The following is a 113,070-nucleotide window of genomic DNA, read 5'->3' as shown; positions in this document are numbered from 1 at the left end:
CAATCGTGCGGTGGAAGTCATCGTTCATGGCGAACTGCCGGCCCGTGTCATGCCGCAGATGAAAACCGCCGCACTCCAGCTCTACACGGACGAGGGCTATCACGCCCTGTTTTCCTGCCTGCTCGCCGAGCAGGTCGCCAGCTTCTATGGCATCACCGGGCGACCGCGAATGCCGCGACGGATCACCCGCCTGAATGCTTTGATTGCCCGCACCGGCGAGGAACACCGGGCGCTGGCCTGGTTCGTGGTCGGTTTCGTTTCGGAAACCATCATTGCCCGGGAACTGCTCGAGGTGTGTCGCGACGGTCTGGTGTGCAGCGTCAGTGACATGCTGCGCGACCACCTCAGTGACGAGGCCCGCCACAGCCGTTACTTCGCCGCCGTGTTCCGCTACCTGTGGCAGCGCCTGGACAGCCGCCGGCAAACCTTTGTCGCAGGCGCCTTGCTGGAAATCATCGGGATCTTCTTCGAAGTCGATGAGCAGTGGCTGCAACAGAGCCTGCGCGAGGCCGGGATTGCCGACCGCGATGTGGCAGACATTGTCGGCGGCATGGCCACGGCCAAGGCCAACCGGGCCAGGGCGCGCAGCGGCGCGATTGCCACGCTGCAAGCGCTGCGCGAGGCCGGCTTCTTTGCTTGCGAACAGAATCGCACGCTGTTTACCAGGGCAGGACTGATCGATGGATGACGGACAATCTGCAGTAAGCCCGCGCCAGCGGCGCGCAGCTGTGAGCCTGTTGCTGGCGATGGTATTGCTCGGCGTGTTTCCCCTGGACGTGCTGCTGCCCTCGTTTCCGGCACTGGCCGAACACTTTCGCAGCGCCCCGCAGGACATTGCGTTGTCGATCAGCCTGTTCGCCATCGGCATCGCGTTCGCGCAACTGCTGATCGGGCCGCTCTCCGACGTGATCGGGCGAAAAGGCCTGCTGCTCGCGGGCATGGCGGTGTCGATGCTGGGGGCGCTCGGCTGCACCCTGACCGACGACTACAACCTGTTTCTGGCCTTGCGCCTGTTGCAGGCAGTGGGTTGCGGCTGCTTTGTGCTGTCGCAGGCGCTGGTTCAGGACCTGTTCGAGGGGGTGGAGCGCGACCGCTTGCGCATTCTGATGGTGACCGCGACGGGGATCTTCATTTCGCTGTCGCCACTGGCCGGCACCTTTCTGCAAGCCACCCTCGGCTGGCGCGGCAGTTTCTGGGTGTTCACCGCACTGGCTGCCGCGGTGCTGATCAAGGCCTGGTTGTTTCTGGAAAACCCACCTCGAGCCCCGCGCAACGCGCCCCTCAACTTCTTCAAAGCGTATCGCCGGGTGCTGGGGGATTTCGAGTTCGTCGGCTACTGGCTGATTTCCGCGTTTGCATTTGCCTGCCACTTCTCGTTCATCGTCATCTCGCCGCTGATCTTCATGGATCAACTGCAACTGTCGGCCTCCGAGTTCTCGCTGATCCTGCTGGTCTACGGGGCGGCCTATATCGTTGGTGGCATTGCCGCCGCACTGTTGAGCCGGCGCATCAGCTGCGCGCAACAGATCATTGCCGGGTTGAGCCTGATCCTGCTGGCGGGGCTGGTGATGCTACTGCTCTCGCAGCACTTCGCGCTCACGCCTGCCACGGTGCTGGTGCCGATGCTGATCTGCACCGCCGGCACCACCATTGCGCGCCCGGCCGCCACCTCGCGGGCCATGGACCTGTTCCCGGAAAATGCCGGCACGGCGGCCTCGGCCGGCAGCACGATCATCTTCATCTGCGGTGGCTTGATCAGCGCGCTGATCAGCCTGGGCCCGAGCAACCTGCAAGCGACCCTCGGTTACTGTTTTGTCCTGCTCAGTTGCATTGCGCTGGCGTTGAACAAGCGCATCGGCCAGCGCGCCAGAGTGCTTGCCGCCAGCGCCATCACCCCTTCAGGGAGTGATTGAGCCTGCCGGTCGTCATCCCGCACGCTCCGTCAGCACTGCAACAACGCTTTGCGCCATTCCCTCCTGACGCCAGCGGTGTAGAATCGCCAGATTCATCGCCATTCATCCCCGGCGGGTTTATGAGCTCAGGCTGAGGCTAGCGGCGATCCCGCAACGCCATCGGCAACATCCGGACACACGGCCATTTCTGAGTGTTCCAGACGTCAATAGAAGCTCACTTCCCTTTTGATACCTGATTAGCCGCCCGGAGTGCTCCAATGCCTGATTACCGTTCGAAAACATCCACCCACGGCCGCAACATGGCCGGCGCCCGCGCACTGTGGCGCGCCACCGGGATGAAGGATGACGACTTCAAGAAGCCGATCATCGCCATTGCCAACTCCTTTACCCAGTTCGTGCCGGGCCACGTGCACCTCAAGGACCTCGGCCAGTTGGTGGCCCGCGAGATCGAACGCGCCGGTGGCGTGGCCAAGGAATTCAACACCATCGCTGTCGACGACGGCATCGCCATGGGCCACGACGGCATGCTCTATTCGCTGCCGAGCCGCGAGATCATCGCCGACTCCGTCGAATACATGGTCAACGCCCACTGCGCCGACGCCATCGTCTGTATCTCCAACTGCGACAAGATCACTCCGGGCATGCTGATGGCCGCCCTGCGCCTGAACATTCCGGTGATCTTCGTTTCCGGCGGCCCGATGGAAGCCGGCAAGACCAAACTGGCCAGCCACGGCCTCGATTTGGTCGATGCCATGGTCATCGCCGCCGACTCCAGCGCTTCTGACGAGAAGGTTGCCGAGTACGAGCGCAGCGCCTGCCCGACCTGCGGTTCGTGCTCCGGCATGTTCACCGCCAACTCGATGAACTGCCTGACCGAAGCCCTCGGCCTGGCCTTGCCGGGCAACGGTTCGACCCTGGCCACCCACAGCGACCGCGAGCAGCTGTTCCTGCAGGCCGGCCGCACCATCGTCGAGCTGTGCAAGCGTTATTACGGCGAGAACGACGAATCGGTGCTGCCGCGCAACATCGCCAACTTCAAGGCGTTCGAAAACGCCATGATGCTCGACATCGCCATGGGCGGCTCGACCAACACCATCCTGCACTTGCTGGCCGCCGCCCAGGAGGCGGAGATCGATTTCGACCTGCGTGACATTGATCGTCTGTCGCGCAAGGTGCCGCAACTGTGCAAGGTCGCGCCGAACATCCAGAAGTACCACATGGAAGACGTGCACCGCGCCGGCGGCATCTTCAGCATCCTCGGTTCGCTGGCCCGTGGCGGCCTGCTGCACACCGACCTGCCGACCGTGCACAGCCGCAGCATGGAAGAAGCCATCGCCAAGTGGGACATCACCCAGACCGATGACGAAGCCGTGCATCACTTCTTCAAGGCCGGTCCGGCCGGCATCCCGACGCAGACCGCGTTCAGCCAGTCGACCCGCTGGGAAACCCTCGACGACGACCGTGAAAACGGCTGCATCCGCAGCTTCGAGCACGCCTATTCGAAAGAAGGCGGCCTCGCCGTGCTGTACGGCAACATCGCTCTCGATGGCTGCGTGGTGAAAACCGCCGGGGTCGACGAGTCGATTCACGTCTTCGAAGGCAATGCGAAGATCTTCGAAAGCCAGGACAGCGCGGTGCGCGGCATCCTCGCCGACGAAGTGAAGGAAGGCGACATCGTCATCATTCGCTACGAAGGCCCGAAAGGCGGCCCGGGCATGCAGGAAATGCTCTACCCGACCTCGTACCTCAAGTCCAAGGGCCTGGGCAAAGCCTGTGCGCTGCTCACCGACGGGCGTTTCTCCGGCGGCACGTCCGGCCTGTCCATCGGTCACGCCTCTCCAGAGGCAGCGGCCGGCGGCGCGATCGGTCTGGTGCAGGATGGCGACAAGGTGCTGATCGACATTCCGAACCGTTCGATCAACCTGTTGATCAGCGACGAAGAACTGGCCGCGCGCCGGGTCGAGCAGGACAAGAAAGGCTGGAAACCGGTCGAGCAGCGTCCACGCAAAGTCACCACCGCACTCAAGGCCTACGCCCTGCTGGCGACCAGCGCCGACAAGGGCGCGGTACGCAACAAGGCAATGCTCGACGGGCTGTAGGTTTTAGCCGTCGAATAAAAATGCCCCGCCAAGTGCGGGGCATTTTTTTGCCTGATCGAATCAATGGGTGAGCATGGGGCCCCATCGCTGGCAAGCCAGCTCCCACAGGGATTTAAGGTGTTTTCACCTTGGACACTGTGGGAACTGGCGTGCAGCGATGGGAGCGACACGGTCTTACTGAATTTCCTCGGGTTTGACGATCACCCAGTTCTTGTCCGCCGTCACCGGCAGCCCTTCCTTGGCCTGCGCCGCGGCGTGCTTGGCCATCATGCCGTTGAGCTGGGTCATGTACTTGTCCTTGCGGTTGACCCACAGGTGGATGCCGCCCTTCGCCACGTCGACATCGTGGAACAACATATAGCCGTCGCTGCTCGGGGTGTCGCCACCGACCAGCACCGGTTTTTTCCACTCGTCGATGTAGGTCAGGATCGCGGCGTGCTTGCCGGCCATCCAGGTCGCCGGGGTCCACAGGTACGGCGTCAGTTCGAGGCCAAGGTTGGCCTTCTCGTCATACTTGCCGGCGCTGATCTGCTTGCGCGCGGTGGTCAGCTCGCCGGTTTCGCGGTTCTTCAGCAACGTCGTCACGCCGATCACGTTCTGCGGTTTGACGTTGTAGCCGTACTTCGGATCGGCGGCGACCATGCGCACCAGTTCCTCGGAGGCGGCGGTCATCACGTAGACCTCGATGCCGTTCTCCATCAGCTTGTTGTACAACTCGGCCTGGCCGGTGAAGACTTTCGGCGGCTGTACGTCGAGGTTCTTCACCACGTCGCCTTCGTAATAAGTCGCCGGCACCGGTTTGCCCGAGGCCATCAACTCATCGACGTAGCCCTTGAGCTCCTTGAGCGTGAAGCCGGAGAACACCTGCGCCACCCACGGGTAGCAGACCATGTCATCGACTTCGCAGAGGCGGTAGTAGTAGCTGAACAGGCTTTCCTTGTGGTCGGCGGTGTCCTTGAACGGCATCAGTTTCAGCGAGGGATCGAGTTTGTCGCGGGTAATCAGGCCCTTGTTCTCCATGAACGGCAGCAGCGACTCTTCGAGGTCATAGCGGTAACTGGTGTTGTCCATGTCGAACACCGCGTAGTTACCCTTGTTGGCGTTGGCCGCGATCATCGCGTCCAGGGCTTTGGCCTGATCGGCCGGCCAGTGTTTCAGGTCAGTGGCGAAAACCTGGCCCGCCAGGCCCAGACACAGTGCTGCGGCCAAACATTTCGGTGCGAATTTCATCGACGCCTTCTCCCCGGATTGAAAGTCTCGACGCTAACAAATATGTGTGACAGTTCCCGTCTGTCAGCGACCGCGTGCGTCCACATTGCGCCAGCTGCATCCCCGAGAACGACATGCGCTTATTCCAAAAACGACGGACGCCCTGCGATTTCGGTATTAAATCATTGCAAATCAAGCTGTTAGGCTTGCCGGTTCGCAGCAGCCCCGGAAGGCTGTTGGCAAAGTCTTTCCTGGAGATCTCATGAATCTGCCGCTGATCCTCAATCTGCTGGTATTCCTCGCCCTGCTGTTCGGTCTGGCACAAACCCGCCATACCTCGTGGAGCCTGGCGAAAAAAGTCCTGCTCGCGCTGGTGCTCGGCGTGGCATTCGGCGTTGCCCTGCACACCGTCTACGGTGCCGGCAACCCGGTCCTCAAGGCCTCGATCGGCTGGTTCGATCTGGTCGGCAACGGCTACGTGCAGCTGCTGCAAATGATCGTCATCCCACTGGTCTTCGCATCGATCCTCAGCGCCGTGGCCCGTCTGCACAACGCCTCGTCGCTGGGCAAGATCAGTTTCCTGACCATCGGCACACTGCTGTTCACCACCGCGATTGCGGCGCTGATCGGCATCGGCCTGACCAACCTGTTCGGCCTCACCGCCGAAGGCCTGGTCGCCGGCACCCAGGAAATGGCGCGCCTGCAGACCATCCAGAACGATTACGCCGGCAAGGTCGCCGACCTCAACGTGCCGCAACTGTTGCTGTCGTTCATTCCGCAGAACCCGTTCGCCGACCTGGCCCGTGCCAAGCCGACCTCGATCATCAGCGTGGTGATCTTCGCGGCGTTCCTCGGTATCGCGGCGCTGCAACTGCTCAAGGATGACGTCGAGAAAGGTCAGAAAGTGATCAACGCCATCGACACCCTGCAAGCCTGGGTCATGCGCCTGGTGCGTCTGGTGATGAAGCTGACCCCGTACGGTGTGCTGGCGCTGATGAGCAAAGTGGTGGCCGGTTCCAACCTGCAGGACATCATCAAGCTCGGCAGTTTCGTCGTGGTCTCGTACCTCGGCCTGGGCCTGATGTTCGTGGTGCACGGCCTGCTGGTATCGGCGGCCGGGATCAATCCGCTGCGCTTCTTCCGCAAGATCTGGCCGGTGCTGACCTTCGCCTTCACCAGCCGCTCCAGCGCGGCGAGCATTCCGCTGAGCATCGAGGCGCAGACCCGACGCCTGGGCATTCCGCAGTCGATTGCCAGCTTCGCCGCCTCGTTCGGCGCGACCATCGGCCAGAACGGTTGCGCCGGCCTGTACCCGGCAATGTTGGCGGTGATGGTTGCGCCGACCGTGGGCATCAACCCGCTGGATCCGCTGTGGATCGCGACACTGGTGGCGATTGTGACCCTGAGTTCGGCCGGTGTGGCCGGCGTGGGGGGTGGCGCGACATTTGCCGCGCTGATCGTGCTGCCGGCAATGGGCTTGCCGGTGTCTCTGGTGGCGTTGCTGATTTCCGTCGAGCCGCTGATCGACATGGGTCGTACGGCGTTGAACGTGAGTGGTTCGATCACTGCCGGTGCGATCACCAGCCAGGCGATGCAGCAGACCGACAAGGCGCTGCTGGAGGCCGATGAGCATGCGCAGCTGGCTCAGGCCTAAGCTTTGCAGCGCCTGAGCGAATCTCTTCGCGAGCAGGCTCGCTCCCATATCGCTGATCGTTCCCACGCTGCTGCGTGGGAACGATCGAGCTAGACCCGCTCCCAGACTTCGAAGTTGTACGCCGGTTTGTCGCCCTCGGCCGGATTCGGCAGGTTCGACACCCGCTTCCACTGAGTCGAATCGAACGGCGGAAAACACGCATCGCCTTCCGGGCTCAACGCCACGCGAGTCAGGTACAGACGATCCGCCTGCGCCAGCCCCTGCGCATACAGCTGCGCGCCGCCAATCAGCATGACCTCATCGACGCCCTGCGCCTGCGCCCATTCCTCGGCGCGGACCACGGCCGCCTCCAGCGACGGATAGACTTCCGCGCCCTCCAGCACCAGGTCGGCCTGACGGCTGACCACGATGTTCAGACGCCCGGGCAGCGGACGACCGAGCGAATCCCAGGTCTTGCGGCCCATGATGATCGGCTTGCCGAGGGTCGTGGCCTTGAAGTATTTGAAATCCCCCGGCAGGTGCCAGGGCATGCTGTTGTCGACGCCGATCACGCGGTTTTCACCGAGGGCTGCGATCAGGCTTAAGGGGAGTGATTTAGTCATGCCGGCGAGGATACCAGAGCCTCGCTTGACCCGATAAGCGCCACAGCGGTTATGCTCACGGCTCAATCAAGCAACGGGATGCCGCGTGACTGAACTGACTCCACTGCAAAACCTCTGGCTGACCGAAACCGTGCGCCTGCGCGAAGAACACGCCGGCCCGCTGGACGATCTGGAAGCCAACCGTCTGGCCCGCGCCGCTGGCGGCGATCTGCCCGGCCGTATTCAACGCCGGGCGCTGTGGCTGGCCGAACGGGATGGGTTGCGCGCCGCACTGCAGCACTGGCTGCAAGGCGCACGCCTGGCGCTGGTGCTGCTGGTGATCCTCGCGCTGGTGAGCGGCGCCGGCCTGGCCTGCGCCGCACTGGGCCAGGCCCCGGTCAATGTGTTCTGGGCCCTGGGCAGTCTGCTCGGGCTGAATCTGATTCTGCTGCTGAGCTGGGCGCTGGGGCTGCTCTTCGCCGGCGAACAGGGTGCCACCCTCGGCCGTCTCTGGCTGTGGCTCAGCGAGAAACTCGCCCGCGACGCCAAGGCGGCGCAACTGGCGCCGGCCCTGCTCTTGATGCTGCAAGGCAAGAAACTCAATCGCTGGGCGCTCGGCACGCTGGTCAATGGCCTGTGGCTGCTGGCCATGCTCAGCGCGTTGCTGGTGCTGCTGATGCTGATGGCGACCCGGCGCTACGGCTTCGTCTGGGAAACCACGATCCTCGGTGCCGACACCTTCATCACCATGACCCAGGCCCTCGGCGCCTTGCCGGCGCTGCTCGGCTTCAACGTACCGACCGCGGAGATGATCCGCGCCAGCGGCGACACCGCGCTGAACATCGAAAGTGCGCGCCAGACCTGGGCCACCTGGCTGGTCGGCGTGCTGGTGGTGTACGGCGTGCTGCCGCGCCTGCTGCTGGCGCTGGTGTGCTTCTGGCGCTGGAACAGCGGCAAAGCGGCGTTGCGCCTGGACCTGAACCTGCCCGGCTACGCGCAACTGCGCGAACGCCTGATGCCGACCAGCGAACGCCTGGGCGTGACCGACCCCGAGCCTGCGCAATTGCACCGCGTCGAAAGCGCCGTGGGCGAACACGCCAGCGAGGGCGCGTTGCTCGTGGCCATCGAACTCGACGATCAACACGCATGGCCACCAGCGCTGCCGAAAAACGTCAGCAACGCCGGCATCCTCGACAGTCGTGAATCGCGCAACAAACTGCTCGAACAACTCAGCCGCTTTCCCCCTGCGCGCCTGGCCATCGCCTGCGATCCACGGCGCTCGCCGGATCGCGGCAGCCTCGCGCTGATCGCCGAACTGGCGCGCAATGCCGCGGCCACCCGCGTCTGGCTGCTGCAGGCGCCCGCCGGGCAAGCGCTGGACGCCGCGCGCCTCGGCGACTGGCACTTGGCGCTGCAACAGCTGGAACTGCCCTTCGCCGATTGCGCGCCGTTGAACTGGCTGGAGAGCGGTCATGACTGAAGCCTGGAAAGCACCGCTGAAACTGGCGGTGGTCGGCCACACCAACGTCGGCAAGACCTCGTTGCTGCGCACCCTGACCCGCGACGTCGGCTTCGGCGAAGTGTCCCATCGGCCGAGCACCACGCGCCATGTCGAAGGTGCGCGGCTGTCGGTGGACGGCGAGCCGTTACTGGATCTCTACGACACGCCGGGCCTGGAAGACGCCATTGCCCTGCTGGATTTCCTCGAGCGCCTCGAACGCCCCGGCGAACGCCTGGACGGCCCGGCGCGGTTGGCGCGTTTCCTTGACGGCAGCGAGGCGCGCCAGCGCTTCGAACAGGAAGCCAAGGTGCTGCGTCAATTGCTCGACTCCGACGCCGGCCTGTATGTGATCGACGCGCGGGAACCGGTACTGGCCAAGTACCGCGATGAACTGGAAGTGCTGGCCAGTTGCGGCAAACCGCTGCTGCCGGTGCTGAATTTCGTCAGCAGCGCCAACCACCGCGAGCCGGACTGGCGTGAGGCGCTGGCGCGGCTTGGCCTGCATGCGCTGGTGCGGTTCGACAGCGTCGCGCCGCCCGAGGATGGCGAACGACGGCTGTACGAGAGCCTGGCCCTGCTGCTGGAAAATGCCCGGCCGCAACTGGAGCGGTTGATCGCCGATCAACAGGCCCAGCGCCTGGCCCGCGAGCAGAGTGCCGCGCGGCTGATTGCCGAGTTGCTGATCGACTGCGCGGCCTGTCGGCGCAGTGTGGTCAGTGACGCCGAGCAGGAGCGACAGGCGATCAGCGCCTTGCGCCAAGCGGTGCGCCAGCGTGAGCAACGCTGCGTCGAGGCGCTGCTCAAGCTCTACGCCTTTCGCCCACAGGACGCCGCCGCCAGCGATTTGCCCCTGCTCGACGGGCGCTGGGGCGACGACCTGTTCAACCCGGAAACCCTCAAGCAACTCGGCGTGCGCGTCGGCGGTGGCATCGCTGCCGGTGCAGCGGCCGGGGCCGGGGTGGATCTGCTGGTGGGCGGCATCACCCTCGGCGCGGCAGCACTGGCCGGGGCGATTGCCGGCGGCGCCCTGCAAACCGCACGCAGTTATGGCAATCGCCTGCTCGGCAAGCTCAAGGGGCAACGCGAACTGACCGTCGACGACAACGTGTTGCGCCTGCTGGCGCTGCGTCAGCGGCAACTGCTGCGGGCGCTCAACGCCCGCGGCCATGCGGCACTGCAGAGCATTGTGCTCGCCACCCCGCAGGACAAGACCTGGCGCGAAGGCAAGCTGCCCGAGGCCCTGCACATCGCCCGTGCCCACCCGCAATGGTCGTCGCTCAACCCGCAGCCGAAGCTGAGCCAGGCCCAGCGTCAGGAGCAGATCGAGGCGTTGGTGGCCACGGTGCTGGAACTCTAGCGCCAGCCGAGCTTGAGGAACTGTTTGACCAGCGCCGTGACGCGACTGCGATCCGTGCGGTTGGCCCGGCCGTCGTTGTCGATGTCCGAAACCAGAATCACCTCGAAGCCGCCATCGTTGTCCAGATCATGCACGGCGGCTTTGTAGGCGATGGTGTCGCCCTCGTGGAAATGCAGCCTGACCGACTCCGGCGTTCCGTCGCCGCGCGGATTCAGCGAAAACATTCGTAGATGCCGGGCCTCGCTGCCTGCGGCGTTGAACCAGGCGCATTTCAAATAGGTCTTGCTGAAACTGCGCAGCTGCGCCTCCTCCCGCGCCGTGGCGGTGCGCCACATCTGGTCGCCCTGATGAAAACGCAGCTGCACGCTGTCCGCTACGCCGGTGCCCAGTCGATCCTGGGCAATCACCTGTAAATAGCGCATCCCTGCACTCCTTCGGCAAAAACCCAGTCTGGATCGCGGCGGGCGGCGCGCGCCATGCGCGTTTTCGGCGAAGGACGTAGGAACGCTCAGCAGGCTTCGCGGGAAAGCAAATCGAGGGCCTTTTGCTTCAACCGTTGCAGATCGATCAGCGGCACGGCCATTTGCTTCGCCTGCTCGTCCCAATGACGCATGCGCAGGCTCACCGCGCACAAAGGATCCTGTTCGAACGCCTCGGCCTCGGCGGCGCTCATCACCCCGCCCTGATAATCCAGGGTGCGTCGGCTCGCTTCGCTCAAACGCTCGAAGTACCCCGGCTGCCTGAGTGTCAGGTAGCGCTTGGCCTGGACGTGGTATTCCACCAGACGCGCCAGGCGTTCACTGAAGCCGGCCTGGCGCAGGTAATCCGCGCCCAGGCGTTCATGGCTGACCACGCCATAACCGCCCATGTTCTGCGCACCCTCGGCACACAAATGGCCGATGTCGTGGAAAAACGCGGCGAGCACCACTTCGTCGTCGAAGCCCTCGGCCATGGCCAGCTCGGCCGCCTGCGACATGTGCTCGATCTGCGACACCGGCTCGCCGATGTAATCGCTGGCACCGAAGCGCTCATACAGGCCGAACACCCGCTCGATGACTTGCTCCTGACTCACCATCGGTTCTCTCCAAAAAGCTGCGCGACATTGCGCTCGGCCATGGCCGGGCCGACACTCATGCCGACCCCGGTGTGCATCAGCGCCACGCTCAGTCCCGGCGCCGGTTGCAGCCAGGAAAACGGCCCGGGCCCGCGCGATCCATAGACACCCTGCCAGCGCTCGACCACCTGCACCTTGCAGCCCAGCGTGTGCTCGGCCAGCTCGAGCATCCAGGTGTCGACCTGCTCGGCGTTGAACGGCGACGGATCACTGCCGTAATGGTGCGAATCGCCGATGATCAGCTCGCCATACGGCGTCGGGCTGATCAGCAGGTGAATGCCGTTGTCGTGCAGGTGCGGCTGCTCGCGCAGGATCTGCGCCTGCACCGCTGCGGCTTGCGGCAAATCGGCGAAGGCGCCGTAGTGCACGCAGCTCAAACCGGTGAGCAACGCGTGCTGCAGATTCAGCTCGATCTGCGGTTTAGCACGGAGCATTTGCAGGCGGCAGATCTGCGGTTCGAGCGCAGCAATCGGCTCGGCCAGCAACGTCTGATAGTCGTGGCCGGAGCAGACGATGATCTGCTTCGCCGTGAAACGACCGGCGGTGCTGTGCAGACGCCCCGGCTCGACATCGCGCACCAGCGTCGAAAAGTGAAACTCGACACCCAGGTCGCGGCGCAGATAGTCGATCAGCGCCGGAATCGCTTCGCGCGAGTACAACTGTTGATCGTCCATGCCGTGCAATGCCGCGCGGTGGTGGCTGAACTGACCGTGATACAGATCGCGCAATGCGCCGCCGCGCAGCAGCTGGATGTTGTAACCGTGTTCCACGGCGCGGCCGTTGCAGAAGGCTTCCAGCAGGTGTTCTTCGGCTTCCGTGCGGGCGAACAGGTACGAGCCGTTGCGCTTGAGCTGCAGGCCGGCGAGTCGTGCCCAGTCGCCCCAGATGTCGCGGCTGGCCTTGGCCAGTTCGAGCATCGGGCCTGGCGGCTGGCCGGTGACCAGCGCCTGGCCGAAGTTGCGCACCGAGGCGCCGAGTGGCGTGGCGCTGCGCTCGAATACGCTGACCTTGAGGCCGCGTCTGGCGGCGGCGTAGGCGTGGGACAGGCCGAGGATGCCGGCGCCGACGATCAGCAGGTCTTTGTGGTGTGTCATTTGGAAGTGCTCTGAATGAGAGGCCGCTTTCGCGAGCAGGCTCGCTCCCACAGGGGATTTTTTGTGTCCACAGCATTCGTGTTCACAGAAGATCCAGTGTGTCGGCCCCCACAGAGAGTTGTGCGTTGAACACGATCCTATGTGGGAGCGAGCCTGCTCGCGAAGGGGCCCTGTCAGTCGATAAAGATCTTACTTGGCAGCGACTTTCTCGGACTTGCCGTCATAGCGCTTGCGCCATTCGCTGAGGATCTCGTCGCGGTTCTTCGAGGCCCAGGCAAAGTCGTTCTTGATCAGGCGCTGCTCGTAGTCGGCCGGCAGTTCGGTCTGCGGCTTGGCGATGCCCGGCTGGGCGAGAACCGCGAAGTTTTCCTTGTACAGGTCCATCGCCTCGGCGCTGGCGGAGAAGTCGGCGAGTTTCTTCGCCGCGTCTTCGTGCGGGGTGCCCTTGATCACCGCAGTCGCTTCGATCTCCCAGCCCAGGCCCTCCTTCGGCAGGATGATGTCGAGCGGCGCGCCCTGGCGCTTGAGCTGCACGGCCGGGTATTCGAAGGAAATGCCGATCGGGAACTCACCGGCCGCCGCCAGTTTGCACGGTTTGGAACCGGAGTGAACGTACTGGCCGATGTTCTGGTGCAGACCGTCCATGTAGGCCCAGCCCTGCTTCTCGCCGAAGGTTTGCAGCCAGGCGCTGACGTCGAGGAAACCGGTGCCGGACGAAGCCGGGTTGGGCATGACGATCTTGCCCTTGTACTCAGGCTTGGTCAGGTCTTGCCAGCTGACGGGTTTGCTCAGGCCCTGCTTCTCGGCTTCGACGGTGTTGAAGCAGATGGTGGCGGCCCACACGTCCATGCCGACCCAGGCTGGCGGGTTGGCGGCGTCGCGGTAGTTGGCGCCGATCTTGCCCAGATCCTTCGGCGCGTAGCTTTGCAGCATGCCTTGCTGGTCGAGGATCGCCAGGCTCGAAGCCGCCAGCCCCCAGACTGCATCAGCCTGCGGACGCGCCTTCTCGGCCAGCAGCTTGGCGGTGATGATCCCGGTGGAATCGCGTACCCACTTGATTTCGACGTCCGGGTTGGCCTTCTCGAATGCGGCCTTGTAGGCGGTCAGTTGCTCGGCTTCGAGGGCGGTGTACACCGTCAACTCGGTTTTCGCCGCGAAGGCATTCAGGCTGAAAGTAGCGAGCACAGCAGCGGCCAGGGCCATAGGCTTGAACATGATCGTTTTCCTGTAGGTGAGTTGAGGCGCTAGGGGTAAGTCGTCAATCAGTGACCGGGCGCGGTTTGCCGCCAGGCCTGGGAACGGCGCAGCAAGCCGCGCGAGGCCCACGCCAGCAGCACGGACACGCCTGCCGAGGTGAACAGAATCAGGGTCGACATCGCTGCCGCGCCGCCGACGTTGCCGGCGTCGTCCATGTTCAGCACGGCGACTGCCGCGAGGATGGTGTCGGGGCTGTAGAGGAAGATCGCCGCCGACACGGTGGTCATCGCCGAGACGAACAGGTAGCGCACGATGTCCAGCAGCGCCGGCAGGCAGATCGGCACGGTGACGCGCAGGTAATGCCGGTACAACGGCGCCTTGAGCGACAGCGCGGCGGCTTCGAACTCGGCGTCGAGCTGGCGCAGGGCGGTGGTGGCCGTCATCTGCGCGGTGGTCAGATAGTGCGCGATGGTGCAGACGATCAGCAGGGTCATCGTCCCGTACAACACGTGCAGCGGGTTGCCGGTGAGGTTGAAGAAGAAGACGTAACCCAGGCCGAGCACCAGCCCCGGCACTGCCATCGGGATGAAACTGAGCATGCGCAGGGTCAGATTGAGGCCGCGTTGCGTGCGGGTTTTCTCCATCAGGTAGGCGCCGGTGAAAATCAGCACACTGCCGATCAGCGCGGTGCCGACGGCCATCTTCAGGCTGTTGCCATAGGCCAGCCAGCCACCGCCGGCGGTTTCGTTGAACTGGTAGTGATTGAGCGACAGCGACAGGTTGTACGGCCAGAACTTCACCAGCGAGGAGAACACCGCCATGCCGAACACCAGCAACAGCGCGGCGCTGATCAGCAGGACCACCGCCAGGTAACAGGCATCGCGCAGCGCTGACGGCAGCGGTTTGAACACCTGGGCCCGGCCGCTCATGGAATCGCCATGACGGCGACGCAGCCACGCATCCACACCGAAACTGAACAGTGCCGGCAGCAACAGCACCATGCCGATCAATGCACCGCGACCGAATTGCTGCTGGCCGACCACGGCTTTGTAGGCTTCCAGCGCCAGCACCTGATAGTCGCCACCGACCACCACCGGCACACCGAAATCGGTGATGGTCAGGGTAAACACCAGACAGAACGCGGCGAACACGGCATGGCGTGTGGCCGGCCAGGTAATGCTGCGAAACGCCTTGGCCGGACTGGCGCCCATGCTCGACGCAGCGTCGAACAGTCGTGCATCGGCCAGCGACAGGGCCGACAGCAAAATCATCAAGGCGTGTGGGAAGGTGTAGATCACCTCACCCAGAACAATCCCCCAGAAACCGTAGATGTTGTCCGACAGCAGCCCGCGCAACAGGCCCTGATTGCCGAACAGATAGACCAGCGCGATCCCCGGCAGCATCGACGGCGCCATCAGCGGCAACAGGGAAATCCCGCGCCACAGGCCCTTGGCCGGAATCAGCGTGCGTTGCAGGGCGTAGGCAAACAGATAGGCCAGCGGTACGACGATGGCCGCGACACTGAGCGAAACCTTGAGGCTGTTGCCCAGCAGCCAGTGGAAGTTGGCGCTGCTCAGCAGATCCTTCGCGGCAAGCCAGCCACCGCCCTGCCCGGCCTCGCTGCTGAAGCCGCGCCAGAAGATCGCCAGCAACGGCAGCAGCACCGCCACGCCCAGCACCACCAGCCACAAGACTTTGCCGCCGAGGACAAAAATGCGGTCGCCGATTTCGGCGCGGGAGGTCTGCCGGACCTGCTTGTGCGGTAGCGGCAGCGCGAGGTTGCTGTTCATCAGGCGAACACCTGCAGGCTGCGCGGCGGCAACGCGACCATGATCTGTTGGGCGCCGAGGCGCGGCATCGCCTCCGGCGCCAGTTCGGCGAGCAGCGAATGGCCCGGCAACTGCTCGAGTTCAAAGCTCATGCGGCAGCGATTGCCGAGGAACGTGATCTCGCGAACCCGGGCCGGAAAGAGGTTTTCCTCGTGCACCAGCGGGTTGACGTTGATCGCTTCCGGGCGACAGAACAGCCGGCCCGAGGCACCTGGCACGCTGCCCTCGGCCAGGCGCAGGCTCATCCCGCCGACCTGGGCATGACTGGCGCTGCTGCGCTGGAACGGCAGCCAGTTGCCCTGGCCGACGAATTCGGCCACGAACGGCGTGGCCGGACGGTTATAGATTTCCTGCGGCGTGGCGTACTGCTCGACCCGGCCGTTGTTCATCACGGCGATGCGGTCGGCCATCAGCATGGCTTCGTCCTGATTGTGGGTAACCATCAGGGTGGTGATGCCGAGGTTGCGCTGCAGCTGGCGCAGTTCGCCGCACAGATGCTCGCGAACCCGTGCATCGAGGGCCGACATCGGTTCGTCGAGCAGCAACAGCGAAGGTGCCGGTGCCAATGCCCGGGCCAGTGCGACCCGTTGCTGCTGACCGCCGGACAATTGCCCGGGGTACTTTTTCTCACTGCCGCTGAGGCCGACCAGTTCCAGCATCTGACCGACCCGACGGCGTACTTCATCACGACCGCTGCCAGCGAGGCCGTAGGCAATGTTCGCTTCGACCGTCAGATTGGGAAACAGCGCGTAGGACTGAAACAGGATGCCGTAATCGCGGGCCTGCGGGGCGAGGTGCGAGACGTCGCGTTCGCCGAGGTACAGCTCGCCGCTGTCCTGCTTCTCCAGCCCGGCGATGCAGCGCAGCAACGTGGTCTTGCCGCAGCCCGACGGGCCGAGCAGACACACCAGCTCACCGGCCGCGACATCGAGGGAGACGTTATCCAGGGCGGTGAAGGCGCCGAAGCGCTTCTGCACGTTGCGCACTTTCATCGGTGCGCCGGGGTTGGTCAGGGCGGTGGCGATTGCAGGATTCATGGACAGGCCTCATCAAGCTGATGGGGCCCATCCTAGAGTTGTAATGCGTCCGTCATATGGCAACGAGGCAAAAACGGCCGATAGTGGTATTCGGGGATTTTGGTTCAGGGTTCAAGTCATGTGTTGCCTGGTCTGGCCTCATCGCTGGCAAGCCAGCTCCCACAGGGATTTCTGGTGTTTACACAATCTGCGTTCACTGAAGCTCTTTGTGGGAGCTGGCTTGCCAGCGATGAGGCCAGAACGAGCACTGAAGAAATCAGGCCGGGGACATTTCCTGGGCCAACCCGAGGAACGCCGCCGGCAACCGCGCACTTTTGCGTTCCTTGAGGCAGTAGAGGTATTCGGGAATCTGCGGTGCGTTCTCGATGGTCAGCACGCGCAACTGCGGATCATGCGGCACTTCCTGGCGGGCAATGATGCTGATGCCGATGTTGCGCAGCACCGCCTCACGGATCGATTCACGGCTGCCGATCTCCAGCAGCGGGCCGAAACTGACCCCGGCGCTGGCCAGCAACTCCTCGGTCAGCCGCCGGGTGGTCGAGCCGCTTTCCCGCATCAGCAAGGTATGCCCGGCCAACGCGCTCAAAGCCACGTGCTCGTGCGCCGCCAGCGGATGATTGCGGTGCACCGCCAGCACCAGCGGATCACTGCCGAGCACCCGGCGAATCAACCGCGCATCATCGAGCAACTGCGACGACGCCGCGACATCCACTCGGTAATCCTCCAGCGCTTCGAGTACCTGCTGCGAGTTGCCGATTTCCACCGAGACTTCGACCTGCGGCAGACGTTCGCGAAAGGTCTTCACCAGATCGAGGATGTAGTACGGCGCGGTGGCAGCGATGCGCAACGTGCCCTGCACCTGACCGCTGTTGCGCAGGAAGAACTCGATGTCGGCCTCCTGCTGCAACAGCGCCTTGACCATCGGCAGCAGTCGCGCGCCCTCGTCGCTGACACTCAGGCGCCGACCGCCACGGTAGAACAGCTCCACCGAGTACTGGCTTTCCAGATTGCGGATCTGCGTGGTCACGGTCGGCTGGCTGAGGCCGAGCTTCTTCGCCGCCAACGTGATGCTGCCCAGGCGGGCCACCATGTAAAACGCCTTCAGCTCGGCACTCAGCACAACCATCCCTCATCGTTTACTTGCGCAGCAGGCGCAACCCGTTGAACACCACTAGCAGGCTCACGCCCATGTCGGCGAACACCGCCATCCACATGGTGGCGAATCCGGCGAAGGTTACCGCAAGAAAGATCGCTTTGATCACCAGGGCCAGGGCAATGTTCTGCTTGAGGATAGCGGCGGTATCGCGCGACAGCCGGATGAAGGCGGGAATCTTGCGCAGATCGTCGTCCATCAGGGCGACATCGGCGGTTTCAATCGCGGTGTCGGTACCGGCCGCGGCCATGGCGAAACCGATCTCGGCGCGGGCCAGGGCCGGTGCATCGTTGATGCCGTCGCCGACCATGCCCACGCGTCGCCCCTGTGCATACAGATCTTCGATCGCCTGCAGCTTGTCGGTCGGCAGCAAGTCACCCTTGGCCTGGTCAATGCCGACCTGCGCGGCAATCGCCTGGGCGGTGTGCACGTTGTCGCCGGTCAGCATCAGGGTTTTCACCCCGAGTGCATGCAACTGGCGGATCGCTTCACGGCTGGTTTCCTTGACCGTGTCGGCCACGGCGAACAGCGCCAGCGGGCCGGAGCCGTCGAGCAGCAGGACCACGGACTTGCCCTGTTTCTCCAGCGCAAACAGTTTTTCTTCCAGCTGCGGCGAACACAGGCCCAGCTCCTCGACCAGACGATGGTTGCCCAAGTGGTAGGTCTGGCCGTTGATTTCACCTTTGACGCCACGACCGGCCAGCGCAGCGAAGTTATCCACAGTGAGCGTGGCGAGGTTTTTATCCACAGCCGCCGTGGCGATGGCCAGCGATACCGGGTGATCGGAACGCCCGGCCAGCGCAGCGGCTATCGCCGGGGCCGTGGCGTCGGCGGTCGGATCCAGCGCCAGGTAATCGGTCTGTACCGGTTTGCCGTGAGTGAGGGTGCCGGTCTTGTCCAGCGCCAGGTAATCGAGCTTGAACCCGCCCTCCAGGTACACGCCACCCTTGACCAGAATGCCTTTGCGCGCCGCTGCCGCGAGGCCGCTGACGATGGTTACCGGGGTGGAAATCACCAAGGCACACGGGCACGCGACCACCAGCAACACCAGCGCGCGGTAGATCCAGTCGAACCACACCGCGCCCATGAACAGCGGCGGGATGATGGCGACGGCCAATGCCAAGGCAAAGACCACGGGAGTGTAGATTTTCGAGAACTGGTCGACGAAGCGCTGAGTCGGTGCGCGTGCGCCCTGGGCCTGTTCGACGGCATGGATGATGCGCGCCAGGGTCGAATTGTTCGCCGCCGCGCTCACGCTGTATTCCAGCGAACCGGCCTGGTTGATGGTGCCGGCAAAGACTTTGTCGCCGACGGTTTTCTCCACCGGCAGGCTTTCACCGGTGATCGGCGCCTGGTCGAGGGTCGAACTGCCGCTGACCACCACGCCGTCCAGCGCGATGCGCTCACCGGGTTTTACTCGCACGCGGGCGCCGAGTTCGACGCTTTTAACCTCCTGTTCCAGCCAGTTGCCGTCGGCCTGCTGCACCGTGGCCTGCTCGGGCGTCATCTGCATCAGACCGCTGATGGCGTTGCGCGCGCGATCCAGCGAGCGCGCCTCGATCAGTTCGGCCACCGTGAACAGAAACATCACCATCGCCGCTTCCGGCCACTGCCCGATCAATACCGCACCGGTCACCGCGATGCTCATCAGCGCGTTGATGTTGAGGTTGCGGTTCTTCAGGGCGATCCAACCCTTCTTGTAGGTGCCGAGGCCGCCGCTGAGGATCGAGATCAGCGCGATGATCGCCACCACCCAGGTCGGCGCGGCGTTGGTGAAGTGGATCACTTCGGCCGCCAGCGCACCGACACCGGACAGCGCCAGGGGCCACCAGTGTTTTTTCAGCGGCGCCGGGGCCGGGGCTTCGACGCCCGCTTCCAGCGGTTCGGCGTGCATGCCCAGCGACGAGATTGCCGCAGTGATCGGCGCGGTATTCGGCAGGTTATGGGTCACGCCAAGCACGCGGTTGATCAGGTTGAATTCCAGCTGTTGTACGCCGGCGAGTTTGCCGAGCTTGTTCTGGATCAGCGTCTGCTCGGTCGGGCAGTCCATCGCCTCGATGCGAAAACTGCTCAACCGGGCATCGGCACTGGTCTTTTCGCTCAGCTGCACCCGTGCCGGCGTAGCAGCTTGCGACGAGCAGCAGGCCTCTTCGTGCGCATGCACCGGTGCCGCTGCTGCGACGTTCGAGCCGCAGCAGGCATCGCCGCCGTGGGCATGTTTATGCACAGGCTGCAGTTTATGACTGTGCTCGTGGCCGTCGCCCGGCTTGTGGGTGTGGGGGTGGGTGTGCTGGGAATCGCTCATTGGTCGCGTCCATGAAGGTGCCTGTTGCCAAGTAAAGACCCTGTAGCCACTATAGGGTCAAGCACCCATTTGGAGATGGCCGTGATGAAGATCGGCGAACTGGCGAAACTCACCGACTGCGCCGTGGAAACCATCCGCTACTACGAGCGCGAAAACCTCCTGCCGGAACCGGCGCGCAGCGACGGCAACTACCGCGTCTACACCCAGGCCCACGCCGAGCGCCTGACCTTTATCCGCAACTGCCGCACCCTCGACATGACCCTCGAGGAAATCCGCAGCCTGCTGGCCATGCGCGATAGCCCGCAGGATCAGTGTGCAAGCGTCAATACGCTGATCGACGAGCACATCCAGCATGTGAAGGCGCGAATTGACGGGTTGCTGGCCCTGCAGGCGCAACTGCTCGACCTGCGCCAACGCTGCGGCGAGGGGCCGGGGGCGGATCAGTGCGGGATCCTGCAGCGGCTGGAGGTGAGTGGCGGGGTCGTCGCGACGGAAGTGGAGCACTCGCATGTAGGCCGCAGCCACGGCCACTGAGCACACTCTGAAAACGACTGTGGGAGCGAGCTTGCTCGCGAAGACGGCGTGTCAGTCGACATCATCGTTGACTGATACAGCGCTTTCGCGAGCAAGCTCGCTCCCACAGGTTTCTGTGTTGCTCCTTAGACCGCCATCGGCGCGGTCATCGGCGCGTGGTGCTCGTAGCCTTCCAGCGAGAAGTCGCTCGGCTCGACCAGCTCCAGCCACTCCGGCTGGTAGACGCCGGTCTTGGCAAACTCCGGCACGCGATCGGAGATTTTCAGCTTCGGCATGGCGAACGGTTCGCGCTTGAGCTGTTCGTTGAGCATGTCCAGATGGTTCTCGTAGACGTGCGCATCACCGATGAAATAGGTGAACCAGCGCGGCGTGTAGCCGGTCAGGCGACCGATCAGGCTCAGCAACGCCGCGCCCTCGGTGAGGTTGAACGGCGTGCCCAGGCCCAGATCGTTGGAGCGGATGTAGAGGGTCAGGGAGATTTCCTTGGTCTCGACATTCGGGTGGAACTGGTACAGCAGATGACACGGCGGCAGGGCCATTTCATCGAGCTGGGCGCAGTTCCAGCCGTGGAACAGGATCCGCCGGCTGCCCGGGTCCTTGATGATCGTGTCGACGCACTGGCGCACCTGGTCGATGGCCTTGTACAGCACCACGTAGGCCTGGCCGTCTTCTTCGCCCTGGGCGATCTGTTTGTAGCCGTTGCTCAGGGTCTGTTCGATGGCGGCGGTGTTGCTCAGCGGGATCTGCTTGTAGGCCGGCCATTTGCGCCATTGCACGCCGTAGATTTCGCCGAGGTCGTCGTCGCCCTGACGGAACGGGTTGGCCAGCCACTGGGCGTTTTCGTTGGCGTTCTGGTCCCAGACCTTGCAGCCCAGCGCGCGGAATTCAGCAGCGTTGTTGACGCCACGGAGAAAGCCGCACATCTCGCCGATGGCCGATTTGAAGGCCATTTTGCGCGTGGTGATCGCCGGGAAACCTTCCTGCAGGTCAAAGCGCAGCATGGCGCCCGGAAAGCTGATGGTGTTCACGCCCGTACGGTTGGCCTGCTTGGTGCCGTTGTTGATGACGTGCGACACCAGATCGAGATATTGCTTCATGAGTTACCTGTGTCCTTGAGCCCCGGCGAACCGCGCCGGGGTTCGAATATTTAAGCCGTCGGGGCCACCGGTGTCGCCGGGGCACGGTGGTAGGCCAGCCAGATCAGGAACAGCCCGCCGACGATCATCGGTACGCAGAGCACCTGCCCCATGGTCAGCCAGTTCCAGGCCAGATAGCCCAATTGTGCGTCCGGCACGCGGACGAACTCGACGATGAAACGGAAGATCCCGTAGAACAGCGCGAACATGCCCGAAACGGCCATGGTCGGCCGCGGTTTGCGCGAGAACAGCCAGAGGATCAGGAACAGCGCCACGCCTTCCAGCGCAAACTGATACAGCTGCGACGGGTGGCGCGGCAGCTGTGCCGGATCGCTGAACGGCGGGAAGATCATCGCCCACGGCACGTCGGTCGGCTTGCCCCACAGCTCGGCGTTGATGAAGTTGCCGATGCGTCCGGCACCCAGGCCGATCGGCACCATCGGCGCGACGAAGTCCATCAGCTGGAAGAACGACTTGCCATTGCGTTTGCCGAACCACACGGCAGCCAGCATCACGCCGATGAAGCCACCGTGGAACGACATGCCGCCCTTCCACACTTCGAAAATCAGCGTCGGGTTGGCGATGTAGGCACTCAGGTCATAAAACAGCACGTAGCCCAGCCGCCCGCCGACGATCACCCCCATCGACAGCCAGAACACCAGGTCGGAGAGTTTCTCCTTGGTCCAGGTCGGGTCGAAGCGGTTGAGCCGGCGCGACGCCAGCAGCCATGCACCGCCGATACCGACCAGGTACATCAGGCCGTACCAATGGATTTTCAGCGGACCGATGGCCAGGGCCACCGGGTCGATCTGCGGGTAAGGCAGCATTGCGACTCCTCGTTAGAGTTGAAAGCAGAATTCCCGGGGGACGCTGCCACCTCAGGATTAAGCCAGGATTGCGGCGCGCTCAGAGCAGAAAACTCAGCCCCACGCAAAACAGCAAAGCGGCGAACAGTCTTTTCAGCAACTTCGGCGACAGCCGATGCGCCAGGCGCGCGCCGAGACGGGCGAAGACCATGCTGGTCAACGCGATGCCCAGCAGCGCCGGCAAATACACAAAACCGAGACTATGGGCCGGCAGCAACGGATCATGCCAGCCCAGAATCATGAAACTTGCGGCACTGGCCACGGCGATCGGCAGGCCGCAGGCCGACGACGTCGCCACCGCCTGCTGCATCGGCACGCTGCGCCAGGTCAGGAACGGCACAGTCAGCGAGCCGCCGCCAATGCCGAAAATCGCCGAGGCCCAGCCAATCACGCCGCCGGCCACGGTCAGACCGAATTTGCCCGGCACCGTTCGACTGGCCTTGGGCTTGAAATCCAGGGCCAGCTGCACGGCGATCACCAGGGCGAACACACCAATGATCTTCTGCAGGTTGGGGCCGGAGATCGCCTCGGCGGTGAGCGCGCCGAAACCGGCGCCGATCAGGATGCCCACGGTCATCCAGACAAAGATCGGCCAGCGCACTGCGCCGCGGCGATGGTGTTCACGCACGGCGTTGACCGAGGTGAAGATGATCGTCGCCAGCGACGTGCCGACCGCCAGGTGGGTCAGGATCGACTGATCGAAGCCCTGCAAGGTAAAACTGAATACCAGTACCGGGACGATGATGATCCCGCCACCCACCCCGAACAACCCAGCCAGCACACCTGCGCAGGCTCCCAGCGCCAGATAGAGCAGAAATTCCATGACTGTCTCCCAGACGCGTCCCCAAAACCGGAGCGGCATGGTAACGGATGGATGGCCTTGCGCTCCACTGGCGATGGATGCACGGCCGATGTCTGCGTAAAGTGGGCAGAAAACGCACAAGGACTACCTTATGTGTCTCATCGTTTTCGCCTGGCGGCCGGGGCATGCCCAGCCGCTGATCGTCGCGGCCAACCGTGACGAGTTCTACGCCCGGCCCAGCCTGCCGCTGGCCCAGTGGCCGCATGCGCCGCATGTCCACGCCGGCCGCGACCTCGAGGCCGGTGGCACCTGGCTTGGCCTCGGCAGTCACGGCCGCTTTGCCGCGCTGACCAACATCCGCGATCCAGGCCAGCCCCCGGCGCGCCGCTCGCGCGGCGAACTGGTGGCGGGGTTTCTGACCGGCAGCCTGTCGATCGACGACTATTTGACCGACGTTGTTGCCCGTTCCGCGGAATATGCCGGTTTCAACCTGTTGCTCGGCAACGCCCACGAACTGTGGCACTTCAATGCCCGGGATGCGGAAGCGGTGATGCTGCAACCGGGAATCTATGGTTTGTCCAACGCCGGACTGGACACGCCATGGCCGAAGCTGCTCAAGGCCAAGGCAGCGCTGCAGGCGGCGCTGGACGATCCGCAGCCGGCGCGGCTGCTGGCGTTTTTGCACGACGCACAGCCGGCACCGACCGCCGAACTGCCGGATACCGGCGTTGGCCTGGCCACCGAGGCGCTGCTGTCGAGTGTGTTCATTGCCAGCCAGAGCTACGGCACGCGGGCCAGCACCGCGTTGATCGTGCAGGCGGACGGTTCGCGCCGGATGGTCGAGCGCAGTTTCGGCCCGTACGGCGGGCATCTGGGCGAGGTGGAAATCAATACCTGAACCCGTGGTCGAGGGCGCTGGCTCCCTCAACCACGGGCACGGGAGATTTCAGGCGGGTTTGGCCGCAGCCGGATTGACCATCCGCGACAAGCCAAGGTTCTTCAGCGCCAGTTGCAGCGAGCTGTGGATAACCTGCGGGTTGTCGATGGTCATCAGTTCCGCCAGCAGGTCCTTGGCCTTGCTCAGGTTGATCTGGCGCAGCATCCATTTCACCTTCGGCAAGTTGGTGGCGTTCATCGACAGGCTGTCGAAGCCCATTGCCATCAACAACACCGCCGCGGCCGGATCACCGGCCATCTCGCCACAGATGCTCACAGGCTTGCCTTCGGCGTGGGCGTCGCGCACCACGGTTTGCAGGGCTTGCAGCACCGCCGGGTGCAGGTAGTCGTAGAGGTCGGCGACCCGCGGGTTGTTACGGTCCACGGCCAGCAGGTACTGGGTCAGGTCGTTGGAGCCGACCGAGAGGAAATCCACCTGCCGCGCCAGTTCCTTGGTCTGGTACACCGCCGCCGGAATCTCGATCATTACCCCGATCGGCGGCATCGGCACGTCGGTGCCTTCGTCGCGCACTTCGCCCCAGGCACGGTGGATCAGGTGCAGCGCTTCTTCGAGCTCGTGGGTGCCGGATATCATCGGCAGCAGGATCCGCAGGTTGTTCAGGCCTTCGCTGGCCTTGAGCATCGCGCGGGTCTGCACCAGGAAGATTTCCGGGTGATCGAGGGTCACGCGAATCCCGCGCCAACCGAGGAACGGGTTGTCTTCCTTGATCGGGAAGTACGACAGCGACTTGTCGCCGCCGATGTCCAGGCTGCGCATGGTCACCGGTTGCGGATGGAACGCGGCGAGCTGTTCGCGGTAGATCGCCAGCTGTTCCTTCTCACTCGGGAAGCGCTGGTTGATCATGAACGGCACTTCGGTGCGGTACAGGCCGACACCCTCGGCGCCGCGCTTCTGCGCCCGCGCCACGTCCGCCAGCAGACCGGTGTTGACCCACAACGGCATGCGGTGGCCATCGAGGGTCACGCATGGCAGATCACGCAGGGTGTCGAGGCCCAGCGCCAGTTGTTTCTCTTCTTCGACCACTTCGGCGAACTGCTTGATCAGCACTTCGCTTGGGTTGGTGTAGATTTCGCCCTTGAGCCCGTCGACGATCATCGGAATGCCATCGACCTTGGCGTATGGCAAGTCGACTACACCCATCACCGTCGGGATACCCATGGCCCGGGCCAGGATCGCGACGTGGGAGTTACCCGAACCGAGTACCGACACCAGACCGACCAGCGTGCCTTCCGGCACTTCGCCGAGCATCGCCGGGGTCAGCTCTTCGCTGACCAGAATGGTCTTTTCCGGGTAAACCAGGTTCTGCTGACGCTCTTCCTGCAGGTAGGCGAGCAGGCGTCGGCCCAGGTCCTTGACGTCCGACGCCCGCTCACGCAGGTACTCGTCGTCCATCAAATCGAAACGGTTGACGTGATCGGTCACGACCTGACGCAACGCGCCCTGGGCCCACTGCCCGGTCTTGATCACGTTGGTGATTTCGCTGCCCAGCGAGGCGTCGTCGAGCATCATCAGGTAGACGTCGAACAGCGCGCGCTCTTCCGGACGCAGCTGGGTCGCCAATTTCGCCGACAACGCGCGCATGTCGGCGCGTACGCCTTCGATGGCGGTCTTGAACAGCGCCAGCTCGGCGTCGATGTCGGTAATGGTCTTGTCCGGCACCACGTCGAGGTCCGCCGGTGGCAGCATGACCACCGCGGTACCGACCGCCGCCCCCGGCGAACCCGGCACGCCGACGAACTTGGCTTCCTGGATGCCCTTGCCCTGACGGCCCAGGCCACGGATCGAGCCGGTGGCCTCGGCATGCGCGATAACCCCGGCGAGCTGCGCGCTCATGGTCACCAGGAAGGCTTCCTCACCTTCGTCGAACTGGCGGCGTTCTTTCTGCTGGATGACCAACACGCCGACGACGCGGCGGTGGTGAATGATCGGCGCCCCGAGGAACGAGGCGTAGCGCTCCTCGCCGGTCTCGGCGAAGTAGCGGTAGCGCGGGTGATCCGCGGCGTTTTCGAGGTTCAGGGGTTCTTCACGCGTGCCGACCAGGCCGACCAGACCTTCGTTGGGTGCCATGCTGACCTTGCCGATCGAGCGCTTGTTCAAGCCCTCGGTGGCCATCAGGACGAAGCGGTTGGTCTCGGGATCAAGCAGGTAGACCGAGCAGACCTGGCTGCCCATGGCCTCTTTGACGCGCAACACAATAATCCCCAACGCCGCCTTGAGATCCTTGGCGGAGTTAACTTCCTGGACGATCTTGCGCAGCGTATTGAGCATGGCTCGGGGTCGAACTCCGTCGTCAGTCGCGCGCTAAAAGGCGCGGGGCAAGCTCTTTGAGAGCGCGGCGATACACCTCGCGCTTGAATGTCACCACCTGGCCCAACGGATACCAATAGCTGACCCAGCGCCAGCCATCGAACTCCGGTTTACCGGTCAAATCCATCCGCACCCGCTGCTCGTTGGAGATCAGGCGCAGGAGAAACCACTTCTGCTTCTGGCCGATGCACAGCGGTTGGCTGTGGGTACGCACCAGACGTTGCGGCAAACGATAGCGCAACCAGCCCCGGGTACAGGCGAGAATTTCAACATCTTCGCGTTCCAGGCCAACTTCTTCGTTCAGCTCGCGGTACAAGGCGTCCTCCGGCGTTTCCTCGGGGTTGATCCCCCCTTGCGGAAACTGCCAGGCATCTTGATTGATACGGCGAGCCCATAGCACCTGGCCGGCGTCATTCGTCAGAATGATCCCGACATTGGGGCGGAAACCATCGGGGTCGATCACGGCAACAACCTCGCAAACGCATGTCGCCGCATTGTTCCACAAAGCTTGATAAGGCGGCAACGAAGCTTCCTACCTTATGTGCACTCTTGTGAAAAGACCGTATTCTTGTCGCCTTTTTACTGACTTTTCAGCGGGTAACTGCAATGCGCCTGGCTCTATTCGATTTGGACAACACCCTTCTGGGCGGCGACAGCGATCACGCCTGGGGCGACTATCTGTGCGCGCGCGGCTTCCTCGACCCGGTCGCCTACAAGGCGCGCAACGACGCGTTCTACCAGGATTACCTGGCCGGTAAACTGGATAACGCCGCGTACCTGAACTTCTGCCTGGAAATCCTCGGCCGCACCGAGATGGCCGTGCTCGAGCAGTGGCATCACGATTACATGCGCGACTGCATCGAACCGATCCTCCTGCCCAAAGCCATGGACCTGCTGCAAAAGCATCGCGACGCCGGCGACAAACTGGTGATCATCACTGCCACCAACCGCTTCGTCACCGCACCGATTGCCGCGCGCCTGGGCGTCGACACCCTGATCGCCACCGAGTGCGAGATGGTCGACGGCCGCTACACCGGGCGCAGCACCGACGTGCCGTGCTTTCGCGAGGGCAAGGTGACGCGCCTGAACCGGTGGCTGGCAGAAACCGGTTACTCGCTGGATGACAGCTATTTCTACAGCGACTCGATGAACGATTTGCCGTTGCTGGAGCAGGTGACGAACCCGGTGGCGGTCGATCCTGATCCCAATCTGCTGAGCGAAGCCAAGAAGCGCGGCTGGCCCGTCATCAGTCTGCGCGGCTGATACAGCTATCGCTGGCAAGCCAGCTCCCACAGGTTTTCCGGGTGATCACACCATTTGTGTTCGCTGCAGATCCTGTGGGAGCTGGCCTTGCCAGCGATTGAAGCGACGCGGTCTCAAGCCTTAAACAGGTTTGGCGCCCATCAACCCGGCAATGGCGATAAAGCAGACAACGCTGAACAACGCCAAGGCCAGGCTGAACCGCCCCACCCCGCCCGGCGCCTTGCGCAACCGGTTCAACCGCACCAGCAGCCAGCACCACGCCAGCGCCGCCACGGTGTAGAGCACGCTCGACGCGAGCAGCCAGGTCTGCCCCAGCGGCCAGCCGACCAGGTGCACCATGCCCCAGCCGGTAAACGGCATGCTCAGCAGCGCCAGCCCCATCAGCAGCCAGACAAACACCCGCGGCCGTTGCAGGGTGCGGCTGCCTGCGCTCGCATCACCTCGGCGCCGGGCGAGAAACACCCACACGCCCAGGCCCAGCGCACCGAGCAGCAGGACCGCCGTCGCCACCAGGTGCGCCGCCTTCAGGGCAGTTAACGTTTCCATGGTTCGATTTCCTTATGGCCTGCCCATCAGCGTAGCCGCTCAGCCCAGAAACAGCTTGTAGGCCGGATTGTCGCTTTCGTCCCAGTACGGGTAGCCGATTGCCTCCAGCGCCGCCGGCACCAGATGCCGCTCCTCGTGAGGCACTTGCAGGCCCGCGACGACCCGACCATCCGCCGCCCCATGGTTGCGGTAATGGAACATGGAGATGTTCCAGCGCCCGCCCAGCTTGTTGAGGAAGTTGAACAGCGCGCCCGGTCGCTCCGGGAACTCGAAGCGCAGCACCACTTCGTCGACCACCTGCGCCGCGCGCCCGCCGACCATGTGACGGATGTGCAGCTTGGCCAGTTCGTTGTCGGTCAGGTCGACGACCGGGAAACCCTGTTCGGTCAGGCTCGCCAGCAGCGCGCTGCGCGGGTCGGTGTCCGGGTGCGTCTGCACGCCGACAAAGATGTGCGCCTCGCTGCCGGTGTTGTAGCGGTAATTGAATTCGGTGATCTGGCGCTTGCCGATCGCTTCGCAGAACGCCTTGAAGCTGCCGGCCTGTTCGGGAATGGTCACTGCGATGATCGCTTCGCGGCCCTCGCCCAGCTCGGCGCGTTCGGCGACGTGGCGCAGACGGTCGAAGTTGACGTTGGCCCCGGAGTCGATGGCCACGAAGGTCTGGCCGCTGACGCCGCGCTGCTCGACGTACTTCTTGATCCCGGCCACGCCGAGGGCGCCGGCAGGTTCGGTGATCGAGCGGGTATCGTCGTAGATATCCTTGATTGCCGCACAGATCTCGTCGGTACTGGCGGTGATCACTTCATCGACGTAATCCTTGCAGATGTCGAAGGTGTGCTGGCCGATCTGCGCCACGGCCACGCCGTCGGCGAAGATGCCCACGGTCGGCAGCACCACCCGCTCGCCAGCGGCCATCGCCGCCTGCAGGCAGTTCGAGTCGTCCGGTTCGACGCCGATGACCTTGATGTCCGGACGCAGGTATTTGACGTAGGCGGCGATGCCGGCGATCAAGCCGCCGCCACCGACCGGAACGAAGATCGCATCCAGCGGCTGCGGATGCTGGCGGAGAATTTCCATTGCCACGGTGCCCTGCCCGGCAATGGTGTGCGGATCGTCGTAAGGGTGGATGTAGACGTAGCCTTTTTCGTCGACCAGCTTCAGCGAGTAGGCCAGCGCTTCGGGGAACGAATCGCCGTGCAGTACCACTTTGCCGCCGCGCGAGCGCACGCCTTCGACCTTGATCTCCGGGGTGGTCTTGGGCATCACGATGGTGGCTTTCACGCCCAGTACTTTCGCCGCCAGGGCCAGGCCCTGCGCATGGTTGCCCGCCGACGCGGTGACCACGCCGCGGGCGCGTTCTTCGTCGCTCAACTGGGTCAGCTTGTTGTAGGCGCCGCGAATCTTGAACGAGAACACCGGCTGCAAGTCTTCGCGCTTGAGCCAGATATCGTTGCCCAGCCGCTCGGAGAGCTGGCGAGCGTTCTGCAGCGGGGTTTCTACGGCAACGTCATAAACGCGCGAGGTGAGGATCTTCTTGACGTACTGTTCGAGCATCGGAAAGCATCACTGAGCGGGTTGGGCAGGGCCAAGGAGTCTAACCCGGCTTTTGTCCCAGCGACCACACCAAACAGGGGGTTTGCGGCGCTGCGCAACACATCGCGGCCCACCGGGCTCATACGATTGCTCCAGAAGCGGCGGCAAGCGGCGATCTTTTCACCTGCCAATCGGGCAATGACCTTCCCCGCCCCCGGGCCTATAATGCCGGCCTTTCGTTCCCCCTCTTCGGCACCTCGGAGCCCGCATGACCCAGGATCAACTCAAACAGGCAGTGGCGCAGGCCGCCGTCGACTTCATCCTGCCGAAACTCGACGACAAGAGCATCGTCGGCGTCGGCACTGGCTCCACCGCCAACTGCTTCATCGATGCCCTGGCCCTGCACAAGGGTGCATTCGACGGTGCGGTCGCCAGTTCCGAAGCCACCGCTGCGCGCCTCAAGGGCCATGGCATCCCGGTCTACGAGCTGAACACCGTGAGCAACCTGGAGTTCTACGTCGACGGCGCCGATGAAAGCGACGCGCACCTGAACCTGATCAAGGGCGGCGGCGCTGCCCTGACCCGCGAGAAGATCGTCGCGGCCGTGGCCCAGACCTTCATCTGCATCGCCGACGCGAGCAAACTGGTGCCCGTGCTGGGCGCGTTCCCGCTGCCGGTGGAAGTGATCCCGATGGCCCGCAGCCACGTCGCCCGTCAGCTGGTGAAGCTGGGCGGCGATCCGGTCTACCGCGAAGGCGTGCTGACCGACAACGGCAACATCATCCTCGACGTGCACAACCTGCAGATCACCAACCCGGTGGAACTGGAAGCGCAGATCAACGCCATCGTCGGCGTGGTCACCAACGGCCTGTTCGCCGCGCGTCCGGCGGATCTGTTGCTGCTGGGCACCAGCGAAGGCGTGAAGACCCTCAAAGCTGAATAATCCAGGCTGCCCACTTTTTTATGGGCAGATGAAAAAACCTGTGGGAGCGAGCTTGCTCGCGAAGGCGTCGTGTCAGGCAATGAATAGGCTGACTGATCTGACACATTCGCGAGCAGGCTCGCTCCCACAGTGTTTCGCGGTGTTTGTTAGTTCCGCGCAGGTTTCCTGAAGACGTAGAACAGGTTCGGCTCACTCACCAGATACAACGCCCCGTCGTCGTCCATCGCAATGCCTTCGGCCTGCGGTACGGTTTTCTGCAAGCCTTGCCGGCCCTTGCTCAGCGACATGGTGCTCAGCGGGCGCCCGTCCACATCCAGTTCCAGAATCAGCCCTGACTCATCCGACAGCGCCAGCAGATGGCCGCTGCGCTCGTCGTATTGCAGGCTCGACAGATCGCGCACGAACATCCCGGCATCGCGCTTGGGGTTGTTGATCACGTGCACGGCGTAGGACTTTTCCGGATTGAAATGGGGAAAGCCGTGCACCTCGTAAATCAGCATCGGATCACGTTCCTTGGCCACGAACAGACGCTTGCCCTGCGAATCGTAGGCCAGGCCCTCGAAGCCCTTGTTGCCGCTCATGTGCACGCCAAGGGTCATCTGCTCGGCATCCGCGGCATCGAGGAACGTGGTGTCTTTCTCCAGATGGATCTTGATCAGGCGCTGCTGACGCTCGTCGGTGATCACGTAGGTATCGGCGCTGATGAACTCCACCGCCTCCGGGTCGCCGAAGCCGATCAGGGCGATCCGACGCAGGATCCTGCCGTCCAGCGACAACTCGATCAGCTCGGCATTCTTGTTGGTCACGGTGAACAGGCTTTTGCGCACCGGATCGAACGTCAGGGCGGATACATCGTCGTCCAGTCCGTCGATGACCCGCGCCTCGATTTCCACCCGGTATTGATCCAGGCCGATCGCCTCGCTGCTCAATGGCTGCCACAGCGTGTGCAGGTTGAACCAGGCGCGCTCGAACAGGCGCAGGTATTGGCCGATCGCGATCAGGGCGATCAGAGCAATCACCGACAACAGGATGAACAACGGCTTAGGGCGGGCAAATCGACGCATTCAGGCAGGCTCGGAATCAAAACAGGCGGATGAAATATCACGCCGGTCTGAATTGAAGCTTAATGGCCAGTTGCCCCAGGCCACAAGACACCCCTGCGGCCGCCCCTGTGCAGAGGCATTACTTCTGTTTTTCGAAGCGGTAGAACAGGTTCGGCTCGCTGACCATGTACAGGTTGCCGGCATCGTCCATGGTCACGCCTTCGGCGCGCGGGATGGTTTTCTTCAGGCCGTTGAAGCCGCCGAGCAGCGTCATGAAGCTGACTTGCTCGCCCTTCTCGTCCAGCTCCAGCAGCAGATGCGAATCGGCGGACAGCACCAGGGTATGACCGGTGCGCGGGTCGATCGCCAGGGCCGAGAGGTTGCGGATATCCAGCTCGTCGCTGTGCAGCTTGTGCTTGTCGCCGGTCAGGGTCTGGCTGCCGTCGCTTTTCCAGGTGAACAACGCCGGTGGCCGCTCCTCGCCAAGCAGCAGTTGCTGATTGCGCGGGTCCCAGGTAATGGCTTCAAAGGCCTTGTTCTGGTCTTTCGAAGGGCCGAGATCGTATTTCGGGAAGTTGTCGCGGTGCAATTCGCGGGTATCGGCGTCGACCTTGACGATCGACAGCAAGTGCTCGCGCTCGTCGACGATCGCCAGCAGACCATTGCCCAGCACGGTCACGCCTTCGGGATTGCTCCAGCCCACCAGTGGCATCTTGCGCAGCACATCGCCCTGCAGGGTCAGTTCGACCAGGAACGGGTTCTTGCCCATCACCGAAAACAGCGTTTTGGTCTGCGCGTCGTAGGACAGGTCCGAAGCCTCGTCCTTTTCCATGTCCGGCAGCAGCTTGGCGTCGATCACCACGCGATAGTCCGGCAGCCATACGCTCTGCTTCTGTTCGGCGCTGCTTTCGAAGCGCTCGAGCACCCAGAGCACACCACGGTCATCCCAGTGCATGGCATACGCCAGCGCGTAGGCAGCGGCGACCACCAGCAACAGCCAGGAATACCAGCGCAGGGCGAAGCGTGAACGGCGAGCAGGTTTGGGCTGAGTTTGAGCTGACATCAAAGGACGCGTTCCGAAAATTCAGGCTACGGGTAATAGCACAAAGAGGCCGGCTCAGACGCCAGAATGATCGGAATTATCCGGACAAAATGTGAAAAAAACGGCAAATGGCCGGAATGCCTTATGTGTTTGCGAGCTGCAACACAAAAACAAATGTGGGAGCGAGTTTGCTCCGGGTGGCGATCCAACGAATGCGTAAGATCAGTCGACATCGTCGTTAACCAATCTAGCGCATTCGCGAGCAGGCTCGCTCCCACAGTTTCTTTCAGCGTCGCAGTCAGCGCACGCTGCTGGTGAAGCGACTGGCGCCCGGCAGTTCCAGCACGATCTCATCGCCAACGTTCAGCGGCCCGACACCCACTGGCGTACCGGTGAGAATCACGTCACCGGCCTGCAGCGAGAAGCAGCCGGCCATGTGCTGGATCATCGGCACGATCGGGTTGAGCATCGCACTGCTGTTGCCGTCCTGGCGCACTTCGCCGTTGATGGTCAGGCGGATGCCGATGTCGGTCAGGTCGGCAAAGGTGCTGCCGACGACGAACGGCGCGATCACTGCCGCGCCATCGAAGGACTTGGCGATTTCCCACGGCAGGCCCTTGGCCTTGAGCTCGGCCTGCTTGTCACGCAGGGTCAGGTCCAGCGCCGGGGCGAAACCGGAGATCGCGTCCAGCACTTCCTCACGGCTCGGTTTGGTCGAGAGCGGCTTGCCGATCAACACGGCGATTTCCGCCTCGTAATGCACCGAGCCACGCTCGGTCGGAATGCTGAAACCGCCTTCCAGCGGCACCACGCAACTGCCCGGCTTGATGAACAGCAGCGGCTCCGTAGGCACCGGATTGTCCAGTTCCTTGGCGTGTTCGGCGTAATTACGCCCGATGCACACCACTTTTCCCAACGGGAAGTGAATCCGCGTGCCGTCGACATACTGGTGCTGATAGCTCATTTACCGACTCCTGCCTTCATTGATTCATCATCGATTGCCGATCAAACCGCAAAGATCTTGCCCGGGTTCATGATGCCGTTGGGGTCGAACACTGCCTTGACCGCTTTCATGTATTCGATTTCCACCGGCGAACGGCTGTAGGTCAAGTAATCGCGCTTGGTCATGCCCACGCCGTGTTCGGCGGAAATCGAACCGTTGTACTTCTCGACGGTTTCGAACACCCACTTGTTGACGGTGGCGCACTTGGCGAAAAACTCGTCCTTGCTCAGGTTGTCCGGCTTGAGGATGTTCAGGTGCAGGTTGCCGTCGCCGATGTGGCCAAACCAGACGATTTCGAAGTCCGGATAGTATTCGCCGACGATCGCGTCGATTTCCTGCAGGAACGCCGGCACTTTCGATACGGTGACCGAAATGTCGTTCTTGTACGGGGTCCAGTGCGAGATGGTTTCGGAGATGTACTCGCGCAGCTTCCACAGGTTGTGCAACTGGGTTTCGCTCTGGCTCATCACACCATCGAGCACCCAGCCCTGCTCCACGCAGTGCTCGAAGGTTTCCAGGGCGCTGTTGGCCACTTCTTCGCTGGTCGCTTCGAATTCCAGCAGGGCATAGAACGGGCAGTCGGTGTCGAACGGTGCCGGCACGTCGCCACGGCCCATGACCTTGGCCAGGGCCTTGTCGGAGAAGAATTCGAACGCCGTCAGGTCGAGTTTGCCCTGGAAGGCGTGCAGCACCGGCATGATCGAATCGAAGTCGGCGGTGCCGAGCACCATCGCGGTGAGGTTCTTTGGCGCACGGTCGAGGCGCATGGTCGCTTCGACGACGAAGCCGAGTGTGCCTTCGGCGCCGATGAACAGCTGGCGCAGGTCGTAGCCGGTGGCGTTCTTGATCAGATCCTTGTTCAGCTCCAGCACATCGCCCTTGCCGGTGACGACCTTCATGCCCGCCACCCAGTTACGGGTCATGCCGTAGCGAATGACCTTGATCCCGCCGGCATTGGTGCCGATGTTGCCGCCAATCTGGCTGGAGCCGGCGGAAGCGAAATCCACCGGGTAATACAGGCCGTTTTCTTCGGCGACGTTTTGCAAATGCTCGGTCACCACACCTGGCTGGCACACGGCGGTGCGGTCGGTGAGGTTCACATCGAGAATCTGGTTCATGTAGTCGAACGACACCACCACCTCGCCATTGGCCGCCACTGCGGCGGCGGACAGGCCGGTGCGCCCGCCCGATGGCACCAGCGCCACCTTGTGCACGTTGGCCCAGCGCACGATGGCCTGCACCTGCTCGATCGACTTGGGGAACACGATGGCGCTTGGCGCCGGGGCGAAGTGCTTGGTCCAATCCTTGCCGTACGCATTCAGGGAGTCGGCGTCGGTCAGGACCTTGCCAGGCTCGACCAGGGTCTTCAGTTCATCAATCAGGGCAGGATTGGTCATCGACAGAACTCTCGAACAATTCATGGTCATCCTGAAGACGCTTCACGTCGCAGGAATGAGTGTTTAGCGGGGTGGCTATGCTAGCATACCGACCCCGCAGGCCAGTGCCCAACGGCGGTTCTGCGGTGACGGCTTTCCTGCCGTGCGGGTCAGCTCCGGGCTGCTCCCTTTCCTGCCATTTTTCTCCGGGATACAGGTTTACGCAGATGAGCAAGACTTCTCTCGATAAGAGCAAGATCAAGTTCCTTCTTCTCGAAGGCGTCCACCAATCGGCTGTCGACGTCCTCAAGGCGGCGGGCTACACCAGCATCGAGTACCTGACAGGCTCCCTGCCGGAAGCCCAGCTCAAGGAAAAGATCGCTGACGCTCACTTCATCGGCATTCGTTCGCGCACCCAACTGACCGAAGAGATCTTCGATCACGCGAAGAAACTGGTGGCGGTCGGCTGTTTCTGCATCGGCACCAACCAGGTTGACCTGGAAGCGGCCCGCGAGCGCGGCATCGCCGTGTTCAACGCACCGTACTCCAACACCCGTTCCGTCGCGGAGCTGGTGCTGGCCGAAGCGATCCTGCTGCTGCGCGGCATCCCGGAGAAAAACGCTTCCTGCCACCGTGGCGGCTGGATCAAGTCCGCAGCCAACTCCTTCGAGATCCGCGGCAAGAAGCTGGGCATCGTCGGCTACGGCTCGATCGGCACGCAGCTGTCGGTGCTGGCTGAAGGCCTGGGCATGCAGGTGTACTTCTACGACACCGTGACCAAGCTGCCACTGGGCAACGCGACCCAGGTCGGCAACCTGCACGAACTGCTGGGCATGTCCGATATCGTCACCCTGCACGTACCGGAAACCGCAGCCACCCAGTGGATGATCGGCGAGAAGGAAATCCGCGCCATCAAGAAGGGCGGCATCCTGATCAACGCCGCGCGCGGCACCGTGGTCGAGCTGGACGCCCTGGCGGACGCGATCAAGGACAAGCACCTGATCGGCGCGGCCATCGACGTGTTCCCGGTGGAGCCACGCTCCAACGACGAAGAGTTCGAAAGCCCTCTGCGCGGCCTGGACAACGTGATCCTGACCCCGCACATCGGCGGTTCCACCGCTGAAGCGCAGGCCAACATCGGTCTGGAAGTAGCGGAAAAACTGGTCAAGTACAGCGACAACGGTACGTCGGTATCGTCGGTGAACTTCCCGGAAGTGGCCCTGCCGGCTCACCCTGGCAAGCACCGCCTGCTGCACATCCACGAGAACATCCCGGGCGTGATGAGCGAGATCAACAAGGTCTTCGCCGAAAACGGCATCAACATCTCCGGTCAGTTCCTGCAGACCAACGAGAAAGTCGGCTACGTGGTCATCGACGTCGACGCCGAATACTCGGAGCTGGCGCAAGAGAAGCTGCAACACGTCAACGGCACCATCCGCAGCCGAGTGCTCTTCTAAGAGTAGCTATGAGCTACAAGCGGCAAGTTGCTTGAAGCTCGTAGCTTGCAGCTCGCCACTGATAAAAAAAGGGAGCCCCGAAAGGGCTCCCTTTTTTTATTTGACGTTGACGGTGATCTTCTTCGAGACGATCGGCGGATCGAACGGCATGTGGCCGCTGTCGCCCAGTTCCAGCTGCAGGGTGTGCTTGCCCGGGGCCAGTTTGATCTCGGCCTGGGTCTGCGCCTTGCCGAAGTGCATGTGATTGGCGTCGTTCGGAATCGGTGCGCCGGCGGCAGGCAACTGGTCGACGTCGATCAGCAGGTGATGGTGGCCGGTGTTCTTGGTGACATCGCCGGCCGGGGCCAACGCGACATCCTTGGTGCCGAACTTGACGGTGAAGGTCTGCGCAACCGTCGCCCCGTCCTCGGGAGAAACGATGAACACTTCAGCGCCCTTGGGTGCCGGGGTGGCTGCACTGGCCAGCACTGAAACACCCATCAACAGGCCAGCCAAGGCTGCTCGTGACATAAACGTTTTCATTCTCTTCTCCAGTTTTTCCGTAAAATCCGCGCGGTCATGACAACTTCATGACCATTCGTTGTCGAAGGCACTCGACAACCATAGCAAAGCGAGCCTGACTCAGAGCATCGCGATAATGATTTCAAAGGAGTGACCATGCGTTTTCTGCCTGGCCTGATCTGCCTGCTACCCCTTCTGAGCCCGCTGGCTCACGCCGAACTGATTGATGACGTCAACGACCGTGGCGAATTGCGTATTGCCCTTGAGGCTAATACACCGCCCTTCAATTTCAAGGACGGCGACACGCTCACGGGGTTCGAGGTCGAGCTTGGGCAACTGCTGGCCAACGAACTGGATGTGCGCGCCGATTTCATCGTCACCGACGAAACAGACATGCTCCAGGGCGTTGAAAGCGGCAAGTACGACGTTGCGCTCAACCACATAGCACTGACCCCGGAACTCCAGGATCGTTTCGACTTCAGCGAGTCTTACGGCAAGGTCGATTCGCAACTGCTGGCGAAGAAGGATGAGCAGCCACGGCCGATGGTGCTGGTGCAGGCGTTGACCGAGGAGAAACCGAAAGCAGCGCCGCCGGTAGAGCTGGCGATTCCGTTTCAGAAGGGTAATCCGGCGTTCCAGGCCAGCCTCGAGAGTGCGATGCAGCGGATCAAGGCCGATGGTCGGCTGGCGGCGTTGTCGCAAAAGTGGTTGACCGAACCCAAATGAACCCATGACCCGGCGGGAGGGTGCTCGCTCCCGAAGGCGTCGTGTCAGTCAATACACATGCTGGATGAACCGCCGCTTTCGCGAGCAAGCCCGCTCCCACTATGGGTCTTGTGGGTGGCTTTCAGTCGAGTTGGGTCAGAGCCATTGCAGCTTCAGGCAGCTCCAGTTCGCTGAAAACTTGAACACCATGACGTCTGAGCAGCGCCGCCGTAACGCCTTCTCCCGAAACCTTCACGCCACTGAACGTCCCGTCATAGGTCAGCAGATTCCCGCAGGAAGGACTGTTGGCCTTGAGCACCGCCAGGCGGATGCTGTGCTTTTGCACCAGCGCCAGCGCCTGCCGCGCGCCGTCGAGAAACTGCGCGCTGACATCTTCACCCTCGGTGGTGATCACCGAGGCGAGCCCGTCCAGCACTGCGGCGCCCTGCCCGCCCGGGATTTCCGCGGCGGCCCGTGGGGTCGGCAGGCCCCCGGCGACCTCAGGACACAGCGGCACCACGCGCCCTTCGGCGATCCACCGTTCGAGCACAGCGAACGGCCCGCTGGCCCCGCCGTCGTAACGCACGCGGTGGCCCAACAGGCAGCGGCTGACCAGAATCTTCTGCATCTCAGAAAGGCTCGTTGCCACGGCGGCGGAACCAGCCAGTCAACGACAGGCGTTCGCGGTTCGCCGGCAGCACTTCATGTGGCACTTCACCGGAGAGAAACACCACCAGACAGCCGCCGGTCGGCTGCACGTCGTAGGCGCGGTCGTCGTCGAGGTACATGCGCAACTGGCCGCCATCCTCCGGCAGCCAGGCATCGTTGAGGTAGATCACCGCCGACACCATGCGCCGGTCGTCATCGCGGAAGCGGTCGACGTGCTTGCGGTAGAACGCGCCCGGCGGGTACAGGGCGAAATGGCATTCGAAGTCTTCCAGGCCGAGAAACAGCCCGCGGTTGAGTGCCTCGCGCAGGCTGTCCATCAGGCCCAGGTAGCGGTCGCTCGACTCGGCTTCGCCCGGCTCGATCCACTGGATGTGGTCGCCGCGAATCCCCTCGCGAATCTCCGAAAACGGCCCGCGCCCGACCGCCGCCGGCGCCAGTTCGCCCTCGGCGGCACGTTTACGGCACTCGGCCGCCAGCGCGCGGGTCAGATCCGCAGGCAGGAAAATGTTCTGCTGCGACCAGCCACGCTCGGCCAGGTCGTCGACGATACGTAACAGCAGCGGGTGTTCAGAGGATATTTGCATGGCGCGCATAGTATGCCTGCGGCAAGAAATCCGACAGAGCCATGCAGCGGCTTGCCACGAATTCTCGACAAGTCCCGGCACCGCACGGAGAATAGTCCGCTGCTGACAGGAGTCCCTATGCGCCGTTTGCTTTTTTCACTGTTGATGCTCTGTGTTTTGCCCGCCTGGGCGGACGGCCACGATCAGCTGTACAAGGTTGCCGGCTGGCCAGATCAACGTGCGCATTTCAATGACGCCCTGAGCGCCGCCCAGCAGCGCTACCAGAACAGCCTGCCGCCGGCGGTGTTCCAGGCGCTGGTGAACAACAGCAACCAGCGCTTTGCCCCGCAGGCGATGGATCAACGCGCCGAAGCGCAACTGCGCCAGAACCTCAACGACCCGAAACCGGCGCTGGCGTTCTTCCAGTCGCCCCTGGGCAGGAAAATCGTCGCCGCCGAGTTGCTGGCCACCCGCCGCGATCAACTGGCGAAGAATGCCAAGGGCCTGCCGAAGATGCCGGCCAGCGACAGCCGCCTGCTGATCATCGGCCACCTCGCCCAGGCGCTGCCCGCGCGCGAGGCCGGCGCCGAAGTCAGCCTGGCGATTGCCGGCGTGGCGGCGGACAGCCTCAGTTCGATGATTCCCGGCCTGCTCGGCGGCGGCCAGGCGCAAGGCATGCTCAACGGTCAGCGCCAGCGCCTGATGGAGCAGATCGGCGCCGATCTGAACAACACGCTGCTCTATGTCTACCGCGATCTCTCGGACGAAGAGCTGGAAGAGTTCGCCACCTTCGCCGAGTCCACCGAAGGCAAGGCTTATTACCAGGCAGCGCTGGCGGCGATTCGCGCGGGGCTGGCGGTGGGACAAAGCTCTTCGAACCTTGGCCAGTAATGTCTATCGCCTGAACGGCCGCCTTCGCGAGCAGGCTCGCTCCTACAGGTGATCGCAGTTCGTGGGAGCGAGCCTGCTCGCGAAGAAGCCGCCACGAACGCTAGAGATTCCGCCCCCTGATGCGCTTGCTCAAGAACTCGAAATACTCCTCGCGCATCTCCAGCGTCTCATTCGCCAGATGATGCCGCGCCTCCGGCAGCAACAGGATCTGCGGCCGGTCGAACTTCCACTTCAACACCTGCAGATTGTGCTGCCAGTCGACCGTCATGTCCGCCTGCCCCTGAATAATCAGCGGCCGTCGCGGACTTTTTTTCGCGTGCTCGACGCGAATGATCCAGCGCGACAACGCCCCCACCCACGCCGTCGGCAAGCGCAGCGGCTGCAGCGGATCGGCCTGCAGGAATGGCAGGAAATCCGGGTCATTGGAGTTCTCGCTGAAACGCCGGGCGATGCCTTTGACGAAGGGTCTGAGCAAGTAATAGCTCAGTTGCGACCAGCCCCAGGCGCGCGGCCGCACCAGCGGTGCCATCAGGATCAACTGGCCTTGCGCCGGACTCTGCTCGCCATGGTTGAGCACATGATCGACCACGATGGCACCACCGGTGCTTTGCCCGCACAGGTGCCACGGCTGCGGCAGGGCGATCGAGCGCGCTTCGGCGAACAGCGCCTGCAAGGTGTCCTGGTACTCGGCAAAATCGCGAATGCTCGCCCGCGCCCCGCTCGACAGGCCATGCCCCGGCAGGTCGCAGGCGATTACCGCGAAGCCCTGGTCCAGGGCCCACTCGATCACATGCCGATAGAGGCCGGTGTGATCGTAGAAACCATGCAGCAGAAACAACGTGGCCTTGACCTTCTCCGGCCACCAGCAATGGCTGACCAGTTCATAGCCATCGACGTCGAAGCGGCCCATGCCACGCCACATGTCACGCCCGGGAAAATCGGTCTGGTAGAAGCGCTGATAGGCCTTCGCCTCCTCCGACAGCGGCTGCCACTCGGCCAGAGGCTTGAGACTGGCGCGCAGATGATCGGGGTCGAAAGTGGCAGGCATGAGGCAATTCCAGAGCGGTAAACAGACTTTATCGGCCTGCGATATTCATCTGTAGAGACAAGCATGGCAAGCTAACCGCCCTCCGAGGATCGAAAACCATGCGTTCGCCCTACCGCACCGCACTGTTTGCCAGCCTGCTCGCGCTCGTGTGCGCCGGGGTGCTGTGGGCGGCGTACGACTGGTTTCAGGGGCGCTATCTGCGGGCGTTCAGCGAACACACCGCGGTGTTTTCCGGCGATCCGCTGCACTTGCCGGATGAGCTGGCCGGTCCCGGCAATATCCGCCTGGTGCACTTCTGGGATCCGGCCTGCCCATGCAATGTCGGCAATCAACAGCACCTGAGCGAAATGGTCGAACAGTTCGGCCCGCGCGGCGTGGAATTCTTTGCCGTGCAGAAGGCCGGCAGCCACGGCCAGTTGCCCGCCACCCTCGGCAGCCTGAAAACCCTCAGCGTATTGCCCGGCTCCGAACAGATCCCCGCCAGCCCCGCCGTGGCGATCTGGGACCGCAGCGGCCGCCTGGCCTACTTCGGCCCGTACAGCGAAGGGCTCACCTGCAACTCCAACAACAGTTTCATCGAACCGATCCTCAACGCCTTGACGGATGATCGTCCGGTCAACGCCACGCACACGCTGGCGGTCGGTTGCTATTGCCCGTGGCCGGTGGAGGCGCCGTAAGGCATTCCGGACATTTCAAGGACGGCGATGCGCGGCACGCCAGGTCTGTGCTAATTGTGACAGCCCGCATGGGCGGCCACCCCGCATGTACAAGGAGTCTCCATGAAACGCGTCTGCACCGTTCTTGCCTTGCTTGTCGTTGCCCTGCTCGCCGCCGGCGGCTGGTATGTGTACAGCAAGCAGCCGACGCGTCAGGGCCAGGTGGAGCTGCGCAACCTGCAGGGTTCGGTGACGGTGCGCTATGACGAGCGCGGCGTGCCGCACATCCGCGCCGAAAATGAAACCGACCTGTACCGCGCCCTCGGCTACGTGCACGCCCAGGACCGGCTGTTCCAGATGGAAGCCATGCGCCGCCTGGCGCGCGGCGAGCTGGCCGAAGTGCTCGGGCCGAAACTGCTCGACACCGACAAACTGTTCCGCAGCCTGCGCATCCGCGAGCGCGCCGCCACGTACGTCGCCAGTCTCGACAGGCAGTCACCGGCGTGGAAGGCCCTGCAAGCCTATCTGGACGGCATCAACCAGTATCAGGACAGCCACGCCGCACCGATCGAGTTCGACGTGCTGGGCATCCCCAAGCGGCCGTTCACCGCCGAGGACAGCATCAGCGTCGCCGGTTACATGGCCTACAGCTTCGCCGCCGCGTTTCGCACCGAGCCGCTGCTGACCTACGTGCGCGATCAACTCGGCGCCGATTACCTGAATGTCTTCGACCTCGACTGGCAGCCCCAGGGCGTGCTCGCCAAGGGGCACGGCAAACCGGCGCCCGCCCTCGCCGCCCGTGACTGGCAGGATCTGACCGCCCTCGCCCGCCTCAGCGAGCAGGCGCTGATCGACAACGGCCTGCCGCAGTTCGAAGGCAGCAACGCCTGGGTCATCGCCGGCAGCCGCAGCCAGAGTGGCAAGCCGCTGCTGGCCGGTGACCCGCACATTCGTTTCTCGGTGCCGGCGGTGTGGTACGAGGCGCAGCTGTCGGCGCCGGGCTTCGAGCTGTACGGCCATCATCAGGCGCTGGTGCCGTTCGCGTTCCTCGGGCACAACCTGGACTTCGGCTGGAGCCTGACCATGTTCCAGAACGATGACCTCGACCTGATCGCCGAGAAGGTCAACCCGGACAACCCGAACCAGGTCTGGTATCACGGCCAGTGGACCGACCTGGTGACCAGCGAGCAGCAGATCGCCGTGAAAGGCCAGGCACCGGTGACGCTGACCCTGCGCCAGTCGCCCCACGGCCCGATCGTCAACGACGCCCTCGGCAGCGCCGCCGGCAAGACCCCGATTGCCATGTGGTGGGCGTTCCTCGAAACGCCCAACCCGATCCTCGACGGCTTCTATCAGCTCAACCGCGCCGACACCCTGGCCAAGGCCCGCGCGGCCGCGGCCAAGGTGCAGGCCCCCGGGCTGAACATCGTCTATGCCAATGCCAAGGGCGATATCGCCTGGTGGGCCTCGGCCCTGCTGCCCAAGCGTCCGGCGGGGGTCAGGCCGGGCTTCATTCTCGACGGCAGCGGTACGCAGGCGGACAAGGACGGCTACTACCCGTTCAGCGCCAACCCGCAGGAAGAGAACCCGGCGCGGGGTTATATCGTCTCGGCCAACTTCCAGCCCGTGTCGCCGACCGGCATGGAGATTCCCGGCTACTACAACCTCGCCGACCGCGGCCAGCAGCTCAATCGTCAGCTGGCCGAGAAGAATGTGAAGTGGAGCAACGAAGCCAACCAGGCGCTGCAACTGGGCACGACCACGGCGTATGGCCCGCGCCTGCTGGCGCCATTGCTGCCGGTGTTGCGCGAGGTGGTCAGCGACCCGGCGCAACTGAAGCTGCTCGAGCAGATGGCGCAGTGGCCGGGGGATTACCCGCTGGATTCGGTCAGCGCGACCGTGTTCAACCAGTTCCTCTTCGATCTGGCGGATGCGGCGATGCGCGATGAGCTGGGCAATGATTTCTTCGAGACGCTGTTGTCGACGCGGGTGATCGATGCCGCGCTGCCAAGGCTGGCGGCGGACGCGCAGTCACCGTGGTGGGACAACCGCAACACGCCGGCCAAGGAAACCCGCGCCGACACCGTGCGCGCGGCGTGGCAGGCCAGCATCCAGCATCTGAAGCTGACCCTCGGCGACGATGTCTCCGCGTGGCAGTGGGGCAAGGCCCACACCCTGACCCACGGCCATCCGCTGGGCCAGCAGAAGCCGCTGGACCGCCTCTTCAACGTCGGCCCGTTTGCCGCACCCGGCTCCCATGAGGTGCCCAACAACCTCTCGGCGAAAATCGGCCCGGCGCCGTGGCCCGTCACGTACGGCCCCTCCACCCGGCGACTGGTGGACTTCGCCGACCCGGCCCACAGCCTGACGATCAACCCGGTCGGCCAGAGCGGCGTGCCATTCGACAGCCACTACGACGATCAGGCCGAAGCGTATGTGGACGGCCTGTATGTGCAGGCGCATTTCAGCGAGGAAGAGGTGACGGCCAACACCCGCAGCACCTTGAAGCTGTTGCCGGCAAGGGCTGCACAATAGATTTGTGCTGGCTGGGCTGGCCCCATGGCTGGCCAGTCGAATCGTCGCACCGCAGCTCCCACAGGTTTTTGTCTCGCTCACAAATCATGAGACCAGCAGAGAACCTGTGGGAGCTGGCTTGCCAGCGAAAGGGCCCTTAAGGACAGCAAGGGCTCAGAGCATCAAGGCAAAATTCAGCCGGAACTGCTGCGGCGTCACCCCCAACCGACGGTTGAACACGCTGCGCATATGCTGGGCATCACGAAAACCGCACTGATAGGCCACGGTCTTCAACGGCGCCGTGGTCCTTTCCAGCATCACCCGCGCCGCATCCACCCGCGCCCGCTCGACGAACTCGGCCGGGGTGACTTTGGCCTCACGGGCAAATACCCGGGAAAAATTCCGCGCGCTCATGTTGGCGGCATTCGCCAGGTCGGCAATGCTCAGGTCGCCGGTGAGATTGGCCAGCACATACAGCTGCACCCTCGCCACCGCCGACGTCGGTTCGGCGTGGGGCGTGAGGAACGGACTGAATTGCGACTGCCCGCCCGAACGCTGGGTGAATACCACCAGGCGCTTGGCCACGCTCAGCGCCACGTCGGCGCCGTGATCGCGAGCCAGCAGGTACAGCGACAGATCGATCCCCGCCGTCACCCCCGCCGAGGTGTAGAGCGTGCCGTCCTCGACATACAGGCGATCGGCCTCGACCTGCGTCGACGGGCATAACTGCGCCAGCGCCTCGGCGTCGTTCCAGTGGGTGGTGACGGTGCGCCCGTCGAGCAACCCTGCCCTGGCCAACATGAACGCACCATTGCAGATCGACCCGAAGCGTCGCGCCCGCGCACACGCCTCGCGCAGCCAGGCGCCGAACACGCTGCCGAAATCGAGGAACGGCAACTGCGGCCCACCGGCCACCAGCAGCAAGTCATAGGCCTCCAGCGCTGCGCTGAAGTGTCGGTGAGCGCTGAGGTGCAAGCCGTTGGAGCAGGCCATCGGCCCCTGCTCGACCCCGATCACTTCCAGCCGATAGTGCGCCTCGGGTGGCAGGAAGCGATTGGCCTCGGCGAACACATCCATCGGCCCGCTGACGTCCAGTGCCTGCACACCGGGGAACACCACGATGGCGACGGTTCTGTTCATGGCAATCTCGGCTCCAGGGGAATGGCGGATCAGCGCCAACCCTAGCCAATCCTCGCCGCAGAAGCGAGCTGGCACGATTTGCAGGTGCAATGGCAAGGATCGCAGCCATGGATCGATTGTCCGGTTTTGCCCCCGGGAACAGACTTTCCCCATCAGCGCCGCGACGGCGTTTTCGACGAGGAAGCACAACATGACCACGACCATCGCCGGTATACAGATCCCCGACAGCGCCCTCGCCCGGGCCACCACCGAGTACATCCGCGACATCGAATCCGACCTGCTCTACCACCACTCGCGGCGGGTGTTTCTGTTCGGTGCCTTGAGCGGCGAGCGCCAGCAACTGGCCTACGATCCGGAGCTGCTGTACGTCGGCGCGATGTTCCATGACCTCGGCCTGGTCGAAGGGCATCGCAGCGATGACGAGCGTTTCGAAGTCGACGGCGCCAACGCAGCAGCGGCGTTTCTCAAGCCGTACGGCTTGAGTGACGACGACATCGAACAGGTCTGGCTGTCGATCGCCCTGCACACCACACCGGGGGTGCCGAAGCATCTGCGGCCGACCGTGGCGCTGGTGACCGCAGGTGTCGAGATGGACGTGCTGGGCATGGACTACGCGGCGTTCAGCAGCGTGCAGCGCGAGGCGGTGGTGCATGCGCATCCACGCGGAGATGGCTTCAAGGAATGCATCATCTGCGCGTTTGCCGACGGCTTGCGCCATCGTCCGCAGACGACGTTTGGCAATGTGAAGACTGATGTACTGAAGGATCAGGAGCCGGGGTTCAAGCCGATGAACTTCGTCGAGGTCATCCGCAAGTCTCCCTGGTCGGCCTGAAACCAACTGTGGGAGCAGGCTCGCTCCCACAGTTTGGATTGGGGTTGATCACAGAGTTGTGATCAACCCACTGGCTTAAGCCGCTTCCGGCGCCGGTGCGCGACGCACGTCCGGTTGCTTCCACGAGTCGGCAGCGCTTTCTTCGATGGCTTGCTGGATGGCTTTCTTGCGCGCTTCTTCGGCACGGCGGCTGAAGAACCAGACCATGAAGGTCACCAGCGACACCGCCAGCAGAATCAGGCTGGCCACCGCGTTGATCTCCGGCTTCACGCCCAGGCGCACCGCCGAGAATACTTCCATCGGCAGGGTCGTCGAACCCGGCCCGGAAACGAAGCTGGCCAGCACCAGGTCATCCAGCGACAGGGCGAACGACATCATGCCGCCCGCCGCCAGCGATGGCGCGATCATCGGGATGGTGATCAGGAAGAACACCTTCCACGGCCGCGCACCCAGGTCCATGGCCGCCTCTTCGATCGACAGGTCCAGCTCACGCAGACGCGCCGACACCACCACCGCCACGTAGGCCGCACAGAACGTCGTGTGGGCGATCCAGATGGTGACAATGCCACGCTCCTGCGGCCAGCCGATCATCTGCGCCATGGCCACGAACAGCAGCAACAGCGACAGACCGGTGATCACTTCCGGCATCACCAGCGGTGCCGTCACCAGGCCGCCGAACAGCGTACGGCCCTTGAAGCGGGTGATCCGCGTCAGCACGAACGCCGCCAGCGTGCCCAGCGCCACCGCCGCGATGGCGGTGTAGCAGGCGATTTCCAGCGAGCGCACCACCGAGCCCATCAGTTGCGTGTTGTCGAGCAGGCCGACATACCACTTGATCGACCAGCCGCCCCATACCGTCACCAGTTTCGAGGCGTTGAACGAGTAGATCACCAGGATCAGCATCGGCAGGTAGATGAACAACAGGCCGAGCACCAGCATCAGGCTGGAGAAACGGAAGCGCTTCATTCTTTACCCTCCATTTCCTTGGCCTGACTGCGGTTGAACAGAATGATCGGCACAATCAGGATCGCCAGCATCACCACTGCCAGGGCGGACGCCACCGGCCAGTCGCGGTTGTTGAAGAACTCCTGCCAGAGCACTTTACCGATCATCAGGGTCTCCGGACCGCCGAGCAGCTCCGGAATCACGAACTCGCCCACCACCGGGATGAACACCAGCATGCAGCCGGCGATGATGCCGTTCTTCGACAGCGGCACGGTGATTTTCCAGAAGCTGTTGAAGGTGCTCGAGCCCAGGTCGGACGCGGCTTCCAGCAGGCTGGTATCGTGCTTCACCAGGTTGGCGTACAACGGCAGGATCATGAACGGCAGGTACGAATAGACCACGCCGATATACACCGCCAGGTTGGTGTTGAGGATCTGCAGCGGCTCGTCGATCAGGCCCATGCTCATCAGGAAACCGTTGAGCAGGCCGTTGTTGCTGAGAATGCCCATCCACGCATACACGCGGATCAGGATCGCGGTCCAGGTCGGCATCATGATCAGCAGCACCAGCACCGTCTGCAGCTCTTTACGGGCGCTGGCAATGGCGTAGGCCATCGGGTAGCCGATCAGCAGGCAGAGGATCGTGCTGAAGAACGCCATCTTCAGCGAGCCGAGGTACGCGGCGATGTACAACTCGTCGTCGCCGAGCATCGCGTAGTTGCCCAGGTTCAGCAGCAGCTGCAGCTTCTGCTCGGCGTAGGTGTAGATCTCGGTGTACGGCGGGATGGCCACGTCCGCTTCGGCGAAGCTGATCTTCAGGACGATGAAGAACGGCAGCATGAAGAACAGGAACAGCCAGATGAACGGAACCCCGATGACCAGTTGGCGGCCACCGGGAATTATTCGATTGAGGCGGCGTTTGAATTTGCGCATGTTCATGAGCGAAGCACCACGCCGCTGTCGTCTTCCCACCACACGTAGACCTGATCGCCCCAGGTCGGGCGGGCGCCACGGCGTTCGGCGTTGGCGACGAACGACTGCACCAGTTTGCCGCTCGGCAATTCGACGTAGAACACCGAGTGCCCGCCGAGGTAGGCGATGTCATGCACCTTGCCGCTCGACCAGTTGTATTCGCAGGTCGGCTGGTCGGCGGTGACCAGCAGCTTCTCCGGACGGATCGCGTAGGTCACGGACTTGTCCTGCACCGAGGTGCTGATGCCGTGGCCGACGTAGATCTGCCGGTCGAGGTCCTTGCAGGTGATGGTCGCGTGGCCTTCGGCGTCGTCGATCACTTCGCCTTCGAAGATGTTCACGTTACCGATGAATTCGCAGACCAGGCGACTGGTCGGGGTTTCGTAGATGTCGATCGGACTGCCGATCTGGGCGATCCAGCCCAGGTGCATGATCGCGATGCGCTCGGCCATGGTCATGGCCTCTTCCTGGTCGTGGGTCACCATCACGCAGGTCACGCCGACGCGCTCGATGATCTCCACCAGCTCCAGCTGCATCTGCGAACGCAGTTTCTTGTCGAGGGCACCCATCGGTTCGTCGAGCAGCAGCAGCTTCGGCCGCTTGGCCAGCGAACGCGCCAGGGCCACACGCTGGCGCTGACCGCCAGACAGTTGATGCGGCTTGCGCTTGGCGTACTGGCTCATCTGCACCAGCTTGAGCATCTCGGCCACGCGCGCATCGATCTCGGCGTTGGGGATCTTGTCCTGCTTGAGGCCGAAGGCGATGTTCTGCGCCACGGTCATGTGCGGGAACAAGGCGTACGACTGGAACATCATGTTGATCGGACGCTCGTACGGCGGCATGTCGGTGATGTCGACGCCGTCGAGGAAAATGCGCCCCTCCGTGGGCCGTTCGAACCCTGCCAGCATCCGCAGCAGCGTGGATTTGCCCGATCCCGAACCGCCGAGCAGGGCGAAGATCTCGCCTTTCTTGATTTCCAGGGACACATCGTCCACGGCAATCGTCTCGTCGAACTTCTTCGTGACCCGGTCGATTTTGACCAGCACCTGCTTAGGTGTCTGGTCGCCCTCGAGGGCTTTCTTATAGGCGCCGGAGGCAACTGCCATTTACGAAACTCCCAGAAAATAAAGAGTGCAGTTCGCCCGATGCGGACGAACCCAGGATACTGTGTGCCTTACTTGCCCGACTTGACCTTGGTCCAGCTGCGGGTCATCAAACGCTGAATGTTCGGTGGCAACTCGACCGACACGTAGGTCTTGTCGAGGACGGCCTGCGGTGGGTAAACCGCTGCATCGGTGCGAATGGACTGCTCCATCAGCTTGTCCGAACCCGGGTTGGGGTTGGCGTAACCGACGTAATCACTGACCTGGGCGATCACCTCAGGTTTCAGCAAATAGTTGATGAAGGCGTGGGCTTCCTTGACGTTGGACGAGTCCTTCGGAATCGCCAGCATGTCGAACCACAGCGCGCCGCCCTCTTTCGGGATCGAGTAGGCGATGTTCACGCCTTTCTTGGCTTCCTCGGCACGGTGCTTGGCCTGGAAGATGTCGCCGGAGAAACCGATGGCCACGCAGATGTCGCCGTTGGCCAGGTCGCCGATGTATTTCGAGGAATGGAAGTAGGTCACGTAGGGACGCACGGCTAGCAATTTGTCCGTGGCCTTGGCGTAATCCTTGGGATCGGTGCTGTTGGCGTTCAGGCCCATGTAGTTGAGCACGGTCGGCATCATTTCATCGGCCGAATCGAGGAACGCCACGCCGCAGCTGTGCAGCTTCTTGATGTTTTCCGGTTCGAACAGCACGCTCCAGGAATCGATCTTGTCGATGCCCAGCACAGCCTTGACCTTGTCGACGTTGTAGCCGATGCCGTTGGTGCCCCACAGGTATGGCACGGCGTAGAGGTTGCCAGGATCGTTCTGCTCCAGGCGCTTGAGCAGCACCGGGTCAAGGTTGGAATAATTGCTCAGCTGCGCCTTGTCGAGCTTCTGGAAGGCGCCGGCCTTGATCTGCTTGCCGAGGAAGTGGTTCGACGGCACCACCACGTCGTAGCCGGTACGCCCGGCCAGCAGCTTGCCTTCCAGGGTTTCGTTGGAGTCGAACACGTCATACACCGGCTTGATCCCGGTGGCCTTCTGGAAGTCGGCCAGGGTGGTCTCGCCGATGTAATCGGACCAGTTATAAATATGCACAGTACCGGCGGCTTGGGCACCGACAGCGAACGTCAGGCCGGCAGCGACCAGCAGGGCATTGCGCAAAGAAGAAAAAATAGGCAAGTGGAGGTCCTCTAAATTAGTTGGGCCCAAGTTGCCCCGCGCTGCATGACAGCCATGGCTGTCCGGCAACCAAACCGGCGCGCAACTTACCCTCGAAAAACCGTTCCTGCAAAACTTCCTGTCATTTAATTGATCCGCTGGCCGCCCTCGCGGGGAATGACGGCCAGCGGTTGTCGCGTCAAACCGGCTTATTTGCCGGATTTGATCTTGGTCCAGCTGCGGGTCAGCTCACGCTGGGTAGCAGCCGGCAGATCGGCGATCGCATACAGCTTGGCCTGCACGTCAGCTGGCGGGTAGATGCCTGGATCGGCGGTGATGTCCTTGTTCACGTACTGGGTCGCTTCGGCGTTACCGTTAGGGAAGCGCACAGCGTTAGTGATCTCGGCCATCACTTTCGGTTGCAGCAGGTAGTTCATGAACTTGTAGGCGCCGTCGATGTTTTCCGCATCTTTCGGAATCGCGACCATGTCATAGAAGCTGCCAGCACCTTCCTTCGGAATGGCGTAGCTGACCTTGACCTTGTCACCGGCCTCGGCGGCACGCGACTTGGCCTGCTGCACGTCACCCGAGTAGCCCACCGCTACGCAGATGTTGCCGTTGGCCAGGTCGGAGATGTACTTGGACGAGTGGAAGTAGGTGATCGAAGGACGAATCTTGAGGAACAGCTCCTCGGCTTTCTTGATGTCTTCTTTCTTCTGGCTGTCGGTTGGCAGGCCCAGGTAATGCAGCGCGACCGGAAGCATTTCGGTCGGCGAATCGAGGAAGCTCACACCGCAGCTCTTGAGCTTGGCGATGTTCTCTGGCTTGAGCAGTGTGTCCCAGGAATCGATGGTATCGACGCCCAGCGCAGCCTTGACCTTCTCCGGGTTGTAGCCGATGCCGATCGAGCCCCACATGTACGGGAAGGCGTGCTTGTTGTCCGGGTCGCTGACCGAAACCGCCTTGAGCAGCGATTTGTTCAGGTTGCCGTAGTTGGACAGCTTGGACTTGTCCAGCTCCTGGTAGACGCCAGCCTTGATCTGCTTGGCCAGGAAGTTGTTCGACGGCACGACCACGTCGTAACCGGACTTGCCCGCCAGCAGCTTGGCTTCCAGGGTTTCGTTGCTGTCGAACACGTCGTAGACCACCTTGATCCCCGACTCTTTCTCGAAGTTGGCGATGGTGTCCGGAGCGATGTAGTCGGACCAGTTGTAGACGTGCAACACCTTGTCGTCCGCGTGGACCGCACCCGCCATCATGCCCGCGACGGACAGGGCGAGAAGAGTCTTGCCAGCAAGCTTTTTACCTAATGCCTTCATGCGTCATGCTCCAAATTTTTCTTTTTTGAACCACTTTGTTCAGCGGCCGAACCCGGACAACTGGAACCGCGGCTAGTCTGGCAAGATCCGAGGCGGTCTTTCAAGGAAAGACCCGCCTTTCTGACGCCTGCGAGCGACCGCGCCTCGGCGCCGTCGCTCAGAGCCTAGCACTTAGCCCTGCAACGCACTGAGGGTCAGATCCAGGCACTTGCGTGCCTTGGTCACCAGCTCATCGATCTCTGCCTTGCTGATCACCAGCGGCGGCGCAATGATCATGGTGTCGCCCACGGCGCGCATGATCAGGCCGTTGTCGAAGCAGAACTGCCGGCAGATCATGCCCACGCCCTTGCCTTCGTAGCGCTTGCGAGTGGCCTTGTCCTGCACCAGCTCGATGGCCCCCAGCAGACCGACGCCGCGCACTTCACCCACCAACGGGTGATCGTTGAGTTCGCGCAGACGCTTTTGCAAATACGGTGCCGTTTCGTTGTGCGCGTTCTCGATAATTTTTTCTTCGCGCAGGATGCGGATGTTTTCCAGGCCCACCGCCGCTGCCACCGGATGCCCGGAGTAGGTGAAGCCGTGGTTGAAGTCGCCGCCCTCGTTGAGCACTTTCACCACGTCGTCACGCACGATCAGGCCACCCATCGGGATGTAGCCGGAGGTCAGGCCCTTGGCGATGGTCATCATGTCGGGTTTGAGGTCGTAGAAATCCGAGCCGAACCACTCGCCGGTACGGCCGAAACCGCAGATCACTTCGTCGGCGACAAACAGGATGTCGTACTTGGCGAGGATTTCCTTGATGCGCGGCCAGTAGCTGTCTGGCGGAATGATCACGCCGCCGGCGCCCTGGATCGGCTCGGCAATGAACGCACCGACGTTGTCGACGCCGACTTCGAGAATCTTCTCTTCGAGCTGATTGGCCGCCCAGATGCCGAATTCTTCCGGGGACATGTCGCCGCCCTCGGCGAACCAGTACGGCTGGGCGATGTGGACGATGCCCGGGATCGGCAGGTCGCCCTGCTCGTGCATGTAGGTCATGCCACCGAGGCTGGCGCCGGCCACGGTCGAACCGTGGTAGCCGTTCTTGCGGCTGATGATGACTTTCTTGTTCGGCTGGCCCTTGATCGCCCAGTAATGGCGGACCATGCGCAGCATGGTGTCGTTGCCTTCGGAGCCCGAGCCGGTGAAGAACACATGGTTCATGCCCTCCGGTGCCACGTCGGCGATGGCCTTGGCCAGTTCCAGGGCCGGCGGGTGGGCGGTCTGGAAGAACAGGTTGTAATAAGGCAGTTCGCGCATCTGCTTGGCGGCGGCGTCGGCCAGTTCATCGCGACCGTAGCCGATCGCCACGCACCACAGGCCGGCCATGCCGTCGAGGATCTTGTTGCCTTCGCTGTCCCAGAGGTACACGCCCTTGGCGTTGGTGATGATCCGCGGGCCTTTCTCTTTCAGCTGCTTGAAGTCGCTGAACGGGGCCAGGTGGTGCTCGCTGCTGAGGGCTTGCCACTCACGGGTTTGCGGGTTGTTGCTGGTCATGCCAATTCTCCTTGTTATCGGTGAAGGCGCGGCGTGTGACGGCCGCGCCGGGCGTATCAGACGGCGAACAGCAGGTATTCGCGCTCCCACGAACTGATCACGCGCTTGAAGTTTTCATGCTCGGCCCGCTTGACCGCGACGTAGCCGGTGATGAAGGTCTTGCCGAGGTATTTCTCGATGGTCGCGCTGTTTTCCATGCGCTCCAGCGCATCCTCGATGGTCAGCGGCAGGCGCAGGTTGCGGCGTTCGTAGCCACGACCGACCACCGGCGCGCTCGGGTTGATGCCCTCGACCATGCCGATGTAGCCGCAGAGCAGGCTCGCGGCAATCGCCAGGTACGGGTTGGCGTCGGCGCCCGGCAGGCGGTTTTCCACCCGACGGTTCTGCGGGCCGGCATCCGGTACGCGCAGGCCCACGGTGCGGTTCTCTTCGCCCCACTCGACGTTCACCGGTGCCGAGGTGTCCGGCAGGAAGCGGCGGAACGAGTTGACGTTCGGCGCGAACAGCGGCAGCAATTCCGGAATCAGTTTCTGCAAACCACCGATGTGGTGCAGGAACAGCTGGCTCATGGTCCCGTCTTCATTGGAGAAGACGTTCTTGCCGGTCTCGATGTCGATGATGCTCTGGTGCAGGTGCATGGCACTGCCCGGCTCGCCGGTCATCGGCTTGGCCATGAAGGTTGCGGCCACGTCGTGCTTGAGCGCCGCCTCGCGCATGGTGCGCTTGAACACCAGGATCTGGTCGGCCAGGGACAGCGCGTCGCCGTGACGGAAGTTGATCTCCATCTGCGCGGTGCCGTCCTCGTGGATCAGCGTGTCGAGGTCCAGCTCCTGCAGTTCGCACCAGTCGTAGACGTCTTCGAACAGCGGATCGAATTCGTTCGCCGCTTCAATGGAGAACGACTGGCGACCGATTTCCGGGCGCCCGGAACGGCCGATCGGCGGCTGCAGCGGATAGTCGGGGTCGTCGCTGCGCTTGGTCAGGTAGAACTCCATCTCCGGCGCCACGATGGGCTGCCAGCCCTTGTCCGCATAGAGCTTGAGGACTTTCTTGAGCACGTTGCGCGGCGACAGCTCGATCGGGTTGCCCTGTTTGTCGTAGGTGTCGTGGATCACCTGGGCGGTCGGCTCGATGGCCCACGGCACCAGGTATACCGCGTTCTGGTCGGGGCGGCAGATCATGTCGATGTCGGCCGGGTCGAGCAGTTCGTAATAGATGTCGTCTTCGACGTAGTCGCCGGTCACGGTCTGCAGCAGCACGCTCTCTGGCAGACGCATGCCCTTTTCGGCGATGAACTTGTTGGTTGGCGAGATCTTGCCGCGGGTGATGCCGGTCAAGTCGCCGATCATGCATTCGACTTCTGTGATCTTGTGGTCTTTCAACCAATCGGTGAGCTGGTCGAGGTTGTTACTCATAAATGCCTCTGGGCTGAGTCTCCTGACAGTGTCAGGCAATGTTTGACGCACGGGGCGTCGCGTTAAAGGGGGCTTGCTTGCGCGCAGTGCCGGCTTACGCCTGGCACCGCGCATAGACAATGAAGGAAGAGCTTACCTGCCCTTTACGCTGGCGTTGCATTTGCCGTGCACTTTCAATGCGGACAGCCGTGCGTGCAGAATCACGAGCACGGCGCGGCGAGCGACACAGGCTTTGAAATTGAAAGAGATCTATATTGGTAGGAGAAAACGCAAACGGGATGCCGTTGCATGCGTCCAGAATATCGGACGTTACGCCCTGCCCGGCCGCTGAGCGGAATCGGCCCGGCACGCGGTGAGCCTTGCTGGCTGCACAACGAACGGACGTGTCGCCACTGATGTGTTGAGCATGCAGACCGGACTGTTGCGAGCAGTCGGTGACGCCGATTATCGGCAGGCGAGACATGAAGCACCCCGGTATTATTGCTGTTATGGGTATGATTGGAGCTTAGCCTTGTTCATTTTTTTACACAACACCCCCGTAAAAAATACAACACGGCCTGCTCAAGCCTGCGGTTAGCGTCAGCTGCGCAGGTAAAAAAACGCCCCAAACTGCCCCATAAATGCCCTCTCGGCGCTTTTTTAGGGCAAAAAAGGCCTCGCTTGACTTCGGCAGGCCGTTCGGGTTGACTGAAACCAGAAAAGATAAATGATTGATATTTTTAACAACAAAGGTGTTGCATCATGTCGGTACCCCCGCGTGCCGTTCAGCTTAACGAAGCGAACGCGTTCCTTAAGGAACATCCTGAGGTTCTGTACGTTGACCTTCTGATTGCGGATATGAATGGTGTGGTGCGCGGCAAGCGCATCGAACGCACCAGCCTCCACAAGGTTTACGAGAAAGGCATCAACCTGCCGGCCTCTCTATTTGCTCTGGATATCAATGGCTCCACGGTGGAAAGCACCGGCCTGGGTCTGGACATCGGCGACGCCGACCGGATCTGCTATCCAATCCCCGATACCCTGTGCAACGAGCCATGGCAGAAGCGCCCGACCGCGCAACTGTTGATGACCATGCACGAACTCGAAGGCGACCCGTTCTTCGCCGACCCGCGCGAAGTGCTCCGTCAAGTTGTTGCAAAGTTTGACGAGCTGGGCTTGACCATCTGCGCCGCGTTCGAGCTCGAGTTCTACCTGATCGACCAGGAAAACGTGAACGGCCGTCCACAGCCGCCACGCTCGCCAATCTCCGGCAAACGTCCGCACTCGACCCAGGTCTACCTGATCGACGATCTCGACGAATACGTCGACTGCCTCCAGGACATCCTCGAAGGTGCGAAGGAGCAAGGCATTCCGGCCGACGCCATCGTCAAGGAAAGCGCCCCGGCGCAGTTCGAAGTGAACCTGCACCACGTCGCCGATCCGATCAAGGCCTGCGATTACGCGGTCCTGCTCAAGCGCCTGATCAAGAACATCGCCTACGACCATGAAATGGACACCACCTTCATGGCCAAGCCGTACCCAGGCCAGGCGGGTAACGGTCTGCACGTCCACATCTCGGTGCTCGACAAAGATGGCAAAAACATTTTTGCCAGCGAGGATCCCGAGCAGAACGCCGCGCTGCGTCACGCGATCGGCGGTGTGCTCGAGACCCTGCCGGCGCAGATGGCTTTCCTCTGCCCGAACGTCAACTCGTACCGGCGTTTCGGCGCGCAGTTCTATGTACCGAACTCGCCGAGCTGGGGCCTGGACAACCGCACCGTGGCCCTGCGCGTACCGACCGGCTCCGCCGACGCGGTGCGTCTGGAACACCGCGTGGCCGGCGCCGACGCCAACCCGTACCTGCTGATGGCGTCGGTCCTGGCGGGCGTGCACCACGGCCTGACCAACAAGATCGAGCCGCCGCCTCCGACCGAAGGCAACAGCTATGAGCAGAACGAACAGAGCCTGCCGAACAACTTGCGCGATGCCCTGCGCGAGCTGGACGACAGCGAGGTGATGGCCAAGTACATCGATCCGAAATACATCGATATCTTCGTCGCCTGCAAAGAGAGCGAGCTGGAGGAGTTCGAACACTCCATCTCCGACCTCGAGTACAACTGGTACCTGCATACCGTCTAAGCGGATTGCAGCGTCAGGAAAAAACGCCGTTGGCTGATTCAGCCAGCGGCGTTTTTTTTATGGCCGCCGGCGACGGTTCGCGAGCAGGCTCGCTCCCACGGTCGGCCTCCAGTGAACATCAAAGCGGTGAACACAGAGCCTCCTGCTCGCGAAAGCGGCCGACAAGACAACACCCGAACCGGCTCGTACAATGCCCGCTGCCCCGCAGGAGACTTTCATGACGCGTCCCGCCCCCGTCCGCAAACCCCGTGCCCGCAGTCAGGCCCGGATCGATTCGATACTCGACGCCGCGCGCACGCTGCTGGCGGCCGAAGGCGTGGCCAGTCTGTCGATCTACAGCGTCGCCGAACGCGCGCAGATCCCGCCCTCTTCGGTCTACCACTTTTTCGCCAGCGTCCCGGCGTTGCTCGAAGCGCTGACCGCGGACGTGCATGCGGCCTTCCGCGCCTGCCTGCAAGCGCCCATCGACCACAGCGCCCTGCGCGACTGGCGCGACCTGTCGCGACTGGTCGAGCAGCGCATGCTGGAAATCTACGACGAAGACGCGGCGGCCCGTCAGTTGATCCTCGCCCAGCACGGCCTCACCGAAGTGACGCAAGCCGACCGGCAACACGATCTCGAACTGGGCGAACTGATGCACACGTTGTTCGATCAGCACTTCGCACTGCCGAAGCTGCCGGATGACGTGGATGTGTTCGCACTGGCGATGGAACTGGGCGACCGCGTCTACGCCCGCTCGGTGCAGCAGCACGGCCAGATCACGCCGCGCATGGCCGAAGAAGGCATGCGCGTGTTCGATGCTTACCTGGGCCTGTATCTGCCGCCCTATCTGCCCAAGCGCTGAGCGCTGGTCAAACCGCCCGCAGCAGCAACCGGTCGACAGAGTGATCGGCCGACTTGTTGATGATCAGGTTGGCCCGGTCACGTGTCGGCAGAATGTTCTCGACAAGGTTCTTCAGATTGACCCGATCCCAGGTATCGGACGCCATCGACAGCGCCTCCTGGTCAGACAACTGTTTGTACTTGTTGAAATATGACTCGGAAGACTGGAATGCGGTGTTCTTCAAGTAGACAAACCGTTCGAGATACCACTTTTTGATGCTGGCGGTTGCGGCATCGATGTAAATCGAAAAATCGATGAAGTCGAGCACGTTCGGCCCTGGCGTGTGCCCGCCCTGCAACACGTTCAAGCCTTCCAGGACAATGATGTCCGGCGCCTGCACCTGCTGGGTTTCATCGACAAGAATGTCGTAGCGGGCATGCGAGTAAATCGGGATCTCGAGCGCTTTTGTGTCATGGCGCACCGCGTGCAGGAAATCCAGGAAACGTGGCGTATCGTAGGATTCGGGGAAGCCCTTGCGATGCAGAAGCGCTTTTTCCTGCAGCGTTGCCAGGGGATAGAGAAACGAGTCCGTGGTCACCAGTTGCACATTCGGCGAACCGGACCACGACGACAGCAGGGCCGATAACACCCTGGCAAAACTGCTTTTGCCTACCGCGACACTGCCGCAGACGCCGATCACGAACGGCGGCCTGAAGCCGGGCATGGCGAGAAAGTCCGCCTGATTCTTTCTCAGCGCCTGGGTTGCCGCAAAACGCAGATAGAGCAGACGCGACAGCGGCAACAGGATGTCGACCACCTCCGCCGTCGTCATGGGCTGGGCATGACTGTTCAGCGCTTCCATTTGCGCAGGCGAGAGGATCATCGGCTGCTCGTCTCGCAAGCGTGACCATTGTTGACGATCGAACGCCACATACCCGCGATCCGCTGGCGGCACGGGTATCGCATCCAGCTTTATCGTCTTGTCCATCCGGTGTCTACGCCTGCCAAAAGCAGAAACATAGCAGATCGACCTCGCGGCTTGTAATGGATCTGCCCTGACCGGTCAGTTCTCGCGCGCTGAACGCGGGCGACAAAAAACCCCTAAGGGCTCACACCCTTCGGGGTTGTTTTTACTCACCGGCTTACAACTTGGCGATCGATACCTCGGTGGATTTGACGAAGGCGATCACCTCGCTGCCGACTTCCAGCTCCAGCTCCTTGACGGAACGGGTGGTGATCACCGAAGTGACGATACCGGAAGCGGTCTGCACGTCGATTTCCGACAGCACGTCACCGAGAACGATTTCCTTGATAGAGCCTTTGAACTGGTTGCGCACGTTGATGGCTTTGATAGTCATGATATTTCTCCTGGGGTCGAAATAAGCGGCAAGTGGCAAGCTTCAAGCGGCAAGCAAAAGCACAGCGCTTCTACTTGCAGCTTGTAGCTTGAAGCTCGCAGCTGCTTCATTGCGCCCAACGCAATTGCGTAGGCAGTGGTGAAACGGGTTCCGGCTCCGGCGGTTCGCCGGGCAGGGACAGAACACGGTTGAGCACTTCGGTTTCCAGCGCCGCCAGCCGATGCGAACCACGCACCCGCGGACGCGGCAGTTCGACCTGCAGGTCGAGCCCGACTTCGCCGTCCTCGATCAGAATCACGCGGTCGGCAATCGCCACGGCTTCGCTGACATCGTGGGTGACCAGCAACACCGTGAAACCGTGCTGCTGCCAGAGGCGTTCGATCAACTGCTGCATCTCGATCCGGGTCAGCGCGTCCAGCGCCCCCAACGGCTCGTCGAGCAGCAGCAGGCGCGGTTGATGGATCAGCGCCCGAGCCAGGGCCACACGCTGCTTCTGGCCACCGGACAGGGCCGCCGGCCATTCGTTGGCGCGATCCGCCAGACCGACCGCTTCCAGTGCAGCCAGAGCCTGTGGACGCCAGTTGCCTTTGAGGCCGAGTCCGACGTTGTCGATGATCTTTTTCCACGGCAGCAGGCGTGCTTCCTGGAACATCAGCCGGGTGTCGTCCCGCGCCTCGCTCAGCGCAGCGGAGCCGGCCAGCAGGTCGCCGCCAGTCGGCTGGTCGAGGCCGGCGAGCAGGCGCAGCAAGGTGCTCTTGCCGCATCCGCTGCGCCCGACCACGGCGACAAACTGCCCCGCCGGAATATGCAGGTCGATGTCGCGCAAGACCTGGCGCTTGCCGAACGTCTTCTGCAGGTTGCGCACCGCCAGCGGAATCCCGCGCAGCAGGCGTGGAGGTTGTTGAGCGGTCATGCCGCACCTCCCTTGGCAACCTGATAGGCCGGATGCCAGCGCAGCCACACGCGCTCCAGCCCACGGGCGGCGAGGTCGGCGAGTTTGCCGAGTACCGCGTAGAGCAGAATCGCCAGCACCACCACGTCGGTCTGCAGGAATTCGCGGGCATTCATCGCCAGATAACCGATGCCGGAGCTGGCCGAGATGGTTTCCGCGACGATCAGCGTCAGCCACATGAAGCCCAGCGCGAAGCGCACGCCGACCAGAATCGAAGGCAGCGCACCCGGCAGGATCACTTGCCAGAACAGGCTGAAACCGGACAGGCCATAGCTGCGCGCCATTTCCACCAGCGCCGGATCGACGTTACGAATACCGTGATAAGTGTTGAGGTAGATCGGGAACAACGTGCCCAGCGCCACCAGGAAAATCTTCGCCGACTCGTCGATGCCGAACCACAGGATCACCAGCGGAATCAGCGCCAGGTGCGGCACGTTGCGGATCATCTGCACCGAGCTGTCGAGCAGGCGTTCGCCCCACTTCGACAGGCCGGTGATGAAACCCAGCACCAGGCCAATGCTGCCGCCGATGGTGAAGCCCAGCGCCGCGCGCCAGCCACTGATCGCCAGGTGCGTCCAGATTTCACCGCTGCGCACCAGACTTACGCCGGCCTCGATCACTGCCACCGGTGCCGGCAGGATCCGCGTCGACAGCCAACCGGCCGACACCGACAACTGCCACACCGCCAGCAGCAATACCGGCAACGCCCAGGGCGCGAGGCTGTGGATAAATTTCTTCATGACGCGCCTCAGCTCTGCGACGCGGCTTTGGGAAGAATGTCGTTGGCCACCATCTCGCCAAACGGGCTGACGTAACCGGCGCTTTTCGGCAGTTGCGGACGTTCGATGTCGAGGTGCGGAAACAGCAGTTCGGCGACCCGATACGATTCTTCGAGGTGGGGATAACCGGAGAAGATGAAGGTGTCGATGCCCAGATCGGCGTACTCCTTGACGCGAGCCGCCACGGTCGGACCATCACCGACCAGCGCCGTACCGGCACCGCCGCGCACCAGGCCGACGCCGGCCCACAGGTTCGGGCTGACTTCGAGGTTGTCGCGGCTACCGCCGTGCAGCGCGGCCATGCGTTGCTGGCCAACCGAATCGAAGCGCGCCAGCGACGCCTGGGCACGTTTGATGGTGTCGTCGTCCAGATGCGAGATCAATCGATCCGCCGCCTGCCAGGCTTCGGCGTTGGTTTCGCGCACGATCACGTGCAGCCGGATGCCGAAGCGTACAGTGCGGCCGAGCTTGGCCGCCTTGGCCCGTACCTGTTCGATCTTCTCGGCAACGGCCGCCGGCGGCTCGCCCCAGGTCAGGACCATTTCCACTTGCTCGGCGGCCAGGTCCTGCGCGGCTTCCGACGAGCCACCGAAGTACAGCGGCGGACGCGGCTGCTGGATCGGCGGATAGAGCAATTTGGCGCCCTTCACGCTGATGTGTTCGCCGTCGTAATCGACGGTTTCACCTTCCAGCACCCGCCGCCAGATCCGGGTGAATTCCACCGAAGCCTGATAGCGCGCTTCGTGATCGAGGAACAGACCGTCGCCGGCCAACTCTTCCGGGTCGCCACCGGTCACCAGGTTGAACAGCGCACGGCCGCCGGACAGGCGATCCAGGGTCGCAGCCTGCCGCGCTGCCACCGTCGGGGAAATGATCCCGGGACGCAGGGCAACGAGGAATTTCAGGCGCTGGGTCACCGGGATCAGCGACGCCGCCACCAGCCACGAGTCTTCGCAGGAACGGCCGGTGGGAATCAGCACGCCGCCGAAACCCAGACGATCCGCCGCTTGCGCGACCTGTTGCAGATAGCCGTGGTCGACGGCGCGGGCGCCTTCGGCGGTGCCAAGGTAATGGCCGTCGCCGTGGGTTGGCAGGAACCAGAAGATGTTGAGGCTCATGGAGTGGTCTCCTTGGGGGTTCGATTTACTGGGCTTGGGTAACCGAGCTCTGGGCCACAGCGGCCGGGGGTGTCCAGATCACGTCCTTGATGCTCAACGGCTTGGGAATCAGCTTGAGCTGGTAGAAGGTGTCGGCGATTTTCTGTTGCGCGGCGACCACTTCCGGGGTCAGGAACAGTGCGCCGTAACCCTGGCGTTTCACCGAGGTCAGGGTGATGTCCGCCGGCAGGCCGAGCAGTGGCGCGACCTGTTGGGTGACGTCTTCGGGATTGGCCTTGGACCACTCGCCGACGGCGCGCACTTCTTCCACCAGGGTCTTGATCACCTCGGGGTTTTTCTGCGCGTAAGGTTTGGTCGCCAGGTAGAACTGGTGGTTGTCGACGATGCCTTTGCCGTCACGCAGGGTGTGCGCTTGCAGCTGTTGCTCGGCGGCGGCCTGGTACGGGTCCCAGATGACCCAGGCGTCGACGCTGCCGCGCTCGAACGCCGCGCGGGCATCGGCCGGTGGCAGGAACACGGTTTGAATATCGGTGTACTTGAGGCCGGCGTCTTCCAGCGCACGCACCAGCAGGTAGTGCACGTTGGAGCCTTTGTTCAGGGCGACTTTCTTGCCTTTGAGATCCGCCACCGATTTGATCGGCGAGCCCTTCGGCACGAGGATCGCTTCGCTGTTCGGCGCGGGCGGCTCGTAGGCCACGTAGAGCAGATCGGCACCGGCGGCCTGGGCGAAGACTGGCGGAGTTTCACCGGTGACACCGAAGTCGATCGAGCCGACGTTCAGGCCTTCCAGCAGCTGCGGGCCTCCGGGAAATTCGGTCCACTGCACGTCGACGCCTTGCGCGGCGAGGCGTTTTTCCAGGGTGCCTTTGGCCTTGAGCAGGACCAGCGTGCCGTATTTCTGATAACCGATCCGCAGGGTCTCGGCTTGAGCTTGAGTGATGGCGCCGAAGGACACAGCCGCAGCAAACAGAGCGACCAGACCACGACGCAAAAATACAGTGCGCATAGCGCTCTCCTTTTTGCTGTTGGGTTTTGGCTGCACCTGCTTGGCCGTTGGCGGCTGAGTAAGGTGAGTACTTCAAGTTTCGATGTGCCTGCAAAGCAGGCTCAAATGCTCCAGCGAGCACTCAACAAACGTTCGTTCAACAACCCCGGCTCCAGCGGTTGCGGGCGGCGCGCCATGGCGCTGACAAACTGGTCCAGGGCTTCATGCAACCGCTGCTCCAGTGCCGGCGCCAACTGCGCCTGGGCACTGCCTTCGCCATAGGCGATCTGGCTGTCCTCGGCAAAAATCCCTTGCAGCATTTCCTGTGCTTTCAGTGCCGACAGCACCGGCTTGAGTGCGTAGTCGACCACCAGCATGTGGGCGATGCTGCCGCCGGTGGCCATCGGCAATACGATCTTGTGGCTCAAGGCGCGTTCCGGCAGCAGGTCCAGTACGGTTTTCAGCGCGCCGGAGAACGACGCCTTGTAGACCGGCGTGGCGATCAGCAAGCCGTCGGCGTTTTCGATCTGTTGCAGCAGGTCGAGGACCTTCGGGCTGTCGAAACGGGCATGCAACAGGTCTTCGGCGGGGAAATCCCGCACCTGATAGCTCACCACTTCCACCCCTTGCTGCTGCAACCAGCGTTGCGAGCGCTCCAGCAACACCCCGGAACGGGAACGTTGGCTGGGACTGCCACCGAGTGAGACCACCAGCATTGAGACGATTCCTTGCGCGTTTCAGGCGATTCGCGGTTTGCGATCTCGCTTCGATGGAAGTGACCTTACCAGCTGATTTATATATCCATAAATCATATTTATTCATTTGTTTATGCATTTAAGAGATATGCGGGACGCTTTCCTCCAGGCAAAAAAACAGGCCGTGAAAACGGCCTGAAACCCTGCTTCGTGGCTACGCTGATCGTTCCCACGCTCCGCGTCGGAATGCCGCCCGTGACGCTCTGCGTCACAGTGGACGCGGAGCGTCCAGGTATTCATTCCCACGCACAGCGTGGGAACGATCCGAGGCGGTTATTTGTTCGGCTGCGGCGTAAGGCGCAGGTACGGCTTGACCGCGCGATAGCCCTTGGGGAAGCGCTGCTTGATCTCGTCTTCGTCCTTGAGCGATGGCACGATCACCACCTCGTCACCGTCCTGCCAGTTGGCCGGCGTGGCCACCTTGTAGTTGTCGGTGAGTTGCAGCGAATCGATCACCCGCAGGATCTCGTGGAAGTTGCGCCCGGTGCTCGCCGGGTAGGTGATGGTCAGACGGATCTTCTTGTTCGGATCGATCACGAACAGCGAACGCACGGTCAGGGTGTCGTTGGCGTTCGGGTGGATCAGGTCGTAGAGATCGGACACTTTGCGATCGGCATCGGCCAGGATCGGGAAGTTGACGAGGGTGTTCTGGGTTTCGTTGATGTCCTCGATCCACTTGTGGTGCGAGTCCACCGGGTCGACAGACAGTGCAATGGCCTTTACGCCACGTTTGCTGAACTCGTCCTTGAGCTTGGCCGTGAAGCCCAGCTCGGTGGTGCACACCGGAGTGAAATCCGCCGGATGGGAGAACAGCACGCCCCAGCTATCGCCCAGCCACTCGTGGAAACGAATCTTGCCGGCGCTGGAATCCTGTTCGAAATCGGGGGCGATATCGCCAAGTCTGAGGCTCATGGTGCGGCTCCTGATGAGTTGTTGGAGACCTCAACTGTAGCTCGGGATTTGATCTTCTGAAAAAGAATAAATAACTAGATATCTATACCTTAAAAGAATATTAAACATCTGTTCACTGGACGCCCGCCGGCTTCGCGACGACCATCAACCACAAGGTTCGAGAAGGCCTTGAGTTGCTGTAAAGAGGGGAATTTCGGGGAGGGCTTACGGGGGTGGGCCTGACTTGAAGACGCAAAAGCCCCGTCCGGCGCGATGCCGGACGGGGCTTTTTTACTTCAGCGAATCGAAACGCGCGATTACAGCAGCGGGATCGAGTAGCTGACGATCAGGCGGTTTTCGTCCTGCGAACGGGTGCTCGGCAGGTCAGTGCGCCAGGTAGCGTTTTTCCACATCAGGCCGACGTTTTTGAACGGGCCTTCCGGCACTACGTAGCCGACGGTGAAGTCACGTTCCCACTCGGTATGGTCGCCGCTCGGAGTATCGATATTGTCACCACGCAGGTAAACAACACCGGCGGTCAGACCAGGGAGGCCGACCTTGGCGAAGTCGTACGAGTAACGACCTTGCCAGGTGCGTTCACCGGCGCGGCCGAACTTCTGGATTTGCATGTCGGTGATGGTGTAGTTCGACGAGCCGTCACCCTGGTTCAGCCAAGGGAAGTCGCTGTCGCCGTTGCTGACCTGATAGCCGCCACCGAAAGTGTGACCAGCAACGGTGTACAGGAACAGGCCGCTGTAAAGGTTGTTGTCGACTTTACCTTTGGTGACGTTACCGCCGTAGTAACCCGTGGTGAAGTAGTTACTGTCGTGACCGTTGGCCCCATCGTCACGGCTATTGAAGTAACGGAGGTCCGACTTCAACACGCCCGGGCCGATTGCCCAGTTGTGCACCAGTCCCAGGAAGTGCTGCTTGTAGAAATCTTCCAGGTTGCCGTAGTAGTACTGGGCAGTCAGGTCTTTGGTGATTTTGTAGTCACCACCGGCGTAGATGAACTTGTTGCTGTCGCGGCCAGCCGCGGTACGGCCGTTGGCACCGGAGATCGACAACTGTTCGTTGTTGCTCGAGTTACGACCTTTCACTGCTTCAATCTGGCCGCCGACCAGCGTCAAATCCTTGATTTCGCCAGAAGTGATCTGGCCACCTTGCCAGGTTTGTGGCAGCAGACGACCGTCGTTTGTCACGATCACTGGCAGTTTTGGCTGCAGAGTGCCCAACTTCAGTTCGGTCTGGGAAATCTTGGCTTTGGCAGTCAGGCCCAGGCTGGAGAAGTTGTCGACCGCTTCACCATTGTGCTCGCTTGGGAACACGGTGCCGCCGTAAGAACCGGCGTTGGTGCGGGTCGCTGCTGTGGCGCCGTTGGTGCCGCCGCCCGAATCCAGACGCACGCCCAGCAGGCCGATGGCATCGATACCGAAACCTACAGTGCCTTGGGTGTAACCGGAGATGAAACGCAGATCAAAGCCTTGGCCCCACTCTTCGTTCTTGTTGGCGCCAGCGCCATCACGGTTATCAGTGTTGATGTAGAAGTTACGCAGCCCCAGTGTGGCCTTGCTGTCTTCGATGAAACCGGCTGCGCCTGCCTGTTGCGCAATAACCCCTACGGCCACGGCCAGGGCCAAGGTGGACTTGTTCATGTATCGCTCCTCTCGTTTCTAATTCTTGTGTTCCTGGTCCGGAGTCTGTTGCCCCTGGATCCTAAGATGCGCGATTAGCGCCAGACCGTGACTGACAAGTCAATCGTAACCTTGTGTGTCTACGACCAAGGTCTAATCGCAGTTATTTGGTCCCTGCAGGGTAAAGACTTCCTGATAAACCCAAAAAGAATTTATTCATTCTTTTTCATAGCATTCGGGAATATGGCCCTTTACTGGCCATCTGTGCCGGATACAGCGTATCGGCGCCTAAGCTCATTCCTAAATGGTATTTGTTAGCCTTTTTTTAGATCGATTAGCTTTGGCGCAACCCCAATTCGTCAAACCCTATCGAAAAGGCGACGCCATGATGGCCAAACGCGCACTATCTAGTCAATTTGTTACAGTTTGTGTGTCAGCGCTGATTTCTTTTTCCGCCCACGCCGCCAACCTGACCGTCGGCTACCAGACCGGTATCGATCCGAGCAAAGTGCCCCAGGCCGACGGTGTCTACGAGAAAACCATCGGCGAGAAAATCGACTGGCGCCGCTTCAACAGCGGTCCGGAAGTTGTGACAGCCATTGCTTCCGGCGACGTACAGATCGGCAACCTCGGCTCCAGCCCCCTGGCCGCTGCCGCGTCGCGCAACCTGCCGATCGTGGCCTTCATTGTTTCGGCACAGATCAATGCCGCCGAAGCTCTCGTGGTGCGCAATGGCAGCGGGATCAACACCCCGCAGGATCTGATCGGCAAGACCATCGCCACGCCTTTCGTTTCCACCTCCCACTACAGCCTGCTCGGTGCACTCAAGCACTGGGGCCTGGATACCAGCAAAGTCAAAGTGGTGAACCTGCAACCCGCGGAAATTGCCGCGGCATGGAAGCGGGGCGACATTGATGGCGCGTTTGTCTGGTCGCCGGCACTCGGCGAAATCCGCAAGACCGGCAAGACCCTGACCGACGCCGCCGAAGTTGGCCAGTGGGGTGCTCCGACCTTCGAAGTCTGGGTCGCGCGCAAGGACTTCGCCGAGAAACATCCTGACGTCGTGGCCAAATTTGCCAAGGTCACTCTAGACGCCTTTGCCGATTACGCCAGCCATAAAGACAGCTGGACGGCTGACTCCGCGCCCGTACAGAAAATCGCCAAACTGACCGGTGCCAATGCGGCCGACGTGCCGGAATTGCTCGCGGGTTCGGCGTTCCCGGACGCCAAGGCACAGCAAACCACGGCGCTGCTCGAAGGCGGCACGGCGAAGGCGATTGGTGAGACGGCGAAGTTTTTGAAGGAACAGGGCAAGGTCGAAAGCGTTTTGCCTGACTACTCGCCCTACGTCAGTGCGAAATTCGTCACCGAATAAACGCTATCGCGAGCAGGCTCGCTCCCACACAGGCTCAATGAACCTTGTGGAGCGAGCCTGCTCGCGATGAGGGCGTCACCTCACAGAGACTTTTCGAAGATCTTCGAATTGCGCTGATAGTTGTACAGCGACGCCCGCGCCGCCGGCAGACGTTCGACGCTGCTCGGCTCGAACCCACGCTCACGAAACCAGTGCGCGGTACGGGTGGTGAGGACGAACAGGGTCTTCAGGCCTTGCGCGCGGGCGCGGGTTTCAATGCGCTCGAGCAATTCATCGCCGCGGCCACCATGGCGATACTCCGGATTGACCGCCAGGCACGCCAGCTCACCGGCGTCCGAATCGGCAATCTGATACAGCGCCGCACAGGCGATGATCATGCCTTCGCGCTCGACCACGCTGAACTGCTCGATTTCGCGCTCCAGCACTTCGCGCGAACGACGCACCAGAATCCCCTGCTCCTCCAGCGGGCTGATCAGGTCGAGCAGACCGCCGACGTCTTCGATCGCCGCCTCGCGCACCAGCTCGAATTGCTCCTGGGCCACCAGCGTACCGCCACCGTCACGGGTGAACAGTTCGGTCAGCAGCGCGCCATCCTCGGCATAGCTGACGATGTGGCTGCGCGCCACGCCGCCACGGCAGGCCTCGGCAGCGGCATCCAGCAGCTCCGCCTGATAGTTGTTGCCCAGGCGTTGCAAATGCGCCGGCACCTGCTGCGGGCGCAATTCGCGCACCAGTTTGCCGTTCTCGTCGATCAGGCCGAGGTCGGCACCGAACAGCAGCAGCTTGTCGGCGCCCAGGTCGATCGCCGCGCGGGTGGCGACGTCTTCGCAGGCGAGGTTGAAGATTTCCCCGGTCGGCGAGTAACCCAGTGGCGACAGCAGCACGATCGAGCGCTCGTCGAGCAGGCGGTTGATGCCCTTGCGATCGACCCGGCGCACTTCGCCGGTGTGGTGATAGTCGACGCCTTCGAGCACGCCGATCGGCCGCGCGGTGACCAGGTTGCCGCTGGCCACGCGCAGGCGCGAGCCCTGCATCGGCGACGAGGCCATGTCCATGGACAGGCGCGCTTCGATGGCGATGCGCAACTGGCCGACCGCGTCGATCACACACTCCAGCGTTGCGGCATCGGTGATGCGCATGCCGTGGTGGTAATGCGGGGTCAGACCGCGAGCGGCCAGGCGCGCTTCAATCTGCGGGCGCGAGCCGTGCACCAGCACCAGGCGTACGCCGAGGCTGTGCAGCAACACGATGTCGTGGACGATGTTGCCGAAATTCGGATGCTCGACGCCGTCGCCGGGGAGCATGACGACGAAGGTGCAATCGCGATGGGCATTGATGTAGGGAGATGCGTGGCGAAGCCAATTGACGTATTCGGGCATGAACCTGGGCCTATAATAAATAGCAGCCGGAAAAAGGGGCGAAACGGGAAACGCACAGCGGGCTGGTGGTTATCGTCGGAACAGGCTTGGCGACACGCGCGCTCTCCTCATGAATACGGGTTGGGGTGCTGGCAATTTACAGCGTTTGGTCAGACAAAACATTGATCCCTTGTGGGAGCGAGCCTGCTCGCGAAAGCGGGTGTATCCGTCGACATCGAAGTGTCTGAAATGGCGCTTTCGCGAGCAGGCTCGCTCCCACAGGGGTTGATCATCGTTCGTCAGCGGTCAGGCAGTAATGTTCAATCAACTGCCGCAATAGATGCACGGTAGGCTGCAAACGTGACATTTCAAGGTATTCACCGGGCTGGTGGGCGCAGGCAATGTCGCCGGGGCCGAGCACGATGGTTTCGCAACCAAGGCGCTGAAGATAAGGCGCTTCGGTGCCGAACGCCACCGCTTCGGCCGTGTGGCCGGTGAGTTTTTCCGCGATTCGCACCAGTTCGGCGTCTGCGGCCTGTTCGAACGGCGGCACTTCCGGGAACAACGGCTGGTAGTCGATCTTCACCTGATGGCGCTCGGCGACCGGATTGAGCTTGCGCAGAATCTCGGCGCGCAGGATTTTGGGGTCCATGCCGGGCAGCGGTCGCAGGTCGAATTCCAGCGAACACTGGCCGCAGATGCGGTTGGGGTTGTCGCCGCCATGGATGCAGCCGAAGTTCATCGTCGGCTGCGGCACGCTGAACTGCGGGTTGTTGAACTCACGCTGCCACAGCAGGCGCAGACCACGCAGTTCGCCGATGGCATCGTGCATCGCCTCGAGGGCGCTGTGGCCCAGACGCGGATCCGACGAGTGCCCGCTCTGCCCGAGGATATCGATGCGTTCCATCATGATGCCCTTGTGCATGCGGATCGGCTTGAGCCCGGTCGGCTCGCCGATCACCGCGGCACGGCCCAGCGGCTGCCCGGCTTCGGCCAGTGCGCGGGCGCCGGACATCGAGCTTTCTTCATCACAGGTGGCGAGGATCAGCAGCGGTTGCTTGAACGGCTGCTCGAGCAGCGGTTGCACGGCCTCGATGATCAGGGCGAAAAAGCCCTTCATGTCGCAACTGCCCAGGCCGACCCAACGGCCGTCGACCTCGGTCAGCTGCAGTGGATCGGTCTGCCACAGCGCATCGTCGTACGGCACGGTGTCGCTGTGCCCGGCCAGCACCAGGCCGCCGGGGCCGCTGCCGTAGCTGGCGAGCAGGTTGAACTTGCCGGGGCTGACCTGCTGGATATCGCAACGAAAGCCCAGATCCCCCAGCCATCCGGCGAGCAGATCGATCACCGCCCGGTTGGACTGATCCAGGCTGGGCTGCGTGCAGCTGACCGACGGTGCGGCGATCAGTGCAGCGAACTGGTCTTGCATGGACGGCAATGGCATCACTGACTCCAACTCCCGGATTGAAGTCCATCATAGAACCATCCGGCGCCAGGAATAAACCGCCGCAGGGCGTAGCAAGGATGACTCCTGTACACTGCACGGCCTTGGCAGCCACACATTCCCCCCGGCTGCGCTCCCGATCCTGGATTTTCCGGCCATGCAGAAAGAAACCGAAATCAAACTCCGCGTCAGCCGCGAAACCCTCGCCGCCCTGCGCGAGCACCCGCTCCTGAAAAAACGCAACAAAAATGGCTGGGAACGCCGTGAGTTGATGAACCAGTACTTCGACACGCCCGAGCGTGACCTGGCGCAGGCCAAGGTTGCCCTGCGCCTGCGCAAGGACGGCGACGAAGTGATTCAGACCCTCAAGACCCGCGGCCAGAGCGTTGCCGGCCTGTCCGAGCGTAACGAGTACGACTGGAAGTTGCCCAAAGCCAAGCTCGACGTGAAGAAACTCGACGGCGAATGCTGGCCCGAGTCGCTGGCCGAGCTGGACAAGAAAACCCTGAAACCGATCTTCACCACCGATTTCGTCCGCGAGCGTGCGGAAATCGCCTGGGGCCGCGGCAAGGCCAAAGTGGTCATCGAAGCCGCGCTGGACCTCGGTCACGTGGTGGTCGGCAAACACAAAGAAGAAATCTGCGAGCTGGAACTGGAGCTGCGCGAAGGCGAGCCGGCCGCGCTGCTGGAACTGGCCGCCGAACTGGCCGAAACCCTGGCCCTGATGCCGTGCGACATCAGCAAGGCCGAGCGCGGCTATCGTCTGTACGACGCCAACAGCTACTCGCTGAGCCTGCCAGCGCCGGCCATCAGCGCCGAGACCCCGCTGGACGATGCCTTCGCCGCCCTCGCCTGGCACCTGCTCGGCAGCAGCCAGCGCCTGGCCGAACAATATCGCTTCAACGGCCACTGGCGCCTGCTGCAGGATTGGGTCGAGAACCTCGCGGAACTGCGCGCCCTGCTCAGCAGCCTCGGCCAGGCCGCGCCGCGTCCGTCGACCCACGACCTGCGCGTGGCACTGGATGCCTTGCTCGAAGACTGGCGTCCGCTGGTACAGGCCGGCATCGAAGACGAAGACGTGCGCAAGGCTGCCCCGGAGCAGTTCCTCGAAGAACTCGAAGACCCGCGCTGGGGCCTGTTCTCGCTGCACGCTTCACGCTGGCTGCTGGCTCGCACCTGGACTGCCGAGCGCAATACCCGCGGCAACCGTCAGGGCGCTGCGCAACTGCACAGCTGGCTGCCGCGCCTGCTCGGCGAAGAAGCCACCTCGCTGCAATTGCAACGCTACCAGCAGCAACCGGAAGACCTGGCCGAGCAATTGCCGCGCATCGAGCGCATCCAGGTGTGGATGCACCATGCGCGCAACGTGCTGGATATCGCGGAAGTGGATCGCCTGTACGGCGAGCTGAACAAACTGGCGCAATTGGCCAACGAGCCGACGATCACTGACGAACTGCTCGATGCCCGCAAGCATCAGGCGATTGCGGTGTATCAGAACCGTGCCTGGAAAACCCTGCTGCGCCTGTAAAACCGCTTTCGCGAGCAGGCTCGCTCCCACATTGGAATGCAATCCCCTGTGGGAGCGAGCCTGCTCGCGAATGAGACCAGCTGCCTTACCTCAGACCGGCAAACTCGTCGTGGACTTGATCTCCGACAACGCCACGATCGAGTTCACTTCCTGAATCCCCGGCACCAGCGACAGCTTCTCGAAGAAGAAGCGCTCATACGCCTCGATGTCTGCCGCGACAATGCGCAACAGGAAATCCACCGCGCCCATCAGCACATAACACTCCAGCACTTCCGGAAAGCCGCGAATCGCCTCGGTGAACTCGGTGAAGTTCGAACGGCCGTGGGCGTTGAGTTTGATTTCGGCGAAGATCTGCGTGTTCAGGCCGATTTTCTTGCGATCGAGCAACGTCACCTGGCCGCGAATGATGCCCTCCTCCTTCATCCGCTGGATGCGCCGCCAGCACGGCGACTGCGACAGGCCCACCTGCTCGGCGATCTGGGCGCTGGACAGTGAAGCGTCCTCTTGCAACAAGGCGAGAATGCGTCGGTCGTAGCTGTCCAGCTCGCTTTGCATAAATAATCCTCAAAATAATCATTTGCCGAATTGTTCAAACCGAACAACCTGCTGATTCGCTCATCTTAGACAAGAAATGCCCGACTTCGAATGTAAAAATTCCTCCACTGATTCTGGAGACCGGACATGCCTCACCTCGAAGCCGTGAATACCCCCGCAACCCGCGCCGATGTGTGGAACGTCAACAACGTCCACTGCTGCGCGCGTTATCAGCTGCTCGCCGAAGCCGAGCCGGATCTGCTGGTACGGGTGCTGAACCTGTTCGCGCTGCAATTTCTGACGCCAGTCCAGGTCAACGCCGAGCGTCTGGACGACCTGCTGTCGATCGATATCACCATCGACGGCCTGAGCTGGCATCGTGCCCAGGTGATCGCGGAAAAACTTCGTAACCTGATCAGTGTCTGCTCGGTGGATCTGCAAAACGCCGAGGCGGCGTGGGATGCGCCGGCGCAGGCGGCCGGCTGACAAATGCGGAAACGGCTTCTGCCGGGTAGTGGCCCAACGATCAGCGGGGCCACGTCTATCCTTTGCGCAATGTCGTTCAAAAGGAGCCCGCATGTCCGTTCAATTCGCCACTCAGGACCGCTGGCTGGATCTCAATGATGTCTTGCGTGAACTGGTCGCCCAGGGCTTCATCAGCCAGGACGCCGCCGAGCAGGCCCTCAATGCCCGCCGCCGGCATGCCACGCATGGCCAGATGCATCCTCTGGAATTCATCGCCAGTCAGCAGCTGGACGATCTCAGCCGTCCCGGCAAGCACCTCGACCTGGAAAGCCTGACCCTCTGGCTGGCGCAGCAGGCCGGGCAGCCGTACCTGCGCATCGACCCGCTGAAAATCAACGTCGCCGCCATCACCCCGCTGATGTCCTACGCCTTCGCCCAGCGCCACCGGATCCTCGCGGTCTCCGTCGACCGCGATGCGGTGACCGTGGCCAGCGCCCAGCCCTACGTCAGCGGCTGGGAAGCGGACCTGACCCACGTCCTGAAGCTGCCGATCAAACGGGTGGTGGCCAACCCAGCGGACATCCAGCGTTTCAGCGTCGAATTCTTTCGCCTGGCCAAATCGGTCAGCGGCGCCAGCACGGCCGACGCCCAGGGCAGCAACCTCGGCAACTTCGAACAGTTGCTCAACCTCGGCGCCAGCGACCAGGAGCCCGACGCCAACGACGCGCACATCGTCAACATCGTCGACTGGCTGTTCCAGTACGCCTTCCAGCAGCGCGCCAGCGATATCCACATCGAACCGCGCCGCGAGCAAGGCACGGTGCGCTTTCGCATCGACGGCGTGCTGCACAACGTCTATCAATTCCCGCCGCAGGTGACCATGGCCATCGTCAGCCGCCTGAAAAGCCTCGGGCGGATGAACGTCGCCGAGAAGCGCAAACCCCAGGACGGCCGGGTCAAGACCAAGACGCCGGAGGGCGGCGAAGTCGAGCTGCGCCTGTCGACCCTGCCCACCGCGTTCGGCGAAAAAATGGTCATGCGCATCTTCGATCCGGAAGTGCTGCTCAAGGATTTCGATCAACTGGGTTTTTCCGCCGACGACCTGCGTCGCTGGCAGGACATGACCCGCCAGCCCAACGGCATCATCCTGGTCACCGGGCCGACCGGCTCGGGCAAGACCACCACGCTCTACACCACGTTGAAAAAGCTTGCCACGCCGGAGGTCAACCTCTGCACCATCGAAGACCCGATCGAAATGGTCGAGCCGGCGTTCAACCAGATGCAGGTCCAGCACAACATCGACCTGAGCTTTGCCGCCGGGGTGCGGGCGCTGATGCGGCAGGACCCGGACATCATCATGATCGGCGAGATCCGCGACCTGGAAACGGCAGAAATGGCGATCCAGGCGGCATTGACCGGGCACCTGGTGCTGTCGACCCTGCACACCAACGACGCGCCGAGCGCGATCAGCCGCCTGCTCGAACTCGGCGTGCCGCACTACCTGATCAAGGCCACCGTGCTCGGGGTCATGGCGCAACGCCTGGTGCGTACCCTGTGCCCGCACTGCAAGGCACCGCTGACCCTTGGCGAAGACGACTGGCAAACCCTGACCCGGCCCTGGCAGGCACCGCTGCCCGGCAACGCGCAGCGTGCGATTGGCTGCCTGGAGTGCCGCGACACCGGTTACCGTGGCCGTGCCGGGGTCTATGAAATCATGCAACTGAGCGACAACCTCAAGGCACTGATCAGCCCGGACACCGACCTCGCCGCGATCCGCCGCCAGGCCTTCAAGGAAGGCATGCGCAGCCTGCGCCTGTCCGGCGCGCAGAAAGTCGCGGCCGGGCTGACGACGATTGAAGAGGTGTTGCGGGTGACGCCCCAGAGTGAGCAGCGCTAGCCACGCTACGAGTCGGGCGCATCGATCTCGCCATTGGGCTTGATCCACAACACGCGGCCGTCTGCCGGCCGCTGCAGAATCGAGTGGTCACGCCCCAGCCTCTGGCCGGTGCGCAGATTGCGTGCCGGGGACAACGGGCTCGGGCTGAACATCAAGGTGTCCGGGCGGTTCTGCGCCACCGTCGTTCCATGTGGGTATTGCCACTCGCCGACGGTGACCGGGTTTTCCAGCTGCCCCTCCCAATGCGACAGTCGGCGCTGCGCGTCGAGCGTCACGATGACATTCGACAAGACGATGCCGCGCAGTGAAACCGGCGCCTCGGCCAGCCAGTTATGCACGGTGTACGCGTCGCCTTCGCGCGAGACGCGGCTTTGCGCCGGCCATGTCTCTGCGGCAATTACCGAGCCGGCCACCAGTGTGCAGGCAGTAAAGCGCCAGCGCTCGGGTTGCAGGCGGGTCTGCTCGGTGGCACTCATGGTGACCCAGGTGCCGCCCGCACAGGGAAAGCCATCGATCACTTGATCCGCCGCCAGCAACATCTCGGTGTCCGGCGGGAAATACAGTCTCAATGCCGATACCGTTATCCCCGCAACGACATGTGGCGCCGGGAATTCAACACTGCTCAGACTGGCCAGGCCATGGGTTTGCGGCTCACCGTTGGCGTCCAGCGGTTCGAGTGCATTCAGATGCACACGGGCACCGGCCGGCAAGGCCAGCTCCCCGACCACTACAGCGTGATCGAGGCGGGGATTGAGCAACTCGCGCTCGCGGTGATTGAGCCATAGCTGATAGGAGGTCAGGCCGACAACGCTGCCACAGACCAGCCCCATGACCGCGACCTTGCGCGGATGGCGCAGTAACGGCCGGCGCCATGCCGGTACACCGAGCATGATCAACAGCACCGGCAGGCCGATGAAACCGACGATGAGGAACCACCAGAACATCGCGTAAAACAGGGCAGAAAAATTCAAGGCAGCGTCCATGCGTAGAAACCGATGGCGCATGGTGCCAAATAACGACGCGCAGCCCTAGCGCAGGAAACACAGCGGTCATGGAACCGGATCGGGCAAATGACGATCCAAACCCGTAGTCAACCCCAGGAGTCCTCTCATCATGCGTCTCAAACTTGCTGTCGCCACCCTGGCCTTGCTGTCCCTGCCTGTTGGTTCAGCCATGGCCGACAGCTTTTGGCGTAACGTCATTTCGTCCGGCGCGACCACCGGCTCGACCTACCTGACCTTCAAGGATCACAAGCTGATCGTCGCCGCGCAGGACGACGCCGGCAGTTTCGTCGCCAGCGACGGCGGCATTCGCGGGCCGTACCTGGAAGCGGCGATGCAGAAAGTCCGCGCCGACAATCCGGGCCTGCAGGCCACGGACATGGAACTGGCCAATGCAATTCTGGCGAAGAACGCCGTGGCCTCCGAATAAGCCCGCCCGCCGGAACAAAAATGCCGCTCAAGTGAGCGGCATTTTTTTGCCTTGAACAATCAACCGCTCGCAGCCTGCAGGCTGGACCTCGTCGCCGATTGGTTGCGTCTCACCGATAATCGTCCACGGGCACACAGGCACAAAACAGATTGCGGTCGCCGTAGACGTTATCCACCCGATTCACCGCCGGCCAGTATTTGTGCGCCTTGGTATGCGCGTCCGGCGTGACGCCTTGTTCAATGCTGTAGGGCCGCTCCCAGACACCCGTGATATCCGCCAGGGTATGCGGCGCGCGTTTGAGCGGGTTGTCTTCCGCCGGCCAGTTACCGTTCTGTACTTCGCTGATTTCCGCGCGGATGCTCAGCATGGCGCCTATGAAGCGGTCCAGTTCCGCCTTCGATTCGCTTTCGGTCGGTTCGACCATCAACGTACCCGGCACCGGGAACGACATGGTCGGGGCGTGGAACCCGTAGTCCATCAGGCGCTTGGCGACGTCTTCTTCGCTGATGCCGGTCTGCGCCTTGAGCGGGCGCAGATCGAGAATGCATTCGTGCGCCACCCGCGCGTTGCGCCCGGTGTACAGCACCTCAAACGCGCCGGACAGGTGCTCGGCCAGGTAATTCGCCGCGAGGATCGCCACCTCGCTGGCGTCCGCCAGTTGCGGCCCCATCATGGCGATGTACATCCAGCTGATCGGCAGGATGCTCGCACTGCCCCACGGCGCGGCACTGACTGCGCCGTTCTGCGGCTGCGGCCCGTCGATCGGTATCACCGGGTGATTGGCGACGAACGGCGCCAGATGCGCGCGCACGCCAATCGGCCCCATGCCGGGCCCGCCGCCGCCATGGGGAATGCAGAAGGTCTTGTGCAGGTTCATGTGCGAGACGTCGGCGCCGATGTCCGCCGGACGGGCCAGGCCGACCTGCGCGTTGAGATTGGCGCCGTCCATGTACACCTGGCCACCGTGCTGGTGAATCACCTCGCAGATTTCGCTGATGCCCTCCTCGTAGACACCGTGGGTCGAGGGGTACGTGGCCATCAGGCACGACAGTTTGTCCCCGGCTTCGCCGGCCTTGGCCTTCAGGTCCGCAAGATCGACATTGCCGGCCGCGTCGCACTCGACGATCACCACGCGCATCCCGGCCATCTGCGCCGACGCCGGGTTGGTGCCGTGGGCCGAGGATGGAATCAGGCAAATGTCGCGCCCACCCTGCTGGCGGCTCTCGTGGTATTTGCGGATCGCCAGCAACCCGGCGTACTCGCCCTGGGCGCCGGAGTTGGGCTGCATGCAGATCGCGTCGAACCCGGTGATCGCGCACAGCCAGCGCTGCAGTTCATCGATCATCAGCGTGTAGCCGAGCGCCTGCTCGCGCGGCACGAACGGGTGCAGGTGGGCAAACTGCGGCCAGGTGATCGGGATCATCTCGCTGGTGGCATTGAGCTTCATGGTGCAGGAGCCGAGCGGGATCATCGACTGGTTGAGCGCCAGATCCTTGTGCTCCAGTTGCTTGAGGTAACGCAGCATCTCGGTTTCGCTGTGGTGGGCGTTGAACACCGGATGGCGCAGGTACGGCGAGCTTCGCCGCAGGTGTTCGGGAATCCCGGATTCCAGCGTTTCGCCGTCCAGATCGCCGACGCTAAGCCCATGATCGGCGCCCAGCAGCACATCGAACAGGCGCGCCACCGTGCTTTCGTCGCTGGTTTCATCGAGGCTCAGGCCCACCTGGCCGCGACCGAGGATGCGCAGGTTGATCCGCGCTGCCCGGGCGCTGTCGATGATCGCCGTCTGTGCGCCGCCGACATCCAGGGTCAGGGTGTCGAAAAAGTGTTCGTTGAGCCGCTTGATGCCATGGCGTGCGAGGCCCGTGGCGAGAATGCAGGTCAGCCGATGGACGCGCTGGGCAATCCGTTTCAAGCCTTCCGGGCCATGGTAGACCGCGTAGAAACTGGCGATGTTGGCCAACAGCACCTGGGCGGTGCAGATATTCGAATTGGCCTTCTCGCGGCGGATATGTTGCTCGCGGGTCTGCAGGGCCATGCGCAGCGCCACGTTGCCCCGGGCATCCCGGGACACGCCGATGATTCGCCCGGGAATCGCCCGTTTGTATTCCTCGCGACTGGCGAAGAACGCCGCGTGCGGGCCGCCGTAGCCCATCGGCACGCCAAAGCGCTGCGACGAACCGAACACCACGTCTGCCCCGAGTTCGCCGGGCGGCGTCAGTAGCAGCAGGCTGAGCAGATCGGTCGCCACGCAGGCCAGCGCCTGTTGCGCGTGCAGGTGATCGATCAGCGGGCGCAGGTCAGGGATCGCGCCGTGGGTGTCGGGGTATTGCAGCAACGCGCCGAATACCTGGTGCTGCTTGAGGTTTTCCACAGCGTCGACGATCAGCTCGAAGCCAAAGCCTTCGGCGCGGGTCTGTACCACGGAAATGGTTTGCGGATGGCAATTGCGGTCGACGAAAAACAGATTGCTTTTCGATTTCGCCACGCGCTTGGCCAAGGCCATGGCTTCGGCGGCGGCGGTGGCCTCATCCAGCAGCGAGGCGTTGGCCAGTTCCAGGCCGGTGAGGTCGATGGTCAGTTGCTGGAAGTTGAGCAAGGCTTCCAGCCGCCCCTGGGCGATCTCCGGTTGATACGGCGTATAGGCGGTGTACCAGCCAGGATTTTCCAGCACGTTGCGCAGGATCACGGTCGGCGTCAGGGTGCCGTAGTAGCCCATGCCGATCAGGCTGGTCCACAGCTGATTCTGTTCGGCGTAGCCGCGCAGCTTGTCCAGCGCAGCCTGTTCGTCGAGCGCTGGCGGCAGGTCGAGGGCGCGGTTGAAGCGAATGCCGGGCGGCACCGTCTGCTCGATCAGTTCGACCCGACTGCCGAGGCCGAGGCTGTCGAGCATCGCCTGTTGCTCGGCGGCGTCGGGCCCCAGGTGGCGGCGCAGGAAGGCATGGGGGTCGTGCAACTGGCTGAGGGACGGCAACTGGGACATGACGGGCTCTCTCCGGACTGGCGCTCGGCGTCAATGCAACACGGTCAAACCAGCATAGCAGTCGATACCGCGGCGGACGGCTTGGCGGCCGCGGCATTCCGCGCCATGCTGTGGCGCCTGCCTCAGGCATCCCACCAACGGATGATCGAATCGTCATGAGCCAACTGCCCTTCCTGCCGTTTTCCAAACCCGTCATCGATGAAGCCACGATTGCCGCCGTCGGCGAGGTGCTGCGCTCCGGCTGGATCACCAGCGGACCCAAGGTGCAGGCCTTCGAAGCGCAACTGTCGGCCTATTTCGGCGGGCGCCCGGTGCGCACGTTCAACTCCGGCACCTGCACCATGGAAATCGCTCTGCGCATTGCCGGCATCGGCCCCGGCGACGAGGTAATCACCACGCCGATTTCCTGGGTGGCCACGGCCAACGTGATTCTTGAAGTGGGGGCGACCCCGGTGTTCGCCGACATCGACCCGCTGACCCGCAACATCGATCTGGAGCGCCTGGAAGCGGCGATCACCCCGCGCACCCGTGCGGTGATCCCGGTGTACCTCGCCGGCCTGCCGGTGGACATGGACCGCCTCTACGCCATCGCCCGCCGGCACAACCTGCGGATCATCGAAGATGCGGCGCAGGCTCTGGGCTCGAGCTGGAACGGCCAGCGCATCGGCGCCGGCGGCGACTTCGTGTCGTTCAGCTTCCAGGCCAACAAGAACGTCACCTGCTCCGAAGGCGGCTGCCTGGTGCTGAACACCGCCGAAGAAGTGCGGCTGGCGGAGAAATATCGCTTGCAGGGCGTCACCCGCAGCGGTTTCGACGGCCTGGACGTCGACGTGCTCGGCGGCAAGTTCAACATGACCGATGTCGCGGCCGCCATCGGCCTCGGTCAGTTCGCCCACATCGAGGCCCTGACGGCTCATCGTCGGGAGCTGGCCCGCCACTACTTCAAATGTTTTGGCGACGACTTCGAAGCCACCTACGGCGCGCAGCTGCCCCCGGCCGACTTCAGCAGCAGCAACTGGCACCTGTTCCAACTGGTGCTGCCGGAGCGCGCGGACGGCTTGCCGGCACGGGCGACCTTCATGGAGCAGATGCAGGCTCGGGGCATCGGTATCGGCTATCACTACCCGCCGATCCATCTGCTGAGCCTGTACCGCGCGCGCGGCTGGCAGGAAGGCATGCTACCGGTGGCGGAACGGGTCGGCCGCCTGATCGTCTCGCTGCCGATGTTCACCAGCATGACCAAGGACGATGTCGAGCGTGCGGTGGCGGCGGTCAAAGCGGTGCTGCGCGACGCCTGACCCACGCGCAGAAAAAAGCCCCGACGGATCGGGGCTTTGGGCAAGGCCTGCGCCTTACTCGCCGATTTCAGCCTTGTAGGCGGCTGCGTCGAGCAGCTTGTCCAGCTCGGCCTTGTCGCTTGGCTTGAGCTTGAAGATCCACGCGCCATACGGGTCGGAGTTGAGCAGCTCGGGCGAGCCGCTCAGCTCTTCGTTGACGGCAATCACTTCACCGCTGACCGGGGCATAGATGTCGGAAGCGGCTTTTACCGACTCGACCACGCCGGCCTGGTCTTCAGCGCTGAACACTTTGCCGACTTCGGTCAGTTCGACGAACACCACGTCGCCCAGCGCTTCCTGCGCGTGATCGCTGATGCCCACGGTGACGGTGCCGTCGGCTTCCAGGCGCGCCCATTCGTGACTTGTGGCAAAACGCAGTTCGGCTGGGATATCGCTCATGTTCGGTGTCCTCGAGAAATTGTCAGCGGTCGGCCCGCCGGAATAGGTTAGATCAACGTTTTGCCGTGACGGACGAAGGTCGGTTTGACCACTCGCACCGGATACCACTTGCCACGGATTTCCACTTCGGCGCGGTCGGCAGTCGCCATCGGTACACGCGCCAGGGCAATCGACTTGCTAAGCGTAGGAGAGAAACTACCACTGGTGATCTCCCCTTCGCCAACATCGGCGATCCGTACCACTTGATGCGCACGCAAGACGCCGCGCTCCTCAAGCACCAGACCCACCAGTTTGTGCTGTACGCCGGCGGCTTTTTCCGCCTCCAGGGCGCTGCGCCCGATGAACTGGCGCGAGGCCGGTTCCCAGGCGATGCTCCAGACCATGTTCGAGGCCAGCGGCGAAACGTCCTGGTGAATGTCCTGGCCGTAGAGGTTCATCCCGGCTTCGACCCGCAACGTGTCGCGCGCGCCGAGCCCGATCGGGGAAATCCCCGCGCCGACCAGATCGTTGAAGAAGCCCGGGGCCTGGCTGGCCGGCAGGGCGATTTCCAGACCGTCCTCGCCGGTGTAGCCGGTACGGGCGATGAACCAGTCGCCATCGGCGCGGCCTTCGAACGGCTTGAGCTGATGGATCAGCGTGGCGCGTGCCTGCGTGACCAGTTCGGCGACTTTCTGCCGGGCCTGCGGGCCCTGGATGGCGAGCATCGCCAACTCCGCACGTTCATTGACCTGCACGTCGAAACCGGCCTGCTGCGCCTGCATCCAGGCCAGGTCCTGATCGCGGGTGGAGGCGTTGACCACCAGCCGATAGCCGTCGTCGAGGCGGTAGACGATCATGTCGTCGACGATACCGCCGCGCTCGTTGAGCATGGTGCTGTACAACGCCCGGCCGGGGCTGTGCAGGCGCTCGACGTCATTGGCCAGCAAATGCTGCAGCCACGCCTTGGCCTGAGGGCCGGCGACATCGATCACGGTCATGTGGGAAACATCGAACACCCCGCAATCGCGGCGCACCTCGTGGTGCTCCTCGACCTGCGAGCCGTAGTGCAAGGGCATGTCCCAACCGCCAAAATCGACCATCTTCGCGCCGAGGGCGAGATGCAGGTCATACAGAGGCGTACGCTGTCCCATGGGTTTCTCCTTCCGGGCGTGGCGAAGGTGCGGACAGCCGCCGTACGCGATGAAAGCCTTGCCATACAAGGCTCTCAGCCGATTTCAGCGTACCGATCTGTCAGACGAACCGCACCGAATGCCGCGCATTGTAGCCGCATGATCCGGGACTGACGACTAAGTGTTTCGATGGGCCGAGCGGCGGATCAGGCCGATCACCGGCAACAGTCCGACCAGAACCAGGGTCAGCGCCGGCAGCGATGCCCGTGCCCATTCACCTTCGCTGGTCATTTCGAAGATCCGAACTGCCAGCGTATCCCAGCCAAACGGGCGCATCAGCAGGGTCGCAGGCATTTCCTTGAGCACATCGACGAATACCAGCAAGGCGGCGCTGAGCGTGCCGGGCAGCAACAGCGGCAGATACACTTTGAAAAACAGTCGCGGCCCACTGACACCCAGGCTACGTGCCGCTTCGGGCAAAGACGGCCGTATACGCGCCAGACTGCTTTCCAGCGGCCCATAGGCCACCGCGACGAAGCGCACCAGATAGGCCAGCAGCAAGGCCGCCAGACTGCCCAGCAACAGCGGTTTGCCCGCGCCGCCAAGCCAGGTCGAGAGCGGGATCACCAGTTGCCGGTCGAGATAACTGAAGGCCAGCATGATCGACACCGCCAGCACTGAACCCGGCAGCGCATAGCCAAGGTTGGCCAGGCTGACCGCGGAACGGATCGCCGGGGTTGGCGCCAGCCGGCGGGCGAACGCCAGCAGCAAGGCGACGCTCACGGTGAGCAAAGCCGCCATGCCGCCCAGGTACAGGGTGTGCAGGATCAGTCCGGCGTAACGCTCGTCCAGATCGAAGCGCCCGCGCTGCCAGAACCACACCAGCAGCTGCAGCAGCGGGATGACGAAGGCGCAGGCGAACACCAGCACGCACCAGCCCGTCGCCGCCCACGCCTTCGGTCCGCGCAGGTGATACAGGGCCTTGACCCGCGGCCGCTCGTTGCTCGCCCGATTGGCACCGCGCGCGCGCCGCTCGCCGTAAAGCACCAGCATCACCACCAGCAGCAACAGGCTGGCCAGTTGCGCCGCGCTCGGCAGGCTGAAGAAGCCGTACCAGGTCTTGTAGATCGCCGTGGTGAAGGTGTCGAAGTTGAACACGGCCACGGCACCGAAATCCGCCAGGGTTTCCATCAGCGCCAGCGCCACGCCAGCCCCGATCGCCGGGCGCGCCATCGGCAGCGCCACGCGCCAGAACGCCTGCCACGGCGATTGGCCGAGGACCCGCGCCGCTTCCATCAGGCCTTTGCCCTGGGCGAGAAACGCGGTGCGCGCCAGCAGGTAGACGTAGGGGTAGAACACCAGCACCAACACCACGATCACCCCGCCGGTGGAGCGCACCCGCGGCAGGCGCAGGCCGCTGCCGAACCACTCGCGCAGCAGGCTCTGCACGGGGCCGGCGAAATCCAGCAGGCCGACGAAGACGAAGGCCAGTACATAGGCCGGAATGGCGAACGGCAGCATCAGCGCCCAGTCGAGCCAGCGCCGCCCGGGGAATTCGCAGAGGCTGGTGAGCCAGGCCAGGCTCACGCCCAACAGCGTCACACCGACACCGACGCCAACGACCAGCGTCAGGGTGTTGCCCAGCAGGCGTGGCATCTGGGTTTGCCACAGGTGCGACCAGATCTGCTGATCGATGGTCTGCCATGACAGCAGGAGGACGCTGAGGGGCAGCAGCACCAACGCGGCGATGGCGAAGACGATGGGGTACCAGCGGCGTTGGGCGGGGTGGGCCAAGGAAAAGCTCTCGTTGAATGATTGTGCCCACGCATGGCGTGGGCACTTATCCTGTGACGCTGCGCATCACGCTTGCAGCGATTCGACTCGCAGCGTCAGTTCCAACCCGCCCGATCCATCATGCGGATCGCTTCAGCCTGACGCTTGCCCGCCACTTCCACCGGCAACGTATCGGCTACGAACTGGCCCCATGCCGCGACTTCCTCGGAAGGCTTCACCGCCGGGTTGGCCGGGAATTCCTGGTTGACGTCGGCGAAGATCTTCTGCGCCTCAGGCGTAGTCATCCATTCCACCAGCGCCTTGGCCGCTTGCGGGTGGGGCGCATGCCGGGTCAGGCCGATGCCCGACAGATTGACGTGCACGCCGCGATCCGCCTGGTTCGGCCAGAACAGCTTCACCGGCAGCTGCGGCTTCTGCTGGTGCAGGCGCCCGTAGTAGTAGGTGTTGACGATGCCGACATCGCACTGCCCGGCGCTGATCGCTTCGAGTACCGCGACGTCGTCGGAGAACACGTCGGTGGACAGGTTGTTGACCCAGCCCTTGAGGATCTGCTCGGTTTTCTCCGCGCCGTGCACTTCGATTATGGTCGCGGTCAGCGACTGGTTGTAGACCTTCTTCGCCGTGCGCAGGCACAGGCGCCCTTCCCAGTTCTTGTCGGCCAGCGCTTCGTAGGTGGTCAGTTCGCCCGGTTGCACCCGCTCGGTGGAATAGGCGATGGTCCGTGCGCGCAGGCTCAGGCCGGTCCAGGCGTGGCTGGACGAGCGATATTGCGGGGGAATGTTGGCGTCGATGGTCGGCGAGGTGAACGGCTGCAGGATGCCCATCTGCTCGGCCTGCCAGAGGTTGCCGGCATCGACGGTGAGCAGCAGGTCGGCGGTGGCGTTCTCGCCCTCGGCCTTGATCCGCTGCATCAGCGGCGCTTCCTTGTCGGTGATGAACTTGATCTTCACCCCGGTCTTCGCGGTGTAGGCGTCGAACACCGGCTTGATCAGTTCGTCGATACGCGACGAGTAGACCACCACCTCATCGGCGGCCTGGGCGGCGGTGCTGCCGATCAGGGCCAGGGCCAGTGCGGTCAGAAGACGCTTGGGTGCCAACATGGGAGTGATCTCTCGGTCGGAAAAGGTGGGCCAAATGATAAGGACTCACATTTACCAGCTCAATCGAACACTTCCGCAAGGAGTTACCAGATGTTGCACAGCCCGAAACCTCTGGCGACCGAACCGGCGCCTTCGCGGGCAAGCCCGCTCCCACAGGGTCCCGGATGTACCAAAATTGGAGTTTCACACTGAACATTGTGGGAGCGGGCTTGCCCGCGAAGGCGCCGTCAGTCTCAACAAAGAACTAAGGTTTAGCCAGGACTGGAAGGTCACCGGTCAGTCCCAATGCTTCGCGCACGAACAACGCCTTGGCCTCCGGCATCTGTTCCACCAGCTTCAACCCGGCATTGCGCAACCAGCGCACGGGCAGCGGATCGGCCTGGAACAAGCGTTCGAAGCCCTCCATCGCCGCCATCAGCGCCAGGTTGTGTGGCATGCGTCGCCGCTCGTAGCGACTCAGCACTTTCACCTCGGCCAGGCGTTCGCCGCGCTCGAGCGCTTGCAGCAGCACCTCGGCGAGTACTGCGGCATCGAGGAAACCGAGGTTCACGCCCTGCCCGGCCAGCGGATGAATGGTGTGCGCGGCATCGCCGATCAGTGCCAGGCCCTCGGCCACATACCGCTTGGCATGGCGTTGGCGCAGCGGCACGCACAGGCGTGGATCGGCGCTGATGACCTCGCCCAGGCAACCTTCAAAGGCGCGCTCAAGTTCCGCGCAGAACGCCTGGTCGTCCAGCGCCATCAGCCGTTCGGCTTCGCCCGGCGTGGTCGACCAGACGATCGAGCACCAATCCTGCTGGCCATCGCGCTCCAGCGGCAGGAACGCCAGCGGCCCGTGATCGGTGAAGCGCTGCCAGGCGGTCAGCCGGTGCGGTTTGCTGCAGCGCACGCTGGTGACGATGGCGTGATGCAGATAGTCCCACTCGCGGGTGGCCACTCCGGTCAGACGACGCACCGCCGAGTTGGCCCCGTCCGCCGCGATCACCAGCGGCGCACGCAGGGTGCGGCCATCGGCGAGGGTCAGCAGCCAATCGTCGCCGGAGCGACGCATCTGCTCCAGGCGGGCGTTGGCCAGCAAGCCCAGATCACAAGCGTGCAAGCGCTCGAGCAAGGCATCCTGGACCACGCGGTTCTCGACGATGTGCCCGAGCACGTCGGCGTGCACGCTGCTGGCCGAGAAGTGAATCTGCCCGGTGCCGCTGCCGTCCCAGACGTGCATGTCGGTGTAGGGACTGCTGCGCCGCTGGACGATACCGTCCCAGACGCCGAGGCGCTCGAGGATGCGCTGGCTGGCGGCCGACAATGCGCTCACCCGCGGCTCGAACGGCGCGTTGCCAGCGAACGGTTTGACGCTCAACGGGCTGCCGTCGAGCAGCAGGACTTCCAGCCCGCTGCCCTGTAACGCCAGGGCCAGGGCACTGCCGACCATGCCGGCTCCGACAATCAGCACATCTGCGCGCATTTCCATGCTTTAGGCCTGTCTCGCTTGCGGCTTGAGCCGCACGTAAAGGGTTTTTCCGACCCGCGCCACCAGGTTGCCGGCGCCGTCATGAATGTCGACCTGCAACTGCGGCAGGTATTTCTCGCCGGTGGCGGTCTGCCGACGGATCTCGTCGAGCAGGGTGTCGTCGATGTGGAACCGGGCGAACACCGGGCCTTTGCCCGGCGCGATGAAATCGATGTCGGCCGCCTTGTCCCAGACGATGTAGCGCGGCCCGAGGTTCTCCATCAGCATCAGCATGTAGAACGGGTCGACCAGCGAGTACAGGCTGCCGCCGAACTGGGTGCCGACGTAGTTGCGGTTGTACCAGCCCAGCCCCATCGACACCTGGATATCGCGAAAGTCATCGCTGATGTGCCGCACCCGCACCCCGGCGCCGAGGTACGGCGGGTAGAGCGTCATCACCCAGCGCATCAGCCGCGCCTTGCCCAGCCTGGCGGTCAGCCACTCAAGCATCCGGCCGCGTCCCCAGCCCCATGGCCTGACGGGCGAACCAGCGCTTGGCCGGCGGCAGCAGGTCGAGGCCGAGCAGGCCGATGTTGCGCCCCAGCGAGACCAGCGGCTGGGTGCTGCCGAACAACCGCGTGACCTGATCGGAAAAGCCGACGGTGAGGTCCTGATCCAGACGCTGGCGCTCGCGATAGGCCTGCAACGTGGCGAAGTCGCCCAGCGGCTTGTCGCTGGCAAGCAACGCCGCGGCCAGCGCATCGGCATCGCGCAGCGACAGGTTGAAGCCCTGGCCGGCAATCGGATGCAGGCTGTGGGCGGCGTTGCCGAGCACGGCCAGGTGCGAGCGTACCTGCTCCTCGGCCTCGACCAGCGCCAGCGGATACAGATGCCGCGCGCCGACCTGTTTCAGCGTGCCGAGACGGTAGCCGAACACACCCTGCAGTTCGCTGAGGAAATCCCGTTCGCTGAGCTCGGCCAGTCGCTGCGCGTCCATCCCCAACCGGGTCCAGACCAGCGCGCAACGGTTTTCCGGCAGCGGCAGCAAGGCCATCGGCCCCTCGTCGGTGAAACGCTCGAAGGCCATGCCGTTGTGCGCTTCGCTCGGGGTGATGTTGGCGATCAGCGCGCTCTGGTTGTACGGGCGCTTGCGCACGTTGATGCCCAATTGCTCGCGCAGCCCCGAGCGGCCACCATCGGCGAGCACCGCGAGGTCGCATTCGAGCGTGGTTTCATCGTCGAGCGTCAGGCGGTAGCCATCCGGCAGCGGTTCCATGCGCGTGACTTGCGCCGGGCAGCGCCAGCTGATCACGCTGTTGTCGAGGTGCTGCCACAGGCACTGGCCGAGCCAGGCGTTTTCCACCACGTAGCCGAGTGCCGGGACGCCCTCTTCCATCGCCGACAGGCGCGCGGTGGAGAAGCGGCCACGGTCGGAGACGTGAATCTGCTTGATCGGCTCGGCACGGCGGGAGATTTCCTGCCACACGCCCAGCCGTTGATAAATCTGCCGCGAGCCGAAGGACAGCGCCGACGAGCGTGCGTCGTAGCTCGGCTGCCAGCTGTCGCCGGGGGCGAACGGCTCGATCAGGACGATGTTCCAGCCACGCGCCTTGGCCCCGGCTTGCAGGGCCAGGGCCAGGCTGGCGCCGACCAGACCGCCGCCAATGATTGCCAGATTGACCCGACTCATGCCGCGCGTGTCCGTGCTTGCGCCATCAGCGCTTCGATCTCGGCGACGGTTTTCGGCACGCCGCCGGTCAGGATTTCACAACCACTCTTGGTCACTACCACGTCATCCTCGATGCGCACGCCTATGCCGCGCCATTTCTTCGCTACGTTCTGATTGTCCGGGGCAATATAGATGCCCGGCTCCACGGTCAGCGCCATGCCGACCTCCAGCACGCGCCATTCGCCGCCCACCTTGTACTCGCCGACGTCATGCACATCCATGCCCAGCCAGTGGCCGGCGCGGTGCATGTAAAACGCCTTGTAGGCTTCGCTGGCGATCAATTCGTCGACCTCGCCGTGTAGCAAACCGAGTTTCACCAGCCCTGTGGTAATCACTCGAACCGTGGCTTCGTGCGCCTGGTTCCAGTGCTTGTTCGGAGCGATCTCGGCGAACGCGGCTTCCTGCGCGGCGAGCACCAGTTCATAGATCGCTTTCTGCTCGGCGGAGAACTTGCCGTTGACCGGCCAGGTACGGGTGATGTCGCTGGCGTAGCAGTCGATCTCGCAACCGGCGTCGATCAGCACCAGATCGCCGTCCCTGAGCAACGCGTCATTCTGCTGGTAATGCAGGATGCAGCTGTTGCGCCCGGCGGCGACGATCGAACCGTAGGCGGGCATTTTCGCCCCGCCCTTGCGGAATTCGTAGTCCAGTTCGGCTTCCAGGCTGTATTCGTAGAGCCCGGCACGACTGGCCTGCATCGCACGGATGTGGGCCTGTGCCGAAATCCGCGCGGCCTCGCGCATCACCTTCACTTCTGCCGCCGATTTATACAGGCGCATGTCGTGCAGCAGATGATCCAGGGCAACGAATTCGTTCGGTGGCTGGGCGCCCAGGTGCGCCTTGGAGCGGATCACGTTGATCCAGTCCATCAGGTGCCGGTCGAACTCCGGGTTGCTGCCCATCGCCGAATACACCCGGTCGCGGCCTTCGATCAGGCCCGGCAGGATGTCGTCGATGTCGGTGATGGGAAACGCGTCATCGGCACCGTAGTCGCGGATCGCCCCTTCCTGGCCGGCGCGCAGGCCGTCCCACAGCTCGCGTTCGGCGTTGCGTTCACGGCAGAACAGCACGTATTCGCCATGCTCGCGGCCGGGCATCAGGACGATCACCGCCTGCGGCTCGGGGAAACCGCTGAGGTACTGGAAATCGCTGTCCTGGCGGTAGACGTGCTCGACGTCGCGATTGCGGATGGCCACCGCGGCGGCGGGCAGGATGGCAATGCTGTTGGGTTCCATCTGCGCCATCAGCGCCTTGCGGCGCCGGCTGTATTCCGCTTTCGGGATATGGATCATGGGCAGATGGCGTTCCCTGGCAGCGATCAGTGCAGCGACGGTTTGGCCGGCGCTTCGTCGGCCTTCTTGGTTTCGGTGAACAGCAGCAGCGGCGCGACGCGCAGGTATTCCATGACTTCCATGTAGTCACTTTCGCCGTCGTCGGACTCTTCCAGCGCGTCCTGCACCTGGGCGATGGCGGCCAGGTCCTGGAGCACTTCGGTGGCCTCGGTGCTCAGCGCGTAGGCGCGGCGGGTCAGGCCGAAACCGGTGAGGAAACCCTGGCACCACTGGCCCAGGGCCGCGGCGCGTTCGGTCAGCGGCGTGTCGTCGGTCGGCAGCAGCAGGACCACCGTCATGTCGTCGCCGGTAAGCTCGCCCTTGACCATTTCCTGCAGGCCGATCAGGGCATTGCGCACGTTGTCTGCCGGTTCGCTTTCAAGCAGCTCGGCGGCATCGGCCAGCCAGCTGTCGACCTCGAAACCGGCGCCGGCGCAGCTGCGGCCGAGCAACAGGCCGTGCAGTTCGGCAGGCGAGACAGGATGACCGCTGGTCGACAGCAGGGTGGCAAAGGCTTGGTACGGAGAATTCTGAATGGGCATGGGCAGCTAGGCGCCAGACGGCGCTATGTCTAGAATGAAGGCCTTGTATCCTACATCGACAGACTCGCCAAGACTATTAAAGGCTGACTGCCAGCCCAGGCGCCTGCCACCCATCAGATGAATTCAGTGGACACAATGGAAGACACCGACCTGCAAGCGCTGATGGCCAGACTCGAAAAGCTGATTACCCGAGTCGAGCAACTAAAGAGTCAAAACGCACTCTTAGTAGCTCAGGAAAAGACCTGGCGCGAGGAACGCGCGCACCTCATTGAAAAAAACGAAATCGCCCGGCGTAAGGTCGAATCGATGATTTCGCGCCTCAAGGCCCTGGAGCAAGACTCATGAGTTCAAGCAATAGCGTTACCGTGCAGATCCTCGACAAAGAATATTCGATCATCTGCCCCCAGGAAGAGCGCAGCAATCTGGTCAGCGCCGCGCGTTACCTGGACGGCAAGATGCGCGAGATCCGCAGCAGCGGCAAAGTCATCGGCGCCGACCGCATCGCCGTGATGGCCGCGCTGAACATCACCCACGATCTCTTGCACAAAGAAGAGCGTCCGGACATCCAGGCCAGCGGCTCGACCCGTGAACAGGTGCGCGACTTGCTCGATCGTGTCGATCTGGTGCTGGCGGACGATCCGGACATCAGCAAGGGCTGATTCGTCGGGCCGCTTGAGGTATACTCGCCGCACTCCCTGGGGTGCTTGCCAGTTGACGATGTCCCTGAGCCGATTTGCACTACCCTGGGGGTTGCACGTTGGGCTGGTGTGCATGTCCGCCAGACGGAAAGCCTTAAAGCCTACTGCATCCTCCACCTTGAACTTTCGGGTTCAAGGGCTAAGTCGACAGCGGCTCATCCGGGGAGCCTGATTCGAATCCGATGCCGGTTTTGCCGGCATCGGATTTTTTATGCGTGCGTTTCCGCCCTCACCTGCCGAAGCCGAACCATGACCGAACCTGCGCTGCTGCCCCGTCCACAATTACGTCGTCTGTTGCGCAAGGCCCGGCGCTCGCTGACCCCGAGCGAGCAGCGCCAGGCTGCCCAGGGCCTGTACAGGCAACTGGCGCAACACCCGCAGTTCCGCCGCGCCCGGCACATTTCCCTGTATCTGCCCACCGACGGTGAAATCGATCCGCGCCTGCTGTTGCGCGCGGCCCAGCGGCGCGGCAAGGCCACCTACCTGCCGGTGCTCAGCGCCTGGCCGCGAACGAAAATGGTCTTCCAGCGCATTCGTCCCGGAGAAAAGCTCAAGCCCAACCGCTTCCGCATTCTCGAACCGCGTTCGAGCCTGGCGCGACAGCGCAAGATCTGGGCCCTGGATCTGGTGTTGTTGCCGCTGGTGGGATTCGATGACGTCGGCGGACGCCTGGGCATGGGCGGCGGCTTCTACGACCGCAGCCTGGCCTACCTCGCCCGCCGGCAGAGCTGGCGCAAGCCGACGCTGTTGGGCCTGGCCCATGAATGTCAGAAGGTCGAGCGCCTGGCGCAGGCGAGCTGGGACGTACCGTTGCAGGGCACGGTAACGGACAAGGCGTGGTATTTCGCGGGATAGGCGTCGCCGCGATCAGCGACGCCGGGAAGGCAGGTTCAGCGCTTGAACGCGCTCGACTGTTGTACCTGTTGCGCCACTTCAATCGGCGCATCGGCCTTGTTCGCCCACAGACTTTGCGCATAACCGGTGGTCACGACGCCGAGGCCGAACAAAATAACCAGTGTCCAGAGCAAATCCGGTTTGCGTTTCATCGATTGCCCCCCTCAAGGCACATCATCACGATGACAGCAGCGGTTTCCATGCGTAGCCGTGCAGCAGCGTCAAGCTTTAAAGGCCGGCATTTTGCGACAACGTGAACCGCTGCGCAAACGCTGACGTCAACCGACCGTCGGTTTGTCATAAAATTGCCCGACAACTTGCCCAATCACCCCGCGAGGAGCAAAACCCATGGCCTATTGGCTGATGAAATCCGAGCCCGACGAGCTCTCGATCAAAGGCCTGGAAAAGCTCGGCCAGGCGCGCTGGGACGGGGTGCGCAACTACCAGGCGCGCAACTTTCTGCGTGCGATGGCCGAGGGCGACGAGTTCTTTTTCTACCACTCCAGCTGCCCGGAGCCGGGAATCGCCGGTATCGGCAAAATCATCCGCGCCGCCTACCCGGACCCGACGGCACTCGAGCCGGACAGCCACTACTTCGACCCGAAAGCCACGCCGGAGAAAAATGCCTGGACCGCAATCGATGTCGCCCACGTCGAGACGTTCGCCCGGGTGCTGAAACTCGATTACCTCAAGCAGCAGGCCGCACTGGCCGAGCTGCCGCTGGTGCAGAAAGGTTCGCGACTGTCGGTGATGCCAGTGACGGCGCAGCAATGGGCGGCAGTGATCGCGCTCAAACCCTGAATAGTTGGGTGCTAGGCAAATGCAATCGCTGGCAAGCCAGCTCCCACAGGGACTTCCAGTGAACCCATAACCGTGGCCAGCCGAAAAGTCTGTGGGAGCTGGCTGGCCAGCGATGGGGCCGGCCAGGACAGCAGAAGACTTATTGAATGATCAGGTTGTTGAACAGCAGGTCCTCGACCACCGGCTTGCCGGTTTCGTCATTCATCACTTGCTGGGTCTGCTTCAGGGCTTCCTGACGCAGCTTCTCTTTACCCTCGATGCTGCCCATCGCCTCGGTCGACTGCTGGGTGAACAGCGCCACCAGTTGATTGCGGATCAGCGGCTCGTTGGCCTTGACCAGCTTGGTCGCTTCGTCGCCCGTCACCCGCAGGGCCACGTCGGCCTTGTAGACCTTGAGCTTCGGCGTGCCGTCCAGTCCGTAGTTGCCCACGAACGGCGGGCTCAGGGTGATGTAGTTGACCTTCGGCGCCTCGCCCTCTTTGGCTTCTTCGGCCAGCGCTGCCACAGGCAGAGACAGGGCCAGCAACAACATGATCCACGCTTTCACAATTCGCTCCTTATCCGGTTTGCGGCCTAGCATAACGACCCGCCGCGCAAGCACAAGCTTATGGGCGACTATCAGGGCCGGGCATGCTCGTTGACCCGTTGACTGCGACACCTACACTTATCGGCCATCACTCCCAAAGGAATAGCCCTGATGAAAGCCGTGCTGTGCAAAGCCTTCGGCCCTGCCGAATCGCTGGTGCTGGAAGACGTCGCCAGTCCTGTCGCGAAGAAGAACGAAATCCTGCTGGACGTGCACGCCGCCGGGGTCAACTTCCCGGACACGCTGATCATCGAGGGCAAATACCAGTTCAAACCGCCCTTCCCGTTTTCACCGGGTGGCGAGGCGGCCGGGGTGGTCAGCGCCGTGGGTGAAAAGGTCGGCCATTTGCAAGTCGGTGACCGGGTCATGGCCCTGACCGGCTGGGGCAGCTTCGCCGAGCAGGTCGCGGTGCCTGGCTACAACGTGCTGCCGATTCCGCCGTCGATGGACTTCAACACCGCCGCGGCCTTCAGCATGACCTACGGCACATCGATGCACGCCCTCAAGCAACGCGGCAACCTGCAACCGGGCGAGACCCTGCTGGTGCTCGGCGCTTCCGGCGGCGTCGGCCTGGCGGCCGTGGAGATCGGCAAAGCCATGGGCGCCCGGGTGATCGCCGCCGCCAGCAGCGCGGAAAAACTCGCCGTGGCCAAGGCTGCCGGCGCCGATGAATTGATCAACTACAGCGAAACCAGCCTCAAGGACGAGATCAAGCGCCTCACCGACGGCCAGGGTGCCGACGTGATCTACGACCCGGTCGGCGGCGACCTGTTCGACCAGGCTGTGCGCGCCATCGCCTGGAACGGCCGTCTGCTGGTCGTCGGTTTCGCCAGCGGACGCATCCCCGAATTCCCGGTCAACCTCGCCCTGCTCAAGGGGGCGGCGGTGGTTGGCGTGTTCTGGGGCTCCTTCGCCCAGCGCCAACCCCAGGACAACGCGGCGAACTTTCAGCAACTGTTCGGCTGGTTCGCCGAGGGCAAGCTGAAACCGCTGGTGTCGCAGGTCTATCCGCTGAGCAATGCGGCGCAGGCGATCAATGACCTCGGCCAGCGCAAGGCAGTGGGCAAGGTCGTGGTGCAAGTGCGCTGAGCCTGCCGGGCGGTTCGGGCCAACGTCTCGGATCGCCTCACCCGCGCGCTTTGGCAGTTACAGCAAGCGACGAATTTCTTCTGGGAGAAAACCGGCGAAATTGCTCATCGGCCGCTCCCGACAACGCACTACGACATCCGACACGCGGCGGTTGAGCTTGGCGATCAGCGCCAGGCGTTGTTCCGCCGGCAGCTGCTGCGGTGAAATCGTGTTGGTAAGGTAAGCACGGGTGTAATGGAACGGCAGCGCGTCGACCCACGCATCCTCCGCGGTTGCCGCCAGGTGCTCGTTGACCGAGCGGCACTTCAGCGCCTTGAGCCATTGATTGATGCCGGCAGGTGCCTTGAAGCGAAACGCCAGTGGCGCACGCACGTCCTGCGTCGCCGGCGTGTCGGCGGACACCGTCCACGGCTTGAACCGCCAGCGGCGGACCGCCGCCACGGCAGCGTCGGCCAACTGTGGATGATCGCTGTGCAGGACGCTGACCTCACTTACGGAGCCGTCGGCGTGGGCGATAAAGCTGACCTGCACATCGCCGGTGATCCCGGCGCGCTGCAATGTCCTCGGATACACCGGAGGAAGTGTGGACTCCGCTTCCAGGTTCATCTCGCCTGCCTGAATCTCCAGCGATACAACCCACAACAACACCAGCCACCACCCCTTCATACCCGCTCCCTTGCGATTGAGCCGCGCTTTCGACAATAGGCAAAGGGTAAGGCGTACAGCCTGGCCTGCCCATTCGGCGGCGTCCTGTTCCACTGAGGGACGTTTCCTATGGTCACGTGTTATTTCGCCGCGAAAATCCGCAGAAATCGGCCAAAGTAATTATTCCCACAACGTCCTGTTGTTATATCTGAGCGACATGTTCATAAAGGAACGCTCGACTTCCAACATTTCCGCTGTTTTGCCAATGCGAAGCGATGCTATTTTCGGTAACGAAACTGTAACATTCGCATCCGCAGTCAAAACAAGAAATTTGGAGCTCTTGAATGTTTGCTTTCTTTCGCCCTGCCGCACATCAGGCTCCGTTGCCTGAAGAAAAAATAGACAGTACCTACCGACGCCTGCGCTGGCAGATCTTCGCCGGTATCTTCTTTGGCTATGCGGGTTACTACCTGCTGCGCAAAAACTTCTCCCTGGCCATGCCGTACCTGATCGACGAGGGTTACACCCGCGGCGAGCTGGGTCTGGCGATGTCGGCCATCGCCATTGCCTACGGCCTGTCGAAATTCCTCATGGGCCTGGTGTCCGACCGTTCCAACCCGCGTTACTTCCTGCCGTTCGGCCTGTTGGTGTCGGCCGGGGTGATGTTCATTTTCGGCTTCGCGCCGTGGGCCACGTCCAGCGTGACCATGATGTTCATCCTGCTGTTCATCAACGGCTGGGCCCAGGGCATGGGTTGGCCGCCGAGCGGCCGCACCATGGTGCACTGGTGGTCGCAGAAGGAACGCGGCGGCGTGGTGTCGGTATGGAACGTGGCGCATAACGTCGGCGGCGGCCTGATCGGCCCGCTGTTCCTGATCGGCATGGGCCTGTTCAACGACTGGCACGCCGCGTTCTACGTGCCGGCTGCAGTGGCCCTGGCGGTGGCGGCGTTTGCCTTCATTACCATGCGCGACACCCCGCAATCGGTCGGCCTGCCGCCCATCGAGCAGTACAAGAACGATTACCCGGAAGGCTACGACGCCAGCCACGAAGACGAATTCAGCGCCAAGGAAATCTTCGTCAAATACGTGCTGCGCAACAAAATGCTCTGGTACATCGCCATGGCCAACGTCTTTGTCTACCTGCTGCGCTACGGCGTGCTGGACTGGGCGCCGACCTACCTCAAGGAAGCCAAGCACTTCGACGTCGACAAGACGTCATGGGCCTATTTCTTCTACGAGTGGGCGGGGATCCCGGGCACGCTGCTGTGCGGCTGGATGTCGGACAAGATCTTCCGTGGCAACCGCGGCCTGACCGGCATGGTGTTCATGGCGCTGGTGACCGTGGCGACCCTGGTCTACTGGCTGAACCCGGCCGGCAACCCGACCGTGGACATGATCGCACTGTTCTCGATCGGCTTCCTGATCTACGGCCCGGTGATGCTGATCGGCCTGCAGGCGCTGGAGCTGGCACCGAAGAAGGCCGCTGGCACGGCTGCCGGTTTCACCGGCCTGTTCGGCTACCTGGGCGGTTCGGTCGCGGCCAGCGCAGCGATGGGCTACACCGTCGACCATTTCGGCTGGGATGGTGGTTTCGTGTTGCTGGTGGGCGCTTGCCTGCTGTCGATGGCGTTCCTCGCCCCGACCCTGTGGCACAAGCAGGTCGCCAGTCAGAGCCGCGAAGCGATCGCCTGATCGACTTTTGACTTACAGCGCTTGAGCCGCGCCTCCAGATTGCGGTCTGGCATGGCGTGGCTGCGCAGGGCATGAACGGTCTGCTCGACATAATCGCGAGTCGTGCCGTACCGCCCGCAAGCGCTTTCGAACACCTGGCTCAGCACATGATCCGGCAGATTGCCGGCATAGCTGGGCAGGTGTCGTTCCAGGACAAATCCCAACGCCTGTACCTGAGTGCCATCCTCGAGCCGGCAATTGAGCCAGTGCGGGCGATAGGACGGGAACGGCATCTCGCGTTTCCACAAGGCATACAGCGCAGTGTCGAGATTGTCTTGCGGCAACCGGTAGGCGAAGCCGCTGCAGGAACCGCCCCGATCCAGACCAAAGACCAGCCCGGGCATCTCCGGCGTGCCGCGATGTTCGTGAGACCACAGGTACAAGCCGCGATGATAGCCATGTACTCGTGCGCGTACGCGCTCCACCGCCGTGCATTCCGGCCGCCAGATCAGCGAACCGTACGCAAACAGCCACACCGGCCCGCCCTTGTGGCGCGCCATGGTCGATTGCATGGAGGCGAGAAGTTGTTCGTGCGTCAGCTGCGGCCCAAGATCGAGCCGCGGAGGGTAAGCGAGATTCAACAAACCGTTTTCAATGGCGCTCATGGCGAATAGCGTTCAGCTCCCCGCGGGTGAAGAATTACTTAATAGAACGCACCGCTGTAACAATAAGGCACATATGTTTTAAGGCAATTTAAGTGCCATGGCACATTTATTAATTAATTGCCTCATTGATATATAACCTACCGGTATTTATGCAATTACATAAATACCGATCGGCTATATGGAGAGTTATAAAGACTCAGCCGCGCGGTGCGTAGGCGAAGACGTCGGCGCGCATCTGATGCGCGTCCATGCCCGCCTCGACCAGCGCATCGAGGGTGCCATAGACCATCGCCGGCGAGCCGCTGGCGTAGACGTGCAGCGGTTTGAGATCGGGGAAATCCTCGCACACCGCTTCATGCAGCATGCCGCAGCGCCCTTCCCAGCCGCATTGATCGCTGACCACTTTGTGCAGGAACAGATTGGGCAGCTTCAACCACTCGTGCCAATGTTCGATCTGGTAGAAGTCTTCCGGACGCCGCACGCCCCAATACAGATGTACCGGGTGCTTGAAGCCGTTGGCGCGGCAATGTTCGATGAGGCTGTGGATCTGACCCATGCCGGTGCCGGCGGCGATCAGCACCAGCGGTCCGTCCGGCAGTTCGGCGAGATGAGTATCGCCGAACGGCAGCTCGACACGCACCAGCGGGTTGCGCTGCAACTGCTCGATCAGGCTCAGCGCACTGCTTTCGCGCGCCAGCACGTGGATTTCCAGGTCGCGCCCGCTGTGCGGTGCCGAGGCCATGGAGAACGCCGATTTTTCGCCGCTCTCGCGCTCGATCATCAGGTACTGCCCGGCGTGATAGCGCGGCGGTTTGCCGGCCGGCGCGCGCAGGCGCACGCGCCAGGTGTCGCCGCCGACGTCCCGGCATTCGATGACCTGACACGCCAGGCTGCGCACCGGCAATTCTCCCAGGGCGAGCACGCCATCCCACAGCACGATGCAGTCTTCCAGCGGCTCGGCCAGACAAGTGTAGAACTCGCCGTGGTCGTGCACCTTGCCGGCCTGTTCGACCCGGCCCTCCACCAGCAGCGCCGCGCACACATGGCAATTGCCGTTGCGGCAGCTCTGCGGGCATTCATAGCCCAGGCGCCGCGCTCCATCGAGAATCCGCTCGCCGGGCCGTATCTCAAGCACGGCTCCGGAGGGCTGCAAAGTTACACGCATCAATCTATTCCTAACTGATTCCAGATGGCATCGATCCGTTGGGTAACGGCGTCATCCTTGACGATTACCCGGCCCCACTCGCGAGTGGTTTCACCGGGCCATTTATGCGTGGCATCGAGCCCCATTTTCGACCCCAGGCCGGAAATCGGCGAGGCGAAATCAAGGTAGTCGATCGGCGTGTTGTCGATCATCACCGTGTCGCGCTTGGGATCCATGCGCGTGGTGATGGCCCAGATCACGTCGTTCCAGTCGCGGGCATTGATATCGTCGTCGGTGACGATAACGAATTTGGTGTACATGAACTGTCGCAAAAACGACCAGACCCCGAGCATCACGCGCTTGGCATGCCCCGGATACGACTTCTTCATCGTTACCACGGCCATGCGATACGAGCAGCCTTCCGGCGGCAGGTAGAAATCGGTGATCTCCGGGAACTGCTTCTGCAGGATCGGTACGAACACTTCGTTCAGCGCCACGCCAAGGATCGCCGGCTCATCCGGCGGCCGCCCCGTGTAGGTGCTGTGGTAGATCGGCTTGATCCGGTGGGTGATGCGCTCGACGGTGAATACCGGGAAGCTGTCGACTTCGTTGTAGTAACCGGTGTGGTCGCCGTACGGGCCTTCGTCGGCCATTTCGCCGGGATGGATCACCCCTTCGAGGATGATTTCGGCGGTGGCCGGGACTTGCAGGTCGTTGCCGCGGCACTTCACCAGCTCCGTGCGGTTACCGCGCAAGAGACCGGCGAAGGCGTATTCGGACAGGCTGTCGGGCACCGGTGTCACCGCGCCGAGGATGGTCGCCGGGTCGGCGCCAAGGGCCACGGACACCGGGAACGGCTGGCCCGGATGTTTCTCGCACCATTCGCGGTAATCCAGCGCGCCGCCACGATGGCTGAGCCAGCGCATGATGACTTTGTTGCGGGCGATCACTTGCTGGCGGTAGATGCCGAGGTTCTGCCGCTCTTTGTTCGGTCCCTTGGTGACGGTCAGGCCCCAGGTGATCAGCGGACCGACGTCGCCGGGCCAGCAGGTCTGCACCGGCAGCATCGCCAGGTCGACGTCGTCGCCTTCGATGACCACTTCCTGGCACACCGCGTCTTTGACGACTTTCGGCGCCATCGAGATGATCTTGCGGAAGATCGGCAGTTTCGACCACGCGTCCTTCAAGCCCTTGGGCGGCTCAGGCTCCTTGAGGAACGCCAGCAGCTTGCCGATCTCGCGCAGTTCACTGACCGACTCGGCACCCATGCCCATGGCCACCCGCTCGGGGGTGCCGAACAGGTTGCCGAGCACCGGAATGTCATGCCCGGTCGGCTTTTCGAACAGCAGCGCCGGGCCCTTGGCCCGCAAGGTGCGGTCGCACACCTCGGTCATTTCCAGCACCGGCGAAACGGGAATCTGGATGCGTTTCAACTCTCCGCGCTGCTCAAGCTGCTGCACGAAATCCCGAAGATCCTTGAATTTCATTGACGATGGCACCCTCAAAATAGGCGTACATCCTACCTGCTATGCCGGCCTGTGGCAGCCTGTCGCTGCTTACTTGGCTGCATTCGTCTGGCCTTTCTTGAGGTTCGACGTGCCTTGCAGGTCGATAAACAACGGCTCGAGGATCGGCGCCACGAAGCGCGCACCGACTTCCGAGAGGTGATTGTCATCGGTGTACAGCGAGTAACCGCCGAGTTCGGCGTGGCACAGACCATTTTCATCGCACAGCCGCGGTGCCGGATCGACCACGCGTACCGCCGGATCATGCTGCGCCAGTTGCGCGAACACCTGGCTGATAAACACCTGCCGCTTGTGGTGCGCCGCCACGTCCAGGCCGACGCCATCCACCGGGCGATCGAGCATTGCCAGCCGCGTCAGCCGATACGGCGGGCTGAACATCTGCAGCGGCGCCTCTTTCACCAGCCACACGCGATGCCCGGCCGCACGCAATTGCGCCACGCGCGTGCGCAGGCCTTCGGCGAAACGCTGCTCGGCCTCGGCGCGATCGTAACGGCCGTCAGGCGTTCTCAGGACATGGCCGAGATCGCCCTTGGCGTCGCCGTACAGGTACAGGCTCCAGCGGGCGACCAGCACCACATCGCTGACCGCCCGGGTTTTCAGGCCCTGCTCGACGCGCTTGTTGAAGCGCGCACAGACACCGTCATGCTCCAGCCCGTCGAGCGGAATGCACCCCGGGGAGCTGGCCAGGATCACGCTGACACCGTGGGCCTTGGCCCCGTCATCGAACACCGGAATCAACGCCGTGGCGTGACTGTCGCCCCAGACCATCGCGCGGCTCGGCAGATCCGTCACGCCGTAATGGCAGAACAGCTTGTCGTCCGGGGTCTTGTCGTCCGCCAGGCACGCCATCAACTCCGGCCGCCACTCGCGACCCTTGGCGTATTGCAATGCCTGATCGGACAGGCGCCACGGCAGGCCATCGGTCCAGCGCAGCGCCTGGCCGGCCAGGCCGAGCAGCAGAATCCCGCAGAAACCCGCGAGCAATACCTGCCGACGACCGGCAAGCAAACGCCGCTCGCGGAACGGGGTTTCGACGAACTTCCACGACAGGTAGCCCAGCACCAGGGTCAGCAGAATCAACCCGGCCGTGTCGAGCGCGCCCGGCGCCTCGACGCTGGCATAGCTGGAGAACACGAAGACCGGCCAGTGCCACAGGTACCAGGAATAGGAAATCAACCCGAGGCCGACCATCAGTCGACTGCTCAACAATTGACCGACCCAGGTCTGCCGATGACCGTTGGCCAGAATCAGCGCCACCACGCCCAGCACCGGCAGCAACGCCGCAGCGCCAGGGAACGGCGTCGCCTTGTCGTAAGCGAACACTGCGAGCAGGATCAACGCCATGCCCAGCAGGCTCAGGCCCTGCGCCGCGCCAGGCTTGAGGCGCCAGCCATGCTTCGGCGCCACCGCCAGCATCGCCCCGGCCAGCAACTCCCAGGCGCGCATCGGCAGCAGGAAGAAGGCTTTTTCCGGATGTTGGCTGACCGCCCACACGCTCAGGCCGAATGACACCAGCAACAGCCCGAACAGCGCCAGCCGCCAGTGCTTGAGGCGACTCGACAACAGCGTCAGCAGCAGCGGGAAGATGATGTAGAACTGCTCTTCCACCGCCAGCGACCAGGTGTGCAGCAGCGGCTTCAGGTCGGAGGCAACGTCGAAGTAGCCGTCCTGGCGCATGAACAGGATGTTCGAGACGAACATCACCTGATAGCGCACCGAGCGCCCCAGCTCTTCGTAATCCTTGGGCGCCAGCAGGAACCAGCCCACCGCCAGCACCGCGATAATCATGGCGAACAGCGCCGGCAGAATCCGCCGTGCGCGCCGCGCCCAGAACTCGACAAAGCTGAAACGGCCGGCCTGGCGCTGGTTCCAGATGATCGAGGTGATGAGGTAGCCAGAGATCACGAAGAACACGTCCACGCCGACAAACCCGCCGGTAAACCCCGGGACGCCAAAGTGGAACAGCACCACGGCAATCACCGCGACTGCGCGTAAACCGTCGATATCCCTTCGATAAGCCAGTGTGCTCATAAATCTTGCAATGCCAATCAGGTGGTTATTTTTTGTACAGCCGGACACTCTTGCGCAGATGTTTCCGAGTGCTGTTTCTGCTCATGCCAACCACTGACCTTAGCCGAACCGAATCCTCTCGGCGTCCGGACAAAAATCAGGCAAAAAAATGGCGCCCCCCGGGGGGCGCCATTTTTCGGACTCGACCGACGCGATTACTTGCGCTTCATCGACAGGAAGAACTCGTCGTTGGTCTTGGTCGTTTTCAGCTTGTCGACCAGGAACTCGATGGCGGCGACTTCGTCCATCGGGTGCAGCAGCTTGCGCAGGATCCACATGCGCTGCAGTTCGTCGTCGGCGGTCAGCAACTCTTCGCGGCGAGTGCCGGAACGGTTGATGTTGATCGCAGGGAACACACGCTTTTCGGCGATCTTGCGATCCAGCGGCAGTTCCATGTTGCCGGTACCCTTGAACTCCTCGTAGATCACTTCGTCCATCTTCGAGCCGGTTTCAACCAGCGCGGTGGCGATAATGGTCAGCGAGCCGCCTTCTTCGATGTTGCGCGCGGCACCGAAGAAACGCTTCGGTTTCTCCAGGGCGTGAGCATCGACACCACCGGTCAGGACCTTGCCGGAGCTCGGGATCACGGTGTTGTAGGCACGGGCCAGACGGGTGATGGAGTCGAGCAGGATCACCACGTCCTTCTTGTGTTCGACCAGGCGCTTGGCCTTCTCGATCACCATTTCGGCCACTTGCACGTGACGGGTCGGCGGCTCGTCGAAGGTCGAGGCAACCACTTCGCCGCGCACGGTGCGCTGCATTTCGGTCACTTCTTCCGGACGTTCGTCGATCAACAGCACGATCAGGTGAACTTCAGGGTTGTTACGGGCGATGTTCGCTGCGATGTTCTGCAGCATGATCGTCTTACCGGCCTTCGGCGGTGCCACGATCAGACCACGCTGGCCTTTGCCGATCGGAGCGCACAGGTCGATCACCCGACCGGTCAGGTCTTCGGTGGAACCGTTGCCGGCTTCCATCTTCATGCGCACGGTCGGGAACAGCGGGGTCAGGTTCTCGAAGAGAATCTTGTTCTTCGCGTTCTCCGGACGATCGAAGTTGATCGTGTCGACCTTGAGCAGGGCGAAGTAACGCTCGCCTTCCTTCGGCGGGCGGATCTTGCCAACGATGGTGTCACCGGTGCGCAAGTTGAAACGGCGGATCTGGCTCGGCGAGACGTAGATATCGTCCGGGCCGGCGAGGTAGGAAGCGTCAGCGGAGCGCAGGAAGCCGAAGCCGTCCTGGAGAATCTCCAGCACGCCATCACCGGAGATTTCCTCGCCGCTTTTGGCGTGCTTTTTCAGCAGGGAGAAAATCACGTCCTGCTTGCGCGAACGGGCCATATTTTCTATGCCCATCTGTTCGGCCAATTCGAGCAGTTCGGTAATCGGCTTTTGCTTGAGTTCAGTCAGATTCATATAGGAATGACGTAATCATTTATGGAGGGGGGGAAATTAAGCTTTTGGCTTAATGAGGCCGCGCCGCGGAGAAGGCGACAGGATCGCGAACTTGTTCGAAAAGGAGTGCGTCGGCGACGGCTAGCAGGGGGCAGTGGAGAAACCAGTGCGGGGCCGAATGTACCACCTGGATTTGGGAGCGTCTAGCCCTGAATACGCAAAAAGCCCCGCAATTTGCGGGGCTTTTTACTGACACTGTTTACGACGACGCTTAGATGTTGGCGTCGAGGAAAGCAGCCAGTTGCGACTTCGACAGTGCGCCGACTTTGGTCGCTTCGACGTTGCCGTTCTTGAACAGCATCAGGGTCGGGATCCCGCGTACGCCGTGCTTGGCCGGGGTTTCCTGGTTCTCGTCGATGTTCAGCTTGGCAACGGTCAGCTTGCCTTTGTAAGTCTCGGCAATCTCGTCCAGAACCGGAGCGATCATTTTGCAAGGGCCGCACCATTCAGCCCAGTAGTCGACCAGTACAGCGCCTTCGGCCTTGAGTACGTCGGCTTCGAAGCTAGCGTCGCTAACGTGTTTGATCAGATCGCTGCTCATGGAATTCTCCAGGTTGTAAGCAAAAAAACGTGGCCCATCATATCCGCCCTTCCCCTGTTCAGGAAGCCGCAGATGATTGAGTCTTGCTATGGTGCCCCATGAATTTGGGTATAGCCCAGGTCACGCGCCAGCGGGGGCGATGAAGGCGATTCCGGTGCGCAGCGCAGCGTTGCGCACGTGCTCCTGCATGGCTTTCTGGGCCGCGGCCGACGCGCGGCGAGCCAGGGCGCGGAGGATCTTGCGGTGTTCCTGCCAGGTTTCCATCGCCCGCTCGGCGCGGATGAACGGCAGTTTCTGGCTCTCGAGGAAGATGTCGGCACTGGCCGTGAGGATGCTCAGCATCGCCTGATTGCCGCTGGCCAGGAGGATGCGCCGGTGGAATTCGAAATCCAGTTTCGCCGCCGCCTCGAAGTCGCCGCCGCGCAGCTGCTCGCGCATGGCGGCGACGTTGTCTTCCAGTTCGTCGAGGTCGAAGGTGCTCAGGGTCAGCGCCGCCAGGCCGGCCGCGAAGCCCTCCAGCGCGTAGCGCAGCTGAAAGATTTCCAGCGGCGAAGCCTGGGCCGCGAAGGGCCAGGTCGGCGCACTGTCACCGCGCGGCAGATCCACCGCCGCCTGGACGAACACGCCCTTGCCCGGCTGGATGCTGATCGCCCCCAGCGCACTCAGCGACGACAGTGCTTCGCGCAGCGAGGCCCGGCTGACCCCCAGCTGCAGCGCCAGATCCCGTTGCGACGGCAACGCATCGCCGGGTCCGAAACCCTGTTCGGTGATCAGTTTGCGGATCGCTTGCAGCGCCACTTCGGGTACCGCGCGGGAGATCGAGTTCATGGTTTTCCAGACAAGCCAGGCCAATGTGCGGCTAGTTGTAAAGCTATTCGCCACGGCCGGCAAGTCGTGCCCCACGGGAGTTCGGCGACCCGCGTCGATGCGCCATCGGGGTGCGAAACCGTACCTGACTGTTCAGACCAGTAAGACCGAACAAACCCGGCAAACCCGCGGCCTGCCGGGGGTTGATCGCGGTATTGGCACGGCGCGTGCTCTGTCCGATCGCAGAAATCACTTCCCGCCGATCCGGAGATTTGCCATGACCCAGCGTTACAGCGCCCTCCTCGCTGCCCTGTTTGCCAGCCTGCTGCTGAGCCAGGCCCCCGCCCACGCCGACGGCCTGGATGACGTGATCAAGCGCGGCACCCTGAAAGTCGCCGTGCCCCAGGACTTCCCGCCATTCGGCTCGGTCGGCCCGGACATGAAGCCGCGCGGCCTGGACATCGACACGGCGAAACTGCTGGCTGACCAGCTCAAGGTCAAACTCGAGTTGACCCCGGTCAACAGCACCAACCGCATCCCGTTCCTCACCACCGGCAAGGTCGATCTGGTGATCTCCAGCCTCGGCAAGAATCCCGAGCGCGAGAAGGTCATCGACTTCTCCCGCGCCTACGCGCCCTTCTACCTCGCCGTGTTCGGTCCGCCGGACGCTGCCATCGGCAGCCTCGAAGACCTCAAGGGCAAGACCATCAGCGTCACCCGTGGCGCCATCGAGGACATCGAGCTGACCAAGGTCGCCCCCGAAGGCGTGACCATCAAGCGCTTCGAGGACAACAACTCGACCATCGCCGCCTACCTCGCCGGGCAAGTCGACCTGATCGCCAGCGGCAACGTGGTGATGGTGGCCATCAGCGAGAAGAACCCCAAACGCGTGCCGGCGCTGAAAGTGAAGCTCAAGGATTCGCCGGTCTACGTCGGCGTGAACAAGAACGAGCCGGCGCTGCTGGGCAAGGTCAACGACATCCTGACCACCGCCAAGGCTGACGGCGCGCTGGAGAAAAACTCGCAGACCTGGCTGAAAGAGCCGCTGCCGGCCGATCTCTGAGCAGGCCTGCGGGAGGTATTCGATGGCCTATCAGTTTGATTTTCTGCCGGTGCTGGAAAACACCGGCCTGTTGCTCCACGGCGCGCTGTTCACCCTGGAACTGACCGCCATCGGTGCAGTGCTCGGGGTGGCGCTGGGCATCGTCGGCGCGCTGGTGCGCGCGTGGCAGATCCGCCCGTTCGCGGCGATTTTCGGCGTGTACGTCGAGTTGATCCGTAACACACCGTTCCTCGTGCAGCTGTTTTTCATCTTCTTCGGCCTGCCGTCGCTCGGCGTGCAGATTTCCGAATGGCAAGCCGCCGTGCTGGCGATGGTGGTCAACCTCGGCGCCTACTCCACGGAGATCATCCGCGCCGGCATTCAGGCGATCCCGCGCGGGCAGCTGGAAGCCGCCGCGGCGCTGGCGATGAGCCGCTTCGAAGCGTTCCGCCACGTGGTCCTGTTGCCGGCGCTGGGCAAGGTCTGGCCGGCCCTGAGCAGCCAGATCATCATCGTCATGCTCGGCTCGGCGGTGTGTTCGCAGATCGCCACCGAGGAACTGAGCTTCGCCGCCAACTTCATTCAGTCGCGCAATTTCCGCGCCTTTGAAACCTATGCCCTGACCACCCTGATCTACCTGTGCATGGCGCTGCTGATCCGTCAGTTGCTGAACTGGTTCGGTCGGCGCTTCATCGCAAGGAGCAGCCAATGAGCGATTTCACTTTCTGGGACATCCTGCGCAACCTGCTCACCGGCCTGCAATGGACACTGGCGCTGTCGCTGGTGGCGTTTATCGGCGGCGGGCTGGTCGGATTGCTGATCCTGGTCATGCGCATCTCGAAAAATCCCCTGCCGAGCCGCCTCGCCCGAACCTGGATCGAGCTGTTCCAGGGCACGCCGCTGTTGATGCAGCTGTTTCTGGTGTTCTTCGGCGTGGCGCTGGCCGGGATCGAAATTTCGCCGTGGCTGGCGGCGGCGATCGCCCTGACGCTGTTCACCAGCGCTTACCTGGCGGAGATCTGGCGCGGTTGCGTCGAGGCGATTCCCCACGGTCAGTGGGAGGCCTCGTCGAGTCTGGCGCTGAACCCGCTGGAGCAATTGCGCTACGTGATCCTGCCGCAGGCGCTGCGCATCGCCGTGGCGCCGACCGTGGGTTTCTCGGTGCAAGTGGTCAAAGGCACCGCGGTGACCTCGATCATCGGCTTCACCGAGCTGACCAAGACCGGCGGCATGCTCGCCAACGCCACTTTCGAACCGTTCATGGTCTACGGCCTCGTCGCCCTCGGCTACTTCCTGCTCTGCTACCCCTTGTCCCTCAGTGCGCGCTACCTGGAAAGGAGACTGCATGCCTCTGCTTAGAATTTCCGCCCTGCATAAATACTACGGTGATCACCACGTGCTCAAAGGCATCGACCTGAGTGTCGAAGAAGGCCAGGTGGTGGCGATCATCGGCCGCAGCGGCTCGGGCAAATCGACCCTGCTGCGCACCCTCAACGGCCTGGAGTCGATCAATGACGGGGTGATCGAAGTCGACGGCGAATACCTCGACGCCGCCCGCGCCGACCTGCGCAGCCTGCGGCAGAAAGTCGGCATGGTGTTCCAGCAGTTCAACCTGTTCCCGCACCTGACCGTCGGCGAAAACGTCATGCTCGCGCCGCAGGTGGTGCAGAAAGTGCCGAAGGCCAAGGCAGCCGAACTGGCGCGCAGGATGCTGGAGCGCGTCGGCCTGGGGGAAAAGTTCGACGCTTTCCCGGATCGCCTGTCCGGTGGCCAGCAACAACGCGTGGCGATTGCCCGAGCGCTGGCGATGTCGCCGAAAGTGCTGCTGTGTGACGAGATCACTTCGGCACTGGACCCGGAACTGGTCAACGAAGTGCTCGCCGTGGTGCGCCAACTGGCCAAGGAAGGCATGACGCTGATCATGGTCACCCACGAGATGCGCTTCGCCCGCGAAGTCGGCGACAAACTGGTGTTCATGCACCATGGCAAGGTGCATGAAGTGGGGGATCCGAAGGTGTTGTTTGCCAATCCGCAGACGGCGGAGCTGGCGAATTTCATTGGCACGGTGGAAGCGACCGCCTGATAACGCTTCAGCACCTGAGCGGACGCCTTCGCGAGCAAGCTCGCTCCCACAAGGTTCTCTGCTGCAGCACAAGGGTGTGCTCGCCGCAAAACCTGTGCGAGCGAGCCTGCTCGCGAAGGGTCGCGCCGCGGTCTCAAGCTTTTATGCGCTGAATCAACGGTTTGAACCGTGCGCGTTGGCGCCAGCGTTTGATCGTGGCACGATGGCGAGGTTATCGACCGAGACCCCCTGACCATGCCGCAATCCCAAGCCAAGAATCTGTCCCTGATCGCCGCAATCGACCTGGGCTCCAACAGCTTTCACATGGTCGTGGCCAAGGCCCAGAACGGCGAAATCCGCATTCTCGAGCGCCTCGGCGAGAAGGTGCAGCTGGCCGCCGGCATCGACGATGAGCGTCATCTCAACGAAGAATCGATGCAGCGCGGCCTCGACTGCCTCAAGCGCTTCGCCCAACTGATCAACGGCATGCCCCTGGGCGCCGTGCGGATCGTCGGCACCAACGCCCTGCGCGAAGCGCGCAACCGCCTGGAATTCATCCACCGCGCCGAAGAAATCCTCGGCCACCCGGTGGAAGTCATCTCCGGTCGCGAAGAGGCGCGCCTGATCTACCTGGGCGTGTCGCACACCCTCGCCGACACCCCGGGCAAACGCCTGGTCGCCGACATCGGCGGCGGCAGTACCGAATTCATCATCGGCCAGCGCTTCGAACCGCTGCTGCGCGAAAGCCTGCAGATGGGCTGCGTCAGCTTCACCCAGCGCTACTTCAAGGACGGCAAGATCACCCCGGCCCGCTACGCCCAGGCCTACACCGCGGCGCGCCTGGAGATCATGAGCATCGAACACGCCCTGCACCGCCTGACCTGGGATGAAGCCATCGGCTCCTCGGGGACCATCCGCGCCATCGGGCTGGCGCTGAAGGCGGGCGGTCACGGCTCCGGCGAGGTCAACGCCGAGGGCCTGGCCTGGCTCAAGCGCCGGCTGTTCAAGCTCGGCGATGTCGACAAGATCGATTTCGAAGGTATCAAGCCTGATCGCCGGGCGATCTTCCCGGCCGGCCTGGCGATTCTCGAAGCGATCTTCGACGCCCTCGAACTGCAACGCATGGATCACTGCGAAGGCGCGCTGCGTGAAGGCGTGCTCTACGACCTGCTCGGCCGCCATCATCACGAAGATGTGCGCGAACGCACCCTGACTTCGCTGATGGAGCGCTACCACGTCGACCTGGAACAGGCCGCACGGGTCGAGCGCAAGGCGCTGCACGCCTTCGACCAGGTCGCGGCGGACTGGGAACTGGACGACGGCATCTGGCGCGAACTGCTGGGCTGGGCGGCGAAAGTCCACGAAGTCGGGCTCGACATCGCGCACTACCACTACCACAAGCACGGCGCCTACCTGATCGAGCATTCGGACCTCGCCGGGTTCTCCCGCGAAGACCAGCAGATGCTTGCGCTGCTGGTGCGTGGCCACCGCCGCAACATTCCCAAGGACAAGTTCGCCGAGTTCGGCGACGACGGCATCAAGCTGATTCGCCTGTGCGTGCTGCTGCGCTTCGCCATCCTGTTCCACCACATCCGTGGCACCCAGGCGATGCCGCAAGTGACGCTGCATGCCAAGGGCGACAGCCTCGATGTGGAGTTTCCGCAGAACTGGCTGGATGAGAATCAACTGACGCAGGCGGACTTCGGGCTTGAGGCCGAGTGGCTGACGCGGGTGGGGATTGTGCTCACCGTGCACTGAGTCAAAATCTCAGGCACAAAAAAGGCGATCCTTCTGGATCGCCTTTTTTATTGGGTTCGGCTTGAGGGTCGGGGTCGACCTTGCCCCAGCCCTCTCCCGAGGGAGAGGGCTAGGGACATTTGCTTCTGACCTTAGCTGCTCACCGGCAGAATCGGGCTGCCCAAGCGCTCCAGCAACGTCGCCTGCGCGCTGCGCGGGTTCTGGTTGCCGGTCGGCGTGTTGCGGATGTAGCGGCCATCCGACTGCAGGCTCCAGCTGTGGGTGTTGTCGGTCAGGTACAGCTCCAGCTCTTTCTTGACCCGGGTCAGCAGCTTCTTGCCCTCCACCGGGAAGCACGTCTCAACGCGCTTGTCGAGGTTGCGCTCCATCCAGTCGGCACTGGAGAGGAACATCTGCTCTTCGCCACCGTTGAGGAAGTAGAACACCCGGGTGTGTTCGAGGAAGCGGCCGATGATCGAGCGCACATGAATGTTGTGCGAAACCCCGGCAATGCCTGGCCGCAGGCAGCACATGCCACGCACCACCAGATCGATGCGCACACCGGACTGGCTGGCCTTGTACAGCGCGCGGATGATTTTCGGATCGGTCAGCGAGTTGAACTTGGCGATGATGTGCGCCGGTTTGCCGTCGAGGGCGAACTGGGTCTCTCGGGCAATCATGTCGAGCATGCCCTTCTTCAGGGTGAACGGCGCATGCAGCAGCTTTTTCATGCGCAGCGTCTTGCCCATGCCGATCAACTGGCTGAACAGCTTGCCGACGTCTTCGCACAGCGCGTCGTCGGAGGTCAGCAGGCTGTAGTCGGTGTACAGACGGGCGTTGCCGGCGTGGTAGTTACCGGTGCCGAGGTGCGCGTAACGCACGATCTCGCCGGCCTCGCGACGCAGGATCAGCATCATCTTGGCGTGGGTCTTGAAGCCGACCACGCCGTAGATCACCACCGCGCCGGCCGCTTGCAGGCGGCTGGCCAGTTGCAGGTTGGACTCTTCGTCGAAGCGCGCGCGCAGCTCGATGACCGCCGTCACTTCCTTGCCGTTGCGCGCGGCGTCCACCAGCGCATCGACGATTTCCGAGTTGGCGCCGGAGCGGTACAGGGTCTGGCGCACCGCCAGTACATGCGGGTCTTTCGCGGCCTGGCGCAGCAGGTCGACCACCGGGGTGAACGACTCGAACGGGTGCAGCAGGAGGATGTCCTGCTTGCTGATCACGCTGAAAATGTTTTCGCTGTTCTGCAGCAGTTTCGGGATCTGCGGGGTGAACGGCGTGTATTGCAGTTCCGGGTGGCTGTCCAGGCCGGTGATGCTGAACAGACGGGTCAGGTTGACCGGGCCATTGACCTGATACAGCTCGGTCTCGCTCAGGTTGAACTGCTTGAGCAGGTAGTCCGAGAGGTGCTTGGGGCAGGTGTCGGCGACTTCCAGGCGCACCGCATCACCGTAGCGCCGCGAAAACAGCTCGCCACGCAGGGCGCGGGCCAGGTCTTCGACGTCCTCGGAATCCAGCGCCAGGTCGGCGTTGCGGGTCAGGCGGAACTGGTAGCAGCCCTTGACCTTCATGCCCTGGAACAGGTCATCGGCGTGGGCGTGGATCATCGACGACAGGAATACATAGTTGTCGCCCGGGCCGCCGACTTCTTCCGGGACCTTGATGATCCGCGGCAGCAGGCGCGGTGCCGGAATGATCGCCAGACCGGAGTCACGGCCGAAGGCGTCGATGCCTTCGAGCTCGACGATGAAGTTCAGGCTCTTGTTCACCAGCAACGGGAACGGGTGCGTCGGGTCGAGGCCGATCGGGGTGATGATCGGCGCGATCTCGTCGCGGAAGTAGCGGCGCACCCAGGTCTTGATCTTGGTCGTCCAGTGACGGCGACGGATGAAGCGCACCTGATGCTTTTCCAGCTCCGGCAACAGGATGTCGTTGAGGATCGCGTACTGGCGGTCGACGTGACCGTGCACCAGCTCGCTGATTCGCGCCAGTGCCTGATGCGGTTGCAGGCCGTCGGCGCCCGCCTGTTCACGGGCGAAGGTGATCTGTTTCTTCAGGCCGGCGACGCGAATCTCGAAGAATTCGTCGAGGTTGCTGGAGAAGATCAGCAGGAACTTCAGCCGCTCCAGCAACGGATAGGACTCGTCCAGCGCCTGTTCCAGCACGCGGATATTGAACTGCAGCTGCGAGAGCTCGCGGTGGATGTACAGGCTGCTGTCATCCAGGCCCGGAATCGCAATCACGGGCGCCGCCGCGACGGCTTCGGTGACCGGCGCGGGTGGCGCAGGCTCGAGTTCCGGCGGGGTTTCGGTGATTTGCTCGACCACCGGCTGAGCTTCTTTTACTGCAACTTCTGTGAGTCCTTCGGTATTCATCGAATGTTCCTGGGAGGGCTATTTCTGCTCTCGTAACAATTGAGCGGCACGGACAGCAAAGTAAGTCAGGATGCCATCAGCACCGGCACGTTTAAAGGCGGTAAGGGATTCGAGGATCACGCCTTCGCTCAACCAGCCATTCTGGATCGCCGCCATGTGCATGGCGTATTCGCCGCTGACCTGATAGACGAAGGTCGGCACTTTGAAGGCATCCTTGACCCGGAACAGGATGTCCAGGTACGGCATGCCGGGTTTGACCATGACCATGTCCGCGCCTTCAGACAAGTCGGCGCCGACTTCGTGCAGCGCTTCGTCGCTGTTGGCCGGGTCCATCTGATAGGAGGCCTTGTTCGCCTTGCCGAGGTTCGCCGCCGAGCCCACCGCATCGCGGAACGGCCCGTAATAGGCGCTGGCGTACTTGGCCGAGTAGGCCATGATGCGCACGTTGACGTGGCCAGCCACTTCTAGCGCTTCGCGGATCGCCTGGATGCGACCGTCCATCATGTCCGACGGCGCGACCACCTGGGCGCCGGCCTCGGCATGGGACAGGGCCTGGCGCACCAGGGCGTCGACGGTGATGTCGTTCTGCACGTAGCCGTCTTCGTCGAGGATGCCGTCCTGGCCGTGGGTGGTGAACGGGTCAAGGGCGACGTCGGTGATCACGCCCAACTCGGGGAATCGGTCACGCAGCGCGCGGGTAGCGCGCTGGGCGATACCTTCAGGGTTCCAGGCTTCGGCGGCGTCGAGGGATTTCAGCTCGGCGGGAGTGACCGGGAACAACGCCAGCGCCGGAATGCCCAGTTCGACCCAGGTTGCCGCTTCTTCGAGCAGCAGATCGATGGTCAGGCGCTCGACGCCCGGCATCGAGGCCACGGCTTCGCGGCGATTTTCGCCGTCGAGCACGAATACCGGTAGGATCAGGTCATCGACCGTCAACACGTTTTCCCGCACCAGCCGACGCGAAAAATCATCACGGCGGTTGCGACGCAGGCGGGTGGCAGGGAACAGACGGTTGGCAGGGGTAAAGCTCACGGCAGACTCCTGAGCCCGCGCAAACGGGCGAGCGTGACAGTTATAAGCGGCCATTATGACGGTCGTATTACAGTTATGTGCACCCCTGTGACAGGTAGCCGCATTCCATTGTCCGTGTAGGAAATGTTCACGTCGAGACACATTTCGACACTTTCCTGAATGTGTCCGAAGGGTTAGGCTGCGCGTTCATTTCGCCAGCACC

General features: G+C 62.8%; 103 protein-coding genes, 1 other RNA gene and 1 pseudogene (1 of these 105 running past the window's edge). 36 read left to right on the top strand and 69 right to left on the bottom strand.

All coding sequences use genetic code 11. The features are described 5' to 3' along the window. The 3 genes from QRN70_RS17145 to ilvD form a co-directional block, all read left to right on the top strand. A protein-coding gene (locus tag QRN70_RS17145; RefSeq protein ID WP_285419137.1) for a diiron oxygenase crosses the window boundary here: on the top strand, window positions 1–688 show its 3' portion. The gene continues 251 nt to the left of window position 1, outside the view; 688 of the gene's 939 nt are visible here — the last part of the coding sequence; its start codon lies beyond the left edge, outside the window; the stop codon is at window positions 686–688. Further along, entirely contained in the window at window positions 681–1,913 is a 1,233-nt protein-coding gene (locus QRN70_RS17140; protein WP_285419136.1) for an MFS transporter, read from the top strand. The genes QRN70_RS17145 and QRN70_RS17140 overlap by 8 nt, the downstream gene beginning before the upstream one ends. 257 nt (window positions 1,914–2,170) lie before the next feature. Beyond that, window positions 2,171–4,012 carry a dihydroxy-acid dehydratase gene (gene ilvD / locus QRN70_RS17135; RefSeq protein WP_011336405.1) on the top strand — a complete coding sequence of 614 codons (1,842 nt, stop codon included), beginning with the start codon at window positions 2,171–2,173 and terminating at the stop codon, window positions 4,010–4,012. 174 nt (window positions 4,013–4,186) lie between these two features. Here the strand turns inward: ilvD and QRN70_RS17130 are convergent, their stop codons facing one another. Further along, window positions 4,187–5,242, bottom strand: a complete 1,056-nt coding sequence (locus tag QRN70_RS17130) for an HAD family hydrolase (protein ID WP_285419135.1) — start codon at window positions 5,240–5,242, stop codon at window positions 4,187–4,189. 241 nt (window positions 5,243–5,483) lie between these two features. Here QRN70_RS17130 and QRN70_RS17125 point away from each other — a divergent pair, with 241 nt between their 5' ends. After that, a complete protein-coding gene (locus tag QRN70_RS17125) occupies window positions 5,484–6,875 on the top strand; it encodes an L-cystine transporter (protein WP_285419134.1) in 1,392 nt (463 codons plus the stop codon). Window positions 6,876–6,964: 89 nt separating this feature from the next. On the opposite strand, the gene QRN70_RS17120 is transcribed toward QRN70_RS17125, so the two are convergent. After that, window positions 6,965–7,477: a dihydrofolate reductase gene (locus tag QRN70_RS17120; RefSeq protein WP_285419133.1), complete on the bottom strand. Its 513-nt coding sequence runs from the start codon at window positions 7,475–7,477 to the stop codon at window positions 6,965–6,967. A gap of 85 nt (window positions 7,478–7,562) precedes the next feature. On the opposite strand from QRN70_RS17120, the gene QRN70_RS17115 reads away from it, so the two are divergent. Together QRN70_RS17115 and QRN70_RS17110 are read left to right on the top strand one after the other, a co-directional pair. Beyond that, window positions 7,563–8,936, top strand: coding sequence for a DUF2868 domain-containing protein (locus tag QRN70_RS17115; protein WP_285419132.1), 1,374 nt, complete (start codon window positions 7,563–7,565; stop codon window positions 8,934–8,936). Further along, the gene (locus tag QRN70_RS17110) at window positions 8,929–10,314 is read left to right on the top strand and encodes a GTPase/DUF3482 domain-containing protein (RefSeq protein ID WP_285419131.1); all 1,386 of its coding nucleotides are present in this window, start codon (window positions 8,929–8,931) and stop codon (window positions 10,312–10,314) included. Before QRN70_RS17115 ends, QRN70_RS17110 begins: the two co-directional genes overlap by 8 nt. On the opposite strand, the gene QRN70_RS17105 is transcribed toward QRN70_RS17110, so the two are convergent. From QRN70_RS17105 to QRN70_RS17070, 8 genes are all read right to left on the bottom strand, one after another. Next, entirely contained in the window at window positions 10,311–10,736 is a 426-nt protein-coding gene (locus tag QRN70_RS17105; RefSeq protein WP_285419130.1) for a hypothetical protein, read from the bottom strand. The genes QRN70_RS17110 and QRN70_RS17105 overlap by 4 nt on opposite strands. 86 nt (window positions 10,737–10,822) lie before the next feature. After that, a complete protein-coding gene (locus QRN70_RS17100) occupies window positions 10,823–11,389 on the bottom strand; it encodes a phosphonate degradation HD-domain oxygenase (protein WP_285419129.1) in 567 nt (188 codons plus the stop codon). Next, complete coding sequence (locus QRN70_RS17095) at window positions 11,383–12,522, bottom strand: TIGR03364 family FAD-dependent oxidoreductase (RefSeq protein WP_285419128.1); 1,140 nt, start codon at window positions 12,520–12,522, stop codon at window positions 11,383–11,385. Before QRN70_RS17095 ends, QRN70_RS17100 begins: the two co-directional genes overlap by 7 nt. A 189-nt stretch (window positions 12,523–12,711) precedes the next feature. Next, window positions 12,712–13,737 carry a putative 2-aminoethylphosphonate ABC transporter substrate-binding protein gene (locus QRN70_RS17090; protein ID WP_285419127.1) on the bottom strand — a complete coding sequence of 342 codons (1,026 nt, stop codon included), beginning with the start codon at window positions 13,735–13,737 and terminating at the stop codon, window positions 12,712–12,714. Between the two features lie 47 nt (window positions 13,738–13,784). Continuing rightward, on the bottom strand, window positions 13,785–15,509 hold the full coding sequence (locus QRN70_RS17085) for a putative 2-aminoethylphosphonate ABC transporter permease subunit (protein ID WP_285419126.1): 1,725 nt from the start codon (window positions 15,507–15,509) through the stop codon (window positions 13,785–13,787). After that, on the bottom strand, window positions 15,509–16,585 hold the full coding sequence (locus QRN70_RS17080) for a putative 2-aminoethylphosphonate ABC transporter ATP-binding protein (protein ID WP_285419125.1): 1,077 nt from the start codon (window positions 16,583–16,585) through the stop codon (window positions 15,509–15,511). Before QRN70_RS17080 ends, QRN70_RS17085 begins: the two co-directional genes overlap by 1 nt. Before the next feature lie 256 nt (window positions 16,586–16,841). Further along, window positions 16,842–17,705, bottom strand: a complete 864-nt coding sequence (locus QRN70_RS17075; protein WP_285419369.1) for a LysR family transcriptional regulator — start codon at window positions 17,703–17,705, stop codon at window positions 16,842–16,844. Between the two features lie 16 nt (window positions 17,706–17,721). Further along, window positions 17,722–20,043 (bottom strand): heavy metal translocating P-type ATPase, encoded by a 2,322-nt coding sequence (locus tag QRN70_RS17070; protein ID WP_285419124.1) that lies wholly within the window; start codon window positions 20,041–20,043, stop codon window positions 17,722–17,724. Between the two features lie 84 nt (window positions 20,044–20,127). Here QRN70_RS17070 and cadR point away from each other — a divergent pair, with 84 nt between their 5' ends. Then, window positions 20,128–20,577, top strand: a complete 450-nt coding sequence (gene cadR, locus QRN70_RS17065; RefSeq protein WP_285419123.1) for a Cd(II)/Pb(II)-responsive transcriptional regulator — start codon at window positions 20,128–20,130, stop codon at window positions 20,575–20,577. 17 nt (window positions 20,578–20,594) lie between these two features. Here cadR and QRN70_RS27810 read toward each other — a convergent pair. From QRN70_RS27810 to QRN70_RS17045, 4 genes and pseudogenes are all read right to left on the bottom strand, one after another. Continuing rightward, window positions 20,595–20,684 (bottom strand): annotated as a pseudogene (locus tag QRN70_RS27810) (metal ABC transporter ATP-binding protein); the annotation flags it as partial. 18 nt (window positions 20,685–20,702) lie between these two features. Then, a complete protein-coding gene (locus QRN70_RS17055; RefSeq protein WP_285419122.1) occupies window positions 20,703–21,674 on the bottom strand; it encodes a thymidylate synthase in 972 nt (323 codons plus the stop codon). 50 nt (window positions 21,675–21,724) lie between these two features. Further along, window positions 21,725–22,540: a prolipoprotein diacylglyceryl transferase gene (gene lgt / locus QRN70_RS17050; protein WP_285419121.1), complete on the bottom strand. Its 816-nt coding sequence runs from the start codon at window positions 22,538–22,540 to the stop codon at window positions 21,725–21,727. Window positions 22,541–22,619: 79 nt separating this feature from the next. Further along, entirely contained in the window at window positions 22,620–23,402 is a 783-nt protein-coding gene (locus tag QRN70_RS17045; protein WP_285419120.1) for a sulfite exporter TauE/SafE family protein, read from the bottom strand. Window positions 23,403–23,532: 130 nt separating this feature from the next. Between QRN70_RS17045 and QRN70_RS17040 the strand changes: the two genes are divergently transcribed. Then, entirely contained in the window at window positions 23,533–24,279 is a 747-nt protein-coding gene (locus tag QRN70_RS17040; RefSeq protein WP_285419119.1) for an NRDE family protein, read from the top strand. Window positions 24,280–24,327: 48 nt separating this feature from the next. On the opposite strand, the gene ptsP is transcribed toward QRN70_RS17040, so the two are convergent. Together ptsP and QRN70_RS17030 are read right to left on the bottom strand one after the other, a co-directional pair. Beyond that, complete coding sequence (gene ptsP, locus QRN70_RS17035; protein WP_285419118.1) at window positions 24,328–26,607, bottom strand: phosphoenolpyruvate--protein phosphotransferase; 2,280 nt, start codon at window positions 26,605–26,607, stop codon at window positions 24,328–24,330. Between the two features lie 22 nt (window positions 26,608–26,629). After that, on the bottom strand, window positions 26,630–27,109 hold the full coding sequence (locus tag QRN70_RS17030) for an RNA pyrophosphohydrolase (protein WP_003229203.1): 480 nt from the start codon (window positions 27,107–27,109) through the stop codon (window positions 26,630–26,632). Window positions 27,110–27,252: 143 nt separating this feature from the next. Between QRN70_RS17030 and QRN70_RS17025 the strand changes: the two genes are divergently transcribed. Beyond that, window positions 27,253–27,909: a histidinol-phosphatase gene (locus tag QRN70_RS17025; RefSeq protein WP_285419117.1), complete on the top strand. Its 657-nt coding sequence runs from the start codon at window positions 27,253–27,255 to the stop codon at window positions 27,907–27,909. Between the two features lie 120 nt (window positions 27,910–28,029). Here the strand turns inward: QRN70_RS17025 and QRN70_RS17020 are convergent, their stop codons facing one another. Together QRN70_RS17020 and ilvA are read right to left on the bottom strand one after the other, a co-directional pair. After that, entirely contained in the window at window positions 28,030–28,455 is a 426-nt protein-coding gene (locus QRN70_RS17020; RefSeq protein WP_285419116.1) for a DUF2269 family protein, read from the bottom strand. A gap of 39 nt (window positions 28,456–28,494) precedes the next feature. After that, entirely contained in the window at window positions 28,495–30,009 is a 1,515-nt protein-coding gene (gene ilvA, locus QRN70_RS17015) for a threonine ammonia-lyase, biosynthetic (protein WP_285419115.1), read from the bottom strand. 247 nt (window positions 30,010–30,256) lie between these two features. Between ilvA and rpiA the strand changes: the two genes are divergently transcribed. Then, a complete protein-coding gene (rpiA, locus tag QRN70_RS17010) occupies window positions 30,257–30,931 on the top strand; it encodes a ribose-5-phosphate isomerase RpiA (RefSeq protein WP_085580965.1) in 675 nt (224 codons plus the stop codon). A gap of 146 nt (window positions 30,932–31,077) precedes the next feature. Here the strand turns inward: rpiA and QRN70_RS17005 are convergent, their stop codons facing one another. The 4 genes from QRN70_RS17005 to QRN70_RS16990 all read right to left on the bottom strand — a co-directional run bounded on the left by QRN70_RS17005 (window position 31,078) and on the right by QRN70_RS16990 (window position 35,416). After that, complete coding sequence (locus QRN70_RS17005) at window positions 31,078–31,995, bottom strand: SdiA-regulated domain-containing protein (RefSeq protein WP_285419114.1); 918 nt, start codon at window positions 31,993–31,995, stop codon at window positions 31,078–31,080. A 118-nt stretch (window positions 31,996–32,113) separates the two neighbouring features. Beyond that, window positions 32,114–33,037 carry an SdiA-regulated domain-containing protein gene (locus QRN70_RS17000; protein WP_285419113.1) on the bottom strand — a complete coding sequence of 308 codons (924 nt, stop codon included), beginning with the start codon at window positions 33,035–33,037 and terminating at the stop codon, window positions 32,114–32,116. Window positions 33,038–33,314: 277 nt separating this feature from the next. Further along, window positions 33,315–33,980, bottom strand: a complete 666-nt coding sequence (locus QRN70_RS16995; RefSeq protein WP_285419112.1) for a fumarylacetoacetate hydrolase family protein — start codon at window positions 33,978–33,980, stop codon at window positions 33,315–33,317. A 41-nt stretch (window positions 33,981–34,021) separates the two neighbouring features. Beyond that, window positions 34,022–35,416, bottom strand: coding sequence for a D-2-hydroxyglutarate dehydrogenase (locus tag QRN70_RS16990; protein WP_285419111.1), 1,395 nt, complete (start codon window positions 35,414–35,416; stop codon window positions 34,022–34,024). A 206-nt stretch (window positions 35,417–35,622) separates the two neighbouring features. On the opposite strand from QRN70_RS16990, the gene serA reads away from it, so the two are divergent. Then, window positions 35,623–36,852, top strand: coding sequence for a phosphoglycerate dehydrogenase (gene serA, locus QRN70_RS16985; protein ID WP_285419110.1), 1,230 nt, complete (start codon window positions 35,623–35,625; stop codon window positions 36,850–36,852). A 96-nt stretch (window positions 36,853–36,948) separates the two neighbouring features. Here the strand turns inward: serA and QRN70_RS16980 are convergent, their stop codons facing one another. Beyond that, window positions 36,949–37,374, bottom strand: coding sequence for a DUF4399 domain-containing protein (locus QRN70_RS16980; protein ID WP_285419109.1), 426 nt, complete (start codon window positions 37,372–37,374; stop codon window positions 36,949–36,951). 135 nt (window positions 37,375–37,509) lie between these two features. On the opposite strand from QRN70_RS16980, the gene QRN70_RS16975 reads away from it, so the two are divergent. After that, the gene (locus QRN70_RS16975) at window positions 37,510–38,079 is read left to right on the top strand and encodes a transporter substrate-binding domain-containing protein (RefSeq protein WP_285419108.1); all 570 of its coding nucleotides are present in this window, start codon (window positions 37,510–37,512) and stop codon (window positions 38,077–38,079) included. Window positions 38,080–38,200: 121 nt separating this feature from the next. On the opposite strand, the gene QRN70_RS16970 is transcribed toward QRN70_RS16975, so the two are convergent. Together QRN70_RS16970 and QRN70_RS16965 are read right to left on the bottom strand one after the other, a co-directional pair. Then, window positions 38,201–38,686: a 2-thiouracil desulfurase family protein gene (locus QRN70_RS16970; protein WP_285419107.1), complete on the bottom strand. Its 486-nt coding sequence runs from the start codon at window positions 38,684–38,686 to the stop codon at window positions 38,201–38,203. 1 nt (window position 38,687) lies between these two features. Then, the gene (locus QRN70_RS16965) at window positions 38,688–39,320 is read right to left on the bottom strand and encodes a 2OG-Fe(II) oxygenase (RefSeq protein ID WP_285419106.1); all 633 of its coding nucleotides are present in this window, start codon (window positions 39,318–39,320) and stop codon (window positions 38,688–38,690) included. Between the two features lie 108 nt (window positions 39,321–39,428). Here QRN70_RS16965 and QRN70_RS16960 point away from each other — a divergent pair, with 108 nt between their 5' ends. Further along, on the top strand, window positions 39,429–40,181 hold the full coding sequence (locus QRN70_RS16960; RefSeq protein WP_285419105.1) for a DUF2059 domain-containing protein: 753 nt from the start codon (window positions 39,429–39,431) through the stop codon (window positions 40,179–40,181). Between the two features lie 100 nt (window positions 40,182–40,281). On the opposite strand, the gene bipL is transcribed toward QRN70_RS16960, so the two are convergent. Next, entirely contained in the window at window positions 40,282–41,229 is a 948-nt protein-coding gene (bipL, locus tag QRN70_RS16955; RefSeq protein WP_285419104.1) for a phospholipase BipL, read from the bottom strand. 98 nt (window positions 41,230–41,327) lie between these two features. On the opposite strand from bipL, the gene QRN70_RS16950 reads away from it, so the two are divergent. Both QRN70_RS16950 and QRN70_RS16945 read left to right on the top strand, forming a co-directional pair. Beyond that, window positions 41,328–41,906, top strand: coding sequence for a DUF6436 domain-containing protein (locus QRN70_RS16950; RefSeq protein ID WP_285419103.1), 579 nt, complete (start codon window positions 41,328–41,330; stop codon window positions 41,904–41,906). A 102-nt stretch (window positions 41,907–42,008) separates the two neighbouring features. Further along, window positions 42,009–44,420 (top strand): penicillin acylase family protein, encoded by a 2,412-nt coding sequence (locus tag QRN70_RS16945; protein WP_285419102.1) that lies wholly within the window; start codon window positions 42,009–42,011, stop codon window positions 44,418–44,420. A 153-nt stretch (window positions 44,421–44,573) separates the two neighbouring features. Here the strand turns inward: QRN70_RS16945 and QRN70_RS16940 are convergent, their stop codons facing one another. Next, window positions 44,574–45,539 (bottom strand): GlxA family transcriptional regulator, encoded by a 966-nt coding sequence (locus QRN70_RS16940; protein WP_285419101.1) that lies wholly within the window; start codon window positions 45,537–45,539, stop codon window positions 44,574–44,576. Window positions 45,540–45,729: 190 nt separating this feature from the next. Between QRN70_RS16940 and QRN70_RS16935 the strand changes: the two genes are divergently transcribed. After that, window positions 45,730–46,371, top strand: a complete 642-nt coding sequence (locus QRN70_RS16935; RefSeq protein WP_285419100.1) for an HD domain-containing protein — start codon at window positions 45,730–45,732, stop codon at window positions 46,369–46,371. A 75-nt stretch (window positions 46,372–46,446) separates the two neighbouring features. On the opposite strand, the gene QRN70_RS16930 is transcribed toward QRN70_RS16935, so the two are convergent. From QRN70_RS16930 to QRN70_RS16900, 7 genes are all read right to left on the bottom strand, one after another. Then, window positions 46,447–47,337: an ABC transporter permease subunit gene (locus QRN70_RS16930; protein WP_285419099.1), complete on the bottom strand. Its 891-nt coding sequence runs from the start codon at window positions 47,335–47,337 to the stop codon at window positions 46,447–46,449. After that, window positions 47,334–48,215 (bottom strand): ABC transporter permease subunit, encoded by an 882-nt coding sequence (locus QRN70_RS16925; RefSeq protein WP_285419368.1) that lies wholly within the window; start codon window positions 48,213–48,215, stop codon window positions 47,334–47,336. Before QRN70_RS16925 ends, QRN70_RS16930 begins: the two co-directional genes overlap by 4 nt. A gap of 35 nt (window positions 48,216–48,250) precedes the next feature. Continuing rightward, window positions 48,251–49,393, bottom strand: a complete 1,143-nt coding sequence (locus tag QRN70_RS16920; protein WP_095137597.1) for an ABC transporter ATP-binding protein — start codon at window positions 49,391–49,393, stop codon at window positions 48,251–48,253. Between the two features lie 68 nt (window positions 49,394–49,461). Beyond that, a complete protein-coding gene (locus QRN70_RS16915; protein ID WP_285419098.1) occupies window positions 49,462–50,559 on the bottom strand; it encodes a polyamine ABC transporter substrate-binding protein in 1,098 nt (365 codons plus the stop codon). Between the two features lie 188 nt (window positions 50,560–50,747). Beyond that, complete coding sequence (locus tag QRN70_RS16910; protein WP_027610515.1) at window positions 50,748–51,857, bottom strand: polyamine ABC transporter substrate-binding protein; 1,110 nt, start codon at window positions 51,855–51,857, stop codon at window positions 50,748–50,750. A 171-nt stretch (window positions 51,858–52,028) separates the two neighbouring features. Then, the gene (locus QRN70_RS16905; RefSeq protein WP_285419097.1) at window positions 52,029–53,393 is read right to left on the bottom strand and encodes an aspartate aminotransferase family protein; all 1,365 of its coding nucleotides are present in this window, start codon (window positions 53,391–53,393) and stop codon (window positions 52,029–52,031) included. 56 nt (window positions 53,394–53,449) lie between these two features. Further along, entirely contained in the window at window positions 53,450–54,808 is a 1,359-nt protein-coding gene (locus tag QRN70_RS16900; protein WP_285419096.1) for a glutamine synthetase family protein, read from the bottom strand. A 741-nt stretch (window positions 54,809–55,549) separates the two neighbouring features. On the opposite strand from QRN70_RS16900, the gene QRN70_RS16895 reads away from it, so the two are divergent. After that, window positions 55,550–56,926, top strand: coding sequence for a glutamine synthetase family protein (locus tag QRN70_RS16895; RefSeq protein ID WP_285419095.1), 1,377 nt, complete (start codon window positions 55,550–55,552; stop codon window positions 56,924–56,926). Between the two features lie 217 nt (window positions 56,927–57,143). Further along, complete coding sequence (locus QRN70_RS16890; RefSeq protein WP_285419094.1) at window positions 57,144–57,770, top strand: TetR/AcrR family transcriptional regulator; 627 nt, start codon at window positions 57,144–57,146, stop codon at window positions 57,768–57,770. Between the two features lie 7 nt (window positions 57,771–57,777). Here QRN70_RS16890 and coaA read toward each other — a convergent pair whose 3' ends face one another. The 9 genes from coaA to QRN70_RS16845 form a co-directional block, all read right to left on the bottom strand. Then, window positions 57,778–58,737 (bottom strand): type I pantothenate kinase, encoded by a 960-nt coding sequence (gene coaA, locus QRN70_RS16885; protein ID WP_285419093.1) that lies wholly within the window; start codon window positions 58,735–58,737, stop codon window positions 57,778–57,780. Window positions 58,738–58,891: 154 nt separating this feature from the next. Then, window positions 58,892–59,107, bottom strand: coding sequence for a TOBE domain-containing protein (locus tag QRN70_RS16880; protein ID WP_065259896.1), 216 nt, complete (start codon window positions 59,105–59,107; stop codon window positions 58,892–58,894). A gap of 106 nt (window positions 59,108–59,213) precedes the next feature. Beyond that, entirely contained in the window at window positions 59,214–60,020 is an 807-nt protein-coding gene (gene ssuB / locus QRN70_RS16875) for an aliphatic sulfonates ABC transporter ATP-binding protein (RefSeq protein WP_285419092.1), read from the bottom strand. Further along, window positions 60,017–60,799 carry an aliphatic sulfonate ABC transporter permease SsuC gene (ssuC, locus tag QRN70_RS16870; RefSeq protein WP_011336451.1) on the bottom strand — a complete coding sequence of 261 codons (783 nt, stop codon included), beginning with the start codon at window positions 60,797–60,799 and terminating at the stop codon, window positions 60,017–60,019. Before ssuC ends, ssuB begins: the two co-directional genes overlap by 4 nt. 8 nt (window positions 60,800–60,807) lie before the next feature. Next, window positions 60,808–61,956, bottom strand: coding sequence for an FMNH2-dependent alkanesulfonate monooxygenase (ssuD, locus tag QRN70_RS16865; protein WP_285419091.1), 1,149 nt, complete (start codon window positions 61,954–61,956; stop codon window positions 60,808–60,810). A gap of 25 nt (window positions 61,957–61,981) precedes the next feature. After that, on the bottom strand, window positions 61,982–62,962 hold the full coding sequence (locus QRN70_RS16860) for a sulfonate ABC transporter substrate-binding protein (protein WP_285419090.1): 981 nt from the start codon (window positions 62,960–62,962) through the stop codon (window positions 61,982–61,984). Window positions 62,963–63,063: 101 nt separating this feature from the next. Next, window positions 63,064–63,657 carry an NADPH-dependent FMN reductase gene (gene ssuE, locus QRN70_RS16855; RefSeq protein WP_285419089.1) on the bottom strand — a complete coding sequence of 198 codons (594 nt, stop codon included), beginning with the start codon at window positions 63,655–63,657 and terminating at the stop codon, window positions 63,064–63,066. 312 nt (window positions 63,658–63,969) lie between these two features. Further along, on the bottom strand, window positions 63,970–64,608 hold the full coding sequence (locus QRN70_RS16850) for a peroxiredoxin (protein WP_285419088.1): 639 nt from the start codon (window positions 64,606–64,608) through the stop codon (window positions 63,970–63,972). 296 nt (window positions 64,609–64,904) lie between these two features. Beyond that, window positions 64,905–66,242, bottom strand: coding sequence for an OprD family porin (locus QRN70_RS16845; RefSeq protein WP_285419087.1), 1,338 nt, complete (start codon window positions 66,240–66,242; stop codon window positions 64,905–64,907). Window positions 66,243–66,606: 364 nt separating this feature from the next. On the opposite strand from QRN70_RS16845, the gene tauA reads away from it, so the two are divergent. Then, entirely contained in the window at window positions 66,607–67,596 is a 990-nt protein-coding gene (tauA, locus tag QRN70_RS16840; protein WP_502941605.1) for a taurine ABC transporter substrate-binding protein, read from the top strand. An 80-nt stretch (window positions 67,597–67,676) separates the two neighbouring features. Here the strand turns inward: tauA and argA are convergent, their stop codons facing one another. Together argA and argE are read right to left on the bottom strand one after the other, a co-directional pair. Beyond that, complete coding sequence (argA, locus tag QRN70_RS16835) at window positions 67,677–68,975, bottom strand: amino-acid N-acetyltransferase (protein WP_285419086.1); 1,299 nt, start codon at window positions 68,973–68,975, stop codon at window positions 67,677–67,679. A gap of 268 nt (window positions 68,976–69,243) precedes the next feature. Beyond that, the gene (argE, locus tag QRN70_RS16830; protein ID WP_285419085.1) at window positions 69,244–70,398 is read right to left on the bottom strand and encodes an acetylornithine deacetylase; all 1,155 of its coding nucleotides are present in this window, start codon (window positions 70,396–70,398) and stop codon (window positions 69,244–69,246) included. A gap of 157 nt (window positions 70,399–70,555) precedes the next feature. On the opposite strand from argE, the gene QRN70_RS16825 reads away from it, so the two are divergent. Then, on the top strand, window positions 70,556–71,926 hold the full coding sequence (locus tag QRN70_RS16825; protein WP_285419084.1) for a CYTH domain-containing protein: 1,371 nt from the start codon (window positions 70,556–70,558) through the stop codon (window positions 71,924–71,926). A gap of 90 nt (window positions 71,927–72,016) precedes the next feature. Here QRN70_RS16825 and QRN70_RS16820 read toward each other — a convergent pair whose 3' ends face one another. Next, window positions 72,017–72,481: an Lrp/AsnC family transcriptional regulator gene (locus tag QRN70_RS16820; protein WP_285419083.1), complete on the bottom strand. Its 465-nt coding sequence runs from the start codon at window positions 72,479–72,481 to the stop codon at window positions 72,017–72,019. Between the two features lie 126 nt (window positions 72,482–72,607). Between QRN70_RS16820 and QRN70_RS16815 the strand changes: the two genes are divergently transcribed. Together QRN70_RS16815 and tfpB are read left to right on the top strand one after the other, a co-directional pair. Further along, window positions 72,608–72,946, top strand: coding sequence for an ACT-like domain-containing protein (locus QRN70_RS16815; RefSeq protein WP_285419082.1), 339 nt, complete (start codon window positions 72,608–72,610; stop codon window positions 72,944–72,946). Between the two features lie 91 nt (window positions 72,947–73,037). Further along, entirely contained in the window at window positions 73,038–74,822 is a 1,785-nt protein-coding gene (gene tfpB / locus QRN70_RS16810) for a type IV pilus assembly ATPase TfpB (RefSeq protein WP_285419081.1), read from the top strand. A 5-nt stretch (window positions 74,823–74,827) separates the two neighbouring features. Here the strand turns inward: tfpB and QRN70_RS16805 are convergent, their stop codons facing one another. Beyond that, window positions 74,828–75,793 carry a hypothetical protein gene (locus QRN70_RS16805; protein ID WP_285419080.1) on the bottom strand — a complete coding sequence of 322 codons (966 nt, stop codon included), beginning with the start codon at window positions 75,791–75,793 and terminating at the stop codon, window positions 74,828–74,830. A gap of 139 nt (window positions 75,794–75,932) precedes the next feature. On the opposite strand from QRN70_RS16805, the gene QRN70_RS16800 reads away from it, so the two are divergent. Further along, entirely contained in the window at window positions 75,933–76,253 is a 321-nt protein-coding gene (locus QRN70_RS16800) for a DUF2388 domain-containing protein (protein WP_169843014.1), read from the top strand. 109 nt (window positions 76,254–76,362) lie between these two features. On the opposite strand, the gene gcvP is transcribed toward QRN70_RS16800, so the two are convergent. Then, the gene (gcvP, locus tag QRN70_RS16795; protein WP_285419079.1) at window positions 76,363–79,236 is read right to left on the bottom strand and encodes an aminomethyl-transferring glycine dehydrogenase; all 2,874 of its coding nucleotides are present in this window, start codon (window positions 79,234–79,236) and stop codon (window positions 76,363–76,365) included. Between the two features lie 155 nt (window positions 79,237–79,391). Between gcvP and QRN70_RS16790 the strand changes: the two genes are divergently transcribed. Further along, window positions 79,392–80,534, top strand: coding sequence for a DegT/DnrJ/EryC1/StrS family aminotransferase (locus QRN70_RS16790; RefSeq protein ID WP_285419078.1), 1,143 nt, complete (start codon window positions 79,392–79,394; stop codon window positions 80,532–80,534). 54 nt (window positions 80,535–80,588) lie between these two features. Here QRN70_RS16790 and gcvH read toward each other — a convergent pair whose 3' ends face one another. From gcvH to QRN70_RS16745, 9 genes are all read right to left on the bottom strand, one after another. Further along, on the bottom strand, window positions 80,589–80,972 hold the full coding sequence (gene gcvH / locus QRN70_RS16785) for a glycine cleavage system protein GcvH (RefSeq protein WP_285419077.1): 384 nt from the start codon (window positions 80,970–80,972) through the stop codon (window positions 80,589–80,591). 47 nt (window positions 80,973–81,019) lie between these two features. Further along, complete coding sequence (gene gcvT / locus QRN70_RS16780) at window positions 81,020–82,102, bottom strand: glycine cleavage system aminomethyltransferase GcvT (RefSeq protein ID WP_285419076.1); 1,083 nt, start codon at window positions 82,100–82,102, stop codon at window positions 81,020–81,022. A 156-nt stretch (window positions 82,103–82,258) separates the two neighbouring features. Continuing rightward, window positions 82,259–83,875 (bottom strand): ABC transporter permease, encoded by a 1,617-nt coding sequence (locus QRN70_RS16775; RefSeq protein ID WP_285419075.1) that lies wholly within the window; start codon window positions 83,873–83,875, stop codon window positions 82,259–82,261. A gap of 95 nt (window positions 83,876–83,970) precedes the next feature. Then, window positions 83,971–84,975: an extracellular solute-binding protein gene (locus QRN70_RS16770; RefSeq protein WP_285419074.1), complete on the bottom strand. Its 1,005-nt coding sequence runs from the start codon at window positions 84,973–84,975 to the stop codon at window positions 83,971–83,973. Between the two features lie 244 nt (window positions 84,976–85,219). Continuing rightward, window positions 85,220–86,437 carry a 2-octaprenyl-3-methyl-6-methoxy-1,4-benzoquinol hydroxylase gene (locus tag QRN70_RS16765; protein ID WP_285419366.1) on the bottom strand — a complete coding sequence of 406 codons (1,218 nt, stop codon included), beginning with the start codon at window positions 86,435–86,437 and terminating at the stop codon, window positions 85,220–85,222. A gap of 9 nt (window positions 86,438–86,446) precedes the next feature. Next, window positions 86,447–86,932 carry a DUF4442 domain-containing protein gene (locus QRN70_RS16760; protein WP_285419073.1) on the bottom strand — a complete coding sequence of 162 codons (486 nt, stop codon included), beginning with the start codon at window positions 86,930–86,932 and terminating at the stop codon, window positions 86,447–86,449. Further along, window positions 86,925–88,112, bottom strand: a complete 1,188-nt coding sequence (gene ubiH / locus QRN70_RS16755; protein ID WP_285419072.1) for a 2-octaprenyl-6-methoxyphenyl hydroxylase — start codon at window positions 88,110–88,112, stop codon at window positions 86,925–86,927. The genes QRN70_RS16760 and ubiH overlap by 8 nt, the downstream gene beginning before the upstream one ends. Further along, window positions 88,109–89,443 carry a Xaa-Pro aminopeptidase gene (pepP, locus tag QRN70_RS16750; protein WP_285419071.1) on the bottom strand — a complete coding sequence of 445 codons (1,335 nt, stop codon included), beginning with the start codon at window positions 89,441–89,443 and terminating at the stop codon, window positions 88,109–88,111. The genes ubiH and pepP overlap by 4 nt, the downstream gene beginning before the upstream one ends. Before the next feature lie 26 nt (window positions 89,444–89,469). Further along, a complete protein-coding gene (locus QRN70_RS16745) occupies window positions 89,470–90,024 on the bottom strand; it encodes a YecA/YgfB family protein (protein ID WP_285419070.1) in 555 nt (184 codons plus the stop codon). Window positions 90,025–90,159: 135 nt separating this feature from the next. On the opposite strand from QRN70_RS16745, the gene QRN70_RS16740 reads away from it, so the two are divergent. From QRN70_RS16740 to QRN70_RS16725, 4 genes are all read left to right on the top strand, one after another. Continuing rightward, the gene (locus QRN70_RS16740; protein WP_285419069.1) at window positions 90,160–90,369 is read left to right on the top strand and encodes a TIGR02449 family protein; all 210 of its coding nucleotides are present in this window, start codon (window positions 90,160–90,162) and stop codon (window positions 90,367–90,369) included. Next, the gene (locus tag QRN70_RS16735) at window positions 90,366–90,683 is read left to right on the top strand and encodes a cell division protein ZapA (protein WP_007967943.1); all 318 of its coding nucleotides are present in this window, start codon (window positions 90,366–90,368) and stop codon (window positions 90,681–90,683) included. Before QRN70_RS16740 ends, QRN70_RS16735 begins: the two co-directional genes overlap by 4 nt. Window positions 90,684–90,713: 30 nt before the next feature. After that, a non-coding RNA gene (gene ssrS / locus QRN70_RS16730) (6S RNA) lies at window positions 90,714–90,892 on the top strand. 79 nt (window positions 90,893–90,971) lie between these two features. After that, a complete protein-coding gene (locus QRN70_RS16725; RefSeq protein WP_285419068.1) occupies window positions 90,972–91,577 on the top strand; it encodes a 5-formyltetrahydrofolate cyclo-ligase in 606 nt (201 codons plus the stop codon). A 35-nt stretch (window positions 91,578–91,612) separates the two neighbouring features. Here the strand turns inward: QRN70_RS16725 and QRN70_RS16720 are convergent, their stop codons facing one another. Continuing rightward, entirely contained in the window at window positions 91,613–91,768 is a 156-nt protein-coding gene (locus QRN70_RS16720; RefSeq protein ID WP_285419067.1) for a hypothetical protein, read from the bottom strand. A gap of 196 nt (window positions 91,769–91,964) precedes the next feature. On the opposite strand from QRN70_RS16720, the gene QRN70_RS16715 reads away from it, so the two are divergent. Then, window positions 91,965–92,417 (top strand): EVE domain-containing protein, encoded by a 453-nt coding sequence (locus QRN70_RS16715; protein WP_285419066.1) that lies wholly within the window; start codon window positions 91,965–91,967, stop codon window positions 92,415–92,417. A gap of 139 nt (window positions 92,418–92,556) precedes the next feature. Here QRN70_RS16715 and QRN70_RS16710 read toward each other — a convergent pair whose 3' ends face one another. Then, window positions 92,557–92,964 carry a flagellar basal body-associated protein FliL gene (locus QRN70_RS16710; RefSeq protein ID WP_285419065.1) on the bottom strand — a complete coding sequence of 136 codons (408 nt, stop codon included), beginning with the start codon at window positions 92,962–92,964 and terminating at the stop codon, window positions 92,557–92,559. Between the two features lie 150 nt (window positions 92,965–93,114). On the opposite strand from QRN70_RS16710, the gene QRN70_RS16705 reads away from it, so the two are divergent. Beyond that, window positions 93,115–94,092: an NADPH:quinone oxidoreductase family protein gene (locus QRN70_RS16705; protein ID WP_285419064.1), complete on the top strand. Its 978-nt coding sequence runs from the start codon at window positions 93,115–93,117 to the stop codon at window positions 94,090–94,092. Window positions 94,093–94,149: 57 nt separating this feature from the next. Here the strand turns inward: QRN70_RS16705 and QRN70_RS16700 are convergent, their stop codons facing one another. Continuing rightward, on the bottom strand, window positions 94,150–94,758 hold the full coding sequence (locus QRN70_RS16700; protein ID WP_285419063.1) for a TonB family protein: 609 nt from the start codon (window positions 94,756–94,758) through the stop codon (window positions 94,150–94,152). Window positions 94,759–95,081: 323 nt separating this feature from the next. Here QRN70_RS16700 and glpT point away from each other — a divergent pair, with 323 nt between their 5' ends. Next, entirely contained in the window at window positions 95,082–96,431 is a 1,350-nt protein-coding gene (gene glpT, locus QRN70_RS16695) for a glycerol-3-phosphate transporter (protein WP_285419062.1), read from the top strand. Here the strand turns inward: glpT and QRN70_RS16690 are convergent. The 7 genes from QRN70_RS16690 to QRN70_RS16660 form a co-directional block, all read right to left on the bottom strand. Beyond that, entirely contained in the window at window positions 96,407–97,075 is a 669-nt protein-coding gene (locus QRN70_RS16690; RefSeq protein ID WP_285419061.1) for a gamma-glutamylcyclotransferase, read from the bottom strand. The two genes, glpT and QRN70_RS16690, sit on opposite strands and share 25 nt — an antisense overlap. Window positions 97,076–97,271: 196 nt before the next feature. After that, window positions 97,272–98,240, bottom strand: coding sequence for a CDP-6-deoxy-delta-3,4-glucoseen reductase (locus tag QRN70_RS16685; RefSeq protein WP_285419060.1), 969 nt, complete (start codon window positions 98,238–98,240; stop codon window positions 97,272–97,274). Continuing rightward, window positions 98,240–99,706: a 4-hydroxy-3-polyprenylbenzoate decarboxylase gene (gene ubiD / locus QRN70_RS16680; RefSeq protein ID WP_285419059.1), complete on the bottom strand. Its 1,467-nt coding sequence runs from the start codon at window positions 99,704–99,706 to the stop codon at window positions 98,240–98,242. The genes QRN70_RS16685 and ubiD overlap by 1 nt, the downstream gene beginning before the upstream one ends. A 69-nt stretch (window positions 99,707–99,775) precedes the next feature. Next, complete coding sequence (locus QRN70_RS16675) at window positions 99,776–101,776, bottom strand: acyltransferase family protein (protein ID WP_285419058.1); 2,001 nt, start codon at window positions 101,774–101,776, stop codon at window positions 99,776–99,778. 194 nt (window positions 101,777–101,970) lie between these two features. Next, window positions 101,971–103,230 carry a transcription termination factor Rho gene (gene rho, locus QRN70_RS16670; protein WP_003229334.1) on the bottom strand — a complete coding sequence of 420 codons (1,260 nt, stop codon included), beginning with the start codon at window positions 103,228–103,230 and terminating at the stop codon, window positions 101,971–101,973. Window positions 103,231–103,480: 250 nt separating this feature from the next. Beyond that, window positions 103,481–103,810: a thioredoxin TrxA gene (trxA, locus tag QRN70_RS16665; protein WP_003206727.1), complete on the bottom strand. Its 330-nt coding sequence runs from the start codon at window positions 103,808–103,810 to the stop codon at window positions 103,481–103,483. A 120-nt stretch (window positions 103,811–103,930) separates the two neighbouring features. Then, complete coding sequence (locus QRN70_RS16660) at window positions 103,931–104,638, bottom strand: FadR/GntR family transcriptional regulator (protein ID WP_285419057.1); 708 nt, start codon at window positions 104,636–104,638, stop codon at window positions 103,931–103,933. 256 nt (window positions 104,639–104,894) lie between these two features. Between QRN70_RS16660 and QRN70_RS16655 the strand changes: the two genes are divergently transcribed. From QRN70_RS16655 to ppx, 5 genes are all read left to right on the top strand, one after another. Continuing rightward, window positions 104,895–105,680, top strand: coding sequence for a transporter substrate-binding domain-containing protein (locus QRN70_RS16655; protein WP_285419056.1), 786 nt, complete (start codon window positions 104,895–104,897; stop codon window positions 105,678–105,680). 22 nt (window positions 105,681–105,702) lie between these two features. Continuing rightward, entirely contained in the window at window positions 105,703–106,371 is a 669-nt protein-coding gene (locus tag QRN70_RS16650) for an amino acid ABC transporter permease (protein WP_285419055.1), read from the top strand. Beyond that, complete coding sequence (locus QRN70_RS16645) at window positions 106,368–107,018, top strand: amino acid ABC transporter permease (RefSeq protein ID WP_285419054.1); 651 nt, start codon at window positions 106,368–106,370, stop codon at window positions 107,016–107,018. Before QRN70_RS16650 ends, QRN70_RS16645 begins: the two co-directional genes overlap by 4 nt. Continuing rightward, on the top strand, window positions 107,005–107,742 hold the full coding sequence (locus tag QRN70_RS16640) for an amino acid ABC transporter ATP-binding protein (RefSeq protein WP_285419053.1): 738 nt from the start codon (window positions 107,005–107,007) through the stop codon (window positions 107,740–107,742). Before QRN70_RS16645 ends, QRN70_RS16640 begins: the two co-directional genes overlap by 14 nt. Before the next feature lie 234 nt (window positions 107,743–107,976). Continuing rightward, window positions 107,977–109,479, top strand: a complete 1,503-nt coding sequence (gene ppx / locus QRN70_RS16635) for an exopolyphosphatase (protein WP_285419052.1) — start codon at window positions 107,977–107,979, stop codon at window positions 109,477–109,479. Window positions 109,480–109,610: 131 nt separating this feature from the next. On the opposite strand, the gene ppk1 is transcribed toward ppx, so the two are convergent. After that, window positions 109,611–111,836, bottom strand: coding sequence for a polyphosphate kinase 1 (gene ppk1, locus QRN70_RS16630; RefSeq protein ID WP_285419051.1), 2,226 nt, complete (start codon window positions 111,834–111,836; stop codon window positions 109,611–109,613). Window positions 111,837–111,854: 18 nt separating this feature from the next. Continuing rightward, window positions 111,855–112,868: a porphobilinogen synthase gene (gene hemB, locus QRN70_RS16625; RefSeq protein WP_285419050.1), complete on the bottom strand. Its 1,014-nt coding sequence runs from the start codon at window positions 112,866–112,868 to the stop codon at window positions 111,855–111,857. Window positions 112,869–113,070: the final 202 nt, after the last annotated feature.

Origin of the sequence: Pseudomonas sp. efr-133-TYG-5 (assembly GCF_030209175.1) — a bacterium.
Lineage (GTDB): Bacteria > Pseudomonadota > Gammaproteobacteria > Pseudomonadales > Pseudomonadaceae > Aquipseudomonas.
This window is presented reverse-complemented; position numbering and strand designations above follow the sequence as displayed.

What these genes read in the sequence shown, in the direction of transcription:
- QRN70_RS17140 (WP_285419136.1), top strand. Translation starts at nt 681, where the DNA reads ATGGATGACGGACAATCTGCAGTAAGCCCGCGCCAGCGGCGCGCAGCT.
- ilvD (WP_011336405.1), top strand. Translation starts at nt 2,171, where the DNA reads ATGCCTGATTACCGTTCGAAAACATCCACCCACGGCCGCAACATGGCC.
- QRN70_RS17130 (WP_285419135.1), bottom strand. Translation starts at nt 5,242, where the DNA reads ATGAAATTCGCACCGAAATGTTTGGCCGCAGCACTGTGTCTGGGCCTG.
- QRN70_RS17125 (WP_285419134.1), top strand. Translation starts at nt 5,484, where the DNA reads ATGAATCTGCCGCTGATCCTCAATCTGCTGGTATTCCTCGCCCTGCTG.
- QRN70_RS17120 (WP_285419133.1), bottom strand. Translation starts at nt 7,477, where the DNA reads ATGACTAAATCACTCCCCTTAAGCCTGATCGCAGCCCTCGGTGAAAAC.
- QRN70_RS17110 (WP_285419131.1), top strand. Translation starts at nt 8,929, where the DNA reads ATGACTGAAGCCTGGAAAGCACCGCTGAAACTGGCGGTGGTCGGCCAC.
- QRN70_RS17105 (WP_285419130.1), bottom strand. Translation starts at nt 10,736, where the DNA reads ATGCGCTATTTACAGGTGATTGCCCAGGATCGACTGGGCACCGGCGTA.
- QRN70_RS17100 (WP_285419129.1), bottom strand. Translation starts at nt 11,389, where the DNA reads ATGGTGAGTCAGGAGCAAGTCATCGAGCGGGTGTTCGGCCTGTATGAG.
- QRN70_RS17095 (WP_285419128.1), bottom strand. Translation starts at nt 12,522, where the DNA reads ATGACACACCACAAAGACCTGCTGATCGTCGGCGCCGGCATCCTCGGC.
- QRN70_RS17090 (WP_285419127.1), bottom strand. Translation starts at nt 13,737, where the DNA reads ATGTTCAAGCCTATGGCCCTGGCCGCTGCTGTGCTCGCTACTTTCAGC.
- QRN70_RS17085 (WP_285419126.1), bottom strand. Translation starts at nt 15,509, where the DNA reads ATGAACAGCAACCTCGCGCTGCCGCTACCGCACAAGCAGGTCCGGCAG.
- QRN70_RS17080 (WP_285419125.1), bottom strand. Translation starts at nt 16,585, where the DNA reads ATGAATCCTGCAATCGCCACCGCCCTGACCAACCCCGGCGCACCGATG.
- QRN70_RS17070 (WP_285419124.1), bottom strand. Translation starts at nt 20,043, where the DNA reads ATGAGCGATTCCCAGCACACCCACCCCCACACCCACAAGCCGGGCGAC.
- cadR (WP_285419123.1), top strand. Translation starts at nt 20,128, where the DNA reads ATGAAGATCGGCGAACTGGCGAAACTCACCGACTGCGCCGTGGAAACC.
- QRN70_RS17055 (WP_285419122.1), bottom strand. Translation starts at nt 21,674, where the DNA reads ATGAAGCAATATCTCGATCTGGTGTCGCACGTCATCAACAACGGCACC.
- lgt (WP_285419121.1), bottom strand. Translation starts at nt 22,540, where the DNA reads ATGCTGCCTTACCCGCAGATCGACCCGGTGGCCCTGGCCATCGGTCCG.
- QRN70_RS17045 (WP_285419120.1), bottom strand. Translation starts at nt 23,402, where the DNA reads ATGGAATTTCTGCTCTATCTGGCGCTGGGAGCCTGCGCAGGTGTGCTG.
- QRN70_RS17040 (WP_285419119.1), top strand. Translation starts at nt 23,533, where the DNA reads ATGTGTCTCATCGTTTTCGCCTGGCGGCCGGGGCATGCCCAGCCGCTG.
- ptsP (WP_285419118.1), bottom strand. Translation starts at nt 26,607, where the DNA reads ATGCTCAATACGCTGCGCAAGATCGTCCAGGAAGTTAACTCCGCCAAG.
- QRN70_RS17025 (WP_285419117.1), top strand. Translation starts at nt 27,253, where the DNA reads ATGCGCCTGGCTCTATTCGATTTGGACAACACCCTTCTGGGCGGCGAC.
- QRN70_RS17020 (WP_285419116.1), bottom strand. Translation starts at nt 28,455, where the DNA reads ATGGAAACGTTAACTGCCCTGAAGGCGGCGCACCTGGTGGCGACGGCG.
- ilvA (WP_285419115.1), bottom strand. Translation starts at nt 30,009, where the DNA reads ATGCTCGAACAGTACGTCAAGAAGATCCTCACCTCGCGCGTTTATGAC.
- rpiA (WP_085580965.1), top strand. Translation starts at nt 30,257, where the DNA reads ATGACCCAGGATCAACTCAAACAGGCAGTGGCGCAGGCCGCCGTCGAC.
- QRN70_RS17005 (WP_285419114.1), bottom strand. Translation starts at nt 31,995, where the DNA reads ATGCGTCGATTTGCCCGCCCTAAGCCGTTGTTCATCCTGTTGTCGGTG.
- QRN70_RS17000 (WP_285419113.1), bottom strand. Translation starts at nt 33,037, where the DNA reads ATGTCAGCTCAAACTCAGCCCAAACCTGCTCGCCGTTCACGCTTCGCC.
- QRN70_RS16995 (WP_285419112.1), bottom strand. Translation starts at nt 33,980, where the DNA reads ATGAGCTATCAGCACCAGTATGTCGACGGCACGCGGATTCACTTCCCG.
- QRN70_RS16990 (WP_285419111.1), bottom strand. Translation starts at nt 35,416, where the DNA reads ATGACCAATCCTGCCCTGATTGATGAACTGAAGACCCTGGTCGAGCCT.
- serA (WP_285419110.1), top strand. Translation starts at nt 35,623, where the DNA reads ATGAGCAAGACTTCTCTCGATAAGAGCAAGATCAAGTTCCTTCTTCTC.
- QRN70_RS16980 (WP_285419109.1), bottom strand. Translation starts at nt 37,374, where the DNA reads ATGAAAACGTTTATGTCACGAGCAGCCTTGGCTGGCCTGTTGATGGGT.
- QRN70_RS16975 (WP_285419108.1), top strand. Translation starts at nt 37,510, where the DNA reads ATGCGTTTTCTGCCTGGCCTGATCTGCCTGCTACCCCTTCTGAGCCCG.
- QRN70_RS16970 (WP_285419107.1), bottom strand. Translation starts at nt 38,686, where the DNA reads ATGCAGAAGATTCTGGTCAGCCGCTGCCTGTTGGGCCACCGCGTGCGT.
- QRN70_RS16965 (WP_285419106.1), bottom strand. Translation starts at nt 39,320, where the DNA reads ATGCGCGCCATGCAAATATCCTCTGAACACCCGCTGCTGTTACGTATC.
- QRN70_RS16960 (WP_285419105.1), top strand. Translation starts at nt 39,429, where the DNA reads ATGCGCCGTTTGCTTTTTTCACTGTTGATGCTCTGTGTTTTGCCCGCC.
- bipL (WP_285419104.1), bottom strand. Translation starts at nt 41,229, where the DNA reads ATGCCTGCCACTTTCGACCCCGATCATCTGCGCGCCAGTCTCAAGCCT.
- QRN70_RS16950 (WP_285419103.1), top strand. Translation starts at nt 41,328, where the DNA reads ATGCGTTCGCCCTACCGCACCGCACTGTTTGCCAGCCTGCTCGCGCTC.
- QRN70_RS16945 (WP_285419102.1), top strand. Translation starts at nt 42,009, where the DNA reads ATGAAACGCGTCTGCACCGTTCTTGCCTTGCTTGTCGTTGCCCTGCTC.
- QRN70_RS16940 (WP_285419101.1), bottom strand. Translation starts at nt 45,539, where the DNA reads ATGAACAGAACCGTCGCCATCGTGGTGTTCCCCGGTGTGCAGGCACTG.
- QRN70_RS16935 (WP_285419100.1), top strand. Translation starts at nt 45,730, where the DNA reads ATGACCACGACCATCGCCGGTATACAGATCCCCGACAGCGCCCTCGCC.
- QRN70_RS16930 (WP_285419099.1), bottom strand. Translation starts at nt 47,337, where the DNA reads ATGAAGCGCTTCCGTTTCTCCAGCCTGATGCTGGTGCTCGGCCTGTTG.
- QRN70_RS16920 (WP_095137597.1), bottom strand. Translation starts at nt 49,393, where the DNA reads ATGGCAGTTGCCTCCGGCGCCTATAAGAAAGCCCTCGAGGGCGACCAG.
- QRN70_RS16910 (WP_027610515.1), bottom strand. Translation starts at nt 51,857, where the DNA reads ATGAAGGCATTAGGTAAAAAGCTTGCTGGCAAGACTCTTCTCGCCCTG.
- QRN70_RS16905 (WP_285419097.1), bottom strand. Translation starts at nt 53,393, where the DNA reads ATGACCAGCAACAACCCGCAAACCCGTGAGTGGCAAGCCCTCAGCAGC.
- QRN70_RS16900 (WP_285419096.1), bottom strand. Translation starts at nt 54,808, where the DNA reads ATGAGTAACAACCTCGACCAGCTCACCGATTGGTTGAAAGACCACAAG.
- QRN70_RS16895 (WP_285419095.1), top strand. Translation starts at nt 55,550, where the DNA reads ATGTCGGTACCCCCGCGTGCCGTTCAGCTTAACGAAGCGAACGCGTTC.
- QRN70_RS16890 (WP_285419094.1), top strand. Translation starts at nt 57,144, where the DNA reads ATGACGCGTCCCGCCCCCGTCCGCAAACCCCGTGCCCGCAGTCAGGCC.
- coaA (WP_285419093.1), bottom strand. Translation starts at nt 58,737, where the DNA reads ATGGACAAGACGATAAAGCTGGATGCGATACCCGTGCCGCCAGCGGAT.
- QRN70_RS16880 (WP_065259896.1), bottom strand. Translation starts at nt 59,107, where the DNA reads ATGACTATCAAAGCCATCAACGTGCGCAACCAGTTCAAAGGCTCTATC.
- ssuB (WP_285419092.1), bottom strand. Translation starts at nt 60,020, where the DNA reads ATGACCGCTCAACAACCTCCACGCCTGCTGCGCGGGATTCCGCTGGCG.
- ssuC (WP_011336451.1), bottom strand. Translation starts at nt 60,799, where the DNA reads ATGAAGAAATTTATCCACAGCCTCGCGCCCTGGGCGTTGCCGGTATTG.
- ssuD (WP_285419091.1), bottom strand. Translation starts at nt 61,956, where the DNA reads ATGAGCCTCAACATCTTCTGGTTCCTGCCAACCCACGGCGACGGCCAT.
- QRN70_RS16860 (WP_285419090.1), bottom strand. Translation starts at nt 62,962, where the DNA reads ATGCGCACTGTATTTTTGCGTCGTGGTCTGGTCGCTCTGTTTGCTGCG.
- ssuE (WP_285419089.1), bottom strand. Translation starts at nt 63,657, where the DNA reads ATGCTGGTGGTCTCACTCGGTGGCAGTCCCAGCCAACGTTCCCGTTCC.
- QRN70_RS16850 (WP_285419088.1), bottom strand. Translation starts at nt 64,608, where the DNA reads ATGAGCCTCAGACTTGGCGATATCGCCCCCGATTTCGAACAGGATTCC.
- QRN70_RS16845 (WP_285419087.1), bottom strand. Translation starts at nt 66,242, where the DNA reads ATGAACAAGTCCACCTTGGCCCTGGCCGTGGCCGTAGGGGTTATTGCG.
- tauA (WP_502941605.1), top strand. Translation starts at nt 66,607, where the DNA reads ATGATGGCCAAACGCGCACTATCTAGTCAATTTGTTACAGTTTGTGTG.
- argA (WP_285419086.1), bottom strand. Translation starts at nt 68,975, where the DNA reads ATGCCCGAATACGTCAATTGGCTTCGCCACGCATCTCCCTACATCAAT.
- argE (WP_285419085.1), bottom strand. Translation starts at nt 70,398, where the DNA reads ATGCCATTGCCGTCCATGCAAGACCAGTTCGCTGCACTGATCGCCGCA.
- QRN70_RS16825 (WP_285419084.1), top strand. Translation starts at nt 70,556, where the DNA reads ATGCAGAAAGAAACCGAAATCAAACTCCGCGTCAGCCGCGAAACCCTC.
- QRN70_RS16820 (WP_285419083.1), bottom strand. Translation starts at nt 72,481, where the DNA reads ATGCAAAGCGAGCTGGACAGCTACGACCGACGCATTCTCGCCTTGTTG.
- QRN70_RS16815 (WP_285419082.1), top strand. Translation starts at nt 72,608, where the DNA reads ATGCCTCACCTCGAAGCCGTGAATACCCCCGCAACCCGCGCCGATGTG.
- tfpB (WP_285419081.1), top strand. Translation starts at nt 73,038, where the DNA reads ATGTCCGTTCAATTCGCCACTCAGGACCGCTGGCTGGATCTCAATGAT.
- gcvP (WP_285419079.1), bottom strand. Translation starts at nt 79,236, where the DNA reads ATGTCCCAGTTGCCGTCCCTCAGCCAGTTGCACGACCCCCATGCCTTC.
- QRN70_RS16790 (WP_285419078.1), top strand. Translation starts at nt 79,392, where the DNA reads ATGAGCCAACTGCCCTTCCTGCCGTTTTCCAAACCCGTCATCGATGAA.
- gcvH (WP_285419077.1), bottom strand. Translation starts at nt 80,972, where the DNA reads ATGAGCGATATCCCAGCCGAACTGCGTTTTGCCACAAGTCACGAATGG.
- gcvT (WP_285419076.1), bottom strand. Translation starts at nt 82,102, where the DNA reads ATGGGACAGCGTACGCCTCTGTATGACCTGCATCTCGCCCTCGGCGCG.
- QRN70_RS16770 (WP_285419074.1), bottom strand. Translation starts at nt 84,975, where the DNA reads ATGTTGGCACCCAAGCGTCTTCTGACCGCACTGGCCCTGGCCCTGATC.
- QRN70_RS16765 (WP_285419366.1), bottom strand. Translation starts at nt 86,437, where the DNA reads ATGCGCGCAGATGTGCTGATTGTCGGAGCCGGCATGGTCGGCAGTGCC.
- QRN70_RS16760 (WP_285419073.1), bottom strand. Translation starts at nt 86,932, where the DNA reads ATGCTTGAGTGGCTGACCGCCAGGCTGGGCAAGGCGCGGCTGATGCGC.
- ubiH (WP_285419072.1), bottom strand. Translation starts at nt 88,112, where the DNA reads ATGAGTCGGGTCAATCTGGCAATCATTGGCGGCGGTCTGGTCGGCGCC.
- pepP (WP_285419071.1), bottom strand. Translation starts at nt 89,443, where the DNA reads ATGATCCATATCCCGAAAGCGGAATACAGCCGGCGCCGCAAGGCGCTG.
- QRN70_RS16745 (WP_285419070.1), bottom strand. Translation starts at nt 90,024, where the DNA reads ATGCCCATTCAGAATTCTCCGTACCAAGCCTTTGCCACCCTGCTGTCG.
- QRN70_RS16740 (WP_285419069.1), top strand. Translation starts at nt 90,160, where the DNA reads ATGGAAGACACCGACCTGCAAGCGCTGATGGCCAGACTCGAAAAGCTG.
- QRN70_RS16735 (WP_007967943.1), top strand. Translation starts at nt 90,366, where the DNA reads ATGAGTTCAAGCAATAGCGTTACCGTGCAGATCCTCGACAAAGAATAT.
- QRN70_RS16725 (WP_285419068.1), top strand. Translation starts at nt 90,972, where the DNA reads ATGACCGAACCTGCGCTGCTGCCCCGTCCACAATTACGTCGTCTGTTG.
- QRN70_RS16720 (WP_285419067.1), bottom strand. Translation starts at nt 91,768, where the DNA reads ATGAAACGCAAACCGGATTTGCTCTGGACACTGGTTATTTTGTTCGGC.
- QRN70_RS16715 (WP_285419066.1), top strand. Translation starts at nt 91,965, where the DNA reads ATGGCCTATTGGCTGATGAAATCCGAGCCCGACGAGCTCTCGATCAAA.
- QRN70_RS16705 (WP_285419064.1), top strand. Translation starts at nt 93,115, where the DNA reads ATGAAAGCCGTGCTGTGCAAAGCCTTCGGCCCTGCCGAATCGCTGGTG.
- QRN70_RS16700 (WP_285419063.1), bottom strand. Translation starts at nt 94,758, where the DNA reads ATGAAGGGGTGGTGGCTGGTGTTGTTGTGGGTTGTATCGCTGGAGATT.
- glpT (WP_285419062.1), top strand. Translation starts at nt 95,082, where the DNA reads ATGTTTGCTTTCTTTCGCCCTGCCGCACATCAGGCTCCGTTGCCTGAA.
- QRN70_RS16690 (WP_285419061.1), bottom strand. Translation starts at nt 97,075, where the DNA reads ATGAGCGCCATTGAAAACGGTTTGTTGAATCTCGCTTACCCTCCGCGG.
- QRN70_RS16685 (WP_285419060.1), bottom strand. Translation starts at nt 98,240, where the DNA reads ATGCGTGTAACTTTGCAGCCCTCCGGAGCCGTGCTTGAGATACGGCCC.
- ubiD (WP_285419059.1), bottom strand. Translation starts at nt 99,706, where the DNA reads ATGAAATTCAAGGATCTTCGGGATTTCGTGCAGCAGCTTGAGCAGCGC.
- QRN70_RS16675 (WP_285419058.1), bottom strand. Translation starts at nt 101,776, where the DNA reads ATGAGCACACTGGCTTATCGAAGGGATATCGACGGTTTACGCGCAGTC.
- rho (WP_003229334.1), bottom strand. Translation starts at nt 103,230, where the DNA reads ATGAATCTGACTGAACTCAAGCAAAAGCCGATTACCGAACTGCTCGAA.
- trxA (WP_003206727.1), bottom strand. Translation starts at nt 103,810, where the DNA reads ATGAGCAGCGATCTGATCAAACACGTTAGCGACGCTAGCTTCGAAGCC.
- QRN70_RS16660 (WP_285419057.1), bottom strand. Translation starts at nt 104,638, where the DNA reads ATGAACTCGATCTCCCGCGCGGTACCCGAAGTGGCGCTGCAAGCGATC.
- QRN70_RS16655 (WP_285419056.1), top strand. Translation starts at nt 104,895, where the DNA reads ATGACCCAGCGTTACAGCGCCCTCCTCGCTGCCCTGTTTGCCAGCCTG.
- QRN70_RS16650 (WP_285419055.1), top strand. Translation starts at nt 105,703, where the DNA reads ATGGCCTATCAGTTTGATTTTCTGCCGGTGCTGGAAAACACCGGCCTG.
- QRN70_RS16645 (WP_285419054.1), top strand. Translation starts at nt 106,368, where the DNA reads ATGAGCGATTTCACTTTCTGGGACATCCTGCGCAACCTGCTCACCGGC.
- QRN70_RS16640 (WP_285419053.1), top strand. Translation starts at nt 107,005, where the DNA reads ATGCCTCTGCTTAGAATTTCCGCCCTGCATAAATACTACGGTGATCAC.
- ppx (WP_285419052.1), top strand. Translation starts at nt 107,977, where the DNA reads ATGCCGCAATCCCAAGCCAAGAATCTGTCCCTGATCGCCGCAATCGAC.
- ppk1 (WP_285419051.1), bottom strand. Translation starts at nt 111,836, where the DNA reads ATGAATACCGAAGGACTCACAGAAGTTGCAGTAAAAGAAGCTCAGCCG.